69 protein-coding genes (2 of these 69 cut by a window edge) are annotated in these 115343 nt (G+C 55.8%); 9 read left to right on the forward strand and 60 right to left on the reverse strand.

Annotated features, from left to right (window positions below):
* Both J4772_RS22800 and J4772_RS22805 read right to left on the reverse strand, forming a co-directional pair.
* On the reverse strand, positions 1–1443 hold the 5' portion of the coding sequence (locus J4772_RS22800; RefSeq protein ID WP_209071514.1) for a helix-turn-helix domain-containing protein. Its footprint begins 846 nt before the window's first position; only the first 1443 of its 2289 coding nucleotides appear in the window; it begins with the start codon at positions 1441–1443; its stop codon lies beyond the left edge, outside the window.
* A gap of 932 nt (positions 1444–2375) precedes the next feature.
* The gene (locus J4772_RS22805) at positions 2376–3335 is read right to left on the reverse strand and encodes a DUF1861 family protein (protein WP_209071515.1); all 960 of its coding nucleotides are present in this window, start codon (positions 3333–3335) and stop codon (positions 2376–2378) included.
* 172 nt (positions 3336–3507) lie between these two features.
* On the opposite strand from J4772_RS22805, the gene J4772_RS22810 reads away from it, so the two are divergent.
* Together J4772_RS22810 and J4772_RS22815 are read left to right on the forward strand one after the other, a co-directional pair.
* Complete coding sequence (locus tag J4772_RS22810; protein ID WP_209071516.1) at positions 3508–4371, forward strand: helix-turn-helix domain-containing protein; 864 nt, start codon at positions 3508–3510, stop codon at positions 4369–4371.
* A 79-nt stretch (positions 4372–4450) separates the two neighbouring features.
* Complete coding sequence (locus tag J4772_RS22815) at positions 4451–5287, forward strand: sugar phosphate isomerase/epimerase family protein (protein WP_209071517.1); 837 nt, start codon at positions 4451–4453, stop codon at positions 5285–5287.
* Between the two features lie 32 nt (positions 5288–5319).
* Here the strand turns inward: J4772_RS22815 and J4772_RS22820 are convergent, their stop codons facing one another.
* Positions 5320–5814, reverse strand: coding sequence for a DinB family protein (locus J4772_RS22820; RefSeq protein ID WP_209071518.1), 495 nt, complete (start codon positions 5812–5814; stop codon positions 5320–5322).
* 118 nt (positions 5815–5932) lie between these two features.
* Here J4772_RS22820 and J4772_RS22825 point away from each other — a divergent pair, with 118 nt between their 5' ends.
* A complete protein-coding gene (locus J4772_RS22825; RefSeq protein WP_209071519.1) occupies positions 5933–6886 on the forward strand; it encodes a helix-turn-helix transcriptional regulator in 954 nt (317 codons plus the stop codon).
* 66 nt (positions 6887–6952) lie between these two features.
* Positions 6953–7945 carry a lipoate--protein ligase gene (locus J4772_RS22830; protein ID WP_209071520.1) on the forward strand — a complete coding sequence of 331 codons (993 nt, stop codon included), beginning with the start codon at positions 6953–6955 and terminating at the stop codon, positions 7943–7945.
* A gap of 116 nt (positions 7946–8061) precedes the next feature.
* Here the strand turns inward: J4772_RS22830 and J4772_RS22835 are convergent, their stop codons facing one another.
* The gene (locus tag J4772_RS22835) at positions 8062–9012 is read right to left on the reverse strand and encodes a hypothetical protein (protein WP_209071521.1); all 951 of its coding nucleotides are present in this window, start codon (positions 9010–9012) and stop codon (positions 8062–8064) included.
* Between the two features lie 176 nt (positions 9013–9188).
* Here J4772_RS22835 and J4772_RS22840 point away from each other — a divergent pair, with 176 nt between their 5' ends.
* Positions 9189–10688, forward strand: coding sequence for a GGDEF domain-containing protein (locus J4772_RS22840; protein WP_247741212.1), 1500 nt, complete (start codon positions 9189–9191; stop codon positions 10686–10688).
* Positions 10689–10845: 157 nt separating this feature from the next.
* Here J4772_RS22840 and htpG read toward each other — a convergent pair whose 3' ends face one another.
* The 14 genes from htpG to J4772_RS22910 all read right to left on the reverse strand — a co-directional run bounded on the left by htpG (position 10846) and on the right by J4772_RS22910 (position 54960).
* Positions 10846–12726 (reverse strand): molecular chaperone HtpG, encoded by a 1881-nt coding sequence (gene htpG / locus J4772_RS22845; protein WP_209071523.1) that lies wholly within the window; start codon positions 12724–12726, stop codon positions 10846–10848.
* Positions 12727–12976: 250 nt separating this feature from the next.
* Positions 12977–14089 (reverse strand): GntR family transcriptional regulator, encoded by a 1113-nt coding sequence (locus tag J4772_RS22850; protein WP_209077366.1) that lies wholly within the window; start codon positions 14087–14089, stop codon positions 12977–12979.
* A 26-nt stretch (positions 14090–14115) separates the two neighbouring features.
* Positions 14116–14949, reverse strand: a complete 834-nt coding sequence (locus tag J4772_RS22855) for a carbohydrate ABC transporter permease (RefSeq protein WP_209071524.1) — start codon at positions 14947–14949, stop codon at positions 14116–14118.
* Between the two features lie 13 nt (positions 14950–14962).
* Positions 14963–16876: an outer membrane protein assembly factor BamB family protein gene (locus J4772_RS22860; protein WP_209071525.1), complete on the reverse strand. Its 1914-nt coding sequence runs from the start codon at positions 16874–16876 to the stop codon at positions 14963–14965.
* Between the two features lie 92 nt (positions 16877–16968).
* A complete protein-coding gene (locus J4772_RS22865; protein ID WP_209071526.1) occupies positions 16969–18642 on the reverse strand; it encodes an ABC transporter substrate-binding protein in 1674 nt (557 codons plus the stop codon).
* A 319-nt stretch (positions 18643–18961) separates the two neighbouring features.
* A complete protein-coding gene (locus J4772_RS22870; protein ID WP_209071527.1) occupies positions 18962–20065 on the reverse strand; it encodes a GntR family transcriptional regulator in 1104 nt (367 codons plus the stop codon).
* 135 nt (positions 20066–20200) lie between these two features.
* The gene (locus tag J4772_RS22875) at positions 20201–21907 is read right to left on the reverse strand and encodes a glycoside hydrolase family 71/99 protein (protein WP_209071528.1); all 1707 of its coding nucleotides are present in this window, start codon (positions 21905–21907) and stop codon (positions 20201–20203) included.
* Positions 21908–21988: 81 nt separating this feature from the next.
* Positions 21989–25951 carry a DUF5722 domain-containing protein gene (locus tag J4772_RS22880; protein ID WP_209071529.1) on the reverse strand — a complete coding sequence of 1321 codons (3963 nt, stop codon included), beginning with the start codon at positions 25949–25951 and terminating at the stop codon, positions 21989–21991.
* Positions 25952–26315: 364 nt separating this feature from the next.
* Positions 26316–28688 carry an alpha-L-rhamnosidase-related protein gene (locus J4772_RS22885; protein WP_209071530.1) on the reverse strand — a complete coding sequence of 791 codons (2373 nt, stop codon included), beginning with the start codon at positions 28686–28688 and terminating at the stop codon, positions 26316–26318.
* A gap of 218 nt (positions 28689–28906) precedes the next feature.
* On the reverse strand, positions 28907–37642 hold the full coding sequence (locus J4772_RS22890) for a cadherin-like beta sandwich domain-containing protein (protein ID WP_209071531.1): 8736 nt from the start codon (positions 37640–37642) through the stop codon (positions 28907–28909).
* A 285-nt stretch (positions 37643–37927) separates the two neighbouring features.
* On the reverse strand, positions 37928–46660 hold the full coding sequence (locus J4772_RS22895) for a cadherin-like beta sandwich domain-containing protein (RefSeq protein ID WP_209071532.1): 8733 nt from the start codon (positions 46658–46660) through the stop codon (positions 37928–37930).
* Positions 46661–46867: 207 nt separating this feature from the next.
* Positions 46868–47992, reverse strand: a complete 1125-nt coding sequence (locus tag J4772_RS22900) for a response regulator (protein WP_209071533.1) — start codon at positions 47990–47992, stop codon at positions 46868–46870.
* A gap of 90 nt (positions 47993–48082) precedes the next feature.
* Complete coding sequence (locus J4772_RS22905; RefSeq protein ID WP_209071534.1) at positions 48083–51805, reverse strand: S-layer homology domain-containing protein; 3723 nt, start codon at positions 51803–51805, stop codon at positions 48083–48085.
* 146 nt (positions 51806–51951) lie between these two features.
* Positions 51952–54960 (reverse strand): histidine kinase, encoded by a 3009-nt coding sequence (locus tag J4772_RS22910; protein ID WP_209071535.1) that lies wholly within the window; start codon positions 54958–54960, stop codon positions 51952–51954.
* Between the two features lie 156 nt (positions 54961–55116).
* On the opposite strand from J4772_RS22910, the gene J4772_RS22915 reads away from it, so the two are divergent.
* Complete coding sequence (locus J4772_RS22915) at positions 55117–56238, forward strand: polysaccharide deacetylase family protein (RefSeq protein ID WP_209071536.1); 1122 nt, start codon at positions 55117–55119, stop codon at positions 56236–56238.
* A gap of 235 nt (positions 56239–56473) precedes the next feature.
* Here J4772_RS22915 and J4772_RS22920 read toward each other — a convergent pair whose 3' ends face one another.
* The 21 genes from J4772_RS22920 to J4772_RS23020 form a co-directional block, all read right to left on the reverse strand.
* The gene (locus J4772_RS22920; protein ID WP_209071537.1) at positions 56474–57337 is read right to left on the reverse strand and encodes a carbohydrate ABC transporter permease; all 864 of its coding nucleotides are present in this window, start codon (positions 57335–57337) and stop codon (positions 56474–56476) included.
* Between the two features lie 12 nt (positions 57338–57349).
* Complete coding sequence (locus J4772_RS22925; RefSeq protein ID WP_116065337.1) at positions 57350–58225, reverse strand: carbohydrate ABC transporter permease; 876 nt, start codon at positions 58223–58225, stop codon at positions 57350–57352.
* A gap of 121 nt (positions 58226–58346) precedes the next feature.
* Positions 58347–59693: an extracellular solute-binding protein gene (locus J4772_RS22930; RefSeq protein WP_209071538.1), complete on the reverse strand. Its 1347-nt coding sequence runs from the start codon at positions 59691–59693 to the stop codon at positions 58347–58349.
* Between the two features lie 89 nt (positions 59694–59782).
* The gene (locus J4772_RS22935) at positions 59783–61351 is read right to left on the reverse strand and encodes a response regulator transcription factor (protein WP_209071539.1); all 1569 of its coding nucleotides are present in this window, start codon (positions 61349–61351) and stop codon (positions 59783–59785) included.
* Positions 61348–63144: a cache domain-containing sensor histidine kinase gene (locus J4772_RS22940; protein ID WP_116065334.1), complete on the reverse strand. Its 1797-nt coding sequence runs from the start codon at positions 63142–63144 to the stop codon at positions 61348–61350. Before J4772_RS22940 ends, J4772_RS22935 begins: the two co-directional genes overlap by 4 nt.
* A gap of 167 nt (positions 63145–63311) precedes the next feature.
* Entirely contained in the window at positions 63312–63809 is a 498-nt protein-coding gene (locus J4772_RS22945) for a hypothetical protein (RefSeq protein WP_209071540.1), read from the reverse strand.
* Between the two features lie 167 nt (positions 63810–63976).
* On the reverse strand, positions 63977–65350 hold the full coding sequence (locus J4772_RS22950; protein WP_209071541.1) for an RsmF rRNA methyltransferase first C-terminal domain-containing protein: 1374 nt from the start codon (positions 65348–65350) through the stop codon (positions 63977–63979).
* A gap of 922 nt (positions 65351–66272) precedes the next feature.
* Positions 66273–66659, reverse strand: a complete 387-nt coding sequence (locus tag J4772_RS22955; protein ID WP_116065331.1) for an OsmC family protein — start codon at positions 66657–66659, stop codon at positions 66273–66275.
* Between the two features lie 75 nt (positions 66660–66734).
* A complete protein-coding gene (locus J4772_RS22960) occupies positions 66735–67721 on the reverse strand; it encodes an ABC transporter ATP-binding protein (protein ID WP_209071542.1) in 987 nt (328 codons plus the stop codon).
* Positions 67699–68727 carry an ABC transporter ATP-binding protein gene (locus tag J4772_RS22965; RefSeq protein ID WP_209071543.1) on the reverse strand — a complete coding sequence of 343 codons (1029 nt, stop codon included), beginning with the start codon at positions 68725–68727 and terminating at the stop codon, positions 67699–67701. The genes J4772_RS22960 and J4772_RS22965 overlap by 23 nt, the downstream gene beginning before the upstream one ends.
* 25 nt (positions 68728–68752) lie before the next feature.
* Positions 68753–69658: an ABC transporter permease gene (locus J4772_RS22970; protein WP_116065328.1), complete on the reverse strand. Its 906-nt coding sequence runs from the start codon at positions 69656–69658 to the stop codon at positions 68753–68755.
* 15 nt (positions 69659–69673) lie between these two features.
* The gene (locus tag J4772_RS22975) at positions 69674–70624 is read right to left on the reverse strand and encodes an ABC transporter permease (protein WP_116065327.1); all 951 of its coding nucleotides are present in this window, start codon (positions 70622–70624) and stop codon (positions 69674–69676) included.
* Between the two features lie 110 nt (positions 70625–70734).
* Positions 70735–72339, reverse strand: a complete 1605-nt coding sequence (locus J4772_RS22980) for an ABC transporter substrate-binding protein (RefSeq protein WP_209071544.1) — start codon at positions 72337–72339, stop codon at positions 70735–70737.
* Between the two features lie 213 nt (positions 72340–72552).
* Positions 72553–73773 (reverse strand): serine hydrolase domain-containing protein, encoded by a 1221-nt coding sequence (locus J4772_RS22985; RefSeq protein ID WP_209071545.1) that lies wholly within the window; start codon positions 73771–73773, stop codon positions 72553–72555.
* Positions 73773–74654, reverse strand: a complete 882-nt coding sequence (locus J4772_RS22990; RefSeq protein WP_209071546.1) for an alpha/beta hydrolase — start codon at positions 74652–74654, stop codon at positions 73773–73775. Before J4772_RS22990 ends, J4772_RS22985 begins: the two co-directional genes overlap by 1 nt.
* Before the next feature lie 28 nt (positions 74655–74682).
* Complete coding sequence (locus J4772_RS22995) at positions 74683–75519, reverse strand: carbohydrate ABC transporter permease (RefSeq protein ID WP_209071547.1); 837 nt, start codon at positions 75517–75519, stop codon at positions 74683–74685.
* On the reverse strand, positions 75509–76414 hold the full coding sequence (locus tag J4772_RS23000; RefSeq protein WP_209071548.1) for a carbohydrate ABC transporter permease: 906 nt from the start codon (positions 76412–76414) through the stop codon (positions 75509–75511). Before J4772_RS23000 ends, J4772_RS22995 begins: the two co-directional genes overlap by 11 nt.
* Positions 76415–76498: 84 nt before the next feature.
* Positions 76499–77809 (reverse strand): ABC transporter substrate-binding protein, encoded by a 1311-nt coding sequence (locus J4772_RS23005; protein WP_209071549.1) that lies wholly within the window; start codon positions 77807–77809, stop codon positions 76499–76501.
* A 292-nt stretch (positions 77810–78101) separates the two neighbouring features.
* Positions 78102–79709: a response regulator transcription factor gene (locus J4772_RS23010; protein ID WP_209071550.1), complete on the reverse strand. Its 1608-nt coding sequence runs from the start codon at positions 79707–79709 to the stop codon at positions 78102–78104.
* Positions 79687–81429 (reverse strand): cache domain-containing sensor histidine kinase, encoded by a 1743-nt coding sequence (locus J4772_RS23015; protein WP_209071551.1) that lies wholly within the window; start codon positions 81427–81429, stop codon positions 79687–79689. The genes J4772_RS23010 and J4772_RS23015 overlap by 23 nt, the downstream gene beginning before the upstream one ends.
* 162 nt (positions 81430–81591) lie before the next feature.
* A complete protein-coding gene (locus J4772_RS23020; RefSeq protein ID WP_209071552.1) occupies positions 81592–83481 on the reverse strand; it encodes a beta-L-arabinofuranosidase domain-containing protein in 1890 nt (629 codons plus the stop codon).
* 175 nt (positions 83482–83656) lie between these two features.
* On the opposite strand from J4772_RS23020, the gene J4772_RS23025 reads away from it, so the two are divergent.
* Positions 83657–84520 (forward strand): helix-turn-helix transcriptional regulator, encoded by an 864-nt coding sequence (locus tag J4772_RS23025; RefSeq protein WP_209071553.1) that lies wholly within the window; start codon positions 83657–83659, stop codon positions 84518–84520.
* A 35-nt stretch (positions 84521–84555) separates the two neighbouring features.
* On the opposite strand, the gene J4772_RS23030 is transcribed toward J4772_RS23025, so the two are convergent.
* The 5 genes from J4772_RS23030 to J4772_RS23050 are packed head-to-tail and all read right to left on the reverse strand — an operon-like array spanning position 84556 to position 88756.
* On the reverse strand, positions 84556–85461 hold the full coding sequence (locus tag J4772_RS23030; RefSeq protein WP_209071554.1) for a phosphotransferase family protein: 906 nt from the start codon (positions 85459–85461) through the stop codon (positions 84556–84558).
* A 42-nt stretch (positions 85462–85503) separates the two neighbouring features.
* Entirely contained in the window at positions 85504–86208 is a 705-nt protein-coding gene (locus J4772_RS23035; protein WP_209071555.1) for an ABC transporter ATP-binding protein, read from the reverse strand.
* 32 nt (positions 86209–86240) lie between these two features.
* Positions 86241–87530, reverse strand: coding sequence for a hypothetical protein (locus J4772_RS23040; RefSeq protein ID WP_209071556.1), 1290 nt, complete (start codon positions 87528–87530; stop codon positions 86241–86243).
* A gap of 26 nt (positions 87531–87556) precedes the next feature.
* Positions 87557–88333, reverse strand: a complete 777-nt coding sequence (locus tag J4772_RS23045; RefSeq protein WP_209071557.1) for a hypothetical protein — start codon at positions 88331–88333, stop codon at positions 87557–87559.
* A 51-nt stretch (positions 88334–88384) separates the two neighbouring features.
* Positions 88385–88756: a GntR family transcriptional regulator gene (locus tag J4772_RS23050; RefSeq protein WP_116065312.1), complete on the reverse strand. Its 372-nt coding sequence runs from the start codon at positions 88754–88756 to the stop codon at positions 88385–88387.
* A gap of 218 nt (positions 88757–88974) precedes the next feature.
* Between J4772_RS23050 and argC the strand changes: the two genes are divergently transcribed.
* A complete protein-coding gene (argC, locus tag J4772_RS23055; protein ID WP_371822711.1) occupies positions 88975–89706 on the forward strand; it encodes an N-acetyl-gamma-glutamyl-phosphate reductase in 732 nt (243 codons plus the stop codon).
* A 9-nt stretch (positions 89707–89715) separates the two neighbouring features.
* On the opposite strand, the gene J4772_RS23060 is transcribed toward argC, so the two are convergent.
* The 8 genes from J4772_RS23060 to J4772_RS23095 all read right to left on the reverse strand — a co-directional run bounded on the left by J4772_RS23060 (position 89716) and on the right by J4772_RS23095 (position 101014).
* The gene (locus J4772_RS23060; RefSeq protein ID WP_209071558.1) at positions 89716–90114 is read right to left on the reverse strand and encodes an iron chaperone; all 399 of its coding nucleotides are present in this window, start codon (positions 90112–90114) and stop codon (positions 89716–89718) included.
* 109 nt (positions 90115–90223) lie between these two features.
* The gene (locus J4772_RS23065; protein ID WP_247740823.1) at positions 90224–92002 is read right to left on the reverse strand and encodes an ABC transporter ATP-binding protein; all 1779 of its coding nucleotides are present in this window, start codon (positions 92000–92002) and stop codon (positions 90224–90226) included.
* Positions 91992–93740 (reverse strand): ABC transporter ATP-binding protein, encoded by a 1749-nt coding sequence (locus J4772_RS23070; RefSeq protein WP_209071559.1) that lies wholly within the window; start codon positions 93738–93740, stop codon positions 91992–91994. The genes J4772_RS23065 and J4772_RS23070 overlap by 11 nt, the downstream gene beginning before the upstream one ends.
* Before the next feature lie 138 nt (positions 93741–93878).
* Positions 93879–97007 (reverse strand): hybrid sensor histidine kinase/response regulator, encoded by a 3129-nt coding sequence (locus J4772_RS23075; protein ID WP_247741214.1) that lies wholly within the window; start codon positions 97005–97007, stop codon positions 93879–93881.
* Positions 97008–97048: 41 nt separating this feature from the next.
* Positions 97049–97387 (reverse strand): transposase, encoded by a 339-nt coding sequence (locus J4772_RS37120; protein ID WP_247741215.1) that lies wholly within the window; start codon positions 97385–97387, stop codon positions 97049–97051.
* A gap of 537 nt (positions 97388–97924) precedes the next feature.
* Positions 97925–99889, reverse strand: coding sequence for an AraC family transcriptional regulator (locus J4772_RS23085; RefSeq protein WP_209071560.1), 1965 nt, complete (start codon positions 99887–99889; stop codon positions 97925–97927).
* A gap of 14 nt (positions 99890–99903) precedes the next feature.
* Entirely contained in the window at positions 99904–100446 is a 543-nt protein-coding gene (locus J4772_RS23090) for a methylated-DNA--[protein]-cysteine S-methyltransferase (RefSeq protein WP_116065304.1), read from the reverse strand.
* The gene (locus tag J4772_RS23095; protein WP_116065303.1) at positions 100433–101014 is read right to left on the reverse strand and encodes a bifunctional transcriptional activator/DNA repair enzyme AdaA; all 582 of its coding nucleotides are present in this window, start codon (positions 101012–101014) and stop codon (positions 100433–100435) included. The genes J4772_RS23090 and J4772_RS23095 overlap by 14 nt, the downstream gene beginning before the upstream one ends.
* A gap of 180 nt (positions 101015–101194) precedes the next feature.
* Between J4772_RS23095 and J4772_RS23100 the strand changes: the two genes are divergently transcribed.
* On the forward strand, positions 101195–102589 hold the full coding sequence (locus tag J4772_RS23100; RefSeq protein ID WP_116065302.1) for an MATE family efflux transporter: 1395 nt from the start codon (positions 101195–101197) through the stop codon (positions 102587–102589).
* Positions 102590–102601: 12 nt separating this feature from the next.
* On the opposite strand, the gene J4772_RS23105 is transcribed toward J4772_RS23100, so the two are convergent.
* The 8 genes from J4772_RS23105 to J4772_RS23140 form a co-directional block, all read right to left on the reverse strand.
* Positions 102602–104338 carry a response regulator gene (locus J4772_RS23105; protein WP_209071561.1) on the reverse strand — a complete coding sequence of 579 codons (1737 nt, stop codon included), beginning with the start codon at positions 104336–104338 and terminating at the stop codon, positions 102602–102604.
* Complete coding sequence (locus J4772_RS23110) at positions 104310–106100, reverse strand: sensor histidine kinase (protein WP_209071562.1); 1791 nt, start codon at positions 106098–106100, stop codon at positions 104310–104312. The genes J4772_RS23105 and J4772_RS23110 overlap by 29 nt, the downstream gene beginning before the upstream one ends.
* A 105-nt stretch (positions 106101–106205) precedes the next feature.
* Positions 106206–108632 carry a GH116 family glycosyl hydrolase gene (locus J4772_RS23115; RefSeq protein ID WP_209071563.1) on the reverse strand — a complete coding sequence of 809 codons (2427 nt, stop codon included), beginning with the start codon at positions 108630–108632 and terminating at the stop codon, positions 106206–106208.
* A gap of 241 nt (positions 108633–108873) precedes the next feature.
* Positions 108874–109230 (reverse strand): helix-turn-helix transcriptional regulator, encoded by a 357-nt coding sequence (locus J4772_RS23120; protein ID WP_209071564.1) that lies wholly within the window; start codon positions 109228–109230, stop codon positions 108874–108876.
* A gap of 10 nt (positions 109231–109240) precedes the next feature.
* A complete protein-coding gene (locus tag J4772_RS23125) occupies positions 109241–111577 on the reverse strand; it encodes an apiosidase-like domain-containing protein (RefSeq protein WP_209071565.1) in 2337 nt (778 codons plus the stop codon).
* 84 nt (positions 111578–111661) lie between these two features.
* Positions 111662–113629, reverse strand: coding sequence for a glycoside hydrolase family 36 protein (locus tag J4772_RS23130; protein WP_209071566.1), 1968 nt, complete (start codon positions 113627–113629; stop codon positions 111662–111664).
* Between the two features lie 21 nt (positions 113630–113650).
* On the reverse strand, positions 113651–114544 hold the full coding sequence (locus J4772_RS23135; RefSeq protein ID WP_116065295.1) for a carbohydrate ABC transporter permease: 894 nt from the start codon (positions 114542–114544) through the stop codon (positions 113651–113653).
* A gap of 11 nt (positions 114545–114555) precedes the next feature.
* On the reverse strand, positions 114556–115343 hold the 3' portion of the coding sequence (locus tag J4772_RS23140; protein ID WP_209071567.1) for an ABC transporter permease. 136 nt of this gene lie beyond the right edge of the window; the window shows 788 of its 924 coding nt (coding positions 137–924); the start codon falls outside the window, past its right edge; its stop codon occupies positions 114556–114558.

The following is a 115343-nucleotide window of genomic DNA, read 5'->3' on the forward strand; positions in this document are numbered from 1 at the left end:
TAAGGACGCTCTCTGCGACGTCCCGTCTTCTCCGATGAGCAGAACGATTTCCTTGTCGACCTTAACGACGTCGCAAGCGATTCTGCTCTTCAGATAACGCTCCGCGAAGTCGGACAGAACGGCACGGACCGTATGATCGAGCTCGTCCTCACGCACTGCCAGCTCCGCGATGCCGTCGAGCTTCAGAACCGCTACCAGTAGCGAAGCGTCCCCTCCGATCGGATCGACATTCAGACCGTATTGCGCGGCTTCGCCCGGCTCCGGTACTCGGATGCCGTGAAGCAGCTCCTTAAGATACTCGGCCTTCATGGACAGATGCGAGCTTCGACTCGTCGCTTCCAGCCGCTCGTATTTCTCCGTCACATTGGCGTAGAAGCGGTTTAGAATCTCCATCTCGCTTAGCTTCTTCTCCGATATGCTCCCCGTATCGATTGGGGAAGCAAGCACCTTCCGGGCCAGCTTGGACAACGGTGAGGACAGCATCCCGCTCAAGACGGCGGAAACGACCAGAGCCAAGGCCAACAAAGCGAGACAAGTCCAGATCGCCGTTCTGCGAATGTCGGAGATCGGCTTCGTCGCCGTCTCGTAAGGAATCGCGGAGACGAAATACCAGCCGAGCTGCTCCGAATAGACCGAGGAGACGAGCGTCTTCCCGCTGCCCGTCTCGTCTATGAAGCTTTCATTCGTTTCGGAGGATAGAATTCGCTCTACGAGAGCCGTCTCCGAGAGATCGTCGAGAAATCGGTCCGAACCGGGAGAGAAGACGAGGCGTCCCGTCTGGTCCAGAATTAGAAATCTGTCTCCTTCGACCGTCCCTGCCCGCTGATCGGCGAAGCCGTCCAAGGTCAGGTTCAATATGATGGCGCTCGTAATCTCCCGGCTCTCGTAATTCCGGTCGTACCAGAATACCGTATAGACCCGTTCCCCCGGCTCCTCCCGTCCCTCTACCTCCAGCCTGCGCGGAATCGCCCTGCCCAAGCTTTGCACGGCTTCCGATTCCGTCAGCCAAGCGATCGTCTCTTGCTCGGCTTTCGCCTTATCCCGGTCCGTCCCGATCAAAGCGTCGCTTAGCCCGTTGTAAAGCGTGATCGAGTATATGTTTTTGTTCGTTAACATCTGATCGTTGATCTTCCGGAGCGTGGCGCTGTAGAGAAAATAGTCCGCCGTCGGCTCCGGGCTGTTCATCGTCCGAATAAGATCGTTGTCCAACGACAGCTGAAGCGCGACGAGCCGCGCCTGATCGAGCACGAACTCGAACACGCTTCTGCTCTGCTCCAGCCTCTTCTGCGAAATTTCGTTGATCTGCTCTGCCGAGCCCTTGGAGAAAGCCTGCGACAGCAACGTCGTGACGGTTAAAGCCATAGCCGCCGATAGAACGACGAAAGACAAGAAAAATTTCGAATACCACGTTCTAAGCTTGATCCCTTCCAACATACGCTTCATTTTCGTCCCCCTGTCTCTATACACCCGTTGTGAAGCGCTTACAATAAATGGCTGAATTCGACCGTTCCGCTACTGTTCAGATTACTCTTTTTCACGGAAAAATGAAGTTTGATCCTGCAAGATTCGTTTGAAAAACAAACTTTTTACTCATGAATCGTAGGTGTGGCGCGGGTTTGGGCGTGTCTGAATACTCCGAGGGCAGCAAATTTTGCCGAATTTTCGTTCCATGCAAGGAAGTTTTGTGAAGGCGTACTGGAGGAAAAAGCGGTGAAAGATGCCCCTGAGCGGGTTTTCAGACACGCCCTAGCAAGTTTTAATGATAGCATTGCTCCGTTCGGAGCAACAAGAGGGGCTGTCCAATAAGTAGGCAGCTGGCCCATAAGTAAAAAGAGTCGTACGAAAAGATGAGCGATAGGGAAGATTGTCGTGATCCCGAAATCTGAATGGGTAAACCCGTTAAAAGGTGATTTAGGGACCGTATGAGGCAGTCTCCAGGCTAATCATGACCCACAAAAATTCCAGATAATCCCCAGAAGTTATTCGTATAATTATCGAAGACGCTTTAGTGACCTAGAATCCCTTATCTTGGTCGATTTATACGATTTTCCCTACAAACGTTCGTCGTTTGAGTCTGAACCGAGTTGCTTTGTGCGGTTTTTCCTACAAACGTCCGCCGTTTAAGCCTGGTTCGAGCTGCGTTGTACGAATTTCCGACTAACTTCACTGCGTAAGCTCATGTGTGCAAATAGATCCGTCGTAAAAGTTTAATATCCAATAAATAGTAAACGTTGTGGGTCATGATTAGGTCTCCAGAAGATACATGCACTTTATCCTAATCGATCATCTTGTACGACCCTACTTATGGGACAGCTCCTTAAGAAGAACAACCCCGAGGTTTGTCGCTTGTCTTCGCCCATCCCGACATTCCGCTGTCAGAACCTCGAGACGATCCGGCCATATCCCTCGAACGGGTAATCGATCGCGATCCGACCAACCTCCGCGTCCCCTATGCCGCTATACAAATCGCACTTCCCGTCCTCCCTCATTACGATTCCGGACGTGAACGCGCAGTCGGTCAGCATCGGCTTTTTCGCCGGTCCGTCCGGATAACAGGAGCGCGTGCCGATGATCTTCTGGTCGACCGCCTCATGCCTCGCCACGATTAGCACGAACGAGAAGTTCATATACACCTGCTTAAGCTGGCCGTCTTCTCCGACCGTTTTATAGCATTTATGACCGATGACCCCTACGTTGCCGCTCTCCAAATAATAGGCTTGATTGCAGCCTCCCCATTCGTCCTTGCCGAACAGGCCGTCGATATAAGGCGCGTTCTCCACGACTTCCGCCGTCAGCTCGTCGAGACTGTCGATGACGGTAAAGCCGATCATCGATTCGCTTCCGTGTTTCCTGCGCACGTTCTCGCCGCGAGGTCTCGAGAATACGCCGATGCGCCCGCCGTCCATCTCTACCAGACGAATATCCTTCATATATTCCGGTCCGGTCGTAAAATAATAAAGATCGTCCACGTCCGTTCCCCGGTAAAAGTATCCGAAGTACGTGTCCACGCCGCCTTGCTTGTACCGGACATGCGTACCTCCCATGACCAAGGTTTCGCCAATCAGACTTACGTACGGATCCTCCAGTTGATAGATCATGGAGCCGGGAACAAGCGACCATTCGTCCTGTCCGATTTTCTCAAACAGCCGCACCCAGGAGCGCGCCCACTCCTCCCGTCTTTCCACGCGCCCGAACATGTACTCCTTGCCCTTCCAACGAAAAGGAATGGACACGTTGTATACGTCAAAGCCCTCTACGCCATAAAAGCGAAGCTTCGCGCTCTCGTACACGCGCAAGCCCGCATCGATTCGTTCCCTCTGATCGATCAATAGCATCGCTAATCAGCCCCTCGGTTGACATTGTCGTTAAGCACATGCTATCACGGCCGTCTCGGCTCGTCTTGCCGATTACTCGCACGAAACTACGCTATTTTTGCATTGGGTCAAATTCGACTCCGCGCCGGACGAAAAATATGATATTTTGATAGAGAAAGGAGCGAGCCTGCGAATGGACATCGTCACGCTCAGAGCGGAAATCGGCATCGATCCCGAAGCGGAGGGCCATTATCGCGACATTACGGGCATCGGAAATACTTCCGGAATCCATACCCACGACTTTTACGAATTTTTCGTTATCGTCGAGGGAGCCGCCTATCATTGCGTCAACGGCAAGAAGGAACGGTTGGAAGAAGGGGATCTCGTCTTTATGCGCCCTCGGGACGTTCATTATTACGAGCCGCTTCCGGATACCGATTGCCGACTCATCAATCTGTCTTTCTATGAGCATACGCTGACGGATTTGTTCGCGTACCTGGGCGCCGGGTTTCCGCAGCAAGCTTTTCACTCTGCGCCCGATCCGATCGTCGTACATTTGTCCCGCCAGGAAATGCGGCTGCTTCAAGATCGCCTAACCGGGCTGATTCGAATTCCGCAGAGAGACAAAAAACGGTTCCGGACCATGCTGCGCTCGATTCTGGCGGAGACGTACGGGCATTATTTCCTTCCGGCAGCCGCCGCGGAACGCGATGGGAAGCCGGAGTGGCTCTCCCGGCTCTGCAAGCAAATGGACGATCCGGCCAACTTCCTCGAAGGCATTCCGGCGATGGTCCGGCTTTCCGGCAAATCCCATGCGCATCTATGCCGGGTATTCCGGCAATGGGAGAACCAGTCCCCGCTTGCCTACTTAAACTGCGTCAAGCTGCAGTACGCCGAGAACCTGCTGCTCGGTTCGGACAGAAGCGTGCTGGATATCGCCCTGGAGGCAGGCTTCGGCAATCTGGGACATTTCCACAAATCGTTCAAGTCGCTGTTCGGCACTACGCCGCAAAGACATCGCAAGCTGCGCCAGACAAAGCAGGCGCCGCTCGTGTAAACGACGGCGTTCGGTGCGATCTATCGTCAAAGTGAACATGTTATTCTCGTCAAATTCGGAAAATACGGAGGTTTCTACGATGGCTCATTTCCCTTTTCGCACGGCGCTTAACGCTTCTACGTTGTTTCCTTACGAGCTTGGTATCCGTGAGCAAATTCGCATTGCCGCCCAGGCGGGTTATGACGGGATCGAAATCTGGATGAAGGACCTGCAGCAGCATGTGGCGGAAGGAGGGACGGCGGATGAACTGCGACGGGAAGCGGAGGGTCTTGGCATCGAAATCGCCAATGCTATCTCGTTCATTGCATGGGCAGATGAAGACGAAGCGGTTCGCCGGAGCGCCGCCGTGCAGACTGACGAGGAGTTGGCGCTGCTGTCCGAGCTGGGCTGCCCGTCGTTTGCCGCGCCTCCGTTCGGCAGCCTCGCGAACGCTTCGCTGGACGACATTGCGGATCGATTTGCCGCGTTGGCCGAGCAATGCCGGAAGCACGGCGTCGCTCCGGTTCTGGAATTTTGGGGTCGCTCGCCCAAGCTAAACCGCTTAAGCGAAGCGGTGTACATCGCCATGCAAAGCCGCGTAGCGGATGCCCCCCTCCTGCTCGATCCGTTCCATATGTATACCGGCGGCAGCTCTTTTAACGATCTCGACTTTCTGTCCGCGGATCGCATCGGCATCGTGCATGCGAACGATTATCCCGACCTGCCTCCGCGGGAGACGATCGGAGACGAGGACCGTCTGTTCCCCGGAGACGGAATCGCTCCCTCCGGCGAGCTGGCACGCAGGCTGAACAAGCTCGGTTATCGAGGGTTTCTGTCGCTGGAGCTGTTCCTGCGCGACGTCGGCGATCGCTCGGCGCTGGAGCTGGCGCGTCATGGTCTGGACAAAATGAGAAGCGCCTACTCCGTCGTCGAGTAGAACGCCTCCCTGTCTTCAGCCGCAATATCCGCTTATGCGCTATACAAATCGAACATGCTGATCTCGTAGCCCAGCGCCTTCATATAGTTGAACATCTGCGCGCGATGGTGCTGGGCGTGCGTAACGATCTCGATCAGCCATTTGGCCTGCGAAGATCCGTGCTCCAAATAGAACGGCTTTGTTTTCCTATGCAGAAAATCCTCGTCGGACAAGCTCTCCATGTAGTCCTTCAGTTCGGCCATGCCAGACGTCATCCATCCCGCGAGCTTGTCCGCACTTTCTCCATCCGCTTCGATCCGCGCTTCAAGCTGTCTGATTGCCTCTTCGGCATTCTCCTGCAAAATTAGCAAATCCACCGAAGGCACTCCCGCCAGATGCTGCGCAAGCTCCAGCAAGCTTCTCATGTTGGCAGCGGGACGGTGCTCCCAATGCTCGGCTTTGATTTTGCCAAGAAGCTTAACGGTCGTTCCGACAATCAGCTCCAGCTCCTCGAACAGCAGTTGCTTCATTTCCTTCAGTTCGTTCATCCTAATCTCTCCTCGATTTAGCGATAGTTGTCTGTATCGTTGGTCTCGCCTTCCACTATAGCTTATAATAGTGACAACTGCTGTCATAATTATGGTCAAAAAAACGGGAGAAAAACCGATGTCGAAATCGAAGCGTTTGATGGAACTCATGATGACTGTGAACCGAATGCGCAAATTTACGGTGAAGGAGTTGGCCGCCGAGTTTGGCGTGTCGCCCAGAACGATCATGAGAGACCTGCAGGAGCTTGGCGAGCTCGGCGTCCCGCTCTATTCCGAAGTGGGTCCGCACGGAGGCTATCAGGTGCTGAAGGAGCGAATCCTCCCTCCGATCGCGTTCAGCGAGGGCGAGGCGGTCGCGATGTTTTTTGCCAGTCATGCTCTTCGCCACTACCAGTCGCTGCCGTTCGAGGCCGAAGCTTCATCCGCGCTTCAGAAGTTCTATTTCTACATGCCGGGAGACGTCAGGGACCGGATCGACGAGATGAAAAACCGGGTCGATTTCCATGCTCACAACCGGCAGCAGGAGGTCGAAGGGCTTGGCATTTTGCTGGAGGCGGCCGTGCGGCAGCGAGTGGTGACGATCCGGTACGAGAACAAGCAGGGAGATTCGGAGCGCAGCATTCAACCGGTCGGCATCTATGCGAGCAACGGCTTCTGGTACTGCGCGGCTTACTGTTTTCTGCGCCGGGGCTTTCGCCTGTTCCGCTGCGATCGGATGCGATCGGCCGCCTTCGACGGGACTGGAATCAAACCGCTAGACCTGCGCCTTATTCACCTGGGCAACTGGGAGGACGTCGGACGCGAAGATCGGATCGAAGCCCGCATCGTCGCCGAGCTGAGCCGCGAGGGCGTGCAGCGATGCCAAGGAGAATTGTCGCATATCCCGTTCATTCAGGTGCGGGAGGACGGAACAGGACGGTTGGATCAGTGCGTACCGGAAAGCGAGCTTCCTTACTTCGCCAAGTTTTTTCTCGGCTTGGGCAGCGAAGCGACCGTGGAGGAGCCGCCGGAGCTGATCGCGCGCATTCGCAAGCTGCTATCCGAGCTAACGGCCAAATACGGCAAGATGTGACAGCGGCGGGTCTCGGAGGTACAATGAAAAGGCAAGTTCATTATCCGCCCAACGGAGGGAAACGCGATGAAATTTATCAGCAATAACGGCATCACCGATCCGACGCTGAATCTGGCGCTTGAAGAATATATTTTGCGCTCGCTTCCGGATACGGACGACTACTTGCTGTTCTATATTAACGAACCGTCGATCATTATCGGCAAAAATCAGAATACGGTGGAAGAGATCAACGCCGAGTACGTGAAGGAAAACGGCATTCACGTCGTGCGCAGATTGTCCGGCGGTGGCGCCGTCTATCACGATCTGGGCAATCTGAACTTCAGCTTCATCATGAAGGACGACGGCCAATCGTTCCACAATTTCAAGAAGTTTACCGAGCCGGTCGTGCGCGCTTTGAATAAAATGGGCGTCGAAGCCGAGCTGACGGGCCGCAACGATCTGCAGGTCGGAGAGCGCAAAATTTCCGGCAACGCGCAGTTCTCCACCAGAGGCAAAATGTTCAGCCACGGCACGCTGCTATTCGATTCGGAAATCGAGAATGTCGTATCCGCGCTGAAGGCCAACGCCGAGAAATATGCTTCCAAGGCGACCAAATCGATTCGCAGTCGCGTGGCTAACATTGTGGAATTTCTTCAAGAGCCGATGACGGTCGAGCAGTTCCGGGAGAAGCTGCTTGTTTCTCTATTTGAGGGGGAAAAGGAAATTCCCCGCTACGAGCTGAGCGAGGAAGATTGGGCCAATGTGCGCAAGCTGGCCGAAGAGCGTTACCGGAGCTGGGAGTGGAACTACGGCCGTTCTCCGGCGTTTAACGTGCGGCAGACGAAGCGAATCGAAGGCGCCGGCACGTTCGATGTGCGACTGCAAGTCGAGGACGGCGTGATCGCCGGAGCCGCGATCTACGGCGACTTCTTCGGACGCGGCGACAGCGCGGAGCTCGCGGCCAAATTTATCGGCACCCGCTACGAAGCTTCCGCCATCGGCTCGTTGCTGGACGGCATCGAGCTGCCCTTCTATGTAGGTCCGGTCACGAAGGAGCAATGGCTGGAGCTGATGTTGTAGATTTACGAGATATTTGAAAAAAAGCGCATGTATCTCCTCGAGAAAAAGAAGGAGATGCATGCGCTTTTTGAATTGCTTTTTGAATTGCTTCATGTACGGCTCCGCGGAAAACTCGCCTATTCGGTATACGCCTTCAGCCCCGATAGCTTAAACGCGATCTTGCCGCTGACGCTGTTCTTGGAGTCGTAATCCTTGTCGAAGCGAATGATGAACAAATGAGAAATCGACGGATCGGCTTCGAACGTAATCGTCTTCGTCGATTTGGCCTTTACGATTACCTCATCTTGTCCCGAACCGTCTGCGGAAACGATCAGATCGGTCGGTCCCGTATTCTCAAACTTGAACGTGGCGGAAGTTAACCCGGTATCCGACAGCACGATCTGCGAGAAGAGGCTGCCGGTGTTCGTGAACACTCCCTTGGCATACTTCAAATCCTTGTATTCCAGCTGCGCTTCTTCGATCAATTCATCGGCCGTATAATAGTAGCCCGCCTCTTCCGAAGCGATCTCGTCGTCGGACTCCCCGGCCAGCAGCTCGAAATACTCCTCTCCGTATTTATCCGTCAACAGCTTCTCCACCTTGGCCCACGTTTTGTCCGGCACGGACTCCAGATCTTCGATCAGATCGTTTTTCGCGGATTTCTCGGTTACGAATTTCGGGTTGCCCTTGTCGTTAAGCAAATAGACGCTGACGCTGTACTTGGACAAGGTGAAAATCTCCGGAGTTGCGGTAATCAGATAACCGCTCAGCTTAAAGGCTTGTCCGAGCTTTTTGTCCGGAGAACCGGATTTTACGATTTTCACGTCGACATGCTTGATAAACCCGTCATTCTCGTCGATAAAAGACTTAACTCCGTCTAGAGCCTCGAAGGAAGTGCTGTTGATTTTAACGGAAGGATGCAGAATGCCTTTCAGCAGCTTCCGGTCGCCGGTCTCCACGGCGGTCATATACTTTGAAATTACGGCAGACTGCGCTTTTGAAGGCGCCGTGGACGTAGCGGCCGTCGCCAGATTGGCGCCGGTCGTCGCCAACAAAATTGCGAACAACACGGATAAGATTTTTTTCACGTATTCCGACATCTCCTTGATTTAGATATAACCCATATTAAAGGAAAACAATGGCATCATCATAACAGACTTACCGGCTCATTTCTAGCCAAAATCTGCCATTTCAACAAAAACATTATAATGTTTCGATTAATCCTTCCACCATCGGTCAGACAGGAGAGATTCACTTGTCCAACATGAAATCGCGATTTCAGCTAAAGCTCGCTTGCGCCTTGATTCTGTTTGCAATGCTGGTCTCTGCGCTGCTGGCTATCTCGGATCATCTCAGAATGAGGGACCAGGCTATCGCGAATACGGAAAAGCAGATCGAATTTTACGAAAAATCGATTCACCGGGCGTTAAACACGCTTGATAAAGCCTACTCCCTGTTCGGGCAAAACAAAATGCTCGACATGAAGAAGATATCCTACGAGCTGGTCGACAAATATGAATTGGATCCCGATATCGGCAAGTGGGATTTTCAGAAGCTGAAAGAGACTTATCAAGTCGATATCTATTTAATTAACGAAGAAAACAAAATCGTCTATAGCAGCTACTTGCCCGATCTGGGCATGGATTTCGACGAATGCTGCGCCTCTTTGACGGAGGATTTGGATATGAGGCGATCCGACGGCGGATTTTTTGCAGATGGCATCGATATGGAGCAGCATTCCGGGGAATTAAAAAAATACAGCTATATCGCAACAAAAGATAAGAAGTATATTATCGAGCTCGGTGCTTCGCAGTACGAAAACGAAATCTATCAAAAGTTTAACTTCATTCAAACCATCGACGAGCTTGTACTCGGAAACTCCTCCATCAACGGGATTCGCGTTCTGAATAACGCCAGCCGGCCGATCGGGGGCACTGGCGAATCTAGCGGATATGGGGCGTTGAAAGGAACGAAAAGGCAAGCCTTCGATACTGCGCTGGCTACCGGAAAAACAACCGAATACCGCGAGGAACATCAAGGAGAGACGGTTGTCTACCGCTACGTTCGGCACGAGTCGTTGTACGATATGAGTTTGACCAGACTAAAGGTACTGGAAATCGCCTACAACGAAAAAGAGCTGGATCGTGTGCTTAGCGTCAATACCCGAACGTTTATCTACCAGCTGTTCGGAGTTCTTGTCATAGCTGCTGGATTGTCGTTGCTTATTGCCGGCTGGGTGGCCAGACCGATGTATTTGGCCTTTCATGACAGTCTGACCGGGTTGATGAACAGGGCGGCCTTCGAGGAGGATATTCGCAAAACGTTAGCGAAGCCGAACGGCAAACCGGGGCTGCTGCTGATCGATCTGGACAATTTCAAAATCGTCAACGACCGAATGGGCCACGATGCCGGCGACCGGGTACTCTGCGGCGTCGCACGAGGGATCCGCGCCGCAATCGGCGTCAAAGCTTATGCCTATCGGCTTGGCGGCGACGAATTCGTGGCGCTGATGCCGTCGGTTACGCCGCAGGAGGCTGAGGAAAGGGCATCCCGTGTGCTGAGCTCGGTTCGTCGGGCGATCTCGTCCGAAGTCAAGCTGCTCGAACAGCATATTACGGCGAGCATCGGCATCGCCCTCGCTCCGGAGCATGGCGCCGACTCCCGCACACTATGCGAAAATGCGGACAACGCCCTCTACCGGTCCAAAGAGTTGGGCAAAAACAGGTTCCAACTATATTCGCCTTCCTATGACGATAGCGAGTAATACTCGGGCAAGTTGCGGCGTTTCGGCGGCGTTTCGGCGGCGATAAGACCTCCTCGCGGACTTATTCGCTTGAGCCGCTCCTACATGCGCTCATTCAACGCCAAAGGGCCGCCCGCCGACTCGTTAACATCGAATCGGCCGACGGCCCCTTGCTTTTTTATACCATCACTTTACAAATATCGTTCGTAAATTCGACCGGATCTCCGATCGGCAAGCCTTCGATGAGCAGCGCTTGATTATACAGCAGACTTGTGTACAGGTTCAGCTTCTCCTTGTCCTTGGCGTGAGCGTCCTTGAGCGACTGGAATACGGCATGGTTGACGTTGATTTCCAGCACCTTCTCGGCCTTAACGCCAGGGCTGCTCGGCATCGCGTTCAACACCTTCTCCATTTCGATCGTCAGATCGCCTTCGGTGCTCAAGCAGACCGGGTGACTTCTCAAGCGTTTGGAAGCCCGAACGCTTTTCACCTTGTCGCCCAGGAATTCCTGCATCGCTTCGAACAACTCTTTGCTCTCCTCGGCTTCGGCTGCGCTCTCCTTGTCCTTCTCGTCCGCTTCGATGCCCAGGTCGCTGCTGGAAACCGATTTGAACTCTTTTTCCTTATAGCTGGCGATCACCTTAACGGCGAACTCGTCAATGTCATCGGTCAAGTAGAGAATTTCGTAGCCTTTGTCGGCGACAAGCTCCGTTTGCGGCAGCTTCTCGATCCGCTCTTTCGACGCTCCGGTTGCGTAGTAAATGAACTTCTGCTCTTCCGGCATACGAGAGACGTATTCGTCCAGCGTGACCAGCTTCTGCTCCTTGGAGGAGTAGAACAACAGCAGATCCTGCAGCACATCCTTGTTCATGCCGTAGTCGTTATAAACGCCGAACTTGAGCTGACGGCCGAAGCCTTCATAGAATTTCTCATACTTCTCGCGCTCGTCTTTGAGCAAGCTTTGCAGCTGGCTTTTGATCTTGCTCTGGATGTTCTTCGCGATCTGCTTCAGCTGACGATCATGCTGCAACATTTCCCGAGAAATATTGAGCGACAGATCCTCGGAATCGACCATGCCCTTCACGAAGCTGAAGTAATCCGGCAGCAGGTCGGCGCATTTTTCCATGATTAGCACGCCGTTGGAATACAGCTCCAAGCCTTTTTCGAATTCCTTCGTGTAATAATCGAAAGGCGTATTTTCCGGAATGTACAAAATCGCCTGATAACGAACCGCGCCGTCGACGCTGAGGTGGATATGCTTCAGCGGCTTATCCCAGCCGTAGCGCTTCTCGTTGTAGAAGTTTTCGTAGTCGGCGTCGGTCAGCTCGCTTTTGTTTTTGCGCCAGATCGGCACCATGCTGTTGACGACCTGCTCCTCGACGTACTCCTCGAACTCCTTGTCGTCGCCCTCTTTCGGACGGCTGCCCGTAATGTCCATCTTGATCGGGTAACGAATGAAGTCGGAGTATTTCTTGACGATCGCCTTGAGCCGATACTGCTCCAGGAACTCGTCGTATTGATCCTCTTCGGTGTTCTCTTTAATCTTCAGCACGATCTCCGTACCGACCGTATCTTTCCCCGTCGGCTCGATCGTGTAGCCGTCCGCGCCCGTCGATTCCCAGCGGTAAGCTTCGTCACTGCCAAGCGCCTTACTCGTCACAGTTACCTGATCCGCAACCATAAACGCCGAGTAGAAGCCAACGCCGAATTGACCAATAATGTTGTGGCCGTCCTGCGCTTCGTTCTCCTTCTTGAACGCGAGCGAGCCGCTCTTGGCGATAATGCCCAGATTGTTCTCCAGCTCGTCCTTCGTCATGCCGATGCCGGTGTCGGAGATCGTCAACGTGCGAGACGCTTTGTCCGCGGTAATTTTAATGAAGTAATCCTCTTTGTTAAAAGTCAGGTTTTCGTCGGTCAGCGCTTTGTAGTAGATTTTGTCTACGGCGTCGCTGGCGTTGGAGATTAGCTCTCTCAGAAAAATCTCCCGCTGCGTGTAAATGGAGTTGATCATCATTTCGAGCAGTCGTTTGGATTCCGCTTGGAATTGTTTCTTTTCCATGATTGTTCTCCTCTCGGATATGTAAATAGACTAACGATAAACGGTTTTGACGGGCGATTAGCACTCACTCAGCCCGAGTGCCAACACAACCTTATTTTCACATTATCCCGAATTCATGTCAAGACGGTCTGCATCGAAAAAATGCAATATCTCGCAACGCCCTTCTCTTCCTTCCGCAAAACAAAAACAAAGCCGCCCTTGCGAGCAGCTTTGCCATTCTTACCCTTCTTGCCAAAACGTTACTCGCCCGTTAGCTAAGCGCCCTGGTCGTCCCGCGAACCACCAGCTTCGGCACGATCTCGTCCTTGACAAGCTCTCCCGGACTTCTCGGCAGCTCGTGCAGCAAAATCTCGACCGCTCGACGGCCGATCTGCGCCGTATTCTGGTTGATCGTCGTCAGGTGTGGATACGTGTAGGCGCTGATTCGAAGATCGTCGTAGCCGATCAGGCTGACATCGCCGGGAACGTCGAGCCCCATTTCCTGCGCCGCCTTAATCGCGCCGAGCGCCTTCAGGTCGCTTGTAACGAATACCGCAGTCGGCGGCTCAAAGCCGCTGCTGCCGAACAGCTCCTTAAACCCCCGGTAGCCCATCTCTGTGTTTTCGGACTCTCCGTCCATGACGCGCACCAATTCCGGTTCGAACGCAATTTGATGCTGTTGAAGCGCCAAGCGGTAGCCCTGCAGCCGGAGCGAGAACTCCTGGTTCAGATCGACGACCGACTTCCCGGTCAATATGATGCCGGTCCTCCTATGTCCAAGCGACAGCAAATGCTGCGTGGCCAAGTATCCCCCGGTCAAATTGTCCGCAACGACGTAAGGAACGGATAAGTGCGGATAATAAAATTGCACGGTCACAAGCCGTTTGCCTTCGTCCCTCCATGCCTCCAGAGACTTCTGGTCGAAGTTGTAAGGCGGAGTGACCAATACGTATGCCGCCCCCGGCTTCTCCGGCAGCCGATACCGCTCGTCAACCGCCCACAAATAGAACTCGATCCCGTTCTCTTCGCAGACCTCCCTCATCGCTTCCAGCATATCTCCCCAATACCGGTGATTAAGCGAATCGACGGATAGATTATGGTAGACGAAAAAGATATGCCGAACGGGCGGCGGGCTCCCCTCCGTCTCTGCCTCTTCGCGATCCGAGCTAAGCACGAACGTTCCCTTGCCCCGTACCCTGTAGACGTAACCTTCGTTTACCAGCTCGGTCAGCGCTCTGCGGGACGTAATCTCGCTAGCCTTGTACAGCTTGGCTAATTCCTGCTGATTCGGCAGCGGCCAGCCCTTGGGATACTCTCCGCTGCGAATTTTCGTTTTCAGATCGTCGATCATGACCTGATACATCGGCGCGCTTCTGTCCGACATGCGGATCACCTTAAATCCCCTCCGCTCTACAGCTTTAACGCGCCCTGCGTCATGCCTTGAATATAGTATTTCATCCCGAAGGAAAAGATGGCCAGCAGCGGCAGCGACGCAATCGTGTATGCAGCGAAACGCGTCCCCAGATCGGTAATGCCGAACTGCTTGGTGAAGATCGTCAGTCCGACCGCGATCACCTGGAGATTGCTGTCGCGAATCGTGAGCAGCGGCCATATATAATCGTTGTACACGCCGACGGACTGCATAATGAACAGCGTCGCCAGAATCGGCACCGAGAGCGGAAGCACGACCTGAAGGAACACGCGCCGCTCCGTCGCCCCGTCGATACGAGCCGCCTCGAACAATTCGCTTGGCAATCCGGCCATGAACGTCCGACACAGGAACGTTCCGAAAATTTGTCCACCGGCGGCGCAAGCGATAATGATCGCCCACGGCGTATTCGTCAGCCCCATATTTTCATAAAGGACATAGGAAGGAATAAGCGTCAGGATGCCGGGAACCATCATCATGGCCAGCATCAGCATAAACAAGAAATCTTTGCCCGGAAACGTCTTCTTCGCAAAAAGATAGCCGGACACCGACGACAGAGCCATGACGAGCACGCTGCCGACGACGGCATAGGCGATCGTATTCACGATGTAGCGCCAAATGCTGTGGAAGGCTTCGCCATAGTTGCCCCATCTGGCCGGCGCGGGCAGCCCCCAGAAATTGCCCAAAATTTGCGCGTTGCTCTTCAGGGAGCTGACGAGCATGAACAAGATCGGCACGAGCGTCAGAAAGACGAGCAAGGCCAGCAGCGCGATGATGACGAGCTGGCGGACATGGCTGATTTTAAACGATCGCATGGTCTCGCCCCCCTTAATGGTCTTCCGTTTTGATAAACTTCAAGTTGATGACCGTAATAATCAGAATGATCGCGAACATGCTGACCCCAAGCGCCGACGCGTACCCCAGTTCGTTGAACTTGGTCGCCGCGTAGTACATCTGCAGCGCCGGGACATAAGTCGAATCCATCGGCCCGCCTCCGGTAACGATCAGAATGCCGTTGAAATCCTGAATGATTCCGATCAGTCCAAGGATAATGAGAAACTTGAATTGACCGGCGAGCAGCGGCAGATGAATCGACCGGATAATGCGAGGCAAAGTGGCGCCGTCGATCTTCGCCGATTCGATCATCTCCTCGGAGATGGACAGAAGCCCCGCATAGAACACCAGCAATTGCAGGATGCCGACGAACGGGAAGCCGATGAAGATCAGCGCCCACAGCGCCGTATCCGGATCGCCGAGCCAGCCGTGCGCCCACGAGCCGAGCCCGATCAGCTTCAGGAAGTTGTTGAACAAGCCCAGATTCGGATCGTAAAAATTTTGCCATATGAGCAACCCCGCGACGCCCGGAATGACCATCGAAGCCGTGAACGCGGTTCGGAAGCCATACTGCAGCCTTTTACTGCGCAGATGGTAGATCAGCTCCGCGACGATAAGCGGGGGAATGAGCGTTTTGATGAGTCCCGTTACGACCAGAATGACCAGATTTCCGAGGCCTTTGGTGACGAACGGGTCGTTCAGCATGCGCTTGAAATTGTCCAAACCGATGAAGGTCGTTCTGCCGCCCGGCTGCCATTCGTACAGCGAATGAAACAAGCCCGAGAAGGCCGGAAAATACAAAAACGTAAAAATGAGAATAAAGCTTGGAGCCAGTCCGACGTAGATCCATTTCGAACGCCATACTTCCCGGAAAATGCCCAGCTTGTTGCGTCTTCTCATCCAGCCGAGCAGAAAAGCGATCAACGCGAGCGCCGCGAGTACGGCTACTCCCCATACGATCGTCCTCATTTTAGCCTCGCTCTTCGACTTGGCGATTACGCTTCCGACATCGAATGCGAGAATACGGCCTTCGTTCGTGCCCCCGTAGAGCGTCTTGCCCTCCGGATCGAACGCGACGGCTCTGCCGTTGCTGCCGCCTTTGGATTCCCACAGCTTTTTTCCGTCTGCGTCAAAAATATAAAAGTAGCCGGATAAATCCGAGACGCCGATCGTCTTGCCGTCCGCCGAGAAGGCGACGTCCGTCACATGGTCCCGCGTCTTGGCGACATGAACCGGCTGGCCTTGCGGATTAAACAGCTCGACTTCGTTCAGCTTAGTCCCGATCGCCGTATACCCTTCGTTGGAGACGTCGATCGCCTGAATCTGTCCTTTGGCGCCGATCTTGCCGACCACGCCTTCCCGGCTCAACAAGTGAGCGTATTGGTCGGTGGAGCCCACGGCGATCCACTGTCCGTTCTCCGATACTTTGACCGTCCGCATCGTCGAGCTGATCGGCACCGCGCCTACCTGCTCTCCGGTTTTGCCGTCGATGTACAAGAGATCGCCGTTGCGCTGCACGACGGCGGCGATCAGAGAGCCGTCGTCCGAAGCGGACATGCTCTTGACTTGACGCTTCAAATCCGTTGCCCACAGCTGTTTACCATCGCGATCGTAAGCGTACAGGCGCCGATCGTCCGAAGCGAGCAGCAGGCTGCCGTCCTCCAGAAGCTCGACCGCGTTTACAACGTTGCCGGCCGGCGCTTCGAACGCCAAACTACCATCCGCCTCATAGACAAGCGCTTTGGCGTCTCGGCTGCCGACGGCGATACGGCTCCCGTCCGGAGCAGCGGAAATAGACGTCATATCTGCGCCGATCCCGGCAGACCAGCCCTCCTGCGCCGATGCGACGCCCGGGAAGATTCCCGGCAGGAATAACAATGCCATCGCAAGCCATGCGATTTTCCTCATGCTGCCTCTCCTCCCCTTCCGCGCATGATCCTCAATCGACGTTAAGGTCCAACGGCACAGGCCCAATAGCGGCCCGTGCCGTTGTCGTCCGCTTATTGACGTTCAGGCGGCCGTCTTTCCGGCGTGTCCAGATCGGACAGCTCCTTCTTCGCTTGCTTCAGCGCCGGTTCGAGATATTTGTCGATGTTGGTTTGCAGTTCTTTCAAATACTGCTCTGTGGTCAGCTTGCCGTCGAAGAAACGCTGCACGCTGCCTACCCAGTCCTGAACGGACGGCTGATAGTCCATCAGACCGCGAGCCAGTTGGTTGCCCGGGCTCCAGTAACCCTCGGTGTTGCCGATCGGAGCGAAATCCGCGAAAGCAGCCGCCATTTCCGGAGGAAGCGTAATATCTTTGAGCGCCGGAGAGCCGGCCAAAGAAGCATCGTCGCTGTCTTGGATCGCTTTAACGTATACGCCGTAGCCTTCGGGACTCGTCAAATACATCATGAAGTCCGCGTTCAGCTCGTTCTGCTCGGCCGACTTGTTCACGAAGCCGTAGAAGCCGATCGGAATTTGAATCGTTCTGGCCGGAGCCATCACTTCCGGGCCTTCCATCGACGGCATGTTGAAGAATCCGTATTGGAACGGCTTCACGCCGCCTTGCGCGCCGGTTTTCTCTTCGTCCGCGAAATCCTTCGGCAACTGGAAGTAGTGGCCCGGCGTTCCCATCAATGTTGCGGCTTTGCCCGTGAGGAACAGGTTGTAAGCTTGCTCGGCCTTAACTCCGAAGAAGCCTTCCGGAACATACTGGAACAAACGCTTCAGATTGTCGGCGTAAGCAACCCACTTCGGATTGCCCTCCACCTGGTACGGACCTTCTTTGTCGCGAATCGCCTTCAGATGACGCATTTCGTTTTTCGTGACGTTGCTGTTGGAATCGTTGTAAGGATCGTTCAAATCATACTGCCATGCGCCGTCGATATCCGGCACGTAAGAGTAGTCCTGCTCTTGGGAGCGGATGACGTTGATGAAATCGCGCAAATATTGGTCGGCGTAAATGCGTACCAGCCATCCGGCCTCGCCGCTCCACATCGAAGTGGAATCTCCGGCCAAAGCGAGCGGCGTGTAGCCCGCTGCTTTGATTTTGTCAAAAGCGTCGATCAGTTCGTTAAACGTCTTCGGCGCTTGCGTAATGCCGACTTTCTCGAAAATCTCCTTATTGTATACCCACACGATCTGTACAGACTCGAAGTTGAGGTTGGCCAGGAAGTCCTCGGAGCTGACGCCCTCGAGGTTGATGCCCATCGCTCCGAGATCGAGCGAATCCACCCAAGGCTTGCCTGTATAGGGGTTCATTTTATCGAAGTAAGCATAATAGTCCATGAATTTGCGTTCGTTGACCAAAGCCGCGACCTCGTTGTTCACGACCAAGTCCACTTCCGGCGTGCCGGCCGCGAACTGGGCCGTCAGCCATTCCTTGTAGCCTTCCATCGGCTTGTTGTCGACCGTGACCTTGACTCCGGGATTTTTGGCCATGTAGCCGTTCGCGACTGCATTCCATACGGAGGAAGATGCGTTGGGCAGCGAAATGTTGATCTTTCCTTTTAACTCCCGCGCAGCTTCGGAAGGACTTGAGGAAGCGGTTTCCGATGCCGGCGCACTAGGACTCGGAGCCGAGCCGGACGGACTCGACTCGGCAGCGTTGTTGCTTTTGCTGCATGCCGCCAGCAGCGAGGACAACATAAGTATACCAAGTAGCAAAGCCAGCCCCTTCTTTTTGAACATGTCGATCTCACCCTCGTTTTCGTCGTTTTTTGGTAAAGCGCTTTCTTCACTTAATCGATAAGGTTTCCCGATCGAACCCGAATTTTCGGTCTTCCCGTCGAGCAAACCGTATCCTTGTCGCTTGTAAAGTATATTGTTTGTTATTTCGTATACTTTACTTTTAAAAGAATACTATATAAAGCGTAACAGTGCAACATCTTTTTCGCTTCCGAACGGCCGATTTCGCCATGATCGGAATAAGAAAGGCTGTCGCCAACTTCCCGACAGCCCTACGCTCCCCGAACGGAGCCCCAACTATTCAATTCGCTTGCCCTCGACGCTATACCGGAGCAGGTCCGGTACTGTCCCTCTGAACTAACGTAGGCACGATCTCGTCTTTCAAAAGCCGGTTTTCCCCATCCTTCATTTCATACAGCAAAATTTCCGCAGCTCTCTGACCGAGCTTATACGTATTCTGATTAACGGTCGTTAACGTTGGATAAGTATATTCGCTTATTTTAACGTCATCGTATCCGATAATGCTGATCTCCTGCGGCACTTTCATTCCGAGCTCCTTGGCGGCGTTCATTGCGCCGAACGCCTTGTAATCGCTCGTCGCGAAGATCGCCGTCGGACGATTGTCGAGCGACATCAGCCGTCGAAAGCCGTCGTTGCCCATGCTGACTCTTTCATGGTCGCCGCTCATAATGGCGACCAGCTCGGAATCAAACGGAATTTGCCGCTGAGACAACGCAAGCCGGTAACCCTGCAGACGGAGGGAAAACTCCTGGTTGATTTCCAGAATTGAATTTCCGGTCAGAATAACTCCGATGCGTCGATGGCCAAGCGACAGCAAATGCTGCGTTGCGAGATAGCCTCCGGTCAGGTTATCCACGATGACGTAAGGAATGCCCAGATGCGGGTAGTAGAAGTGCACGGTGACAATGCGCCGTTTCTCCCGCAGCCAGACGGACAGGCGGGATTGATCGAAGGATTCCATCATCGTCAGGAGGATGATGCCCGCGCTCGGGTCCTGCGGAAGCTCGTAATCTTCCCCGATGTTCCACATGTGGAAGGCGATCCCCCCCTCGTCGCAAGCGGCCTTGATTCCGTCGAACATGTCTGTAAAAAACGGATGGTTGAAATCCGACACTTCATGGTTTTGATACGCAAAAAAAATCGTCCGGATCGGTTTCGGGCCGGCGGCAACGGTCGTTTCTTGGATGAAGGTGCCTTTGCCGCGAATACGGTATACGTAACCTTCCTGAACGAGATCCGACAGCGCCCTGCGCGAAGTGATCTCGCTCGTGTTGTATTCTTTGGCCAGATCGATCTGCGTTGGAAGCGGATCGTGCGCGTTCAGCTCTCCTGACTCGATCTTGCGCTTAATGTCGTTCATAATATATCGATACATCGGAGTCTTGTCCGACCTATCCATGTCCATGCGACTACACTCCTCCCGAATTGGGATTAGTATACTTTAGCGTCGCATTTTTCGCAAGACGGAATAGAGAGGCAGCAAGCCGGGGACCGGTCGTTCCTGCTTTTTCCCTCTCTAAGCGCCTCAGTGACATAGTCCCTATTCGCCCTCCGGAATCGAGTAGCGGTAATTCAGCCTGCCTGCGGGCGCGACGTCTCCGTATTGATAGAAGTCTATCGGATCGCCCTCGTTCTGCATATTGTCGGCCCACTTAAACGACAGCTCGCGTTCCCGATTCGACCTATCCAGACCGAGCAGCGTTCTCGGAATCGCCAGTTGGAGCTCGTTGCCTCGTACGGCATAGCCGATCTCTCCGACGGCCTCCCAGGTCCAGCCTCCCAGACTCCTCTCCAGAAATGCTGCGGATTCGCCGGGCGTCCGTCGATTGACGACGAAGTGGTAGCCTTCCCAGCTGTTGTCCCCGCTTCCTTCGACGCGAAGGAACAGCATCATCCAGTTGCGATCCGTGTAGGGGGACAGGTCGAACTCCGACGCCGCATAGAAAAAGAGCGTATCGGCCGTATGCGCCGCCTTGAACGCTACGAGCGCATTTCTCCCCGTCGCGTTCTCGTAATGAAGCTCGCCGTACCCCGCATGGTTCCTCGGCCGTGTTTTGCCGCGAAAATCCCGGTACTCCGCGCCAACTTCGCCCCACGCCCCGAAATCGGAAACGATCGGAATCGGCCGTTCAAGTCGGCAGCTTGTTCCCGCTTGATCAGGCATACCTTTGAAACGACGGATGTAGCCGATCATCTGCATATAGTAGCTGTCCCCATAGCCCCCCTTCATCGGCTCGATGTCGCGGCTGAAGTTCAGCGTCGCCTGATCGACGAACAGCACCGGGCGCTCCGGCGGCCCCGACAGACGCATCGCAATCCATTCGTTCCAACCCGTTACGAACACGATTTCCGGATCCTCGGCGAGCGCGAATTCCCACTGCTCGGCCACGTTGGCGCCACGGACGATCGCCTCCTCCGCCTCATTATCTTCCGGCCCCGTTCCTTCGTGATACCCTCTGCCCCAATTTTCGCCGTATCCGTAAAAAGGAGTGTCGCTCATCGCCACGCTGGGATGTTGCGCCACGGAGACGCTGATCGTTTCCTTGCTCCCCTCGTCGTTGTAGAACACCCGCTGCGGGCGCTGGAACTCGATCCATGGAAAGCCGTTCGTCTTCTCCGACTCGTTCGGCCACTGGTTCAGACGGAATGTGAAGAACTCCCGTTGCTCCTCTTCGCATTGCGAAGGATCGCCGATGATCAGCGGCTTGCCCTTCCAACTAAACCACAGATGCGGGTACCGTACCGGCTTGTATACGTCCTCGTAGATGTCCGCTATCGTCCGCCCGGATTCCGTATTCGTATAGAAAACGAATTGCGGAACCTTGAATCCCTGCGCGTAAAGCTCGTCGAGAATCCGGAACAGCCGATCATACACGTTTTTGTATGTAACCGCGTTGGTCGTATCGAAGACGAGAAAATCGATGCCCGCTGCCGTAAGGAGCTGAGCATGCTTGCGCAGCACCCATTCGTCGTCGTTCAAGTAATAGCCGTACAGCGGCTCGCCCCAAAAATGAAACGAATCCGGCGGCCCCCAGGCCGGATGCTGCGGATCATACACCGCTTCCGGCCATCGGGCGAGGATGCGCGTATTGTCGTTAGGCCCTTCCGTCCCATGCTGGCCCAGCCACAGGAAGTAGAACAGCCCTACGAACCTATCCGCCCGATACGGTCCGACCTCCTCCCGCGTCGGCAGCGTCCTTCCCAGTGCGTCGATGCCCGTGCAGCTTTCGAAGCCGTTGTTCTCCATGCGTTCTCTCCCCTTCATGCGAATACTGCGAATACTGCCTATCCCTCTCAATTCGTCGGGAAGGATAGGCAGCCTCGTTCTCTATTCCGCGCCGATCCGGTCCAGCTGAAATTCCGGATTCCAGGCCAAGTCGCTGCCGACCGCCCGGAAGGAGATTTCAATGTCGGTGATCGACGAGCGGCCCGCCCATGCCGATATGTCGGCGGAGATGCGGTTCCAACGATCCGCGCTCATGGCGCTCGTATAGCTGAAGCTGTCTTCTCCGCTACGCAGCGTCACCCGCGTCTCGTAAGTAGCTCCCGGAACGCCGCCGTAACTGTCGATATCGTACGAGAAGACGGAAGCTCCGCTCAGATCGAACGGCTGCTCAGGCGTCGCCTTCACCGTCTTCCAGGCCGAAGCCGCCGCGATCGCAGCGCGCGCCGACAAGGCTTGCTGTCCTTCGCTCGGTGTACCCGGACCGTTCGGGAACGACTGCACGGCGGCAACGCTTGCTACATTCGTGCCTGCGCTCCAGCCCTGAACGCCGTCCTCGAAGTTGTACAGAACGCCGTCCTCCGGGGTGACCGGAGCTTTTCCTTTTAACGAAAATACGTAAGTACGATCCTCCAGCTTGATTTTCAGTACGGGCTCTACCCCGTTCATCGGCGTATATTGCGTAACCTTCACGGTGAAGGATCGGCTTTCGTCGGTTCGAATGCCGCCGGGTTGGATGTCCTTCTTGGACAGCTTCAGCCCTGGCGTCGTTTCCAGCTTGAGCTTTTTATTCAGCTTGTCGGAGCCGAAATTCGTTACGGTCACGGATATATCCGCTCCCGCTTCGAGAGCCTGCGAGACGAGTTTGGCGTCCACCTCGACGTTCGGGTACTTTTTCTCTTCCTTAATCTTCTTGACGAACTTCGCTTCGTCGATGCGGATTTCGCCCTGCCAAGGCGCCCCTCCGGCGGAGCGTACCCAGATTTTAACCCCGTCGATCGACCTTAAACCGTCCCAGCCTTTAAGCGGCAGCGCCAGATGGTTCCAGCCCTTCGACAAATCCAATTTCGCCGTGCCTTCCACGCGCTCTGAGCCGCTGTAGACGATGAACCGCGCATAATACGCCTGGTTCGGATCCGCGCCCGGCAGTTGAACGGCCGCCGTGAAGTACGGCGTTTTCTTCGCGTCGATCGGCTGAGCGAGCTTCTTCTGCACGCCCGCCCAATTGAGCCGGTAAGCGCTGTTCACGGTCGCCGCCAAATAGCTGCTGCCGCGGAACGCCGCTCCTTGCTCGGAACGGATTGAGCTGACTTCGTCCGACGCCGCAAATCCGTCCGTTCCCGCTTCGAAGCCTCCATCCGATCCGGCTTGGTCTGCGCTGGCGACAAATTCGAGACCGTTGACTTCAGGCAAACGCCGATCGGCTAGCTGTGCGGGATCGAAACCCGGTATCGCTTGCTGCCAGCTCGGAATGCCGATGATCGCCTTCGCGAAATCCGTAACCTCTAGGGAACGCTCCGTATCGATATACTTAAACACGTCGTAGATCGCTTTGTGCTGATCCGGCGTTACGACAGAAGTCGGCGAATGCGTCCACAGACCGAGATTCAGGCCGCCCTCCTCGCCGTGATCGACGTGCCGATGCAGGATAAAGGCGTCGATGCCTTCAAGGAACTTGATTTTGTAATACGCATATGCGTATGCCGCGGCTTGAATCTTCTGATCCTCCTCAGAATTCGTTAAGCTGTGGAAGCCCTGCTCCGACAGGATGATACGGCGCATCTCCCCGTCGTACGTATAGTCAGGCTGCTTCATGTAGTCGACGAGTACGTCCAGGTTTTTGAACGTAATCCGCTGCGTGTCAAAGGAGTCCGTAGCCGTCGCATCGTTCCAGAACCGGGGATTAAACAGATTTTCCGGATAGGGGTGGAATGCTACATTCCACCCGAAATCGCCTTCCGCTCGCGTCAATTGCGTCAAACGGTCCACGATCGCCTTGTTATCGTATTTCCACAAGGATTCGGCGCTTAAGTTTTCATTCCAGAAATGATCAAGCGAGATATACGTTCTGGCGTTCGCGTAAGCCGACTTAACGATTGTATCGACAAGGCGGAGCGTCTGAGCGTATTCGCGGATGTAGTCTTCGAGCTTCTTCGGTCCCATGTTGTTCCATACTTTGTTCTGGCCGACCTCGTTGCCCACGATGTAGTTGACCGCGCGTCCGAATTGCTGATCGGGCTTGGAGTAGCGTTCGGCCAGAAATTGGGTCGCCGCTTTCACGTATTCGACGCCGATCGCGTTGGACGTGTTCAGCGCGTAGACGATGCCGCCGGGCTCCGAATCCGGATGAAGCAAATATTCGTTCGCGGATTGCGCGTCCTTCGTATCGTACATAATCAGAATGAGAGAAACGATAATGCCGTTGTCGGACAGACTCTTCACCTGACGGTCCATCTGCTCGATCCGATCCTTGCGGAAAAAGTAAGTCTGACCCTCGACTTCGAACGGAATCGTATTGTTCGGGTGATTGCCGTTCTTATACATCAATTCGTTGTAGGCTACGTTTAGCGCCGCGTGGCTGATGCCGAGCTCCTGCGCGTCGCCCGTCATCTGCACCTGCAGCCCCTTGATGCTCGCGGCCTGCGGGAACGGCACACGGTTAGCTGCAAGCGTCTCTGCGTTCGCGACGTATTGAGGCGCCGCGACGAGCGTATATTCGCCTCCGTCCGTACGGGCCGCCACCGCAAACTTGGAGTACAGCCGGCTTCTCGTTCCGTCGGTCAAGCCGGTCTCGAACCGGAACGACTCCGCAAGATCCGCATCCGCCAGCGGTGCATGAGATGCCAATGCCGTTTGCGCCTCCTCATAGGTGGCCAATTCAAACAAATACAGCCTCGCTCCGGGATGGTCCGCGACGAATTCGGGTTTAACGGTGCCTTCGACGGCAATCGCCCCGCTCTGTTCGATGCGCGCCTGCGCCGTTCCGTCGAACGGCTTCTCCAGTATGGGCATCGATTTGGGCGCGATCTGGTCGATCGACAGCGAGCCCGAATCCGAAGGAATGAGGAAGCGGAAAGCCGTTACGACCCCGTTCCAATCCTCGCGGTCCGAGAAATTAAAGTCGCGGGTGAACGTGCCCGAGGCCGGGATGTCGAACGTTTTCGCACGGGTATCGTCCCAATCCGTTCCCGCAGTTTTCCATTGTACGGTCAGTTGGTCCGCCCCCGTTCCGTTCGTCATCGTCACGGACAGTCCGTTTCTCTTCGCCGCGTCGATCGTCAGCTCCGGAGATTGGAGCGTTGCAGCCGCCCCTCCCAACGTATAGACGAGTTGACCTCCCGTCGCTTGCAAGCTTCCCCCTGAGGCGGTGAACCCTTCGGTTTCTCCCTCGATATCGAAGCTGAGGTCGCGGGCGTTCGTCGCCGTAATATAGTCGATCTGGAAACGGCCGTTCCAGTAGTCGTAGCCGGGGGCTCCCGGAGCGATGCCTTCCAGATCGAAGTTCTGCATGAAGGAGATTTCCATTTTCGTGATGTTGCTTCTTCCTGCCCAGTCCTCCAGATTAATGAAGATCGGCTTCCAGGAGTCCGGCCGGATCATGGCGGCGCTTTCAAAGCTGTCGTCTGAATTAAACAGCGTAATCTTCAGCGCGTAATCGGCCGTCGCCTGCCAGCCCCAGCTGTTGGCCGCCAGCGCCAAATAACGGTAGCCGCTTAAATCCAGCGGTTGTTCGTAGTCTCGATAGATTGATCTCCACTCGTATACTTTGACCAGCTCCGGCACCTGTTCCAAGGCGCCAGCCCCTTCGAACGGCTGGTTGGGACCATTCAGCAGACTGGTTACGTAATGAACCGAGTCCGTATTCGATCCGGCTTTCCACGCCTGTACCGACTCCTCCGTATTAAAATCGTCCAGCACTGCCGCGGGATATACATCCTTGCCCGTAGAAACCCAGTCGGACTGTCGCAGCTCCGGATCATGCTTGCCCGCCGAGACGGCGGCGGCAAGAAAGAGCTGTAAAAGCATTAGCATAGCCAGTACTGCAGATACGGTTCGCATTCGAGACATAAATAGCCTCCTCCACAGAATTAAGAATGTTTTCGCAAATAACATACCAAATAAGTATTCTTTATTCAATAATTATTTATTTAAGTATACATAAATGTTGCTAAGGAACTAGGAAAAATGATGTGCGCGAATAGATCAGCCGCAGTCTCTTCAGCTGGTCAATGTACGTATATAATGAGTCCACCCTATTGCGGGGGCTATATAAAGCACATTTCCTTTTGTTCTTGCGGACCGTTATGGGAGCGAATTTGAACTTCAATGTACCTGAATGGAGGGGATTGTTCGAGAGATTCCAAAAGATTGGTGTAAGCCGAAGAAAAGCCGCCCCTAAAAGTGCTATGGGACGGCTCTTGTAAAACCAGTATTAAACGCAGCTATAGTCGGATTGAGTCACGGTGAACATACCGGTAACAACCGTGCCCCCGTCGTCCTGCTCTGCCGTCTCGATAGGAGCGAACGATTGGCCAGCGGACCAACTAAGCCCTGCGGGAAGCCGAGCTTCGAAGGCGAATTGCCCGCCGTCCGTCTCGGACCAGAAGGCTTCGATATCCCCGCGAGGCGTCGGAATCGTCCCTTTCGCCCAAGTTAGTCCTCCCGCTGCGGCAGGGCGAAGCGCGACCCTGTCTTCTCCTAGTCGGGAAGTGTCGATGCCGAGCATTTCGCGAGTCAACAAATAAGTCGGAGAAGCGCCCCAGCCGTGAGAGAAGCTGACGGGGATGGATGCCTGCATATACGTCGGCGTATGGCCGAGATACGGACTGGGCACCGTGCATTCGGGCAGCGAAGGATCGAAGGTCTCCCACCACGTCGTCGCTCCCCGATCGAGCATAGCTCCCCAGAAGCAACGGATCTCCTTCAGCGCTTCCTCTCTGTACGAATAAGCAAACAGAGTTTCCAGAACAATGTGGTAGAAAAAAGCGCCCTTGATCGGCGGAAGCTTGCCTGCCAAGTAAAAATCCTCAATGAAGCATTTTGCCTCTTCCGGCTCCATTATCCCGCACCAAGCGGCGACAAAGTTCGTCTGAGCGGTCAAGCTTGCGGATAATCCGTCCGCGGATAGACTATCTGCAAACAACGGGCTTTCCGGCAGCCGCATGCGACTCCTTATCGTGAGCCGCAGCCGGATCGCTTTGGTTTCCAATGCCTGCGCTCGCTCTTCCTCACCCATGCGTCGCGCAAGCTGCGCAACCGTAAGAAGGAACTTATAGTAGTAGCAGGAAATTGCGGCCACTTTGTCCTTGCGCTCGATGTCGTCCGACCAATCGATAAAGCACCACCAGCCGTCGCGGTCGGCATTGGCGAACAAGCCCTCCTCGTCCTCCTGCGCCTGAAACCAGGCTTCCAGCCGGTTTACGGATGACCACAGCTCGGCCAGAAACTTGTCATCCCCGCTATAATCCACGTACTCTTTTACGCCGAACAGCCAATGCGCGCAAAAGTCCGGAAGCATAAAACCGTTGCTCTCCGGCCCCGTGCCTGGAATCGAGCCGTCTTCATTCTGAATGCGGGCGATTTGCAGCAAGGATTTACGAACAAGGGCCAAATCTCCGAAAGCTTGATAGACGACTCTTGCCATAACGACGGCATCGGCCACCCACAAAGCGCCCTCGCGATACGGGCAATCCTCGAAATGCTCCTGGCTGTTGACGATCGCCGTATACTTGCCCACCTCCCAGATTCTGTTCAGCCTCTCATCGCTGCACGCGAAGCTGCCATGCTCCGGATACGGGTAATGTACGGATTTCATGTTCACCGAACGCACTTCGACGGGCGCCGGAGTTCCTTGCAGAGCAAGCTTCATAAAACGGAAAGCTCGCCTGCCGAAGGAACGAACGCGATTGCTTCCTTTTTTCAGAACAAACGTGTCGGTAAGCTCCAGCTCAAGTCCTTCTCCGTAAAAAAGATGCGCGACCCCGCCCTCGGGTGCCTCAAGCTCCAATTCGGGATATCCGACGACTTCCGTTCCGAAATCGTAGGTCGCGTTCGGATAGGAGCCCGGAACGGAAGCGTCGACGAACATTAAATCGGGATGTCCGGCTCCCTCTAATACGGAATCGGCGTTAGCGATCGCACCCAAGTATGCCTGCTCCCCGACAACAGCTACGGGACGCAGCCATGATTTCTTCAGATGGGGAATTTCCCTCGCCAGCAGTCTGGGCCAAGGGGATTCCGCCTCATTCGCCCCGGCGACGACTGCCGCAGGCATCCAGTCCGAATCGTCGTATTCCGGGAGCTCCCAGCCGTCCTCCCGGTCGGCCAAATAAATTTCGCGGTACCCGCCCCACATATGCATGCGGATCGAGTCCGGCCTCCACCGGGGAGAAACCCGGCATTTCCAGTCCGTCCCCGTAGCCGCCGCGCAGAAGCTCTCTTCAACGCTAGGATCGGTCTTCAGATCGATTTGGCACAGCAGCCCTCCAGGGCCTTGGCGCTGCCCGGTAACGATACTGTCCGTGCCAAAGTTGTAGGCCAGCACGGCGACGACGTTGCGTCCCGGAAGCAGCTTGTCGGCGACATCGTATACGTCGTAATATTGCCAGTCGTTGTCGCAAGGCGAAGGACCTCTTCCGATTTCGGAGCCGTTAACGAACAGCACATATTCCTGATTCGCCGTTATGCGAAGCAATGCGCTATCGGGAGACGTCTGAAGCTCGAACGAACCTCGGGCTTCAATATATTGATTGTTTCGTCTTAAACTGTCGTTCACCCAAATCCAGTTTGCATCCCACTTCTCCATCGCTCCCCAACCTCCGGTATTCTCTGTAACTGATATTTAGTATTTAGTATACTTAATAATACTTTAATATACTTTTCGTGTCTATATGTATTGGAGAGAATTAGACGCCTCCTTGCCCCTGGGTCCGGATTCGATCGCCCGCTTTGCCACATCGATAAAAAAAGCCCGCGAACTCGCAGGGGGACTGACCCCGGGAGTCCGCGGACTTCAACTAATCTTTATTGACCGTTCCGAACGCTGCCGCCTTCCGACACCGTTACGGTGCCGGACGCCGACTCGATGTCGCGAATCGCCCAATGATTGCTCGGCACGTCCGGCCAGATGGAGGACGTAACGGCAGGCGTCGGACGCTCAAGCAATTGGTTCAGCACCCGTACCGTCTCTGCGCGAGTCAACGGACGATCCGGCTGGAAGGAGCCGTCCGGGTAGCCCTTCAGAATCCCCGCCTGCATAGCCTTACCAATCGCTGCCGACGCCCAGTGCCCTTGCACGTCTTTCGGGAGAGCGATCGACGTCTGATCCGACGCTCCTGCCGGAAGCAGTCTGGCAACGATACTCGCCATTTCCGCACGAGTCACAGCGGCATCTGGACGGAAGCGGCCTTGATTATCGCCGCGCATCAGGCCCGTGCGCTGCATGTCGGCAATCGCCTCGGCAGCCCAGTGTTTGTTCCCCACATCTTTGTAGCCTGCAGCTTGTCCGGCTGCGGAAGCAACCGTGCCTTTCAGACCGAGGCGATGCAGTATGGTGGCGAATTCCGCGCGTTTGATCGATTGCGACGGACGGAATGTACCGTCCGGGTAACCGGACAAGTATGGCGCGAGCGTTCCTGCCTCCACATCGCCCTCGTCCGCACCGATGCGCACAATCGTAAACGTGCTGAACTTGTCGACTTCGATCGCAATGCCGGCTACGCTGCCGTCGGCATTGTAGCGAATCGTGCCTTGAACCAGTTTCTTCTCTCCGTCACAATGCTCGATATACACTCGCAGCTCCGACAGCAGTTTATCGGCCGCCGCTTTGTTGGCAGGCAGCTTCAAGCCGTCCAGTCGGAACAGCACTTCCGTGTTAAATCCGGAATAGTTCGTTTCGATTTTGACTGGATGACCGATCACGGAGACCGCGCGACCGTCGGCCGCTTGCACGACCAGGTCCGCCTCCAGCACCCGATTATCTACCGTCTTCCGCTCGCCGGCCGCAACGATCGGCACGATGCGGAAGTAGGCGTCCGTCCCCTTCTGGCTGAGTTGCTTCAGCGAATCGCCCCGCAGCTCGATGATGCCTTCCGGCAGTTCGATCTGCAGCGACAGGCCGCTATCCGAGAGAAGAGTTAACGCTTGAGCGCTTAAGTTCACATAGCGCTCGTCGGCAGGATCGTCCGGCAGATCGGACACTTGAATCCGAGCGATGCTTGTCTTGCCCTGTTTCGCTTTGGCCACGATGTCTTTCGCTTTATCCGCGTCCAGCTTTACCGTATCGGTTATGCTGCCGTCCGGCGCAACGGTCCGGACGATCGGAATTTGTACAACCCATTCTCCCGCGCCTCCGGTTACTTTCGTTTGACGCACGATCTCTGTCGTCGACGAGCCTGAGTTTACGCGGGTCACGTCGATGGAATACGTCTGCGAAACTTTTTGATCCGGAGATTCGACTCGAACGTTAATCGTATTCTGCCCATTCGCCAAGCTTGCCGTGAAGCTTCCGCCTCCCTGCAACGTTTTGCCCATCACAGTGACCGTCGCTTGCGGATCGTTGGCGGTTGCCGTAATCGACATGCTGGCTTGGCTCACTTTCTGCTTCGTGCCGTAGCTCAGCTTGTATGGCGTAAAGCTGCCGTCAATCCGCGCGCTCGCTTCCAGAGCGGATAGCAGCGGCGGCGCTTCAGGCGCACCTTTCTGACGCAATACAGTAAGCGTATAGTCTCGCGTTCCGCCATTCTGTGCGCTGATGACAATTCGCACGGTCAGACTGTCTTCCTCAAGCGGAAGCGAAACCGCGCTGCCGTTCAGAAGCTGGCCGTTAATGCGAACGGCAGCATCCGGATGCGCAACAGGTAAAAGCGTAAAGGCGGTTGTTCCCTCCGGCACATATACTTGATAGCTCGCGATATCCGGAGCAAAGCCAGGCGTTACCGCCGAACCGCTCGTCTCAATTCCCAGTTGCCGCAATTCCGCATCGTCGCTGCCCTCCCGCCATACGACAATCTCGTATGTGCGAGATTTTGCGCCGTCAGGCGACGTAACGATAACCGGAATTCGATTTTCTTCCGCTGGCAGAGCAATTAGCGCGGAGGCTTGTCCGTTCTGAACCGCACTCCCGTCGACCGTAATTGTCGATCCGGCCTTCAACGAGCTTGGCGTCAACGTCACGCCCTCCACCGTATGATCGACATAGACTTCATAGGTATCTTCCGTTCCCTCAAAAGGAGCTGCGGCAATCGTTTCGCCTGTCTGCGATTTTATCGCCAGATCGCCGAGCAGAGATATGCTCGAACCTCCGCTGATCTTCAGCGTATAGGTCTTTGACGGTTCGTTGCCGGTCGGTTGAACCTTAATTGCCACCGATTTAACCGAGTCAGACACCTCAACCTCGACATAACCGTCAGCTGTAAGGGGTTGCCCGTCGATCGTAACAGTCGACGCCCCCACCATTGGCACTGCGTAGACGCGTACACGATTGGAATCGGCTTTCGCCTCATAGGATATCTTCTCGAACTGATAAGGCTCGCTTAATGTTGCGCCTCCAACTGTCAACGCCGCAAGATCTCCAGGGAAATCTTGCCATGTTCCATCGCTGTTCTTCAGTACCTCAAAGCCGTATTCCGTTGTGTTGCCGGCCGCATCGGAAGCGACAATTACCATCGGAATCCGATCCGCGCTGGCGCTCCAATCGAGCGGAGCGTAATAAACAAAGCGCCCCTCGTCATCCAAAGGCACGGTCGTGCCGCTGATGACCAGCTTGGCCCCGATGTCCGTCTGTCCGACAAGCAGCAGCTTGCCGGTGCTGTCCACCGAGCCGTTGAGCGGGATTGGCGTTCCCGCGTCGTCCTTGCCGGAAACGATCAGCAGCGGCCCCGTACGATCTACGAACAGGCTGCGAGTCTCGAAGCTGCGGTCGCCGCGCTCGTTCACGGCTTCGACCAGCAGTTTGTATTCCCTCTCTTCCAGGGCTCCGGAATTCACATTCAACAGCACATTCAAATCAAAAGAGTGAACGCCGCCCGCCGCCATCTGAGCGCTGCTGCCAAGCTGCTGCCCGTCAATCGTCAGGGTTACCGCTGTCGCCTGATCGGCTGTGACGTTCAGCAAAGCATGGTCTGCGGCTGTAAAGAATATCACGCGGTCGCTGCCGTCGTAAGCTTGGACGGTTTTGGTTGTGATCGCACTTGGGCTGCCCCCGGCATCCAGCGACACGGCAAGCGCGGCCGGCTGCGGATTCGGCAGCGTCACGGCGACGCTTGCGGAGAGCGGGCTAAGCGCGACCCGTCCGTCCGACAGGCCGATTGCCGATACCGCCACCATATAGTCGGCGTTCGTCGGCAGTCCGGAAATGACCGCTTGCTGGGTTGCTCCGGCCTGAGGCTCGATGTCCATCGCCGGATTAACCGGTTGGCTGCCCGCGCCTTCGCCGATCCATACCCGATATTTCTCCACCTGGCCGGGTACGGACTTGAAGCTCAAAGATATTTCGCCATTACCCGTCGACTGCAGCTCAAGCTGCGTCGGCGCGGTCAACGCATAGGAGGCTTTAACCTCCACCGTCTCTTCCGCAACACCGTAAGCGGGAGCTTCGCTTTCGCTCGTCGCCGCGGCCGACAAATAGTAGGTTCCGGGCAGCACCGAATCCGGAATATCAATCAGGAGCATGCCGGATGCCGGCAAAGCTTCTGCGAGCGCGTCTCCGATATAATCTTCTTTGCCGCCGGTCAACATCAACGCGACTTCAGTGTCGGGAGCGGCATTCGCCGTCGACCAGGTCACACGAATGCGATTGTCAGCCACGGTTGCGACGGAAACCTTCACTTCAGGCAATGGAATCAGTTTCTGAATTTCCAGTTCCGTTCGCGTACCGTTCTGCACCAGCCATCTTCCGGCAGGCGCGTCCAGCAGAGAGATGTACAGCATGTCCCGGCCGTCCTCTGCAGGATAAGGCGTTGCGACCTGCGACTGCTCCGTCGGATCGCCGCCGGAGGAACCGCCCGGCACCCGGTCCGCAGCCGGCTGCACATACGCGTTGCCGCCTGGCGCTGCGAAGTCCAGCGTGTAGCGGGAGCCGTCCGGCTTCAGAATGACCGTGTTGGCATTGCCGCCGCTGACAGACAGCATGTAATCGCCTTTTTCCACCACGTTAAAATATTTCGAATAACGGCCTTCGTTAATCAGCGGCTTGATCGACTTGAACTTCCGGTTCAGTTTATAGGCCAGAATGCTCGCAAAGCTGCTGCCGACCGCCTTCCACTGGCCTTTCAGCTCTCCCCCGTCGATCCATACGGTCATTTTCCGCTGGGCTTCGTCATAAATCATGTTCATACCGTTTGCATTCGAATCGGGTTGAAGCGCGTACTCATCACCTGACGGCGTATACAGCTTCGTATGCTCGTTCGCTCCGTAAATTTCCACGATCGCCTGACCGCTGGTCCAGTTGTCCAGCTCGAACACCGTCGGATAAGCGGCGTTCTGCACCCATTGCCGGAGTTGATCGGCAGTCGTATCCGCCGGTACGCGGCTCAAATGCGCCTGAGGACTAGTATGGGCGACGATCAACCACGTTCCCGTTTCGGCCGCATCCAGCAAAATGCGCTGACGGCCGTCGGTGTCCGTAAAGCCGTTCCAGTCCGGCTGACTAGGCGACGCTTCCAGATGATAAGGTCTGCCGTCCGGTTTGTAGAGAATCATTTCAGCGGGAGCCTCGTCCACCACCAGCTCGTGAAGACCGCGCTCCGCTACCAATAAGGAAGTAACCAGCCGCTCGGCGGTCTGCATCCATACCTGAGCCAACTGCTCCAGCGTCAGCGAGCGGTTAGCGAACAGCAGCTCGTGAACGCGAATCTGGCTGTCCGCGTCGGTCGTAACCTTCCAGATGCCTTTACTCAAGGAAACCCGCATGAAGGTAAGATCCGATCCGGCATCGTAGACCGTCTCCGGCCTCACCGCGTTTTCGGCTTTCGGGTTATCGACGGCGGCAACCTTTAACGACGCGGCGCGTTGATCTCCCGTCATCACTATCAACGCCTCGTAAGCGCGATCCGACCGGAACGCGGAAGACGTTTGGCCTGCGGCTGCGTTCTGCACGGTCATCGGCAGAGCTTGCTCTACGGAGGTCAGCTGACCGTCGGCAAAACGCGCCTTCGCATTCCGCTCCGCGGCGTCCTGCGGCTGCACGACTCCGTTCACCGGCGTCAGCTCGTACACCTTCTGCATCTCGCCGGATGCCGTCGGCAGAGCCGCAACCGCGTTGAACCGGGCAAAGTCGAAGCTTTTCGCCCAATCGTCTCCGGCCGCAAGCCTGAAGTCCGCCATCCCGCTTGGCTCATAGCCGATCAATTCCTCCAGAATGTCGCCGAGAGGCGCTGTTTTCTCGAAGAAATCGTCGATTTTGTTATAGAGGTTGCCGACGAAATCCAGTCCCTTCTCCCACCAGGACTTCTTCGGCGGTTCGGCCTCGACCTCGAACAGGATCGTATTATTGCTGAACGTATACGACACTCTCGCATTAATCCCGTTGTGCTTCATCATCCCGATCATTTGCTTGTCGTTTACGCTTAAGACCACATCGCGAATCGTCGCGCCGCCGATGCGCGGAATGCCCTTCGGCACGTAGACGGTCGCTTTCAGAATGCCGTCGTATCCTTTTTTATTGAAGGAATACGCGGCGATTTTGCCTTTGATCGTATCGAAAGCGTTAATGTCGCCCGATGCCAGGAAACCCGGCTTCGAGAAGCCGTTGATCCCTGCAATCGAGGGGTTAACGACCGCCTGCAAAGTCATGTTCTTGACCGGCAGCCAGTAGTAATATTCGATCCCCGTCGCGTCGAAGCCGTAAGGCGTCAAATTGACGGCGATCTCGTCGGTGCCGAGCAGGTTAAACTTGCTGCTCACCGCCGGATGCTTCTGCTGCGGAACGAGAACGTCCGCCACCGAGCCAGAGACGGGCAGCCGCTGCGGGATTTGCGTTTTCCCGGCAAGCTTATCCGCTTTTCCGTACAAATAATTGACCTGCAGACCCGTGGAGCCCAGAGTCGATTTGTTGAACATACTGAAGCCGATCTCATCGAGCCGTCCCTGGTTCAGCTTCATACGTAGGTCGAAGCCGATGTCCGTTCCCGGCAGCTTGCCCTTGCCCTTCACATCAACCATCGGATATCGGCTGTCGATGACGAAGGAAGTATCGCTTACGTCGATCGGACCGACCTTAAAGCTCTTGTCCAGCGGGTAATTGCCAACCAGCTCGAACCGGCCGTAGCGATACTGCAGATCGTCGACGGCAATCGCTTTGGATACTTTCTGGTTTCCGACCATAAAGCCGAGCTCCAGAGAACCGGCCAAATTCACGCCTTCCTTGACGAACGTAATCTTGGTCGGTTTAAGGGGCATATCGATGCCCAAATAATCGGCGGCCTTACCGTCATTCAAGACGATGGAGAAATCGTTCGAAGTCAGTTGGAAGCTTCCGTCGTACAGCGTATACGACGCATTCGCCCCCTGGCCCCCCGTGTTGACGTACAGGCGCCCTTCTCCGGTAATGACGGATTGCGCCGAATTGCTCTTGTCCACAACAAGACTGCTGCCTTTGAACATAACGGTATTGTTAATCGCAACGACCTCGGATACGTCGTTCAGCGTGTACACGTTCGGCGCCTCCGGAGTTTCCGTAAACGGTCCTTGCAGTCTAAGAACGCCAAGCTCGTTGGCCGAGGCCGTGCTTGGCACGTCCACCCACGCGAAATCGCGCGGCTTGTAGAAGTCCAGCGCAATTAACTGCAGCCCTTCTGGGAACGTATATTTTTCGGACGTATCTTTATCAGCTTCTTTATTATAGAAATCATGTTCAAGTACGACGTCATATTTTCCCGGGGGCAAATCCTCGCCCCAGGTCAACTCAAGTTGACGGCCGTTCAATATATTATAATCCAGCGGATGCTCGGCAGCGCCGTTCTTCAGATGAAAATGAATTTCATCCAGCGGCCTCCGAAGCAGATTGGTCATGCCCTCGCCGACGGCAACGATCCGTTTCCTATCCTTCACATGGACGTAAGTCGCGCCGACGCGATCGTACTTCACGTCCGGCTCTTCCAAGTACGGATCTTCCTTCAGTTCGAACGGCTTGATCTCGGTATAGCTTTTGCCTATTTCATTAACGGCAAAGCTCCGCGCCTCATACTTGCGGTGCCATTCGAGACCGGTCAGCGTGACGGTAAATGAACCGACTCCTTCCGGATTCTTGTCCGTGTAAGGAACCGCTATCCAGTCCTCGCTGCCGTCATCCGTATAAGGTCGGTATTCCACCCCGCGCGAGGTGATCGGCCGACCGCCAAGAGATTTGACTTCCGTAATGATGCTGACGGTATCGTTGATTTGATTCTTATCGATGTTAAGGATCGGATTCTCAACCATCTCGATGACCGGAGCGGACGGAGGCGTGTAGCCGAATGACCACGTTTCGTTCATTCGGCCGGGAGGTTCCGTATGATCCAAATCCGGCTGTCCATCAGGCGTCTGAGATTGATGCATGGTATAGACACTTACAGTATCGCGATGACCGCCGAAAACGATAAATTTGGACCCGTCGAAAGCCATACTTGCGCCCGTAATCGGAAAAGGCGTTATATTCGGCCAGAGCTGAAGCAGGCCTGGATAACCGACGTCATCGATAAACGCGCCTTCCGACGATCCGAACTGCGGAGATTCCTCCCATTTACCGTTATTCCATCCATAGGCCATGCCGGTTCTCGGATAAGGATATCGAGAGGACGGCAGCTTTAATTCCGGCACCAATACATTGTTGGAATGAATATAGTCCCGCGCTCCACTGAAGATGACGGTTCTTTTACCATCGTAGGCCATTGCATGGTCCCAACGACCGAAATCCAGCGGGCCGGGCGCCGAGCTCCAGGTTTTCGCATCGGCATTCCACATCCACAAAAACGGGGAGCTATCTTTAATCGTATGGCCGCTCTCCGTTTTGGTTCCCTTAATCCCTCCGTACAAAACGGCCGTCTGACCGTTAAAGCTCATCTGGCCGTTATACGCTCCAGGCGGAGAGGCTTCCGGGTCGGAAGGTGTTACGTTCTCCCAATCTGTTCCTTTCCACAACCAGGTTTCGCCATTGGGCACCTTCGTGGAGCCGCTGAGCGTATATCCGCCGAACAGAATCAGATTCCGGCCGTCAGAGGCCATCTGCGCGCCCCCACGCGCGGAAGGAGACGCCGTCAATCCTGTGACTTGCGTCCAGACGCTGCCGTTCCATCTCCACGTATCGCCAAGTACGCCGGACTGCCCTTGCCCGCCGAAGAGAATGACGCTATTGCTGACAGGATCGAACGCCATTGCCGCATGCTTCCGAATGGACGGCGCGGATGCCGGTTCGACTTCCTCCCAGGAGTTGATGTCGCCCCCGGTCCATATCCAAGTATCGTTCCGCAGGCCGCTGTTCCCCTCGCCCCCAAACAGTACAACATTTTTGAAATTCTCGTCATAGACCATGGCCGCCGCATCTCTCGCAGCCGGCTTGAATGTACCTCCCGTCATCCGTTCCCAGGTATAATCGATCAAATGGTCGTTCCCATATGTAACGGACGTAACGCTAGGCTCATAAGTGCTTTGCGTGACGCTTGTCGGCTCTAATGAATAACCCGGTTCGTTGTTCTGGTCCTCCGCATAAACAGCAGCGGCTCCTCCCGACTGCATCAGAGGAAAACATTGCAGAATTAACGCGACAATCAATAGTTTAGCCAATCCAGAGCTCCAATGTTTGCGCAACAAATCCGCTCCTCCATTCTTATAGTTTTTTCGGCCCATTATGTATCTCTCCAATCGATAGATTTCGACTTTATTCTACACATTGGCTCTAAACAAATAATAAACAAATCTAGTTCTATAGTCCTTAAATCGAAAACAGGGCGCTCCACTACGCAAAAAATGCGCTTGAGAAGAATCTCTTTTATCGAAATCTATAAAGAAAAATCGCCAATCCAAGCGAAAGCCCGCCAGACCTTCCGGTCAGCGGGCTTTCGCTTCAATTTATTTGCGCTTTGGAACGAGCTGCCCATCTTTGCCTTCCGACACCGTTACGATGCCGGACGCCGATTCGATGTCGCGAATCGCCCAGTGGCTCGTAGGAACGTCCGGCCAGGAAGAGGCCGAGACGGCGGGCGTCGGACGATCAAGCAGTCGATTCAGCACCCGCACCGTCTCTGCTCGAGTCAACGGACGATCCGGATGGAACGAGCCGTCCGGATAACCTTGCAGAATGCCCGCTTGCAGTGCTTTGCCGATGGCCTCCGCAGCCCAGTGCCCTTGTACGTCGTCCGGGAGCGCCGCGGTCGCTGTCTGATCCCCAGCTCCCGCCGGAATCAGTCTGGCCACGATGCTTGCCATTTCCGCACGAGTTACCGCAGCCCCCGGACGGAAACGACCTTGATTATCTCCAAGCATCAAGCCCGAGCTTTGCATATCGGCAATCGCCTCTGCAGCCCAATGCTTGGCCGCCACATCCTCATAGCCTGCAGCCCGTCCGGCAGCGGAAGCATCCGCGCTCTTTAAGCCAAGACGATGCAGAATGGTAGCGAACTCCGCGCGTTTAATCGATTGCGAAGGGCGGAATGTTCCGTCCGGATACCCGGACAGATACGGTTCCAGCGTTCCTGCCGTTTCTCCCTCGCTCAAGCCGATTCGTACAATCGTAAACGTACTGAACTTGTCGACTTCGACGGCAATGCCGGCTACGCTGCCATCCGCGTTGTATCTAACCTCTCCCTGCATCAGCTTCTTCTCTCCGTCGCTATGCTCAATGTACACTCTCAGCTCCGACAGCAGCTTTTTGGCTGCCTCCTTATCCAAGGGCAGCTTTACGCTGTCGAGACGCAGCAGCACTTCCGTCTTAGAGCCGGAATAGTTCGTTTCGATTTTGACCGGGTATCCGATCACGGAGACCAGGCGGCCGTCGGCCGCTTGCACGACTAGGTCCGCCTCCAGCACCCGAGTGTCTACCGTCTTTCGCTCGCTGGCCGCAACGATCGGTACGATGCGGAAGTAGGCGTCCGTCCTCTTCTGGCCAAGCTGCTTCAGCGCATCGCTCCGCAGCTCGATGACGCCTTCCGGCAGTTCGATCTGCAGCGACAAGCCGCTATCCGAGAGAAGTGTTAGCGCTTGAGCGCTTAAGCTCACGTAGCGCTCATCGGCAGGATCGCCCGGCAGATCCGTTACTTGAATCCGCGCGACGGTTGTCTTGCCCTGCTTCGCCTTGGCGACAACGTCTTTCGCCTTATCCGCATCCAGCTTCACCGTATCGGTTGTGCTGCCGTCGGCAGCAACGGTCCGAATGATCGATATTTGCACAACCCAATCTCCCGCGCCGCCGGTAACCGTCGATTGACGAACATTCCCTGTTGTTGTCGCCGGCGATGACGAAGACGAGGACGAAGAGGAACCTGAGCTTGTTCGCGTTACATGGACAGAATAGGTTTGTGAGGTCCTACGATCCGCCGACTCCACATTTACGATAATCGTGTTTTCCCCGACCGCGACAGAAGGCGTAAATGTGCCGCCGCCTTGTTGCGTAACATCTTGCACCGTTACGATTGCATCCGGATCGCTTGCCATGGCAATGATGCTCACCTTCGCATTCCGGGTTTGGGATACCGTATCGTACTTAAACTTGTACGGCGAGAACTCGCCATCCAGGTTTGGCGTTGCTTCCAGACTGGCAAGCGTTGGCGACTGTCCAGGCGCCGTCTGTCGGCGCAATAAGCCAACCGTGTAGGCGCGCGTCGTGGCTTCATCCTCCGCGGTTACTTCAATGGCAACGGTTTGCGCATCCTTCGTAAACGGTACAGACACCACTCCGCTCGTTGCCGTCAGACCGTTGATACGAAGAACTGCACCCTCCTGCTCGGCAATAGGCAAAAGCTTAAACTCATCCGTCGCATCAGGCACTAATACTTTATAATTGCTCGTTTGAGGATTGAAGTCCGCTAACAGCTCCGCCCCGTCTGTGACAATCCCCAGGCTTTGCAGCCGCGCATTGTCGCTTGGCTCGCGCATCACTACAAGGGTATACTCTCGCTCAGTCACACCATCCGGCGCAGTAACGATAATCGGTATCCGATTCTCGCCAACGCTTAACTGAATCGGCGCAGAGGCTTGCCCGCTTGAGACAGCCTGACTTTTCACTTGAATGGCGGAGCCGATCTTCGATGCGCCAGCGGTCACCGTCACAAGATCCACGCCGTTGCCCACATAGGCGGTATAGCTCTCCTCCGCTCCTGTGAAGCTTGGCGCCGGAATCTCGTCTCCGGTCTGCGCATTGTTAAGCGTTAACGTACTCAGTGTCGCTTCGCTGGAGCCCGTTCCATTCAGCTTCAGCGAATAGAGCTTGTCTCCCGCACTTGCGGAATGTACTTTGATGGACACCGTTGTTTCCCCGGAAGCAGGCAACGCTATGTCCACATATCCGCTGGCCGGAAGTGTCGTATCATTGACCGTCACTGTAGAAGCAGCATCCATCGGCACCGCATACACGCGAATGCTGTCCGCATAGGCTGCCGCTTCATATTCGGTTTGACCGAATTGATAAGGCGTAATCATCCGTGCGTTGCCTACGGCCAGCGATGCCAGATCGCTAGGCGTTGGCGGAATCGGTCCAGACACGCCCCGCATTACTTCAAACTTGTATACCGTTTCGTTGCCCGCCATATCCGAAGCGGTCATTACGAATACGACAGATTCTTCCGGATCTCCCCACTCGATCGGAGCGTAATAACTGAATTGACCGTTATCGTCCACAGGCACAGTAATGCCGTTCACAACAAGCGTTGCTCCCGCATCGGTTTGGCCGGTCATATACACATTGCTGTGTTCCGTAACCCTGCCATTAAGCGATATCGGCTCGTTCTGCGCATCCAGGCCTCCGGAAGCGATCAGCAGCGGCGCCGTCCGATCAATGACCAGCTTACGTGAGGTTATGCTGAGGTCGCCGCGTTCATTAACGGCTTCAATCCGTACACTGTATACCCTCTCTTGCAGTTCACTCACGCCAAGCAGCGCCTGCAAATCAAACGTTGCCGTTCCATTCGCCGCTACCGGCTTGCTCTCCAGCCGCTTTCCGTTAACCAACAGAGTAAGCGCAGCCGCTTGATCGGATTGAATCTGCAAGGAAACCTGCTCGGCCGCAGTAAACCCTACTTGCTCCTCGCTGCCGTAATAAGCCATATAGGATTTCTCAACAACTGCCTTCCCACCGGCCGTGTCCACAGTTACGGCTAATGTTGCCGGCTCCGGGGCAGGCAGCTCCGTCTGCACGCTCGCAGACAGCGGGCTGAGCACGATGCAATCTTGCTTATATCCGATAGCTGAGACCGCAATATCGTAAGTCGCACCGACAGTCAGATCGGAAATGATCACCTTTTGTATATTACCCGCTTGCGGCTCGGCATCCATCACCGGAACCATCGCAGGAGCGCCGCCATGCTTGCTCGCCCAGATCCGATAAGCGGACACATCCCCGGAGATAGAGGCAAACTGCAGCGTGATTTCTCCGTTGCCTGTCGCAACGACCTGCGGCTGCTCCGGCGCTTCAAGCGCAGTAGGCGCGGTCACTTCGACGCTCCCCTCCGCCATCGCCAGCAGCGGCATTTCATTCGTGCTTTCGCCTAAGACACTCAGATGATAAGTGCCGGGCAGCAGATCTCCCGGAAGATCGATCGCCTGATTTCCGGAAGCCGGCAGACCGCTGCGGATCACTTCTCCACCCCATTGATCAGCGCTGCCTGTGAGCATTAGCGTTACTTGCGTATCGGACGCCGCATTTTCCGCAGACCATGCGACCTGAATCCGATTGCTTGCACCGGCGACGTTCGATACTGAAGCTGTCAATGCCGGCAACGGAAGTAACTTCTGAATTTGCAGATCGACCGCTTTTGCCGTTTGAACCGTCCACTTGCCTGACGGGGCATTGAGCAGCGATACGTAAAGCATATCCTTGCCGTCATTGACCGGGTTCGACGTGACAATCTGCGGCGAATCTCCGCTTGGGGCCGCGCTCCATACGCGGTCGGATGCCGGCTGCAAATAAGCATTGCCGTCAGGTTCGGCAAAGTTCAGTGTATACGGCTCGCCATCAGGCGCGATCAGAATGGTGTTCTCGTTGCCGCCGTTCACCGTCAGCATGTAATCCCCTTGTTCTTCCAGCATAAAGTATTTGCTGACAAGCCCTTCAATCCTCAACGGTTTGATCGACAAGAACGGCTTGGACGCCTTATAAGCAACGACGTTCGTGAAGCTGTCGCTTACGACCTTCCACTGTCCCTTCAGATTAACGCCGTCCAGCCAAATCGTTTGCTTCTGCTGAGACTCGTCATACAGCACATTCATCCCCGGCACACCGGGGTCGGACTGCAGCGCATACCGCTCGCCGTCAGGTGCATACAGCTTCGTCTGCGCATTGGCTCCGTAAATTTCCACAATCGCTTGACCGTGCTCGGTCTGATTCAACTCGAATACCGTCGGATAAGCTTGATTTTGCGCCCATTCCGCAACATCGCTCATCCCCGTTCCGGACGGCGCGTTGCTCAAGGTTACGGACGGACTTGTACCTCCGCTAATCATCCATGTGCCCGCCTGCGCCGCATCTAACAAGACGTACATCGTTCCATCCGCAGCACGGAACGAGTTCCAATTCGGTTCGCTTTGTGCCGTTTGCAAGCTGTAAGGCCGCCCATCCGGCTTGTTCACAATCGGATCGGTTGGCGTTTGCCCGATTTGCAGAATGTAGCTGCCCGGCTTGTCCACCGTGAAAGAGGTCACCGAACGCTCCGCCGCTTCCGTCCACAGCTTGCCGAGTTCATTCAACTGCAGCGATTTATTGGCGAACTGCAGTTCATTCACTTGAACCGCACTGCTGCCGCTTGTAGTCAAATTCCATTCTCCTGCGTACAACGCTACGCGCATATAGGTCGTATCGCTGTCCGCATCATAAGTCGTCTCCGCTTGTACGGTCTGCTCCTTCGTTGCACCCGCAGCCGTCGCTTTCAGCACCGCGGCTCGTTGATCCCCGGTTAACGCAATCAGCGCGGTATACGGATGATCTACGCTCAAAGAAATCGATAGCTTGCCTGCCGAAGCTTCCGTTGCCGTCACAGCATACGGCGTCTGATCCAATGTCGTCAACTGTCCCGCCGTCATACGCGCTTGCGCATCGATATGCACCGGCTTCTCCGGCTGGATCGACGCGCCGATCGTCGTCAAATCAAAGGCGCGCGGAAGCGGAGCCGCTGATAAAATATGCACCGGATTGTCTTTGCTCGACTTCGAAAATCCGAGCACGCCGGTTACAATGTCGAGCCACGGCGCCGTTGCATCGAATACGCTGGCAATACCGCCGCCAATCGCGCCTCTAAGACTCCACGTAGGCCACGTAGGCTTCGGCGGCTCCGCCTCTACGTCAAACGACATCGTGTTGTCCTTCACCGAGTACCCTAGACTCGCGCCTATGCCATTGTGCTTAAACGTACCGTAAAGCCCGCCTTGACTCACATTTAAGATCACGTCTTTGACCGTCGCTCCGCCGATGCGCGGAACCCCTGCCGGAACGCGAACGGTTGCGGTGATCGAACCTTTAAATCCTGACAGATTGGCCATGCTGATCGGGCCTATTATTTTGCCATCGAGATTGAAATCGCCCTTCATCGTATAACCCGGGTTGGAAAAACCCTTAACAGCTGCCGTTTTGGCATCTGTGACAGCTTGCAGGGTCATATTCGACACAGGCAGCCAATAGTAGTTGGCCGTTCCGTTATTCGTAGTTAAACCATAAGGAAACAGAGTGGCATTAAATTCGCTATTGTTCAAATGATACTGGGCATTGCCCTTCTGCAACTGCGAAGAACTCGCGTCGTTCATCGAGCCGGTAACGCGCAGAGTTTGGGGAATCTGTGTTTTGTTCGCCAGATTATCCACGCTGCCGGATAGTGGATCGACCTTTAATCCTGTCATGCCAAGTCTCTCCGACGTCCACGTGTTGTATTTGATGCTGTCGAGACGTCCCTGCTTGGTCAGCGTATACAGATTAAAGCGGAGGCTCGTCCCAGGCAATGTGCCCGTTTCCTCAAACCTGACATATGGAACGCTGTCAATGCTGTTCACAACCGCTTTAAAACCATCCACATCGAGCGGGCCTGCTTTAAGACCGGTATCTACGGCAATGCTCTTGTACAATTCAAACCGGCCGCTACTGAACGTCAGCTCATCCGTCGTTACCCATTCATCAATCTCTTGATCCCCTAATGGCAGAACGAGGTGAAGCTCCGCATTTAAACGAAACCCGGATATTGTAAAAGTAAGCTGGTTGGCCTTGACGGGAATGTCCAGATTCAAATAATCTTCCGCTTCCGTGGTCGTCAAGCCAATTGAAAAATGGTCAGACGCAATTGTAAACGGTCCTTCATAAAGCGTATAGGAGACGGACCCCAGCGCGTTATTGCTATTGACGTATAGGCGACCATCGCCGCTAATCGTCGTTGTTGCGCCGCTCTTGTCCACCACCAGACTCGCGCCCTTGAACAGCAACGAATCATTGATAACAACCGGTTCGGTTGCGTCATTCAAGACATACACATTCGGTACTGACGGGTCCTCCGTGAATATGCCTTTCAATTTAAGACTGTTGGCCTCATTGCTGCTCGATGTGCTGGCGACTTCGATGCTGGCGAAGTTGCGCGGCTTGTAAAAGCCCGATTCAGTGAGCAGCAGCCCATCGTCGAATACACGATCGTTAAAGAAATCATGCTCCAGATGTACGTCATATTGACCGGGCGGCAGGTCGGCTTCCCATGTCAACCCCAGTTGACGATCGTTAATAATACTATAATTGAGCGGATATTGTGCGCCGTCCGAATCCTTCAGGAAATAATGAATGCTGTCGGGCGATTTGCTCAGCAGGTTGCTAATCCCCGTTCCTACAGCGACCAACCGCTTCTTGTCTTTGACATGAAGCACCGCAGCGCCTACGCGGTTGAATTGGAGATCCGTCGCCTCTACATTCCCGCTCTCCATCCTGAAACGCTTGATCTCCGTATAGCTCTTGCCAAGCTCATTAACGGCATAGCCCCGAACCTCGTATTGCTGCATCCACTCCAGCCCCGTTAACTGAACCGTGAAGGAGCCTGGAGCAGAGGCAGAGCCGGTATAAGGAACATCCGTCCAAGCTCCGTTGCCCTCTTGCGAGTAGGCGCGATATTCGATTCCGCGTGCGGTAATATCCTTCGTTCCATTATCATAGACGCTGGTCACCACGCTGACGACATCATTCGCATGATTATTCTCATCCACGCTGACGACCGGGTCCCCTGCAAGTCTGACCCCCGGCGCCGACGGCTGCGGCACGCCGAACAGCCAGGTTTCATTTATTGTGCCCGCGGGCATGTTGCCGACCAGGTTATTATCATTGTAATTATCATAAATCTTTATTGCATCCCGATGACCGCCGAAATAGACCAGGTTTTGACCATCGAAAGCCATGTTCGCATAGCTGATGGGGAAAGGTTCCCGTTGATTGTCGACCCCTCTAACAGGATATATATTCCCGCCTATTTCTCTCCAATCGCGCTGATATATTCTATCTGTGGAAAATCCGCTTGAAAGATATTCCCAAGTATCTTCTCCTGCCCAACCATCTACAGCCTCCGCAGTCATGCCTATATCATTAGGCAATTTCAATTCTGGAATTACGGTTAAATTGGTCATGTTGATGTAGCTGGTTACTCCGCCAACATTTACGATTCGCCGCCCGTCATACGCCATCGCATTGCCCCAGCGACCGTAAACATCCCCCTTATAATCTTCAACCGCCGGTCCGTCGATCGAACTCCATGATTGCGCAACGCGATCCCACAGCCACAATAAAGTAGAACCTCGATCAAACGTAACCGGCTTTGTTATTATTGGTGCATGTGTACTCGTATAGGTACCTGTCGTAGGCCCCTCATTTCCGCCAAAAAGCAGTGCTTTTTCACCATTATAAACCATCTGCCCGCTGTGGAGAGCCGGAGGCATAACAGTCGGATGAGCTTCCGTCCAACCCGCTCCGTCCCACAGCCACATATCGCCTAACGGCGTCTTCGTACTTCCGCTAAGTTCATAGCCGCCGAACAGAACCAGATTTTCGCCGTCAAACGCCATCTGAGCGCCGCCTCGGGCGGATGGAGAGTCGGCAAGCCCCGTAACCTGCTCCCATCTGGCATTGAGACCGTCCCACAGCCATGTATCGCCCAGCACGCCGGACTCTCCTTCGCCCCCGAAAAGAAGGACTTTTCCGATGTTCGGGTCATAGGCCATCGCTGCCGATTTGCGCTTGTCGGGAGAGAGCGTGAGCTGCAGCATATCCTGCCAGGTTTGCTGCTGACCGTCCCAAATCCACGTATCGTTCAGCAGTGCGACACCTTCTCCTCCGAACAAAATCACATTTTCAGCCGCTTCGTCATGAACCATCGATGCCGCTTGTCTGGCCTCCGGAGAGAGATTAACCTGAACTTGCTTCCATTTATAATCCGTAAGAGCTGCAGTCGGCGGATTAGCGTTCAATTGCACGAAGCCGTCCCCGTTGCCGGCTCCTGCAGCCTGAACCGTATTCACCCCTCCGAAGATAGGCAGACACTGCCATAACAACGCGGCAATCAACAATCTGGCCAATCCCAAATTCCAATGCTTGCGTGTGCGCACCAAATCTGTTCCTCCGTTCTTATCGTAATTCCGTCCCATTATGTTTCTCTCCATTCGATAGAGTTCGACTTGATTCTACATCTCTGCGATAAACGGATAATAAACAAGTCTGATTCCGCGTCCGGCACGCGAAAAGGGCGCTCCCTCACGCGACAATGCGCTTAGGAAGCACCCTTATACCGAAGCATGAAGAAAAGCTGCCGACCGCCAATTGACCTTAATCTGTTTGCTGATCATTCTCGGAGATTATCCGCAAATCTCCTCGTAGAGCGCTCGCGAAGAATCAGAAGGTTTGACTTGCAACTCTTCCAGCTTGTCCAACAGTTTGCGGTACACGACGTGCACCCGATCGTTCATCCCCAAGCCTCGATAGCTGCTCATCAATAACCGATAAGCTTCTTCGTCGTATGGGGAACGCTCGATTGCCTTCTCCGCGGCTTTTGCTGCTTTATCGTACTCGCGTTCGTTCAGCCGAATTTTGCCCAGCGTGAGACTCCACTCGTATACGAATTTTTCAAAGGCTCCCGTCTGCTGCTCTGCCCACAAATAATCGTCCTCCTGCAAGAACGGCCCCCTGTAATACGATAGCGCTTTTTCAATTTCGGCGGCCTCCGGATGTTCCGCCTCTTTTAGTTTCTGCAGCCGGCCCGCTAGGAAGCGCGCATCTACGTCAATACGTTCCGTATCGAGAAAATAGCCTTCATTTACGTATTTCAGAACTTCGCCGAACCCGATTCGCTTCAAATTTTTTCTCAATAGACTAATGCAGGTATGCAAGTAGATTTTAGCTTTTTGATAATTCTCGTCTGGCCACAAAGCTTCGATCAAGCGATCTCGATGCACACGCTTCTCATCCTGGGAAGCCAAGTAGGCGAAAAGCTCTTTCTCCTTGGCCGTACGCCATTTCAGCCAAGGTCCTCCTTCTATTCCGACGGACATGGGGCCGAACAATTGAACGCTCATCCTGCCGACAGCGGGAGCGAGAGTTCTTTCGGCGCCCCTCATCTTATCTATCGTATGTCGAAGTCTAGCTATCGTCTTGGACAACCGATCCGCTTCCAGCGGTTTCAGCAAATAATCGACAGCCGCATGCTCAAAGGCGGAAATCGCATATTGATCGTAGGCGGTCACGAACACGATCTGCACGTCAGTATTGACGTTTCTGACGACTTCGGCCAACTCCAAACCGTTCATCTCCGGCATCTCGATATCCAGAAACAGCACGTCGGGCTTCAACTCGCCAAGCTGACGAATCGCATCGAACCCGTTGTTCGAGCGACCGATGACCTCCACTTCTCCGGATCGCTGCAAAAAGAGCTCCAAAATCGCCAGAGCATGCTCTTCATCATCTACCAAAAATGCCGTAACCATGACGCTCTCCTCCGTTTATGTTCACCTGTGCCGTCACCGATCGCCGATCGCACGATTCAGCTTGAGTATAACCCAGGTCAACAAGCCGATCTACTTTTTCACCGGATAATCAACCGTGGCCGCCTGAATCGCCTCGAACGCCCAATAGCCCGTCGGAACGTCGCTCCACTTGCCTTCACCGGCTGTCAGCGGTTTGCGCTCAAGCACCCGATTCAAAATCGCTACCGCTTCGGCGCGGGTCAGCGGCTGCTCCGGACGGAATGCGCCGTCCTTGTACCCATTCATATAACCCGCCGCTTGCGCCTTGGAGATAGAAGATTCCGCCCAATGCCCGGCCGTATCGGAGAATGCGAAAGCCGCAGTCTCGGTTGTCGTCGCGGCTCTCAGTCGCAGCGCGATCACCGCCATCTCTGCGCGAGTGATCGGCCGCTCCGGATAAAACTTGCCATCTGCGGCGCCCTTCATCAGTCCGTCGAGCGTCGCATAGCCGATAGCCGCAACCGCCCAATGCTTGGCCGAAACATCCGAATACGAAGCGGATTGCTCTTGCCCGTTCGTTCCGGACAGATTGTACAGGATCATCGCCATTTCCGCGCGGGTTAACTGCCGATCCGGACGGAACGTGCCGTCCTTGAAGCCTTTCATATAAGCCTTGCTCATGGCCGCTTGCTTCGCCGGTTGGCCTTCCAGCACCGTAAACGTACTGAAATGCTTGATCGTAAAACGAAGCCCCTGCTTGCCGGATGCGTCGTAGGACACCAGCTCGCCCTGAATCAGTTCCTTCGTTCCGTCGCTATGCTGGATAAAAATATAGAGATTGGCCGCTTGCTCTGCCGTTGTTTTCTGTTCCAGCGGCAAGGTTAGCGTCACCGGGCGGCTGGACAGGTTCGTCTCGATTTCCATCGGACGGCCTTGGACAACCAGCGACGTCTTGATCAGCTTGTCGCTGACGATTTGCTCCGCAGCCGCTTGCTGCTCGACCGCTTTCCGTCCGGCTTCCGACTTGACCGGCACGAGCCGGAAATACACATCCTCGGAAGACCCTTGAAGCGAATTGTAAGGAATGAGGATACGGACTCCGTTCGTAATCAGCTCCAAGTCGACTTTGCCGTCCGCCAGCGCCGCGACAGCTGCTTTCGGCAGCTTCGCGAGCAGTTCGGCCACTTCGTCCTTCGCGTCCGGAACGACGATGCGGGCGGTATGCGAAGCGGCCTTGTTCAACTGCTCGATCGCCTGGACCGCTTGTTCCGCCGTCAACGTCAGTTCGTCCAGCTTCCGTCCGCCAGCATCAGTTGTGCGGCGGATCGTGGCCCGGGACACAATGCCGTTCTTGTCGCCCGCTCCGTCCTGTACGTCAATCGTAATCGTCTCCGGCGAAGGAGAACCCCCGCCCCCGCCTCCTCCGGAGGAACGCGCCTGCGGCGTCACAGCGTTCGACTCGGCAGAGGATTCGCCGGTGCCAACGTCGTTAACGGCGACCACCCTGAACGTATAAGCCATGCCGTTCGTCAAACCCGTTACCTTAATCGGGCTGCCCGGACCGCTTGCGGTCGCTCCGCCGGGGTAGGCAGTTACCGTATAGCCGGCAATGGCTCCTCCGCCATTGGAAGCGGGGACCGCAAAGCTAACCGTCGCTTCCCCGTTGCCCGCCGTTGCTTGAATATTTGTCGGCGCATCCGGAACCGTCATCGGCGTAACGGCATTGGAAGCGCTCGAAGCGATGGATTCTCCCTTGGTATTGACAGCGACGACTGTGAACGTATACTCCGTACCGTTGGTCAATCCCGTCACCTTGATCGGGCTGCTTGGGCCGCTGGCCGTCAACCCGCCGGGATAAGCGGTTACTGTATAACCGCTTATCGGCGCGCCTCCGTCATACTCGGGCGCGATAAAGCTGACGTCCGCCTCCCCGTTTCCTGAGGATGCTACTACGCCTTCCGGAGCATCGGGCTTGGCGAACTCCCACTTCTGGATCCGATGATTGCCGAAATCGGCGACAAAAATATCTCCGTTCCCGTCAATCGCCACGCCGGTCGGACTGTAGAACTCGCCCGGCACGTTCCCCGCTTGATTGCCGGATTTGCCCCACTCTCTCCACACGCCTGTCGAGCTATCCAGCATTTGAATGCGATTGTTGGCCAGATCCGCGACATAGACGTTATCCTCATGATCCACAGCGACATCGTAAGGCTCGTAAAACTGCCCTAGTCCGGCTCCCTGCCCGAAACCGATCTCCTCCCACTCTCCGGAGACGTTCAATTTCTGAACGCGACCATTGTCGGTATCGGCCACATAGACATTGCCGGCACTGTCGACCGCTACGCTCGAAGCGTATTCGAATTGCCCCACCGCCGTTCCTCTCCCGTTGCCGAGGACTTCCCATAATCCGGTATCGACCGCCCGCTTTTGAATGCGGAAGTTGTTTATATCGGCGACATAGATGTTGCCCTCACGATCGACCGCCACATCGCTTGGAAATTCGAACTGCCCGGGCTGGCTTCCCCGTTGACCAAGCTCGCTCCAGCCATTCGCATCCCTTACCTGAATACGATGATTATCCCGATCCGCAACATAGACGCTGTCATCGTCTCCGACTGCGATACCCGACGGATTCTCGAACTCGCCCAATGCGCTGCCCGCTTGGCCGTCGCCGCTGCCCCATTCGCTCCATAGCCCGGAGGACGCGTCCAGCTTCTGGACGCGGTTGTTACCGTAATCCGAAACGTACAGGTTGTCTCGACTGTCTATCGCTATGCCGACCGGAGCACTAAATTCGCCCAGACCATGCCCCTCGACGATTCCGGTCTGCCCCCATTCGTTCCAACTGCCGGTAGCCCCGTCGAGCTGCTGGATCCGGTGATTGCCGGTGTCCGCCACGTACAAATCCCCATGGCCGTCCACCGCTATGCCGAACGGGTCCGTGAATTCACCGAGCCCATTGCCCGAAAAGCCGTCGTATTTTTTCCAATCGCTCCAAACGCCGGTTTCTGCATCCCTTTTCTGGACGCGATGGTTACGCGTATCGGCAACGTACAGATTGCCGCCCCGATCTATCGCGAGTGAGGACGGGGAACTGACCTGCCCCGGATTATTCCCGCCGCCTTGAGTCAGCGTCTCCCAATTGCCCGAAGCTCCGGGGGTTACATCCAGCTTCTGTATCCGATAATTGGCGCCGGAGTCGGCCACATAGACGTTGCCGCTTCCGTCGACCGCTACGCCTCGCGGAAATTTGAAGCCCGTGTAATCGGTCCACGTTTCAGTTGCCTTATCCAGCTTACGAACGCGGTTATTGTCGGTATCCGCCACGTACACATTGCCCGCCGCATCCACCGCTATGCCTTTCGGTTTTTTGAACTGCGCCGGATCGCCGATGGTCGCCCACGTCCCCGGCGTTCCCGCCGAAACGTCCAGCACTTGAATCCGGCTGTTCTCCGTATCCGCGACGTAGACGTTGCCGCTTCCGTCCACCGCTACGGCTCGCGGACCGTTAAACTCCCCCGCCCCGCTTCCCGGCCCTCCCGTATTCGTATTCAACGCGCTCCAGCTCCCGGTAACGGCGTCCCGTTTCTGAATCCGGTGATTGCCCGTATCCGCCACGTAGAGGTTCCCGGCACTATCGACCGCTACTCCCGAAGGAGTATCGAAAGCCCCGAGCAAAGAACCGCTTACGGCGCCGGACTTGCCATAGGCCGTCCAGTTTCGCGAAAGCGCGGAGGCCGACGACGCCTGAGGCAAAGCCAGCATCGCAGCGATGATCCCTATCCACACTTTGTATAAAAGAGCTTTTGCATACTTCAGTCTGTTCCTAGCCATTTCGCTTACATCCTCCCATCATCTTTAAAACCGGCGGTCGAGCGACGCGATTCGACCATTTTCCATCTCAGCTTACACGAACGCTCTTAACAAACGCTGAAAAAGCCCATTCGCAAGGAATGGGCCTCGTATCTATTCGTTTCGGGCTATTCGTACACAAGCGGAAGCCAGATGATTACCTTTGTACCGACGCCCCGCTCGCTCTCCACGATAGGCGCCCTGCCGGTCATGTGCGCCACTCGGCGAGTGATGTTGCGGAAGCCGACTCCCTGCTCCTGCTTTTCGCGATTCAGAATCGCCTCGACCTGCTCCGCCGTCATGCCGACTCCGTCGTCCTCTACGACGACCCGGACAAACTCCCCCTCCCTCTGGATCGAGAGCTTGACGGTTCCGCCGCTCAGCTTCTTGGACACCCCGTGACGAATCGCGTTCTCTACGAGCGGCTCGATCGTCAGAGGCATGACCTGGCAGCGATACAGCTCCGAATCGATATCCAGCTCGACGCGAACGCGTTCTCCGAACCTCGCCTTCTCGATGTCCGCGTAGGCTTGAATCAGCTCGATCTCCTTGCTCAGCCTGACGGTTTCCTCCGTATTATCCAGATGAAAAATGATGCGCAAATATCGGCTGAAAATGCTAAGCAGCTCTCCGGCTCGCGGCCCGTCCGTGTAACACAGCGACATAATCGTACCGAGCGCATTATAGAGGAAGTGCGGCTTAATCTGAGATCGCAAAAACGCCATCTCGCTGCGGGCCGCTTCCTTGACAAGCCGTTTCATTGACAGCAGCGTATGGATACGGACGCGAATTTCTCCGGGATCAAGCGGACGGGCGACGAAGTCGCTTGCCCCGGCGGCGATGCCCGCTTCTATGTCCGCGGAGGTGCTTCGGGAGCTGATCAGCAGAAGCGGCAGCTCGACTTGCGTAAAGTGACGGCGAATTTTTCGGCATAGCTCAAAGCCGTTTTCCTCCGGCAGCATGACATCCACCAACACGAGATCGGGGCGGTCGAACCGAGTGACGGCCTCGTAAGCCTCCTTGCCGTTGCCGGCGAAGAGAGCCTCGTAGCCTTCGGCGGTGAGCATCCCGTACAGATGCTCGACCCCGATCGGGTCGGCCGATGCAATCAGAATCCGCGCGGCTCCGTCCCTCCGGCTTGCTTGTCCAGCAGGAGCCGGGCTTGTCTCCGGCTCAGCCGCAGCGGCAACCTCCGCCAAGGAATCGGAAGGAGCCGCCGGCAGAGAAATATGCAAGCCGTTCCGGCCCGAAACGAACGAACCGCCCATCAGCTCGACAAGCTCCTTCGCTACCGATAAACCAACCGTAAATCCATTGTCGGCCGCTGCGGCATTCTCGTCCGTTTTCGCCTTGGGGACCGAGGTCTCGATCCCGATGAACACCCGTCCGTCGCTCAACGAGCTGACAACGCTCACGTCCCCCACCTGTGTATCGGTCAGAATCGAGTGAACGGCATTGTGTATCACCTGGATCAGGCGTCTTTCATCCGCGTGCACATATCTTGCTTGAGGATCGATCCGCGGAACAAGCCGAATATTTTTACCCTTGGCGAGAAATGCGGACACCTCCATCACGACGGAGACGCAGCTTCCCAGATCGACCACTCCGGGATTCAGCGCCAGCTTCCCGTCCCGAATGCGTGCCCCGTCGATGATATCGTTAACCAAATTGGACATTTGGTACGCCGTGTTCCGAATCATTAACAAACGTTCCCGCGCCTCCGCCCCGCCGCGCCTTAACGTATCCTGAAGCAGCGTCCGCGAGACGTTCATGATCCCGTTCAGAGGCGTATTCAGTTCATGCGAGGTAAGCAGCAGAAACTCGTCCTTCATCCGGTCCGCGATCTGAAGCCGCTTGGTCAGTTTGTCCATCGAGACGTAAGCGGCGACGTATTGATGGATCAGCAGCGTCACGACACAGATAAAAAACAGCGAGCCTACCGCATTGTTCAGCAGCATCGACGTCATGTTCGCACTGCTCAAAATGACGTTCGCTCCAAGCATAATCGTAGCCCATACCGCCGCGATAAACAGTTGGAACTGACGTCGGGACAGCCGACCGTAGCTTCCCTTCGCATATTCGCGTATCAAGCAGACAATTAGCGCCAAGTAGGCAAGCATCATCACCAAATAGACAATGTCCTGAGCGGCGGAATAGAGCCGGAAAGGCAGCAAGGCAATCGCCGCCACGTAGATCGTCAGCAGCCAAACCATAGCGCGGACGATGCCGCGAACGATCGGCCGCTCGATCAGCTTGCGCACAATCAGGAAGAACAGCGCCGGCGTCGCGAACAAGGAGACGGTTTTGATTTTGAAGGCCAATTCGAACGGCAATTCCGGCAGCCACTGCAGCAGGACGCGTTCCCCGTTCGCAATGACGCTGATGGCGTAGAGAACGAAGTAAAGCGCGAACCAAAGCAGCAAAGCGTTCCGGTGGAACCACAAGTACATTCCCAATGTAAAAGCCGCGATAATCAACCAAACCATCGTGCCCATAAGATCGACGCCCACGATGAGGCCTTTCCGGACCTGAACGTCTTTGCCCGGTCCGAACTGAAGCGAGTTAGTGATGCCGCCGGCCTCAAAATCGAAGTTGGAAACTTGAAGCAGCACTTCAAACTCGGAGTGAGCCACCTTAAAATAGGCCGTATAAGGCACGTTCCTCGGCACGTAGCTGTCCCTTGCCGAGCCGGGCTCCCCGGACTCTCCAACCAACGCTCCGTCTATGTAAAGCTTGTCCGCGAATCTGACGTAGTTTTTGGCAATCGCAAGCGCCTCTCCCACCGGAGCGTTCGTCACGACCAGCCGATAGGTGCCGTAGCCGTACCCTTCCATCGCAGCGCCGTCCGGTCCGGTCCATCCGTTCCATTCTCCCGGCACCTGAATAAAGCCGCCCTTGCCCCGTTCCTGCACGGAATGATCAGGAACGAGCAGCTTGCCGGGGTAAAATTCCCACTCTCCGTCCAGATCGAAAACGCCGTCCTTGTACGGGTCCCAGTGACTGAGATCCAGCACGCCGCGATGCACTGCCGTTCCGCGATCCGCGGCCAACGTCCAGGAGGCGACGGCAGCAGCAACGCTTAAGGTCGCCAGCACGAGCAGCAGGAGAAACCGATCGACTTTTTTTTTGCCAGCCACCTTCCCCCTCCTCCCCTCGCCGTTCGCGTATGACTCTTCCCCAACAATATACCATCTGTACTCTCCGCGTCCATCGATTCGAATCCGATCGGAAAATCTGCTATGATCAAAAGGAGTATAAGACGGGATTGACCGATCAATAGAAAGGAATAAAGCATGAAGCTCAAAAGAATATTTCTGATTTTAACGTCGCTGCTTATCATCGGGGTACTGGCGCTGGGCGTGCTGACCGTTCGCTGGTACAACTCTTATTTCCCTTCGCTGTTCAAGGCCATGCCCGGCTTTGTACATGCGCTCGCCTTGGATAAATCCCAGACCGTCTACTACGGATTAAAGCCGACGAAGCTGAGCCCGAACGGCATCTACTATCGGGATCGCGTCATCGTGCTGATGTACCACGACGTCAATCCGGAGCCGCAGGACATCAAATCCCTCAGCACGGCCGACTTCGAACGACAGCTTGAATTAATGGCATCCAACAACTTCCATTGGATCACGATGGAGCAATATCGAGACTTCGTTCTTCATCGGGCTCCGGTTCCCGACAACGCCGTGCTGCTCACCTTCGACGACGGCTACGAATCTCTGTACAGTCACGCGTATCCGTTGCTGCAGAAGCACGGAGCACCCGCTTCCGCTTTCCTGATTGCTAGCAAGGTCGGAGACAGGAAGGGCGCTTTTCCCAAAGCAACCTGGAACCAGATCAAGGAAATGCAGCAAGGCGGGATCGAGTTTTTCAGCCATACGTTCGATTCGCACAGCTATGTGCCGAACTCCCCGAATAAAGGCGATCTGAAAGCGAAGCTGGCCCATCCGATGTACTTGAAAAAAGCGGGGAGAATGGAAACCGAGGAAGAATACGAGCAACGCGTGACCGAGGATTTACGTCATGCGAACGAGGTTTTGCAGCAGGAGCTGGGCAAGCCGAATTATGCGCTCGCGTTCCCTTACGGAGCTTATTCCGATCCGCTATTAAAGGTTTGCGAGCAGCTCGGAATTGAGCTGACCTTTACTGTAAAAAGCGGGCTCAACGCCCCAGGCCAGAAAAATGGCTATCGTCTCAATGCAGGAGGTATGGATAACAATCCGGCATTGCAGATCGAGCTGATGAAGCTGGCGGAAAAGCGGCTCGCCGTGGATTACTCTCCGTTCCTGTCCATCGGCGCCCGCAAAGCCGTCTTCCTGTCGCTGACCGTAGCTGTGCTGCTGATCGGGCTTCTCTGGCTGCGCTTCGGATGGCTGCTCGTTCGCAGACGCCAAAGCGGCTTCAGCTCTTAAAATGCCAACAGAGGCTGTCCCATAAGTAAAAAAGTTGTACAAAAAGATGATCGATAGAGAAGATTGTCGTGCATGTATCTCCTTCCGATGCTATACGATCCTGAAATCCGAATGGTTAACCCGTAATAGGGTAATTTCAGGACCGTATGAAGCAGTCTCCAGGGGATACATGCATTTTTTCTTTATCGATCATCTTGATACAACCCTACTTATAGACAGCCTCAGCAATTGCGATTCAACCCTTGACCGCTCCGGCGGTCATCCCCTTCATGATCTGCTCCTGGAACATCAGGAACGCTATGATCGTCGGGATCACCGCGATGGTCATCGCGGCCATCGTCAGCTTATAGTCGGTCGAATAGCCGGTGGCGAATACCGACAAGCTGAGCGGAACGGTTTTGAGCGCCGGCTTGCTAATAAAGATAAGCGCAAACGCGAAATCGTTCCAGAAACGCAGGAAGCCGAGAATCGCGACCGTAGATAACGCCGGCAGGCTGAGCGGCAGCATCATCCGAAAGAAGATGCCCCAGTAGCCCGTTCCGTCGATCAGCGCCGCTTCCTCGATTTCCTTCGGAATCGACATCAGGAACGCGGCCGTCACGAAGATCGCCAGCGGCAGCTCGAACGCCGTGTACGGCAAGATCAGCGACCAGTACGTATCGAGCAGAGACACTTTCTTCAACATAATGAACAGCGGCACAAGCGTGCTGTGGATCGGAATGAGCATGCCGAGCAGGAACAGGCCCATGAAGAACGCCTTCAGCCGGAATTGAAACCGTGCCAGCACGTATGCGGCCAGCGCTCCTAGCAGCAGCGTTAGCACAAGCGCCGCGATCGTGACGATCGTCGAGTTGATCAGCGAAATGCCCATCGCCGATACATCCCACGCTTTAGTCAGGTTATCCCAGTGCCATACCTCCGGAAGATAGAAAGGTCGCGAATCAAACTCCTCGTTCGTCTTGAAAGCGCTGGTGAACAGCCAGAACAGCGGATATAGCGTAACGATCGCATACAGCGTCAATCCGACATTGATTAATCCGCGGCCGATTTTCGCCCAGTTTCGTCCCGGGTTAAAGGGAAGCTTCTGCTCCATCTGCATGTGTAACGCCTCCTATCGATAATCCCGTTTCATCAGATATTGGCTGCCGAGAATCAAGATGAGACTCAAAATGATAATCGACGTCGAAATCGCGCTGCCGTAGCCGAATCGATATACGTTAAAGGTGCTGTTGTACATATACGATGCGAGCACTTCGGTCGTATGCGCCGGACCGCCGCCCGTCATGACGTAGATCAGGTCGAACGCCTTCAAGCTTCCGGAAATACAGAGCACAACGACGACCTTGATCGTATCCCAGATCATCGGAAGCGTAATCTGGAACAGCTTGCGGGACGAGCCGACCCCGTCGATCTGCGCGGCGTCGTTGATCTCGGACGGAATGTTCTGCAGCGCCGCGATAAAAATAATCATGTACGGTCCGATATAGTTCCAAATAATCGGGATCATGATCATGTACATCGAGATGCTCGGCTCGGAGAGCCATGCTCTCTTAAGCGTTTCTAGCCCCGTGGCGTCCAGTACGAAGTTCAGAATACCGATCTGCGGATGGTAAATGTAGCTCCAAATGATGCCCACGACGACGGATGACAGCACCATCGGCATAAATACGGAAGCTCTAATTATCCTCTGGAAAAGATTCGTCCTCGTCAGCAGAAGCGCCAAAATCATGGCGATCGGCACTTGGCCGAACACGGACGCAACGACGATCAGCATGTTGTTCTTGAAGCCTTTCCAGAAGATCGGATCACGGACGACTTCCGCATAGTTGTCGAATCCGATAAATTTGGCCGCGCCGATTCCCTTCCAATCGAAAAATCCGTAATAAGCGGACCAGAAGATCGGAATGACGACAAAAAACAAATAGATCAGCAGAGCGGGCAAAATTCCGATCACGATAAATCCCTTGATTCGCGCCGAAGTTGTCATGGTTCCCCTCCTTGCAAGTCACACGGCTTCGCTATCCTCGGGACAGCTTGCTCGCGAGTCGTTAACCGTTCGATCCCAGAGCCGGGAACCCCCGGCTGCTGGAATCTCGATTCCCGCTACGTTATTTGGCCATTGCGAGCTCTTTCTCATGCGCATCCTGAATTTTCTTGGCGATCGCTTCAGGAGATCCGCCCATTAGCAGCTCTTGCAGACCGTTGTTCATAACGTCGGCGACTGCGGAGCTAAGGCGTCCGTCGTATACCGGCGTCGTCGTGACCGTGCCCAGCAAGCCGTACACTTCAGCGAAGATCGGGGAAACCTTGGACTTGTCCAGATCGACCTTGTAGCTGACCAGTTGATTGCCTTCCAGCGTCTTCTTCTGAACTTCCGGGCTCGCCATCGTGTAGATCAGCTTAAACGCAGCTTCCTTGCGAGCGCCTTCCACGTTCTTGCTCAGTCCCAGTCCCGTTCCAACGACGCCGGACAGGGAATTCGTGCTGCCTTTTCCGTCCGGTACGGACGGCAACACCGTTGCGCCCATATCGGCCAGCGCTTCAGGGGAAGCGTTCGCGGCCAAGTTGGTCAGCGCCCAGCCACCGTCGATCATCATCGCGGCTTTGCCCTGCGCGAACATCTGCTCCATCTGTGTATTGTCGATGCTGTTGAAGCCGTCCTGGAACGCCTTGGCATCGGACAATTGCTTCAAGTAAGCGAGCGCCTGGACGAATTCCGGATCGGTGAACTTCGCTCCATCGCCCGCCACCGCTTTGAGGAACCATTCCGTGCCCGTCACCCGGTCGCCCAGGGAGCTGAGAATGCTGGATTGGGCCAGCCATGCGGCTTTGTTGCCGAGCGCGATCGGAGTAATCTTCGCCTTGTTGAACGTGTCGACCAGGCTCATCAGCTCATCCCACGTTTTAGGCGGCTGTACGTTGTTGTCGGCGAACATTTTCTTGTTGTAGTACAGAATCGACGTCGGGGACAGCGCCATCGGAACGGCGTAGGTGTTGCCGTCGATCGTAAAGTCGTTAAAGGAGTTCGGAAGGAAGCCTTCCTTCCATTCCGGTTTGCTGTCGATCAGTTCGTTGATCGGCTGAAGCAGGTCACCGCCGTGGAATTCCTTCGTCATGACGCCTGGCCACATGACGAACAGGTCCGGCATTTCGTTCGCCGCCGCCACCGTCTTGAGACGAGCGCGGTAACCGTCGGGCGGGATGCCCTGAATATCCAATTGAATGTTCGGGTTGTCCTTCTGGAACTGTTCCAGCGTGGCGCGCATCGTCTGAGCGCGCAGGTCGTCGCCCGTATAGTTATGCCAGATGGACAGCTTAACCTTCTCGCCGGCGGCGTTCGTCGCGGAAGCTTGGCCGCTCTCTTTGGAGGAATTGCTGTTTCCGCCGGAGCCGCAGCCGATCAGAGATACCGCCATGCACGCGGTCAGCAGTGCAGTTAACCATGTCTTTTTCATTCGTTATGCCCTCCTCGTCTCTCGTTACAAGTTCAGTATACAAGGCGACAACAATCGGGATAACGGGATAAACTTCGGAACGAGGGGGGTCATCTCTCAGCTTCTTTTGGCGACTGCCGGTATTCGGACGGAGTTTTGCTGGTATGCTTCTTAAATTGCTGAGTAAAGTACTTAATATCCGCGTAGCCTACCCGATTGGCGATATCGGCTACCTTGATCGGCGTGCTGTGCAGCAATTCGGCGGCTTTGCGCATCCGCTCCTGCGTGACGAATTCAAGGTAGGTCATTCCCGTCTCCCGCTTAAACACCTCGCTGAAATGATTCGGATTGGAATGCACGAAGCCGGCCACCTGCTGCAGCGACAGCGGCTGATCGAGATGCTCGCGAATGTAGTCGGTCGCCTTACGGATATACGCGAAGCGAGATCGGTCCACCGATTGATGATAAGCCGCCATAATCGCGGACAGGCTTCTAAACACTTCGTCTTCCGGCCGTCCTCCCCAATCGTAGACGACTGCCGATTGCGCTCCCAGTTCTCCGGCCGACTCTCCCATGCGCGTTCGCTCCAGCCAGCGATGGCCTGCAATGACGACAGAATGCAAATAGGCTTGCAGCGTAGACGGCGTGGCCGCCGGGTCTTCCACCTGCGCCCTGACCGTCTGGTTCGTCCAATGTCTAAGACCGGTCGCATCGTTACTCATCAGCAGCGCCGACAGCTCCGCTTCCTCCTGCTCGGAGCACAGCGTTCTGCCGCCCGTTCTGCTCCTCAGATGCTCGGAGGAGAACAATCCGCTGCTGCCGATCAAGCCCTTAAACGAATAAATCCGATCGGCCTCCGCGAAGGATGCCGACAATTGCTCGCAGCCGCCCACGGACCGCCCGAGCGCGGCGAAAGTCTCGCACTTGAGAATTTGTCCGATCCGTTTCATCTCGCGGGCCAGCGAAGCTTCATCGGGCGCTCCCGCCTCTTCGCGAAGCACGACGATAAGGCGCTCCTTGTCCGGTAGCGTCATACAAGTTAGCAGTTCGCTCATCATGTTGTCCACCGCTCCGATTAACAATCCCTCGAAACGCTTATCCCCCCAACCGGAAGCCGAGACGATTACGACCCTCATGGAAAATTCCCCATCGTCGTTCGATTGTCCATCCTGCTTGCGGAGCCATTCGTTGATCGTATTCAACTCGTCCTCGCTGGCGTCTTCCTTGCCGCCGTTCAGCAGCTTCATCAACGTCTGTCTGTTCAACTCGTTGCGCTGACGCAGTTCCTGCTTCAGCAGCTCTCTTTTGTCCAAAATATTTTGCTTCGCTTTCAGCGCGGCCTTAATAATCTCTTCCGGTCGGCTCGTTTTCAGCAAATAGTCGGTGACGCCGCCGCGAAGCGCCTGCTGAACGTATGCAAAGTCGTCGAAGCCGGACAGGATGATCACTTCCGTGTCGGGCAGCATCCGCTTCACTTCCTTCATCAGCTCGATGCCGTCCATGCCCGTCATCCGAATATCGGTAAGCAGAATGTTCGGTTTCTCGTCCGGAATTCGTTCCAGCGCCTCTTCCGCGGAGGCGGCCGGCGGGATCAAATCCAGCCCGAGCTCCTTCCAATCAATTACTGTGCACAGGCCGTTGCGGATAATAACCTCGTCGTCGACGATCATGATTTTCATGGCTGTTGCCCCTCCTTAAGCGGTATCAGGAACGAAATTCGCGTGCCGCGGCCCGCCTGACTGTCGATCGTCAAGCCGGACTCGCTGCCATAGTGCAAGCGGAGCCGCCGGTGAACGTTCAGCAGGCCGTAGCTTCCGGTATTCGGCTTCGCCGCGTCTCCATTGCGTGGGCTCGGCGCCGAGTCGGCATCCGCATACATCCGGGCTCTAATGTTCCGCAGCGTCGCTTCTTCGATGCCGATGCCCGTATCCTCCACCACAAACTTCATCGCGTCTCCGTTTCGCTCCCCATGCACGAACACTTGCCCCTTCTCCTTTTTTTTCTGAATGCCGTGGATCAGACTGTTCTCTATAAGCGGCTGAAACAGCAGCTTCAAGATGGGCAAATCCAGCAGGCTTGGATCGACGAAAAATTCGAGCTCGAATTGATCGGGGAAACGAATGGACTGTATGTACGCGTAGTTCTGCGCATGAGCGATCTCTTGACGAAGCTGACAATACTCCTCGCCCTTGTTCAAGCTGAATCTCATAAAATCGCTGAGCGCGCCGACCATCTCGGCAATTTGCTTGTCCTTGTTCATTAGCGCGATCCACTGAATCGAAGATAGCGTATTGTACAGAAAATGCGGATTGATCTGCGCCTGAAGCGCCTGCATGTCCGCTTCCTTTTTCTTCGCTTCGTTTTTCTGGACCTGGTCCTTGAGCAGGTCGATTTTGTCGCCGAGCTTATTGTAGCTGCGCACGAGCAGCCCGATCTCGTCCGTGCTTCGAACGGGATAGAGCGGAATCGGATCGTCCGGGTTCACATGCCTCAAATACTTCGTCAGAACGGTCAGAGGCTTGGTCACCCATTGGACGAACAGCAGCATGAGTCCGACGGCGAGCACCAGCGCGATTCCCGTCGCAAACGCCGTTACGCTCAGCACATAGGCGTTCTGCGCCCCATAAACCCGCGTCGGAATGAAGCCGACAAGCTTCCAGCCCAAGTTTGGGATCGTATTGTACAGGATCGTCTTCTGCTCTTTTCCTTTTCCGTATTGAAGTACCCCGCTAGCTTCGTTCAACTGCTCCATATGAGGCATTACCTCGGCGATGGGCCTGGATAGCCACGACGGATCGCCGCCGGAGACGGAAATGATTCTGTCCTCTTTGTCGAGGAGCAAAACATAGCCGCTCTTCTCCCACGCCGCTTCGTTGATGAAGCGTTCGATCTCCTTCTGGTCGAGACTGACCGAAATCCAGCCGATCTCGCGGAAATTGTAAAAATTTCGAATCGGCCGCACAATCGAGACCACCTGCTTGACGCCCTCATTCGTATAATTTGTATACAGGGATGTCCACCATTTCGAAGTTTTCCGGTAATCCATCTTGAACTGCTCCAGCAGCGGGGGCAGCCCGGATTCGAGAATGGTCGAGTTGGACAGCTCCGGCTTGCCATCCAGCGGTTTGATCGTAATATTAGAGATGTATTTTTTGGAAAATGCCAAGTTCGTCAGCGTCCCGATAATCAGAGAGTAGCGGGTGACGTCCTCCGTCTTGTTGTCCAGATAAAGCTGAATGTCTTTCTCACCGATCAAGAAAATGGACATATTCTCCACGTCCTGAATGACGAATTCAAGCTTGTCCTTCACCTGCTTCAACGTATTCATCCCCGACTGCTTCGCCTTCTCCTCCGTTACGGAAGCGGCGATCCGATAAGAAACGATACCGGTAATCAGCATCGGAACCAAGATCGCGAACACGAGCAGCAGCGTTAACTTTCGTTTCAGCGATTTCGCGAGCCAGCGTCTCATTTCTAACCTCCTCCGACAAACACTTCTTCGACGTCTCTTTGGTTCAACTTACATAGTATTCCGAAATTCAGTAATATTCGACATGATCCAGATGAATTCCTCGCCTTGTCAGCGGCAAACAAAGAAGAGCTGCGCGGCAACTCCGCAACAGCTCTCTACGTTTAAATTTATTTGGCGCGCTTAAGCGCGCGAATATCTGTATCATGTTCGAGCGATTTCAAAGCGAGCGACTCGATGATCTTGCCTTGGCGTTCCTGCCCCATTGTCAGCGTTTCGATCGTCAATGTTTCGATCGTCGATGAATGCTGCTCTTGGACACCCTCGATTTTCCCTACCCATTGCTGGGTCTCGACAGCCGCAACTTTGACTTGGTCAAGCTTCTCTTCCATGCTGTCCATCCGTCGTTCGATACCGTCCATACGCTGCTCGATACCGTCCATACGTTGTTCGATACCATCCATCCGTCGTTCGATACCGTCCATACGTTGTTCGATACCGTCCATACGCTGTTCGATACCGTCCAATCGCTGTTCAACACTATCGAACCTCTGATCCATCCCATCCAACCGCTGTTCAACACGATCAAACCTTTGATCCATCCCGTCCAGCCGCCGATTGACCTGCTGCAATTCGGTGAGAATGGACTCCAATACTTGTTCGCTCATGCCTCTTCCTCCCCATAATCCTTCAAATGTACCGCAGACTAGCTTTGCCATTCGATAGGTTATGATCCTCCTTGGGGTCGAAAGGAGTCAGGGACCTTTTCTCTATTTTAGCTAATATACACTTGATGGACAAGCTTTTTGCTTCCGTTGGTTACGTCATGAAGCGCTCATCCCCCAGTCCACCGAAGCCCCTTCGGAAAATGATTTTTCAGCGTTCCGTCCGCCAGCTTGCCCCAGCCAAGCGAAAAGCCGTCGACATCGACGAGATGCCATCCCTTCGGCCCGTCGACCTTCAATGCTTCGCCCTTCAAATAAGCAAGCGTCTGTGGCGAATCAGCGGTTAAGCTGAGGCTATTCCGAGCCCCGTTGGCCTTCAGCGACAAAGCTAACGCATGCGAGGGCTCGAAGCGGTTTTTCTTTAACGTGCCCAAATGCCATCCCGGCCGGACAATCTTCAGTTGATCGAGAGAGAGCATCCCTGCGGGCAAAATGTACAGTTGATCTCCAAACAGAGTAAATTCTCCCGAAGGCGTAACCGTCAGCGTCTCTTCGGCAAATGCGAAATAGTCCTTCAACGCTTTGCGGTCGCTCAAGCCTTTGGCGTACTTGCGTCTTGCCGGCTCCTCTTCTCCGTCCGTCTTCCTCAGCACGGCGGCGTAATGGCCCTCGCCGCGAATGCGGTGCGGCCACAGTCGCAGCGTCTCGCCAATGCCGGACGCAGCGTCCGAAGTCCAGTCCGCTCTACCTAGGTCAAACCCTTCATAAGCTTGCGCGTCCTCAATCACAAATTCCGGATGAAGCGCCACGAACCTGCTGATCGTTCCTTCGTTCTCTTCCGGGGAAAACGTGCATGTCGAGTAGACGAGCCGCCCGCCTGACTTCAGCATCCTTGCGGCGCTTTCTAGAATATTGAGCTGCCGACTCGCGCACATGGTCACATGTTCGGGGCTCCATTCCGCGCAGGCGTCGGGATCTTTTCGGAACATGCCTTCGCCCGAGCATGGGGCGTCGACCAGAATTCGGTCGAAGAACACTGAAAACCTGTCGGCTAGCTTGTCCGGCATCTCATTGGTCACGACCGCATTGCGTATACCCAGACGCTCAATGTTCTGGGACAAGATTTTTGCGCGGGCGGGATGCGGCTCGTTGGCGATCAGCAGCCCTTCCCCGTTCATCCGGCCGGCCAGATGCGTCGTTTTCCCTCCCGGAGCGGCGCACAAGTCGAGCACTTTTTCTCCCGGCTGCGGGTCCACGAGCGCGCCGACGGCCATCGCGCTAGGCTCCTGAATATAAAACAATCCCGCCTCATGGTAAGGATGCTTGCCCGGACGGTCTTCCTTTCCATAATAGAACCCTTCCGGCACCCACGGCACGCCAATTAATTCGAAAGGCGCAAAGCGAAGCAATTGCTCCGCCGATATCTTTAACGGATTTACTCGCAGCCCCTGGGCTTTCTCATTGTCATAGCTGGCCTCGAAAGCCTCGTATTCTTCGCGCAGTAGCTCTTTCATTTTATCTACAAATAGTTGCGGCAATTGCATGGCTGTATCCTCGATCGTTTATTTGGGATTAATCTTACTATAACTCGGGCGATCGCCACAACAAGGCTGGAGTGGAGGACTTGCACATGTCTGTTAGGCGTTGGAACGTCCAACTGAATTCCGGGTATACGAAGCTGCTCGCATTTCGAACGAATTGCTCCCCACAACGGGAAAGACCGTCCCTTGTGCCATTAGAGGCCATTACAGGAACGGTCTTGCGGCTTGATTCTGGGAAACGTTCTTGGCTCCTTTTCAGCTGCCGGAGCTCTCTGTGCAAGCACATCTTCCCGTACTCTTCTCGTCATCGCGTTTGATTATTGCTTTATAATTCAAGTGATTCCCTATTTTGTAAACTGGGATTCATGTCTGATTATGACCCTTATTTAAGAATTGACTCCTTGCCGCAGGAATGAAGATAAAATACTATGATTGGAAAAATGGTGACTATAAGCAGTGATCGTAGGCCCGAACGAAACCGATCGGTACGTTGCGTTCGATCAGGGAAGCTGTAACTGTAGGGTAACTGGCAGGATCTAAGGAGAGGTGGCCCTTTTAGGCGAAATTAGAGCGGGTTTCCCGCTTTAAATGGGAGGATTCCCCTTTTATACGAAATTAGAGCGGGTCTTCCGCTTTAAATCGGAGAATTTTCTCTTTTGAGGAAATTAGAGCGGGTCTCCCGCTTTAAATCGACTCATATCCTCAATTCGACAAAATTAGCACGGATTTTCCACCTAAAATTGCTCCCCCACCGCCCCGTCAACCAAGTAGAGCGGAGAATGCTCTCAACGGGTGTCCACTTTGAATTCTAGCAGCAGAATCCGCCTTGTCTGTCCCATCCCGAACTCGCGTCGATGCTATCGGGCGTATACGAAAAAATGGAGCGGGGGATTTCTCCCTGCTCCATCTGCTCCGTCCTCACCGCTTATACCTCTACCGTCTCGATCGCCGCGCCGTTTCTCAGCGTGTTGCCGATGGTGCACACCTCTTCGGCCGCTTCGATCAGCTCGTGCTTGTACGCCTCATCCAGCGAATCGGGCAGCTTCAGCGTTACCTTGAAGTCCGTAAAGCGATCCGTCACGCCCTGAGCCTTGCTCGCCGCTATCTCGATCTCGATTTCGGAGGCGTCGTAGTCCACTCCGTCGCGGGCAAGCTTCTTTTGCATCGAGATCGACACGCACAGACCGAGCGCGGCCTCCAGCAGCTCCTTCGGATTCAGCCCGCTGCGGTTAGGCGCCGTGGTGCCGATGACCTGCAGACCCGCTTCGTTGTAAACGACGTTCTGTCCTTGCGTAATTCTCACCGTTGTCATAGCTGTATCTCTCCCTTGGAAGTCGTAGTTGTAGTGGCAAAGTTAATGTTAATGGCAATGGCAGTGAACTATCCCTTACACGTAATGGCAAGCAACTCGATGTCCCGGCCGAACCTCTCTGGCCGCAGGACGATCGACTCTGCATTTGTCTGTCGCCAGCGGGCAGCGCGTATGGAACGCACAGCCTGACGGCGGGGACAACGGCGAAGGAATCTCGCCCTTCAGAACGATCCGTTCCTTCAGTCGGCTGCGGGTATAATCGGGAACCGCCGATAGCAGCGCCTTCGTATACGGATGCAGAGGCTCGGCAAACAAATCGTCCGTGGGCGCTTCCTCGACGATTGCACCCAAGTACATAATGCCGATCCGGTCGGAAATATAGCGAACGACGCTGATGTCATGTGTGATAAACAGCATCGTCAAGCCAAGTTCGGCTTGAAGTCCGCGCAGCATATTCAGAATTTGCGACTGAATGGATACGTCGAGCGCCGACACAGGCTCGTCGCAGATCATCATTTTCGGATTGACGATCAGAGCCCGGGCCAATCCGATCCGCTGCCGTTGGCCGCCTGAAAATTCGTGCGGATAACGGAAATAATGCTCCGGCTGCAGGCCTACGACCTCAAGAATGCGGAACACCTTCTCCTGTCGCTGCTCCCGATTGCCGATTTTATGAATGATCAGCGGCTCTTCGAGAATGTCGCCAATTCGTTTGCGCGGATTCAAGGAAGAGAGCGGGTCCTGGAACACGAACTGAATGTCCTTGCGAATGCTGCGCAGTTCCTGTTGCGACAGCTTGACGAGATCCTTGCCCCGATAGAGCACTTCCCCCGAGGTGGCGGGAGTCAGGCCGAGGATAGCGCGTCCGGTCGTACTCTTGCCCGAACCCGATTCGCCGACGAGGCCGTACGTCTCTCCTTCGTACATGCGGAAGGTCGCTTCCCTGACCGCATTCACATGAGCCTTGGGGCCAACCAGCCTTCCGAAGGGGCCGTACACCGGAAACTTCTTGACCAATTCGTTGACTTCCAGTATCGGCTCAGCCGCCAACTGCTTCGCCATCCCCGTTCCTCCTCTCTTCCATCGCGTCGATCTCGGCGTAATGCCAGCATCTGACCCGGTGCCGCTCGTCAGCTTGCAGCATCACCGGGTCTTCGTTACGGCACTTCTCGTCCGCATAAGGGCAGCGAGTCGAGAAGCCGCACCCGCGCGGAATATCGAATAGCGAAGGCACTGTTCCTTCAATTACATGCAGCTTCTCGTTGCGGTCTCCGTCCAGCTTTGGAATCGATTGGAGCAGTCCTCGCGTATACGGATGAAGCGGCGAGCGGAACAACTGCTCCGTCGGCGCCTCCTCGACAATACGGCCCAAATACATGACTTTGACCCCGGTACAGATTTCCGCTACGACCCCCAGGTCGTGCGTAATAAACAGAACGCCCATCCCCAATGTCCGATTCAGCTCTGTGATCAGTTCCAAAATTTGCGCTTGAATCGTGACGTCCAGCGCCGTCGTCGGCTCGTCTGCGATCAGCAGCTTCGGCTCGCAGGCCAGCGCCATTGCGATCATCGCACGCTGCTGCATGCCGCCGGAAAGCTGGTGCGGATAATCGTCCACACGCGTCTCCGGGGATGGGATGCCCGTCAAGCCCAGAATTTCGATCGCTTTCTTGCGCGCTTCCTTCTTCGACAGCTTCTTGTGCAGCCGTAGCGTCTCCTCGATCTGGTTGCCGATCGTGTATACGGGATTAAGCGAGGTGAGCGGATCCTGGAAAATCATCGAGATATCGTTGCCGCGAACGGCTCGCAGCTTGGACAGAGGCATGTCCAGCAGGTTTTCTTCCTCGAACAGAACCTCGCCCTCGTATTCGACCGAATCGGTATGCTCAAGCAGCCGCAGGATCGATTGCGACATGACGCTTTTACCGCAGCCCGACTCGCCTACGATGCCGATAATTTCACCGCGATCCATCGTAAAGCTGACTCCGCCGACGGCCGTCGCCCTGCCCCGCTCCGTATGAAAATGCGTCTTCAAGTTGTTGAGTTCCAATAGAGGCGCCTGATTCATGTCTCATCCTCCGTCCCGTTCGATGTCATGATTTCTTCTGTCTGAGCTTCACGCGCGGATCGAGAAAATCTCGCAGCCCGTCCCCCAGCAGGTTCAGGCCGAGAACGGACAAAATGATAAACACGCCGGGGAAAACAACCATCCACCAAGCCTTGTAAATGACCAGTTTGCCTGCATGAAGAATGTTGCCCCAGCTCGCTTCCGGAGCCGGAATGCCCGCACCCAGAAAGCTGAGCGCCGCTTCGGAAATAATCGCTTCCGCAAATACAAAGGTCGCCTGGACGAGCAGCGGCGATAGCGTGTTGATGGCGATATGCTTCCAGAGAATGCGGGAATCGCTCGCCCCTTGGGCATGCATCGCTTCGATATAAGTCTGCTCGCGGACGACCAGCGCCGACGAACGCACGACCCGTGCGATGTTCGGCGTAAATACGATCGTCAATGCGATAATAACGTTAATAGATGAGGCCCCTAGAGCAGCCATTAGAGCGATCGCGAGCAATACGCCGGGAATGGCAATCAATCCGTCGCAGATGCGCATTAGAATATGGTCCAGCGTCTTATAATAGCTGGCATAAATGCCGATCACGAGCCCGAGCAGCGAGGACAGCAGCGCCACAACCAAGCCGATGCTCATGGACACCCTCGCACCGTATACGATTCTCGTCAGTAAATCCCGCCCGAATTCGTCGGTTCCGAGCAGATGCGTGCCGCTTGGCGCCTGCAAGCGCTCGGTCACCTTCATCGCATAGGGATCAAACGGCATGAGCAGAGGACCGACGGCTGCGATCAAAACGAACAGCACGAACAGTACGGCTCCGATCGTCAATCCGTAATTGCTTCTGAACCTGCGCAAACGAAGGGCTCGCTGTTCTTTTTTCAGCCGTTTGCTCATCGCGGCGATATTCTCTTTCGCCATTTCTTGCGCCATGTTGTCCTCTCCTCCCTATTTACGGTCTAGACGAACGCGGGGATCCACCGCGCCGTATAGCAGGTCGACGATCAGATTGATGCCCACATAGATGAGCGTGACAATCAGAACGACGCCCTGAATCACGGCGAAATCCCTGCGCACGACCGAGTTCAGGATGAGCTGGCCAAGTCCGGGAATATTAAAGATCGACTCCACCACGACCGCTCCCGTCACCAGCGTGCCGAACGTCTGTCCGATAACGGTCAGAATCGGCAGGAACGCGTTGCGAAAGGCGTGCTTCGTCAGCACGGTCAGCTCCCGCAGACCTTTGGAGCGCGCCGTCTTAATATAGTTCAGGTTCAGAATCTCCAGCATCGACGAACGGGTCATTCTGGTGATCAGAGCGGCCTGAATCGCTCCCAACGAAAGTCCGGGAAGAATCAAATATTGCAAATGCTCCCACAGCCCTTCTTTCAGCGGCTCGTAACCCGCGACCGGCAGCCATTGCAGCTGCACGCCCACGATCAGCATCAGAAACAGTCCGAGCAGGAAGCTGGGGATCGCCAAGCCCAGCAGCGACACGCCCATGAGCGAGTAATCGATCGGCGTCCCCCTCTTGTACGCGGCGATCATCCCGAACGGAATCGCCAAAATAAGCGCGATGAGCTGTCCGAGCACCGCCAGCGACAGCGTCGGGCCGATATGCTCGGCAATGGCTTGTCCGACGGGCTGGCGCATGAAGATGGAATCGCCCAGATCGCCTCGCAGGACGCCGCCGACCCAATGAATGTACTGCTCATGGACGGGACGATTCAGTCCAAGCTTCTCATTCAACTCCTGAATATCCGCTTCCGAAGCCTCGATGCCCAGCATGGCGGCCGCGGGGTCGCCCGGCGTCAGGTGAATGATCAGGAAGATCGCGACCGTGACGACGAACAATACGGGAATGAGAGACAGGAGCCTTTTTGCAATGTAAGCCAGCATGAAATCCCCTCGTTCGATGAATGGTCTGATTGAATCAATAGAAGGAGGGTGTCGGCCAAGCTGCTAAGCAGCCTGGCGCACCCTCCTCGGATGGGGAATCTATCCGAATGTTATTTCGGGGCTTTGGCGTTCCATACGACCGGCGATTTGAACTGCTCGAAGCCTTCCAGCGATTTCGACGTCGCCACCAGAACGTTGTAGTGACCGATTACCGTGGACGAACCGAATTCGTACAGGAATTGTTGAACCTTCTCCCATTCGGCTTTGGCTGCCTCCGGAGTAGCGGCGCCGCGAATAGCGGCCAGACCGTTCTTGACGGTGTCGTTGTTCAAACCGGCCCAGTCCGGGTTCACGGCCAGCAATTGCGGAGGCGTCTGCTGGTACCCCGTGCTCGCCACGAACAGATCCCACTTGCTGCGGTTGTTCTTCGTCTCCAGGAAAGTCGGGAAATCGTAGTTGTCCACTTTCACGTTCATGCCGATTTTGCGCAGCTGTTCTTGAATGACCAGCGTTGCCGTGTACATTTCATTGTAATCCTTCGTAGTCAGCAGCGTAACTTCTTCTCCATTATAACCTGCATCGGCCAGAAGCTGCTTGGCTTTTTCTTCGTTTGCCTGATTGTAATACTCCTTGCCGGCATCGGTAGCCCACTGCGTCTGGGCGGTGTTCAAGTAACCCGGCGCAAGTGAGTACAGCTCCGGCTTGGCGAAGCTCGCCAGCATAATCTCGTCATTGTTCAGCGCGGCCAGAACCGCTTGGCGAATCTTCTCGTTAGCGAACAGGCCTTCGGTAGTGTTCAGGAACGCCGTCAGCGTGCCGCCTGGATTGGTGTGCAGCGTGACGTTTTTATCCGCCTCCAGCTCGTCGTAGTTCTCGATCGGAATTGCGTCGGCTACGTCGTATTTGCCGGTTTTAATGCCAGCTACTCGCGTTGCGTGGTCGGTTACGAAGTGGTAATAAAGGTTTTCCGTAGCCGCGGACTTGCGTCCGGAGTAGCCGCTCGGCTCGGCGTCGCTGCCCTTGTACTCTTCGTTTCTAACGAGATGAATGTATTGATCCTGCTTCCATTCCTTGAATTTGTAAGGTCCTGTGCCGATATAATCGGTGATACCTTCTGCAGGTGCGGACTCCACGATCTCCTTAGGCATAATCGCAGGGAATTGCGCTTGGGATGCGATCAGAATCAGCACGTCGGAAGTTGGCTGTTCCACCGTCAATTTTACCGTATAAGTGTCGACTGCTTCAAACTTGGCGTTCGTCAGCAGCGTTTTCGCGCGAGACGAAGTTACGAGCCAGCGGTTCATCGAGGCGACGACATCGTCGGAGGTCATCTCTTTGCCGTTATGGAACTTCACGCCTTGACGCAGCTTAAACGTGTACGTTAAGCCGTCCTCGCTTCTCTCCGCCGATTCCGCCAGCTCCGGCGTCGGCTCGTAATTCGCGTTCATTGTATACAGTTGCTCAAAAATGTTGCCCGCCGTATCCAGCGCTGCCGTCGATACCGTCATCGGAGCGTCCAGCGTCGGAGGCTGCGCCGTCAGGGCAATGTTCAACTCGTTCTTATATTCTTTGGCCTCCTCGGACGAACCCGCGCTGGCCGATGGGCTTCCGGAAGCGTTCTGACCGCCGCTGTTCGAATTATCTTTGCTGCAGGCGGCCAGCGCCGTTGTTAACAATAGAACTAATGCCAGCAAGCTAATCTTGTTGAATTTCATTTTCTGTTCTCCCCTTGGTCATCGTGCGTAATTTTCGGAATGTTCTGAAAACATACTATTCCGAGTTGATATAATGGAATAATAATTGATTTTAATTTTGTTGTCAACTTCCAATCTCTGAAAAAGACGGAATGGCGCGCAGGGATATCATTCTCCCCCGAGAGCCATTCCGTCTCTTCTATAAATATTATGCGCGATCTCGCAAATCTCCATTCACAGGACCGCTCCCATCACCGCGCTCTCGAACTCGCGGGCGGTTTCCGCTTCGGAGCCTCCCGCGTTCGCGAGATTAATCATGAGCACGGCAAAGAGGTCTTTGCTCGGATCGATCCAGAAGTGGGTCCCCCATGCGCCGCTCCATCCGAAGCTTCCCGTCGACAGCGGCGTCTCCGGGGACTCTCCTTCGATGACGACGCGCATGCCGAGTCCCCAAGTCTGCCATTCGGGAAATCCCTCTATGCCGTTCGGAAGCTGCGGCGACGCCATCTCCCGTACCGTCTTCGCGTTCAAAATCCGCTTCCCCTCGAATTCCCCCTCGTCAGCCAACATTTTGACGAACCGGCAATAGTCCTCCAACGTTCCAAGCAATCCGCCGGCTCCGGAATAATAGGTGGGATGAGTAAAAGGATTCTGGTCCGCTGACCTCCTCAGTTCTCCCCCCGTGCTCTCGTATAAGGCGACCAACCGCGAGCGCTGCTCCTCCGAGGGCGCGAACGTCGTATCCCGCATGCCAAGCGGCTCGAACAACGCCCTCTGCAAATAAAGATTTAACGGCAGCCCCGAAGCAATCTCTACGAGCCTTCCCAAAATATCGAACGCGGCAATCGGACTGTATCCCGTCCGGGAGCCCGGCTGAAAATCGAGAGGCATGTTCGCCCAAGTCGGAATATGGACGGACAGCGTCGCTCCCGGTCCGGGCATCTGCAGCTCGCGAAAGCCGACCGGCCCCTGCCCCAAGCCGCAGCTATGGGTGAGCAGATCCCGAACCGTTATCGGACGGGTCGCCGGCTCCAGCGAATAGGACGGAATGTCGTCCGGGATCGAGCCGGCCGGAGCATCGGGATCGGGCTCGTAGGCAGCGACATTCGTTCGAACGTTCGGGATCGCGACGTAAAAATCGTTGGCGAATTCGGGAATATACTTCCCGAGCGGATCCTCCAGCCTGATCTTCCCTTGTTCGGCCAACGTCATAACGGCCACAGCGATAATCGGCTTGGTCATCGAAGCCAGCCGGAAGATCGAATCTTTCTGGAGACGAAGACCTTTCTCTATGTCGGCATAGCCTTGCACCGCGCTAAGCGCGGTCCGGCCTCCTCGAGACACGAGGAATGATGCTCCCGCCAACGCGCCCTCGCGAATGCGCCGCTCCAAGCTTTCCTGTGCGACGGCGAGCTTAACGGCGTTAAAGCCTGCCGATTCCTCTATCATAACCATCACCTGCTCCTTAGCCACGTCAATGCCAACTCAAACCATTTCTGGCATCCTGCGTTGATATGCGTGCCGTCCGCCGCCGAGGTTTCGTCCGCCAGCGACAGCCCGTGCACGCCGGATTCGAAGATGTGAAGCTCGTACGGTATGCCGCGTTCCTCCAACGCCATTGCCCATAGCAGCGAGTTGCGAGAGCTAACGAGCTCGTCGTCGGCCGTATGCCAGAGAAAAGTCGGGGGTGTGCCGTCGTTGACGTAGCGAACCGGGCTTAGCGCCTCACGCTCCTGCAAGGACGGATTCGGACGGCCGAAATGCGCCCGATAGACGAGCGCCTTAAAGGCCGCCTGCTCTTCTCTCCTCAACGCATGCGCGTGATCGACGAGCGGGTATCCGAGAATGAGCGCATCGGGGCGCATAAGTTCGGCCCTGACGCCGATTTTCTCCCGCAGAAACGCGTCGGCCCAATGCGCGCCGAGACTCGCGGCTAGATGACCTCCGGCCGAAAAGCCGACGACGGCGATTCGGTCCGGATCGATGTTCCATTCCGCGGCATTCTGCCGCACCGTCGCCAAGGCCGCTGCCACTTCGAGCAGAGGCTGCGGCCAGACGGAGCTTTCGTTGCCCGGAGGAGTCTCGTTCAAGTCGGGAACGTATTCCCCGAACCAGGTCGTGTACCTGAGGACGAAGACATGATAGCCGTGCGCCGCGAATCGCAGCGCGACCGGCTCCGCCTCCCTGTCGGAGGTACTCAGGTATCCTCCGCCGGGACAGACGATGACGGCTGGCCGATGCCGGTCCGCCTGAAATTCCAAGGAGCGATGCAGCAAGTATTTCTGCAGCCGGGCGCTGCCGCTTCCGATTCGCAATTGAACCGTCTCCGCAATCATGTTTACGCTCCCTCTCACCAGTATATCGTCAGCCTTTTACCGCTCCGGAAGTCAAACCTTGCACGAAATATTTTTGCAGAAACATAAAGAGCAGAAACAGCGGGAAGAGGATCATGCAGATCGCCGCCGTCATCAGCCCCCAGTCGGTTGCGTACTGACCCTGGAAGTTGATCAGCCCGACGGTCAAGGGAAGTCCCTTCTCCGTCGTCAACGTCGAGATTTGCGCCCACAGCAATTCTCCCCATACGAAGCAGAAGTTCAGTACGGTACAAGTCGCGATCGCCCCTCCCGTCAACGGGAATGCGATTCGGAACATCGTGCTGATCTCCCCGCTCCCGTCCATTCTCGCGGATTCCAGCAGCTCCGACGGGATCGAAAGGAAAAAGTTGCGAAGAATGACGATCGTTCCGGGCAGCAGCCATCCCACGTAAGCGAAGGTAACGGGAACGTAAGTGACGCCGAGCAGCTTCAGCTTGGACATCATCATATACAGCGGCAGAATCATCGATTCGGTCGGCAAAATCTGAATGATCAGAAGCAGGCCGACGATCGCCCCGCCGAACGGAACGCGCAGGCGGGCCAACGCGTAAGCGGCGAAGGCTGCCACGACCGTCACCATCGCCAGCGTGACAAGCGCGATAACGACGCTATTATAGAAATATTCGCCGATCCGGCCGATCTCGAACGCCTGAACGTAATTGTCGACGAGAAACTCGCGCGGAAAGGCCCAAATATCCGTAAAAAATTGTTCCGACGTTTTGAGCGACGTCATGAGCGTGAACAGAAGCGGATACAAATTAACGACCGCCAAACAGACGAGAACCGTCCTCAGCGCATACCCGCCAAGCGGTATTCTAGTATTCATAGACATTCCCCTTCGTCAGCTTCCTGGACAACGCGATGATCAGCGACACGACGATCGTCAGCATGACGGAGATCGCGGCGGCGTAGCCGAATTCGTTATAGCGGAAAGCGACGTCGAGCATTCGGACGGGGACCGTCCGCGAGAAATCGCCCGGCCCTCCCTTGGTCATCGCCCAGACGATGTCGTACGTCTTAAACGACAAGATCAGCATGAGCATCGTAACGAGGCGAATCGTAGGCATGATCAAAGGGAGGATGATCATGCGGGCTTGGCGGACATATCCCAGCCCCTCCAGCTTGGCCGCCTCGAACATGGAGCCGGGCAAGGATACGATAGCCGTATAGGCGAGCATCATGACGAATCCGGAAAACCGCCAGCCGCCGACGACGGCGATCGTCCATAAGACGATGCCGGGCTCCGCAAGCCAAGCGTGCTCCAGGCTTTGGAGGCCTATCGCCCTCAATATGCCGTTGAGCAACCCCGTATCGGGACTGAGAATAAAGGTGAACAGCAAGCCGATGACGACCAGCGGCATCATCGCCGGCGCGAAAAACACGAACCGGTAGATCGCCCCCTCCTTGCGCCCGACCCGATGGATCGCCAGCGCCAGAAGCAGGCCGGTAAAAACCGCGATCGCGGTAGAAGCCACAGCGATGAAGACCGAGTAATAGAAGCCTTTTAACGTCACCGGATCCTGAAAGAAGGTCGCGTAATTGCTCCAGCCGGCCGCCTTCATCGCTCCCATGCCGTTCCAGGTCGCAAAAGACAGAGCCGCGTTCCACCCGATCGGAACGATCATCGTCGCTCCGACGAACAACAACGCCGGAAGAAGGAAAAGCGTTCCGAGCATTCGGGTGCGAAGCGTTAAAGCCGAGCCACTCTTGATGAATTTCATTTGTTTCGGACCTCCGATCGGTCGGAGCGGACGGGCCGGGACGGACCGCTTCTCCCGCCTGCCCCGCCGCATTCCTTCATTGGCTTAAGGCTTCACGGCCTCCAGCCTCAGCTTCTCCAGTTCTTCCAGAGAGGCCATGCCGTTAAATATATAGTTCGCCGGCATTTTCGCATTGAGGATATCGATCATTTTCGTCGACAAATGCATGACTTCTTCGGTTTGAATATTGGCGATATCCTTGGCGTACAACGCGAAATTGGGGTCGTCGGATTTGACGCCGCTTACCGTGACCGGAGCTCCCGTATCGACGCGCTTCTGAAGCACCTCCGCGCTGGTCAAATACTTCACGATCTCTATCGAAGCTTCGGGATGGGGAACGTTAGCCGGAATCATGTAGCCGTTCGATCCTCCCAACACGTGATTCAACCCCATGTTCGGCCAACTCACGATCTGCACGTTGGCCAGCCCCGATTCCTTGACGGATTGGGCGGCAAGAATGTTGACGTTCGCTTTGACCGCGACTTTGCCGGCCTTGAACGCGACGTTTACCTGCTCAAGAGTCGTGGATAACGCGCCCTTGCCCGGATATACGTACTTGTCGTACAGCTCCTTGGAAGCCTCGAACGCTTTGACCGCGAGCGGGTCGGTGAACGGAATTTTGCCTGCGGCAAAGTCGCTTCGAGTCTGCTCATCGGGCCATACCGTCATCAGATTATTTCGCGGAACCCATGGGCCCCAGTCCTTATATAGTCCTAACGGAACGATTCCCGTCTTTTCCTTGATCGTCTCCAGCGCTTGCATGAAATCGTCCCAGCTGAGAGGTCCGTCGGGAAACGTAACCCCGGCTTGGTCGGCGATATCCTTGTTCACTTCGAGCAGCGGATATACGGCGGCGTAAGGAACCGCGTATACTTTGCCCCCGTAGGTTCCCGCATCCAGCGCGTTGCCCACGAACGTCATCTTCCAAGCCCCTCCGTCCGCTTCCAGGTAGGGAGTCAAATCAAGCGCCATATCGGAATCGACGAACGTCTCCATCGCTCCCGGCCAGTACATCGCAACGTCGATGGGCTCGCTTGCGGCGATCGTCGTTTTCAGCGTTTTCTCTACATTCGAATCCCACGGCTTAAAGGTAATATCGTACTTGTCCTTAAAATGCTCCGCCACCATCTGTTCTTCGACCTTGCCGCTCGGATCGTCCACGGGTGCGATCATCAACGTCAGCTTAAGCTTCTCCCCAGGCTTGCCGACGGATTCCGTCGCTGTCGCCGAAGCGCTAGCGGATTCGGACGGTTGTCCGGAGGCTCCCTCGCCGCCGGATTTCCCGCATCCCGTAAATATCAACGAAGCGCCAAGCGCGACGGATAGAAGCCGTACTGCTGTCCCTCTCTTCAACATGCCAAGACCTCCTCTTTGTTAAAACGCATAAAACCGTATACGGGCTAGGGCGTGTATGCATACCCGCTCGAGGGCATCTTTCACCGCCTTTTCGCCCCCTGCTGCGTCACTTTTGCTTGACGTACCCCCGGTACGCCTTCACAAAAGTTCCTTGCATGGAACGAAAATTCGGCATAATCTGCTGTCCTCGGAGTATGCATACCCGCCCTAACTTAACGAGCGCGCCTCGTTAGATCCCATTATACGGTCCGATAATTGCCGCCACTATTTCAAAAAACTACGAAAACTATTGCTAATCTTCGATTTTAAGGTTTTCGTCTTTGACGTCCGGCTTCTTTCTGAGCGCCGTCGGCGAGCAGCCTTCAAGCTTGCGGAACACTTGCGTGAAGTATGCATAATCCGAGAAGCCGACCCGTTCGCCGATCTCGTAAATTCGGTCCGTCGTCCGCTCGATCAGCTGCTTGGCTTTGGCAATGCGCAGACGGTTGACGTATTCCCGGAACGGAACACCCATTTCTTTTTTGAACAGGTGGCTAAAATAGTTCGGCGTCTTGCCCACATGCTCGGCCACCTTCTCGGCCGTCAGCTCCTCCGCGTAATGATTCCGTATATACGCTTCGGCAAGCTGGATCGGCGCGCTTAGACGGGCGACTCCGACGTTGAAGTAAGCTTCGATCGCCTCCTCGAACGCCAAGCGAACGAAATCCTCGTATTCGCCGCTGTCGACGAATGCGCTCGTCTCCAGTTCCTCGATCCGTCGGCGCGCGTATTCGGCCAATTCCGCGGAAGGCTCGCCCGCGGCGGCGGGGAGCAGATGAATCAATGCTTTGCAGTATCCCGCAAGGCTCTTCTCGCCATACGCTCTTTCTTGCCGAAGTCTGGCGAATTCGACGGATACCCGCTCGGTTAAGCGATCTAGTCGGGCTTCGCGGATAAGATTGAGGAATTCGTCGTCTTCTGCAAGCCCTCTGATCGTCTCTTCGCGGAGCCCTCCTCCCTCTTCAAAGGCATGAACCGAGCCCTTGCCGGAATACAGCCGAAGCGCCAGAGCCTCCCGCGCCTGCGCCTGCAATTCGTTTACATCGGACGCGTTCCCGGGCAGGCTTATGCCGGCCGACAACGAACCGCCGCACGTCTGCGCAGCCTCCCGAACCGAATCCGCCAGTCGGTTTTTCAACGACGCGACGGCATGTCGCGCGTACAAATACGAGACCGTCTCCAGCTTCAACAATCCGATCAGGCTCCCGTCCTTCGTCTTTAACCATAATTCGCCGGCTTCCGCTTCCCGGCCGCCTAAAGCGCGAAGCATCGCATCGGCGCACCGCTCCTTCTCCGCCGCTTCTTCCCTGCGCCGATCCGGTTCGATACGGACGCAAAGAAGAGTCCCCTTAGCATCGAATTGAAAATATTGCATTAAGCCGTCCTGCAGAATGAGACGGTCGCGAATTCTCCCTCCCGCGAAATCGTCGACGAAGAGCTCCTTGTGCGACGCCAAATATTTGCGGAACGTCTCCTCCGACACCCGCTCGCGGACAATCTCCTCGCTGACCTTCTTGATCAACTGAATCAAGCTTCTTGCGCGAATCGGCTTCATTTCGTAATCGGCCGCATCCCACTGAATCGCCTTTTTGAGATATTTGAAGTCGTTGTAGCCGCTGAGGATGATTACCTTAGTCGCCGGTCTTGTTTCCTTGATTCGCTTTAGCAATTCCAGACCGTCCATCCCCGGCATTCGGACGTCCGTCACGACCAGTTCGGGCAGATTGGCGCAAAAGATCTCGAACGCCTCGGTCCCGTTCGCCGCCGTCAGCACTTCGACGATTCCCAGAGAAGACCAGTCTATGCCGGCTTTGATCCCCTCCCGAATTTGCCGGTCGTCATCCGCGATCAGCAGCTTCATTGCGCCTCTCCTCCTTATTCGTTCTCCCGGCGGCGGGGACTAGCACTTCTACGACTGTTCCCTTGCCAATCTTGCTGCTGAAGCTCAAACCGAACTCGCGCCCGTATTGCAGCTTGATCCTCTCGTCGATATTCCCCAGCGCGAAGACTTCCTGCCGTTCATCCTCCTCGTTCAGCATCCGGTTTATCCGCTCCTCATCGGCGCCGAGCCCGTCGTCGGATACGACCAGCCGAATACGTTCCCCGACCTGCCGGACTCCGACCTCGATCGTCCCGCCTTCCAATTTCTCTTCCAGCCCGTGAAGGATCGCGTTTTCCACCAGGGGCTGCAAAATCAGCTTGGGAACCTCGCAACTCAACAGCTCCGGATCGACGTCGACCCTCAGCTTGATTCGCTGGCCGTATTTGGCCTGCTGAATGAGCATGTAGCTTTCCAGAAACTCCAGCTCGCGCTCGATCGTCACGACCGGCTGTCCTTTGCTGAGCACGTGCTTGAAAATTTCCGAGAGCGCTTCGATCTGTTCGCTTACGTCGTAATTTTGGTGCTTCATCGCCAGCCAATGTATAGAATCCAGCGTGTTATACAGAAAATGCGGGTTGATCTGCGCCTGCAAGGCGGTCAACTCCGCTTCCCTGCGCCTGATGCGGCTAACGTAGACGTCATCGATCGTCTGCTTGAGCTGGCCGGCCATGCGGATAAAGCCTTGGTGGATTTCCCCGATCTCGTCCTTCGACGCGCCTTCGAGAGCAATATTGAAATTTCCCGTGCGCAGCTTGGCCATCTCCGTGCGCAGCCTTCCCAACGGCTTGATCCAATAACGGTGCTGTACAAGAGAAAAAAGAAATCCGAACAGGACGCATAGTCCGATCGCGATTAATAGAACGGTGTTAAGAGTCGTCTTCAACAAAGTAAAGGAGCTTTCGGGAATCGTCTGGACAAGCACCCAATCGGGACCTGCGATCCGATAATACAGGACGATATTTTTCTCGCTACCAACCGTTTTTCCGAAGAAGCCTTCCTCCCCGGACGCGATCTCCGCCCGGATTTCCTCGTAGTGCTCATAAGTGCCGCCGATCGCGGTTTTTGCGGACGAGGACAGCACCTTGCCCGAAGCGTCGAGCAAATCGATTCTCGAGCCTTCGTAAGAATTGATCCCCTCATAAAAACGAGGCACGGCTTCTTCGGAAACGTTCAGCTTGATGATGCCCAGTTCTCTGTCGTATTTGTTAAAATCCATAATTCTTCTATACGCATACAGCCGATTGCCGTCGGAAGCCCAATACAGCTTTCCCTTCAGCTCAGAAGCCGTTCGCGCGTGCTCGGCATCTACAACGGAATCCAGCGTACCCATCTGGAAAACGACCCGCTCGCCGCCGGCGACGATGCCGATCGTATCGTAATAAGCTTTGGAGCCTATTAAATCGTTCAGCCAGGCGATAATCTCCCGATAGTACTGATCATAGTCGAGCTCTTTGTTGTAATCGTCTTTCAGAAACTTCTGGATTTGCTCGTTAGACATCATCCGCAGCGTAAGATCGTTCGTATCGGCGATCAGGGAGTCGAAGTTCTGCCTCGTCTGCTTAAGCGTCTGCAGCGCAATATCGCTGGATTTGTTGAGCGTAAGCCTCGTAAACTGGTTGTTCAAGTAAAAGCCGGCGAGCAGCAGCGGCACGACGATCAGCAGCGCAATGCATAGAAACAGCTTTCTCTTGAGGGGCATATCCCCGAACTTTAACCGGATAAGCCATACCTCCCTTCGGCGCGGACATTCGCTATCCGCCTTGAAACCTTTCCCCCCATTGTAACTTGGCCGAGCCGCTCCGCAAAGACATAAATCCCCCTTCCGGATGCGCGGCTGCGCGTCCGGAGGGGGGATTTCCCATTACATATGCTTTCTGGCTTCGAGCGGATGGCCGATCGTCGGGAACTCCCCGATGCGCAGCTTCGCGCCGCCGTAAGGAACGAGCTCCAGATCGACGACCGGCTGATCGTCCGCGTTCGGATGCATCGGCGGAGTTCCGGCGTTGTTGCCTTCCATCCTCCATTCGCGCACAAGTTGCCCCTTCGCCTTCAGTCGAACCGGAGAGTGCTGGGCGTCGAACGGCTGATAGGCGACGTCCTCCAAGCTGACCTCATACTCGCTGTCGGCCAGCAGCCCGTATTTCCATGGAGAGCCGGGGTAGATTTCCCAGTCATGGAACTTCTCCCTTTGCTGCAGCAGCTGCCAGTTCTCACGAATCGGCAAAGCGTAGACGAGCGGTCCGCGCTCCACGCTAACGGCAAGCAAATTGCGGGTAACGGTTTTAACCTTCATCGGCATCCGCAACGTCAGCCGATCGCCATCCGACCACTCCCGGCACAGCTTCGCATACCCTTTCTCAATCGCTAGTGCAAACTCTTCCCCGTTTACTTTTACGGTCGGTTGCTCGCACCAACCCGGAATGCGCAGCGAGATCGCAAACTCCGCCGATTCGTCCAAAGCCAGCTCGATGTCGACCGTATCGCGGAACGGATAATTGCCGCTTACCTTCAGCGTCGCCAGCGCCTGCTCGTCTGCTCCGACTTGAGTCGTTACCGTGCAGGGCGCGTACGAGACCGCCGCCAGACCGCCTTCCCCATCCTTCATCCACAAGTGCGACACCAGCTTCGGCCAACCTTGATGCATGTTCGCCGTACAACAGCCGAAATGCGGCTCCAGGCCGAACAGATTCGCCTCTTCGTTGTTGCTCCACTCCCGTGTCGCCACGTTGCAGACGATCTGGTTCACCTGCTGGTCGTACTGATGCGACGTCCAATCGCTTGAAACGGCGGCAGGCAGGGCATTAAACGCCACCTGTTCGAGAATGTCGCCGAAGCGCCCTTCCCCGAACACTCTCGTCAATTGCTCCATGGAAAACATATATTCGACAACGGCGCACAGCTCCACCCCTTGGCTCGGATGCGTGCCGGACAGCCATTCGTCTCCGGAAAACATCCCGTGAGCCTGTCCGTGATACGTCATCAGACTGTCGATGCCGCGATGAACCGCCGCATGAGCGCGAGAATCCCCGCTCAGCTCGTACAGAACGCCAGGCGCTTTAATGCCCATCGCGACATTGACGACATGCGTTTTCCAGTCCCATCGCTCGACTTTGCGCCAAAACGGAAAATCGTGAAAAACGTCCGTCCAGTTCGTCGTTTGGGACTGTACGATGCTCGCCAATTGTAGGAGCTGTTCGTCTCCGGTTTTCCGGTAGAGCCACTGGATCGTCAGCAGCATCTCCATGCCGCGCGCCTCCGCCCACCCGCGCAGCGGCTGTTCCTCGATCCGACCGCGCACATACCGGAAGTAAGACGTAAGGAACGGAACGATCCGTTCGTCTCCAGTCGCTTCCTCATATTGCGTCAAGACCTTCAGTATGATCATGTAGTGCCACCAATCCTGCGTCTTGTCGAGGTCTTCGTTTACCGTCTCGATGATGTCCGGCCCGAACGCTCCGTCCTCGCGCTGGCTGGCCAGCGACCATTCGATCCAGCGCTGCGCCTTGACGATCAGCCGCTCGTCCTCCAGCAAATAGGCCAGCGGCAGCAGCCCGTCCAAATAGTACGGCCCGCGTTCCCAGCTCTCCCCCTTGCCGCCGATCCAGCCGTTGCCGGGACCTACGTCCGCCCAATGTTCTTCGAGGTGCCCGGTTAACCCGTCCGCCTGAATGCGCAGCTGATCCCGAAGCCATTGCTCCGGCTTAATCGCACCCAGCGGGAGCGCCTCGAATGCCGTGTTCCGTTTGCTCATTATGAATAACCTCGCTTATTCGGAGAATGGTGTTCACCCTCCCAATATAGCACCGCGAAGCCATCTCTCCGATAGCGTAACGCACACAGTTTTTGCTTGATCACAACATCGATGTTGCTTTATTCGCTATAATAAAGAAACGCATGCGCATGAAGAAAAGGGGGACAGATTCCGAATGCTGAAGTTTATTTCTCCGCCGCTGCCGCATTTCATTACCTGCGGCGAAGATACGTATTCTGCCGGGCACAGACATGTCGATCGCTCGGGCATCGGCGTATTCGATCTGCTGTTCGTTACCCGAGGCTGCTTATATTTGGCGGAGGAATCGCTGCCTGTGGTCATTCCCGCGGGAGGCTTCGGATTGCTGCGGCCGGACCGCGCTCATCGGGCGACGGAGCCATGCGAGGAGGAAACCCATTTCTACTGGATTCATTTCCAGACCTACGGCGGCTGGAGCGAGACGGACGACGAGGAAGGCCGGAAGGCGATCTTGTCCCTCGCAGAGGGGGATTATCCGATCGCCCATCCGTTCTCCTTTTATCTGCCGCAGACAGGCAATTTGCCTGCCCCCGAATCTGCGCACGCCCATCTGCGCGGGATGCTGACGCTCCAGGCTGAAATGTCCGCATTCTCCTATTGGCGACAGCAGTTGCTTTTTCAGGAGCTGCTCTTACAGGTACAGGAGGAGTCCAAGCCTCCGGCCGGCGGCGCGTATTGGGCGATCGCCGAAGAAGCTGCGGCATGGCTGCGCCGCAGCCATCGGGAGACGTTTACCTATAAAAGAATGGCGGAGGAACTGCATTTTCACGCGAACTATATCTCCCTGTGCATGAAGCGAACTTACGGCTGCACGCCTCTCGATTATTTGACCCGCTATCGGATCGAGCAGGCGAAGCGGCTGCTGATCGACACGAACGAGGCGATCGGTTCGATTGCCGAGCAGGTAGGCTTCGGCTCTTTTCCGCATTTCGTGCGCTGCTTCGGCCGCCTGGCCGGGACGACGCCGAAGGCGTTCCGCATGCGGTTCAGGCAGTCGTAAACAATCGTTCGGGCGCGTCCGTTAAGCGCCGCAAGCTAACGAAGCTCGGCCAAGGCTCTGTCTACGAACGAGAGATGCCGCTCCCGCATCGTCCGCTCGACGGACGGCTCCAGCCCCCAGCGGGAGAGCTGGGAGGCCGGCCGCAAGGCAGCGTATAGATCCCAGCACGGAAGCTGGCTAAATCCCGTCCCCTTCGCCAACGACCGGTAATGCTGCGTAAACTCCTCCATCGCCTCGGGTCCGTACGCCCACAAAACTTCCAATCTGGCGTTGCCCACATCTGCGAGAGGATCCCCGATCGCGGCGTCCTCCCAGTCGATTACGGCGGCAAGCTTCCCTTCCCTCCACAACGTATTTCCCGGCCAGTAGTCGCCGTGAAGCAGCACGGACCGATTGGCTTGCTGCAGCGGCCATACCGAATCCAACGCTTCCCTGATCCGTCCTTCGCTCAGGGAAGCGTCCAGCTGCGCCGGCCTAGCGGCTAGCTTGGCGGAAACCGCATCCGCCTGCTGCGAAAGAAAACTAAGCTCTGTTAGCGGAAGCTCTGCTTGATGGATGGCGAAGAGATGCGCGGCCAATTGCCCTAGAAAGTCGGGAATCGCCATCCGATCTACCTCACTTTGGCTCTCGATGAATTCGATAGCGATATAAGGGGAGCCGAGCTGGTCCGATGATGCCTCCGCGAAGATCGGCGCAGGTACGGCCAGCCCTGCGGAGTGCAGCAGTCCGAGAAGCTGGAATTCATGTCGGGCAATGTCCGGATCTCGTGCGAGATCGGTCGCCCCATGGCGGCGAATAATGATTTTGCGTAAGCTCCCGTCGCCCAATTCAAGCTCAAGCCCGATGACTTGAGCAGACACGCCGCCCTTTAACTCTCGCCAGCGCAGCAGCCTGGCATTCGAAATGATATGCTCCGCAACCGTCTGTAACGCTTCTCTCATAAATTAATCTCCGTTCTTGGCAAATCGTCGTTCTTTGTTCCGTTAATCGGCATAATGCCGGTTGCTCTGTCTCACTTCCAGCATGACATCCGTCAAGCTTTTTCCTTCCTCCCGGAGATCGTCGATAGTGACATCGGCCCGCACCAGCCCTTGATGCAGCACAATTGCGCGATCGATGACGTTCTCGATCTCGTCGATCAGATGAGTGCTGATCAGCACCGTCTCGCCGCCGCGCAGTCCGGACATCAGCAGCTTTAAGGATTCGCGACGCGCAAACACGTCCTTGCCGACGAACGGTTCGTCCATCAGCAAATAGTCCGCTCGCTTGGCCAGCCCCGCGCTCATCTCCAGCTTCATTTTCTGCCCCTTGGAGAAGGTTCTGATCGCGCGACGGATCGGCAGCTCATATCGCTGCAGCAGCTCGGCGTAATACGGTTGATCGAATCGGGGGAAAAATGCCGCCAGAAACTCCCCGTATTCCAACGGAGTGCTGTTAGGCAAGAAGCTGCCCTCTTCGGTAATAAACGCCATCCGCTCATACTGATCCAGGACAGGCTTCCCTGCAATCGTAATCTCTCCGCTCTGCAGCTCCCCGAGCCCCATAATCGACTTGAGCAGCGTCGTTTTGCCGCTGCCGTTCTCGCCCAGAATGCCGACGATCTCTCCCGTCTCTATCGTCAGGCTGTTAATGTACAGCAGAGCGTTGCTCGTCGGATAGCGCTTATCCACATATTTTAACTCGATCACAGCCATCCCTCCCGGACTTGCGTTCCCCTTCGCTATTCAAGCGCAACATTCAAGAAATTCCGATGCTCTGTCGGCGAGTAATCGTATCCGCCAACCCGATTGAAGGCTCGGATACGGTCATCGTTTTTATCCGTAGCCAGTTCGCCCTTATATATCAGCTTGGCATGCTCGAAGACGTACAGATACAGATGCTGCGGCCGCAAAATGTCGAAGACGCCGCGCTCCTGCTCCGACTCCGGCTCGCGATAGGAGCGGACGGCGATCACCCTGCCGTTCCGATAGCCGAGCAGCGATACGCCGCCATAGTTATTCTCCTCGTTGCCTTCGAACGATAAGTTCGACCAGTCGACAAGCTCGATACCGTTCGAGAAATCGAAGCTGAGCACCGCCGTATGCGGCCGCTCCTCCGCATCTTGAGACACGCCGCGAAAGCTTACGGTCAGCAACGCCCGCTGCGCATCGACATACGCCTCGTATCGCTCGGAATACGCGGCTTGCCAGTTAATCGACGGATCGGACTTCGACAAGTCCGCCTCGCCGAGCAGCTTGCCGCTGTCGCTGTCGAAGCTGCGGATATGAAGGTAACCCGCCTCCACCGACAGCAGCGCCAGCTTATCGCCCACCGCCTTCAAGCCGAGTATTTCAATGCCCGTTCTCCCCGGTTCGTTCGCCGTGAGCGGAAGCTCGACCAGCTTGCGAGACTCGAACGACTTCATGTCCTGCGGCCGAAAGCCCCAATCATAGAACTTAAGCTCATAAATGGCATTCATCCCGGTATAATCGGTCGTTACGGGAAGCGTGTAGAAGACGCGGTCGCCGATTTGCGCCAGGCCGTATTCCAGCGGATTCGTCCAACTGAAGTTAGCGTTCTCGTCCGAGGCCGGCCGATAAACAACAGACGGCTTCACCTCCGCCGTTCCTTCTGGAACCGAGTTACCTTTGTCCGTCATGACGCGAGAATAAATCGTATGCTCTGTGCTTCTGTTTTCGATGTTGTATTCCATCCTGCCGAATCGCACGGCGCCGAATGGTCCTACACTTCCCGGATAATAAAGATACGCAGGGATGTTCCGGGCCTGATCGTACAGCTTCGTGTCCGTGTGAAGTCGCCCTCCGTCTATCCGGAACGAAGTGCTGTGCATCCCGTCGCTCAGCTCGCCAACCAGCGCGACGTCCCGAATCGCCTCACGACTGCCGATCAGATCAATGAACTCGAACTTTCCCTTATCCTTCGCGCCATAGACGCTTAACCCCAATATCGCAAGTACGGCAATCGCCAGCGCCAACGCAGGCAATGCGACGTGTTTTCTGATCGTCCCCATCGGTTCCCCTCCTCTAACGCATTTCGTTAAGCAATTGCGCCCCTTCGCACCATCCGCAGGCTATGTCCGATCAACAATCCGCTCACTACAAGCAGCAAAACGCTGCTTAAATACAGTCCCGTCGAATCGCTGTTCACATTCACTTCTCCAAGTCGATAGCCGATCACGTCAACCATCGTCCAGACTGAGACGGCAATCGGAACAATTCCCCTATACGTCCGGCTGCGCTCGCACAACGCGCCGTAGTAAAGCGTCACAGCCGCGGCGAGCAGCAGCGACAGCGTGGACAGCAGCCGACTGACGCCAAGCGGAAGCAGCAGCCGGAAAAACTCGGAGCGGATCATCGCCAGAAAATAACCGTTGTGCATAACGAACTGCCCGTCGCCATAGCTGGCAACCTTGGCCGCGTACAGCGAGTAGCCTAGCCGGATGCCGATGAGCTGGGACGCCAGCAGCAGGAGCAGACAAGTGACCAAAACCGTCAGCTTGCTAAGATAGAGAGCCTCCCGACCGACCGGAAGCGTCAAATAGGTATAGATGCTCTTACTGCCCCAGTAGTCCGCATAGATCGTCAGTAGAAAAAAAGCGCACACAAGCGCCAACAAAACGAGAAACAGAAGAATGCTTCCAGAAGAGGCGTACACGTCTTCGTAGCGTTCGTTCACCCAATATTCGTTGTAAGGCCGCAGTTCCTTATGCAGCAGTACAAGGGGCACAACGATGGCGGCAGCGCATACCGCTGCGATAAACCACAGCCACTTGGCAAACTCCCGATTGACCAGACGATAAAATCCCTTCATCACAGCCACAACACCTCAATTGTATTATTCGAATAGTACAATCAACTTAAAAAATTATTCCCAATGCTCGCTGATCAGCTCAACCACCGTCTTGAACGACAAACGAATCTCCTTGGCCGAATCGACGAACGATTGCACCAGCTCGCGGGTCAACTCTTCTTCAATCGCGCGGAAAATGACGTCGTCGACGTAGATCACGCTGCCCAGAGTGCTGCTCGTGCGCACAAACCCTTCATCCTCCATTAGCTTAAACGCCTTCTGCACCGTATTCGGGTTAATGCTCAACTGTGCCGCAACCTCGCGTCTGGACGGCAGCTTGTCGCCGGATACCGCGTTGCGCAGCAATATTTGCCGTTTAACGTAGAGAACCGCCTGCAAGTATACGGGGTCCTTGTTGTTCAACTTCAACTCGTAAAAGTTCAGCACGACGTCATTTCACCTTCCTTGGTGGTTGTTTGTACTATACAACTAATACAATCAGATTGTCAACGGGCGATGACACATGCTCATTTCATAAGTTTTCGTTGAATGAATATTCATACATACGTATAATAATCCAATAAAAAAAATCATCCAAGAGGTGGAAAAGTGAAATATAAAATATTTGTGGACGGTCAGGAACATCCAAGATTTCCGACATCGAAGTGCTCCACATTGAGCCGGAAAAACGCAAAGACGCCGCTGCTCGCATGGCGCTTCTCAATGAAGCCGATGTCGTATTTCTCTGTCTTCCGGATGCCGCGTCTAAGGAAGATGTCTCTATGGTCAGCAATCCTAACACCAAAGTCATCGACGCAAGCACGGCGTTCAGAACCCACCCGGAGTGGACGTACGGGTTGCCGGAATTGCATAAGAAGCAAAGAAAACAAATTCAACATTCATCCCGCGTAGCCGTCCCAGGATGCCATGCGACGGGGTATATTTTGGCGATTCAGCCTTTGGTAGCGGAGGGAATTATAGCGAAGGATTATCCTGCCTCCTGTTATTCGCTGACAGGATACAGCGGCGGCGGAAAGAAGCTGATCGCCGAATACAAGAATTCAGGCCAAGAGCAGCTTTCCGCACCAAGACCGTACGCGCTTCATCTTAACCACAAGCATCTGCCGGAAATGAAGTTTTATTCCGGGTTGGACGCAGCGCCGATTTTCAAGCCGATTGTCGGAAATTATTACCAAGGCGATGCCGTTACGTTTCCGCTCTCTCCCAGAATGTTTACGAAGAAGGCAACGGCAAAAGATATTCAAGAGCTGCTGGCTCATGAAGAGGGAGTCTTGCTTGTCTCCAGATTCGATAATTTGGGCAAAGGCGCCTCGGGGGCCGCTATTCAAAATATGAACCTTATGCTTGGGTTTGACGAAGGTACGGGATTGGAGTAACAAGCCCGGTCACTTACTCTTCCGTGCAGCGCCTTTGGGCTTGGCGTCCGCCTTCCGCTTGTTCTCCTCCGCCCGGTACTTTACGATGCGGGCGATCAGTGCAAGCGGAAGCGGCTGATCGAGCGGAAACTGCACCGAGCCTTTGGCTCCCTTATAAACCGACAGCTCCTCCTTAAACGCCTCAATCCCTTGCGGAGCCGGGTAAAATCCGATGTGGTTCTTGAATGCGGCGAAATGCACCAGATTGCCGTGCAATGCGTAGGTCGGCATCTGATAGCTGATTTTCTCCGTCGCCTCGGGGGCGGCTTCGCGAATCGTCTCTCTGACGCTTGCAAGCAATTGTTGAATTTCCGGCGGAAAACTAGCGATATACTCGTCGATCGATCCGTATTCGATTTTGCCGTCCATTGCGTTAAGCTCCTCTCGGAATAAACTGCGGCGTCCGCTGTTCCTGTCCAAATCATATTCGGAGAGGAGGTGTTCGTCAATGGGAGGGACATAACCTGTATCGCCTCTCCTACCCTGCATCCATTCGATTGCGCGAATGGCGAACCAATTCCTCATAGTAACCGCGAAGCTCAAGCAGCCGGGCGTGCGTGCCTTCCTCGACGATGCGGCCGCCGCGCATGACGATGATCCGGTCCGCGTGCATAATCGTCGACAGCCGATGAGCAATGACGATCGTCGTGCGATGCTCCGAGACGACGCGAAGCGCGTTCTGAACGAGCTGCTCGGTGTGGGAATCCAGGTTGGCGGTCGCTTCGTCCAAAATCAGAATTTTCGGCTGGAACACGATAATTCTTGCGAAGGAGATAAGCTGGCGCTCTCCCGCGGACAGCCCGCTCCCCCGCTCCGACAGACGGGTGTCGTAGCCGTCTTTCAATTTGCCGATCAATTCGTCTGCGCCGACAAGCCGACAGGCGCGCGCAACCTCTTCACGCGAGATCGATTCATCGAACATCCTCACGTTGTCGACGATACTGCCGGAGTACAAATAAGGCTCCTGCTGCACCAACCCGATCAATCTGTTCAGCCGCTCCTGGGCAATGGCCCGCACATCCGTCCCGTCCAGCGTAATGCTGCCCTGGCGAACGTCGTAGAAACGGCACAGCAGACCGATCAGCGTGCTCTTCCCGGCCCCTGTGGCGCCGACGACGCCGATCATCTCGCCCGGTTCGATGCGCAAGCTGAGATCGTGAATAACCGGCTGCCCTTCCTTGTAGTAGAACTGCACGCGATTGAATTCAATCCGTCCTTGAACCGCTTGCGACTCCATATCGACGGGCTTGGCCGCATCCCTCACTTCCGGCTCTGTAGAGAAAATGCTCCAAATGCGGTTCGCCGACACGGTCGCCGACTGCAGGGTGTTCCATTGCTGCGTAATCGTGCTGATCGGCTGAAAGAACAGACGAATATAAGTAATGAACGCATACATAACCCCGAACTCGATATTGCCGTGAAACACCGCGTTCCCGCCCAGCCAAGTCACGAAAGCGACGGCCAAGCCTCCGAGAATATCGAAGGAGCGGTTAAACAAAACGTTGGTGCTCACTTCCTTAAGGTTGGCTCCGAAATAAGCGCGATTGCGATCGGAAAATCGACTCTTCTGTTCCTTCTCCTGATGAAACGCCTGAATAAGGCTCATTCCGGCCAGGTTTTCCGCAGCAAAGGCAATGAGCCGGGACAAAGCCGTTCTCGTGTTCTGGTACGTCTTTCTCATATGCCGGCGGAAGCCGATCGCAATCAGAAAAAGCAGCGGAATCAGAATCAGGCAGTACAGCGTCAGCTCCGCGTCGAGATGGAACATGACGGCGACAATGAAGATCAGCGTCATTCCGTCGCGCATCAAGCTCAATAAAACTTGGGAGAAAAATTGGTTGAGAGATTCGGTGTCGCTGGATACGTGAGTAATCAGACTGCCGCTAGGCGTACGGTCGAAATACGATATCGACAATCGGGTAATATGACGGAACAGGTCCTTGCGAATGCGGGCGATAATGCTCTGGGAAGCGTATTGCAGCACATTGTTCATCAAGTAGCTGAACACGAACCCGAGCACCGACAGCAGCAAATACACCCCGCAGATGATCAGCAGCATCCGAAAATCGTTCTTGCCGGCCATAATGTTGTCGTCAATGGCGACTTTCACCAAATACGGCTGAAGCAAATCGGCCGCAACCGCGAGCAGTGCCAGGAGAAAAACAAGCGCGAATTGCCGGCGGTGAGGCCTGCCGTAAGCCAGCAGCGAACGCAAGGCCGTCCTCTTGCCGACCTGAGAGCGGGCGTTATTCGGCATCGCGGTTTCCCTCCTCCTGAATGGCATGCAGCAAGGCGTATAGCCCCGGCTGGTCGAGAAGCTGAGCGTGGGTCCCCCGCTGTACAATCCGCCCCTCGTCCAGCACGACGATCTCGTCGGCGTGCTTAAGCGCGCTGATTCGATGCGCGATCACGATTGTCGTCAATCCTTGGCGCACGGACGAGATCGTCTCGACGATGCGCTGCTCCGTTACGGCGTCGACCGCGCTGACGCTGTCGTCCAGAATCATAATCGGCGCGTGCTTGATCAGGCCGCGAGCCAGGCTCGTGCGCTGGCGCTGGCCGCCGGAGAGCGTAATGCCCCGTTCTCCCAGATTGGTCTCAAAGCGATCGGGGAACTCGACGATATTGCCGTAGATTTGCGCCTGCTTGGCGGCCTCCTCCACCTGGTTCATCGCCGAATCTCTTCGATAGAAAGCGATGTTGTCGCGAATCGTCGTGCTGAACAGGAAGCCCTCCTGCGGGACGTAAGCGATCTGACTGCGCAAGCTTTCCAGCGTCAAATCCCGAATGTCGACACCGCCAATCGCAATCGCGCCCTTCGGCGGATCGTACATCCGCAGCAGCAGCTTTACCAGCGTCGTCTTGCCGCTACCGGTCTTCCCTACAATGCCGACGGTCGTGCCGGGCTTGATATCCAAGCTCAGATCGTGCAGCGCCTCAGGCTCGGAATCGGGGTAAGAAAAAGTCAGATGGCGGATGCGGATACCGGCCTGGCTAAGATCGCGCGCCTGAGCCTGCTCCGCCTCCTGAATTTCCCCTTCCTTGGATAGCAGCTCATTGATTCTGTCTAGCGAAGCCCGCGAACGCTGCATCGTATTAATCACTCCGCCGATCTGCTGCAGAGGGTTGACCATCATACGAATGTAAAGGGTAAGCGCGACGAAGTTGCCTAACGAGAGGCGGCCATGGATCGTCAGATAGCCTCCGAAAACGATAGCGACTATGAGCGACAGAGTGCCGAGAAACGGAATAAGCGCCTGAAACAGCGAGGACACGCGGACTAGCTTAAGCTGCTTGTCGTGAACCCGGTCGGCTTCGGCGCCGAAGCGTTCGCTCATAATGCGTTCGACCGCGAACTTTTTGGTCACCCGTATGCCGCCGAACTGCTCCTCCGCGGACTCCGTCATTTTCCCCAGTGCCTCCTGCACGGACAGAGAACGGGAGCGAATAACCGGACCGAAGACGACGACAATCCAGGGAATGGCAAGCAGCGGCAGCACGCTGACCGCAATCAAATATAGCGGAATGTCGCTAAGCAGCATCATCGATACCGTCGAGACGATCAAAATGCTGGAGTTCGTCGACTGGTTGATGCCTCTGGCAAGCGCCTCGCGAACCGCCGTCACATCGTTCATCACGTAGCTAAGCAGCTTGCCTACGCCGTTCCGGGAGTAGAAATGCTCGCCCAGCGTCATAAAATGATCGAAAAGCCGCCCGCGCGTAAAAAACTCGAACATCCGTCCGAGTCTCATCACGATGTATTGTCCGAGTCCGGCGAGAACGCCGAAGGCAAGGGCTACCCCAAGCAGCAGCAAGCCGTAATCGATAATATGCGATTCGGACAGCCCGTTCTGCTTCAACTGGTCGGCAAAGTTGCCGATAATGCGCGGATAGAACGACTGAATAATATTGCCGGCGGTCATAAATGCAATCGCAAGCAGATAATACGGCCATTTTCCTTGTATATATTCAACGAGCACGCGTTGCGACTTCAAACGGCATCACTTCCCCGGGAATTCCTTCATCGCCCATTGTAGACGTTTTCTTAAAGGCGAACAAGGAAGGGACAATGGACGAAAATGCCGTTATTCCGAGAAAACCCCGTCTCTGTTAAGAAGAAACGCTTCATGGCGTTACTCACGCGGGCTGACCGGCAAATTGGCGGAAACGTTCTTGTCGACGATAAACGAGATGGAGGTTCCCCGGCCCGGCAAGCTTCTGATCCGAAGCCCTTTGCCGTACATACGCTTAAGCCGCCGATCCGTATTGATCAAGCCGATTCCCGCCTCCAAATCCGCGCCTGCCTCCCCCTTGCGCATGAGCGGATTTTCGTCCATGCCGACTCCGTCGTCCTTGACCTCAATTTCGGCATAGCTCGCGAAATCAGACACCCGGATCTCAATCACGCCCCCTTCTGACCGTTTCATAACGCCGTGACGGATCGCATTTTCGACCAGCGGTTGAATCGTCAGCAGCGGAATGCGCAAGTCCTTGCATTCGTCTAGCTGCCACGACACGGTCAGACGTTGCTCGTACCGCTCTTGCTCGATCTGAAGATAGGACCGGACGAGGCTCAGCTCCTCTTCGATCGGAACGGGTCCGTCGATATTATGAAGCTTGAACTTGTCCCGCAAATGGTTGCCGAAAGCTTCGAGCATTTTGCGCATGCGATCCAAATCGATCTCGCTCAGCGCACGGATTGCCGTCAGCGTGTTGAATAGAAAATGGGGCTGTATTTGCGCATGAAGCCATGCGGACTCCATTCGCAGACGTTCGCGGAAAGACTTCTTCACATCGGTCAGCGCCTTGACCCGCGATCTCAGCTCCAAAGCTTCCACAGGCTTCGTCACGTATTCGTTGGCCCCCGCCTGGAAACCGAAAGAAATATCCTCGGGCTGACTTCTGGCGGTAAGCAGCAATATCGGCAGCTCGGAGATCGAATAGCGGGCGCGAATCGCGCGCGTCAGCTCATAGCCGGACATTCGGGGCAGCATGACGTCCGACACGATCAGATCCCATTCTTTCTCGTCTAAAATGTCCAGCGCCCGGTTGGCGCTCGTAACCGACGTCATATCGTAGCTCTCGAACGTAAGAATCGATTCGAGCACTTTCAGGTTAACCGGATCGTCGTCAATCAGCAAAATTCTGGGCCGATCCGCGGAAGACAGCCGATCCTCCTCCATCTTAGCCGCAACGTCCCCGAAATCCGCAGACAAAGAAGCGGCTGCTTCCGCCCGAGCGATCGCCGCCGAGGCGGCGGACTTCCGTTCCTCCTCGACGCTGCGCGAATCGGCCAATCTCAGCGAGAAAGTGAACTCCGAGCCCTGACCCGGAATTGAGTCGACCTGCAGCGATTCTCCGTGCAGACTTATCAACTGCTTGCAAATGCTCAGCCCGAGTCCGAATCCTCCTTCAATCCTCGACCGGTCTTCGCCGATCTGTTCATAAGGCTCGAAAATTCGATTCATCGCCTCTTCGTCCATTCCGATCCCCGTATCCGAAACCGATACGAGCACTTTTCCTCTGTCGACCCGCGCGCGAATGGCCACTTCGCCTTCGTACGTGAACTTGACGGCATTGTGAAGCAAGTTAAAGACGATCTGAACGACTCGGTTCTCGTCGGCGTATACTCGAGGAAAATCGTCCGGAATGTCGTTCACCAGCTTGACCGATGTGCCCTCTCGCATCGATTGCAGCATATCCAGCACGCCGGTTGCGACGGAGTGAATGGAAAAGCTGCTGTACTGAAGCCGAGGGGCGTTCTCCTGAAGGCTCATCGCATACAACAAGTCATTCAGAATGAGGGACATTCTGCGCCCGACGGACAGAACGACTTCCAGTTCCTTGACGCTTCTTTCCTGCAGCAGGTACCGCTCTCTCTCCAACACCCCTTGAGAAATATTCAATATGCCATGCAGCGGATTGCGCAGCTCATGGGAGGTATTGGCGAGAAACTGATCCTTCTTCTTGTCCGCATCCTGCAGCTTGGCGGCAAGGCCTTTCATCTCCGCATGGGCTTGAAAATAGCTTTTGAACCAGACGGATGCGTAAAAAGCGGTGGAGAGGATCAAATCGAAAGGGTAGTACATAACTTTGATGCCTGTGAGGATGTCAATGCTCCACCAGAGGGAGTTGTTCGCAAACGCGATCAGAGCGAACAGCAGGGGGACATTGCCCGCGACATCTTTCACGGAAGTTCGAACCATGGAAATGATCGTAACGACAACGGATACAGCGACTACCGCTCCGTACAAGGGCTGTATCGTCAAAATATATGTTGCGGGCAAGAACAGCGCGAACAAAGCAGCCCCGCCGCACAGCAAGGAAAACCACGGGGAGATTCTGCGCCAGAATGCGGGCAGCTGCTGCGACACGCACTGCAGCAGCGAATAGGCGACGCCGGCCATGGACAGATGGACAAACTTAAAACCCCAATCATAATCGACCGGCAAATACTGATGCAGCACCTTCTCGTTGCTGCCGAACGCGTCCATCGTCATTACGCTGAAGGTAAGCAGCGAAAAGAAAAGCAGCTTCCGCTCCCGGGTTCCGATCAAGTAGAGAATAAGCGCATATCCGGCATGAATCAGAAACACGACGGCGGCCAGCCCTTGCAGCGATACGGACAGTTGGGCCTCGCGCGCGATTGCCCCTTCCGTTCCGAGCTTGACGGACCGAATGATGCCGCTTGGCCGAATGTCTTTGTAATTGGCTACCCGCATGATCAGCTCGATCGACCCGGAACGATCCGCAGTGAATGAAGCGACATAGGGCAAGTTTCTTGCCATATAGGTATGCTGACTGTCCGACGGCACCCCGGAGCCGGCCAGCTTGCGGCCGTTGACATACAAAGTCGACGAGCTGCGTACGCTCGGTACGCGAACGCTGAAGGTCGTATCCGTTCCCGGATCGACCCGGATCATTAGCCGATAGGAGCCGTAGCCGAACGGCTGGCCGTCCGGACTTCCGTCTCCGGGCAAATAAGCATTCCAGCCCCCCGGCACCGTAATCTTCAGCGCGTCCGGCCGCGAGCTCTCTCCCCCCGTCAGCCATTGTCCGGAATAAAACTCCCATTGACCGTCCAGCGCGACCATTCCCCGCTCCCAATCCCAGCCGCGTAAATCAAGCAATCCGTCCGCCGCGCGCGGTTGGTCCGTCTGATCGAAATACGAAATCCACGCCATTCGTGCGCCCATGAGCGCCAGCGCGAACAGAACGGCCGCTATCGCGATTTTGCGTTGTGACATACGCTTCAATATCATGGCCAAGGTCAACGAGCTCCCTTATGTCTATATCCTTTTTACTATAAGACTCCCATCTGAAATATTTCTAAAACTGCGGGCAGCCTTGGCCTCGGGTCGTGCAGCAAAGTGACGGCAGAGCGGCAGTAGATCCTCACACGTCGAAATCCCTTGGACTGACGCTGACAATTCGCTTCGACCAGAAATTTCAGGACAGCGCTGAAGACAGCCACGAACACGTCTTTCACACGCTTGGAGCGGAAGCGGCTGAGGGTGCGGAAATCCGGACGTTGTCTGCCGGCAATCCACATGAACATGACGTTCTCACGGACGGCTCTGGCGATCTGTCGCGAAGAGTAATTCCGCTGTGTGTAGGCGTAGAGGATGACTTCGGGGAGCATTTGGGGATGGTAACTATCTTGACCGCCACCGGGGTAAGCGGCAGCAAAGATGCCTTCGTCCAGACGATGCACTGCTTTTTTGCGTTTTTCGTTGTCTCGATGAAAAGAGAGGGGGGATGTATCTCCTGGAGGAGCGGAGCGTTTGCCTTTGGAATCGTGAAATCTCCTTGTTACGACGCTTTAGCGACATAGAATCGCTGATCTTGGTTGATTTATACGATTTTCCCCACAAACGTTCGTCGTTGGAGTCTGAGCCGGGTTGCTTTGTGCGGTTTATCCTACAAACGTCCGCCGTTTAAGCCTGGTTCGAGCTGCGTTGTACGAATTTCCGACTAACTTCCCTGCGTAAACTCATGTGTGCAAATAGATCCGTCGTAAAAGTTTAATATCCAATAAATTGTAAACGTTGTGGGTCATGATTAGAGCGGAAGGAGATAATCTCCCCAGAAACATTAATCGAGATAAAGAATGGCTGCTCATAAGTCACTTATGAGCAGCCCCCTGTTTTCTATCGTGTGAAAATAGGCGAATATGAGACTACTTGCCGGCAGTTTCGACGAGCCAATTGGCCAATTTCTCGATCTGCCCGTAGACGGCGATCGGATCGCGGTACCAGGATTCGTTTTCCGTCCACAGGAAAACGCGGTTGTCGCGAATCGGCGGAAGCTTGCCCCAGATCGGATCGGCTTGAAGCTGCTCCAGCGGCGATGCCGTCGTCAAAATCAGATAGTCTCCCATATAATCGGTTAGCTTCTCTAACGAAAACTCGTAATACGATTCCGCAAGCATGTGCGCGGGAATGTCCGCCGGCGGCTTTGTCTCGAACATCTCGTACATGATCCGCCCGCCGCGCCCGGATTTCGGCCCGAACAGAAATACCGTTCCGTCGTACTCCTGCATGATCGACACCGTTTCCCCCGGCTTAAGCGCGGATTGAACCTGATCTCGCAAGTCCTTGATCCGCTTTTCGAAATCCGCTATCCAGCGCTCGGCTTCTTCCTGCTTGTCCAGTAGCTCCCCGAAGTAGCGCATTTCCTCTTGTATGGACGCAAAAGCGTTATAGGGCACGGATATCGTCGGAGCGATCCGCTTATACTGATCGATCGCATCCTGATTCGGATTGTGCGTGATGATGAGATCCGGCTCGAGGGAAAGCAGCTTTTCCAGCGAATCTCCCACATCCACCACTCCGTCCAGCATGCCTTTGATGTAGGGGCTCGACATCAGAAACGTCTCGGCAGCGATCGGTTTCACATCCAACGCCAGCACCGTGCCGAGATACGAGATCGAGGCCACCCGCTGCGGATGCCGGGGCACCTCCACGTCTCCGAATGCAGTCGACACGATCCGCGTCGCCGGTTCCGTCTCGGCGCTTCCCGAGGCGGACGCTGTCGGACTGGCCGCGCTTCCCGCGGGCTCCGGACTTGTCCCGTTCGCCGCGCTCCCGGTCGCCTGTCCTCCTCCGGAACCGTCCGTCCCCGCGCCGCAGGCGGTTAAAATCATCGTCAAGCAAAGCAGTACAATGGCCGAAAATTTCCTTGTGTGATTAGTCATGCTATACGCTCCGTTCTGAAATGATTGAGAATGAATATCATTACCATTCACATCATACCCGGAGAAAAGCGGCATAACAACGGATGAATTTGTCCAATTCATTGCACTATTCGAAACAATCGAGCGCGAGTATTCTTTACGATACTGCCCGGGCGTGAGGCCGGCCGTTTTTTTGAACATGCGGTTAAAATACATCAGATCGGCATAGCCGACATGGGCGGCGACCTCCTGCAACGTCGATCCGGTCGCATGCAGCAGCTCCTTCGCCCGGTCCATCCGCAATCCGATTACGTAGTCCATCGGACTGCGCCCCGTCTGCTCCTTGAATTTTCGCGAAATATACTGCGGGCTGTAGTTCAACTGCCGCGCCAACTGCTCCAGCGAAATCGACTGCCGGTAATGGCGGGCTAGATGACGGATTACCTGCTCGGCCAACGAAGGCGCATCGGAGCCGAGCACTCGCTGGCGCATAATCGCATGGACGAAACGGATAAAATCGCCCCTAACCTGCAATCGCGACAGCCCGTCGTTCTCTTCCGTCCATCCGTCGAGCATCGAATGAACGAGCTCCAGCAGCTCCAAAGGCTCCTGCGGTACGACGCTCCACATTTGTTTGAATGGATCGGACGTTTGCAGCATCATATGAAATTCCCGCAGCGCGGAAGCCGGCAAGGCGGTTTTATACAAGATCAGATAGACGTCGAGAGCTCCGTCGGTTTTCACCGTTATTCGCCGTCCTTTGCCGACGTGCAGCAGACGGAAGCGCTCGGTTAACCATACGTCGTCGTCCGCCCACAGCTCCCCCCGGCCCTGCGCCGCTAACAGAAAAGCGCTGGACGGCAACGTGTAGCGGTATAGCTCTTCTCCGCGTCCGATCCGTTTTAACCGGACGTCGATAACTCGGACCATCACTTGGTTCCAGAGCTGTATTTGTTCGCGTATATTCATCGAGACCCCGGCATTCAGAAGCGGAAACGGTCATGCCCGACCGCCGCCATATCGGTGACGCCTTCCAAAGCCAAAATATCGCGCTTCATCTGCAGGCCTCCTCTGAAGCCCGTCAACGTGCCGTTAGAGCCGACGACCCGGTGGCAGGGAAGCACGATCGGCAGCGGATTGCGTCCGATCGCCGTGCCGACCGCCCGCACTGCCGAAGCTTTGCCCAACTCGTCCGCGAACTGCTTGTAGGTCAACGTCCTGCCGTAAGGAATCCGGCTTAACCCGGTCCACACGCTCGTCTGGAAAGCCGTTCCCCGCACATCGAGCGGAATGCCAGCGAAGCTGACGGACTCCCCCGCAAAATAGCGCTCCAGTCGCTCGATGATTCCGAATTGCTCGAACAGGCCGCGCGCTTCGGGAAGCTGCGCGTACTCCTCCGTAAAGCCGGCCTGCGCGGCGATTTCCGGCGGATAGATCAACTCGCTGAGTCCCTGCTCCGTCGCCACCAGCGTCCATGGTTGGCCAAAGCCGACAATCGTCTGTCTGTATCTTTTATTTTCGGTCATAGGTTGCTCCTCCTCTGTGTCCGTTACGGTATTCCGTTGGCGAAACGCCCGTTCTCTTGCAAAACCACGCCGTAAAATGCGGGGGGCTGGCATATCCGACCGCTCCGCCGATATCCGCTATGGAGTCGCCGGACTCCAGCAGCAGCTTCTGCGCTCGCGCCAGCCGTACTCGCTCCGTTTTCTCCTGGGGAGAGTAGCCTCTCACCTGCTTGTACACCCGCTGTAGATGATAGGGGCTGATCGCAAGCGAATCGGCAAGCAGCTGCAAAGTCAGCTTCTCGCGGTAGCGCTTCTCGATAATCGCATCCGTCTGCTCGGCCAACACCGCATCCGGCCGAAGCGGTCCGTTCTCCTCGGGCTTGCAACGTTTGCAGGGGCGGTATCCGGCCCGAACGGCCTCTTCGAGAGTGGCGTAAAACGTCACGTTGCCGGCTAACGGCGTTTTGGCCCGGCAGGTCGGACGGCATACGATTTTCGTCGTTTTGACGGCGGTATAGTAAATCCCTTCGTAGGTCGTCTCCCGATTCACGACGGCTTCGTACACGCGATCGAATAATTGTCGTTCCATCCTATCACCTCGCTTTCCTCCCTAGTATAAGGCAAATGAAGGGCCTGTAGTATGGCTCGGCAATAGGTGCGCAACATTTCGACAGAGTCGTTGGGGCTCTTTTTTTTTACAGAATCCGCACATTGGAGTAGAATACAGATATTCATAACAAGTCATAACAAGAAAAGCAGTGATCGAGCAATGAAGCGAACGGCAATGGCCTTAAGAGGACGAGCGGACCTCTTGCTGAATAAACATTTTACGGGAAGGTCGATGGATTACAAGCAAGTGTTCGGCATTACGCTGCCGATTTTCGTCGACACTTCCTTTATCGTTCTGATGAGCATTTTGAACACGGCGATGATCAGTTCCTCCGGCGTCTCCGCGATCAGCGCCGTCAGCACCGTGGACACTCTCAACATGTTTATGATCAGCATCTTCATCGCCATCGCGACCGGCGGAACGGTCATCGTCGCTCAGTACAAGGGCAGCGGGAATCACGCCCAGCTCTGCCGCGCGGCCGCGCAGGCGATCTCAGCGGTGACGTCCGTGGCTCTGCTGATCAGCATCGCAGTCATCTTATTTCATAAACAAACGTTGGGAATGCTGTTCGGCGGGGTAGAGGAGGACGTCTTTCACAAAGCGACGATTTTTCTCGTCGGAAGCTGTATTTCGTTTCCGTTTCTGGCCGTGCAGCAGGCTGTCGGAGGCGTATTAAGAGGCGTGGGGGACACAAAAGCGAGCCTGATCATCTCGGTGATCATGAACCTCGCTTATTTTCTGCTGAACTTCGTGCTTATTAAAGGCTTCGACATGGGCGTCGTCGGCCTCTCGATCTCTCTGATCGCGGCGAGGGCGATCGGCGCGGCCACTTCGTTCGTCTACCTGCTCAAATTCAACCATACTTTGCAATTTACAATGAAACGCCTGTTTAAGCTGGACGCGGGCATTTTGAAAAAAATCATGTTCATCGGACTCCCGTTCGCCGCCGAGCAAATGTTCTTCAACGGCGGCAAGCTGCTGACGCAGACGTTTATCGTTCAGCTCGGCACGCTGGCGCTAACTGCCAACGCCATTGCGGGCTCAATTTCCGGGCTGCTGCAGATCGGCGGCAGCACGCTCGGTATCGCAGTCGTCACCGTCGTCGGACAATGCATCGGCAGCAGGGACATTGAAGATGCGCGCAAATTCATCAAGTCGTTCCTCGGCTTCTCCGTCGTTCTTTTCTTGCTGCTTACGGGCATTATTCTGCCATTGTTCCCGGTGCTGATGCATCTGTACTCGGCTCCGCCCGAGATCGTCTCCGATATTTTCCTGCTGGTGCTGCTGATCTCCATCGCGCAGCCGATCATGTGGGCGCTGAGCTTCGTGCTGCCCTCCGCGCTGCGCGCCGCCGGAGATTCGAAATTCACGTCGATCGCCTCGCTGCTGACGATGTGGCTGCTCCGGATCGGCCTGGGCTACGTTCTGGGCATTTCGCTTGGCATGGGCGTCATGGGCATCTGGCTCGCCATGGTCGCCGAATGGGGCGTGCGCGGCCTCATCTTCGGCTTAAGGTTCAGAGGCGACAAGTGGTATCGGCATAAGCTGGTGTAGCCGACGCGGCCGTCATCGGTGGTCATCTGGGCCTGAAGAGGCGGCATGAAGATCGCGATACTGCTGCGGGCTCATTCCGAGCGCTTTGCGGAAAATCTTCGTGAAATACGGCGCGTAATCGTACCCGGACAGCTTCGCGATCTCGTAAACCTTGTAATCGGGTTGGCGAAGCAGCTCCATCGCCTTGCCCAGACGCGCCTCCTGAATATAGGCGTTCAGGTTAATGCCCGTCGCCTTCTTGAACAACCGGGAGAGGTAGGACGGATTAAGGCGGCTTAGTTCCGCAAGGACGACAAGCGACAGATCTTCTCCTAAATGCTCCTGTACGTATTGCTGAAGGAATAGAATGACGGAATCGACCCGGCTGTCCTTCTCGCTCTGCCGCCAATCGAACAGGAGCTCGGCCAACTGACGCAAAACCTCTCCCGCCCGGTCCGGCGCAAGGGAGGGGTTATGAACGATTTTCGCGTCCGACTCTCGAAGGGAGTTCAGCTTATCCTCCATCTGCCAATCGTGAACGTGCGCGAGCAGCGCCAGTGAGAGCGGATAATAGACGCCCAGAGCGGCGTGTTGCTGGTCGGCTGCGATCGCATGCTCGGCGCTGCGGACGATTTCCTCCAGCAGCTCGAAAAAAGGCTTCCGTTGTCCCGATTCGAGCAAATTGCCCAGCAAATCCAGCTTCTTCACCTGCAGCAGCGCTACATCGTGCACTCTGGTCTTCGGCATGAAGGTCGCGGAGTCCGCATAGCCGGCAATGCTTCCTCTGCCTTCGATCGCGGACAGGCCGGCGATCTCCCTCCTGAGCGCCGCCAACCGGTCCGCGGCCTCCTCCCACCGCACTCGCCTGTCGTCCAGCAGAAAATGCACGGACACGCCGAGCGTCTCCTCGCACGTCTCTAGCGCCAGCTCCAGATTGCCCTTCAGTTGGAAAGCTTCGCCGCTTTCGTCCGACGCTTCGGATGACGTTCCGTCCGAAGCATCGGACAGCGATTCGAGCAGCGTACCGGACGGCGGCTGCGATTCGTATGTCGCCGGCTGCAGCAGCCATACGAGCGTGCCGTCCTCCCATACGAGAAAGGCTTGGGCGTACTTGTCCCCCATATATCGTTCGAGAACAAGATTGATGCGGAAACCGTTCTCGTCCCGGTCGACATCGTCGCCCTCGTTGTCCGCAAGCTCCATGCGACCCAGCAGCAGGCGAAGCTCGCGCCGAGGGTCCATCGGTAACTCCAGCTGTTCGAATCGTCTAACGCGCCGCTCTTCCGTCATTCGCTCGCCGCGCAGAAGCTTGTACACCAGCTCTCTGTGCAGCAGCGGCAAGGCCAGCTTCAATTGACGATCCGCCGTCGCGATCAAATCCTCCATCCGGTGGGTTTCATCGATCTCTGCAATCGCGCCTTGCACCATCTCCAGGATCGCCTCGTAGCCTTCCGTTTTCAGCAAATACCGCACGCCGTCATAGCGAATCGCCTCGTATACGTAGTCGAATGCATCGTGTCCCGTCAGCAAAATCACCTTGCAGTACGGCCACCGCGCCTTGATCCACGATAGCAGCTTCAGTCCGGACATGCCCGGCATGCGAATGTCGGTAACGACGATGTCCATCTTCGTCCGCTGCAGCCAGCCGATCGCCTCGTCGGCGGAATAAGCCTTGTATACGTCCAGCTCCAGCCCCGATTCCAGCATCATGAACTCGTACAACCCCCTGACGATAAAAGGCTCATCGTCCACGATCAGCATCCGTTTCATTGTCGGCTTCCCCCTTCCCTTGCTCGATCGAGCAGATGACGATGCGAACCTGCAGCCCGCCTTCCCTCCCGTGCCGGAAAATCAACCCGCTCGCTTCTCCGAACTTGAGCCGCAGTCGGCGATGAATGTTCAGAATCGCGGTCGTCTCTGAGGCAGGCGCTTCCGAAGTCAACCGTTCGTTCAAACGCACGACGTCGGAATCGGCAAGAGGCGGCCCGTTATCCTCGACGACGATTTCCAGACCGATCTCCGATAGCTGGAACTCCACCGATAATCGTCCATCCGCCTTCTTGTCGGCCAGACCGTGCTCGAAGGCGTTTTCGAGTATCGGCTGCAAAATGAGGCGAGGAACGAGCAGATCGGCGCAGATCGCCGGCAGCTCCTTGAAATCGACCGTCAATCGATTCCAGAAACGCAGACTCTGAATCTCGCAATAGGTTCGGGCATGATCCGCTTCGGCGCTAAGAGGCACGTCGTCCGCCGCATTGCGGGTAATGAACTGGAAGTAAGCGCCGAGCTGGCGGGTAAACTGCTTCACGTTGTCGTAATCCTCGCTCATCGCGAGGTTGTACAGCACGAAATACGTATTATAGAGAAAATGCGGATTGATCTGCGATTGAAGCTGCTTAAGCTCGGCCTGCTGGGTTAATATTTGCTGCTTGTACGCCTGATCGATCAACTGGTTCAAATTGCGCACCATGCCGTTGAAGCGCGTAAACACGAAGCCGTACTCGTCTTCGCGCCGATGCGTGATCTCTACGTTGAGATTCCCTTTCTCCATCTGCCTGAGCGCTCGAATCAGCCTGAGCATCGGCTGCTGGACGAACTTGAACGCCGACAGCATGGAGACAAGCACGATCAGGCCGGCCGCCAAGGAAAAGAGCAGGAACAGCCTCTGGATTCGGTCCGCTTTCTCCGTGAGCGCCTCCTCGCGAACGTATACCGCAAGCGTTGCGCCGAGATAAGAGGACGATTCGTAGACCGCGAAATAATTGCGCCCCTCGTGACGGAACGTCAAAGTCCCGCTTCCGGACAGGTCCGGGCGAGACTTGAGTGCCGAGCCGAACGCGGCGGCCAGCGCCTCGTCGGCCCCCGGCTGCGATACCAGGCTTTGGTCCGGCAGCAGCAGGGACGTTCCCCCGCCTGGACGTACGTCCATCTGCCCGAGCGAAGTGCGGATCCGTTCGATAGACAGCGTCGCGGTCAGCAGATGGACTTTTTTCTCCATGCGGTAACGCACGTCGAGCGGCAGCAGCGCGCGCAAATAAAAATCTCCGCGAAATTGCAGAAGCTGCGCCTTCGAGTCGGTCGATGCGGAATTGAAAAACGCCAGCGCCTCCTCGTCGACCTTCTCAAGCCCCCCGTTGGACGTGACGAACATGTCCGCGGAGGGGATGTAGGCCGTTGCGTTCTTGACGTACAGATTGCTGTTCTCCAGCACGAGCAGCCTCTGCTGCAAGCTGTTGACCGAGCGGTACAGGTCGTAGTCCGACAGCTCGGACACCCGGTTGGCGAGATCGGTTAGATTGCTGTCGTACAGCGTGTTGTACAGCAGCGCATTGATCCGCTGGACCTCGGTATTGTAATTGCTGACGAAAAATCCGACCTGCGATCTCATCGAACGCTCCAGCTCTTCCTTGACGCTGCCGATTCCCCAGTTATAGATGAAAAAAGCGGCAAGGAAGAGCGGCGAGACGATCAGCGCGAAAGTAAGCATGAGACGGGTAAAAATTGACTTTCTCCATGTGAGAACGCTTTCCAAGTTGTCGTCTCCTTCTGTCCCGTTGGAATGGCCGCTTGCTTGCGACTGCCCGTTCATTATAGCAAAACGGCCATCCGAAATTGCTTATTTTTCGCTTGCTTCCGCCTACGCGAACGCAGCCTCGATCGTACCTTCCGCCGCCTCGACGAATGGGACGCCGTTCTTTCTGCCCGCTGTGCCGAAGCCGGTTGCGGTGGCGATAAAGCAGCGGAAATCTTCCGGCGTATCGCGGTTCATGTACAGCTTCCGCTCGACCGCGTCGTAACGGAGACCGTAGTAGGCCCCGAGCAAGGCGTACGAGGACATCGCCCGGCCATACCAGAGCCCGCACTCGTACTCCGCGAACGGATTGCGGACTCGTCCGTCGAACCGGTCGCGGCAGGCCCGCACGATGGCCAGCGCTTCGTCGCGCGCGCCGGTCACCAACAGATGTGAGGCGACCTGATATTCGATGCCGCTCCACACCTCGTGGCTGTATTGCAGCGGCAGTGTCGGCTCCCCGCCGCGCGGCCACGTACACAGCAGCAGACCGCTTTCGCGGCCGAGCGCAAATCCGGGGCGCTGCGGATTGACCTGCCGCGATAAATCCTCGCGGAAATTGTACTTGTATACGCTAAGCAGATGGCTCTTCACCTTCTCCGGATCGAGAATGTCCCCTAGTCCGCATACGGCGGCGAGCCATGCCCCCAGCAGTCCGTCGGCGAGACAGCCCGTACCGTACTGATATTTCGGTCCCTCGCGCTTGAAAATCTCGTAGGCGTCCTCGGAATACTGGACGTTGCCCGCATCGTGGCCGAGCGACGGCAGCTCCGCCCGCAAGCCTTCCCACGTCGTCCGCTGCTCGAAGTATTCGCCGTTGAACAGCTCAACCTCCATATACGCCCTGCCCTTCTCGTACAGCTCCTTGTAGACGGAGCCGTCCTCTCCGAGCGCCTCGCACATAAGCGAAGCAGCCTTCAGGGCGCCGATGTAGATCGAGGAGCACATCGGGTCCGGTCCCCAAAACTCGATATCGTACGTATTGTGATGCGGCTCCACGAGTACGCCGAGACGATCCGGGTCCCAAGCTTCCATGCAGTAATGAAGGCTCAATTTCACTTGCGCCCACACGGAACGCAGCCATTCCAGATCGCCGGAAATTCTCCATTCTCGGTATACCTTCATGACTCCGCCAAGCTGTCCGTCCGCCGCCGCATAATAATTATGAACGGTCGGCACGATCGGCAGCGACAGCCGGAACGCCTGGTGTCCCGTCTCGTCCTGCCCTTCGTTCAGCTCGCTCTCCCGCATGCCGCGTTCCAGCTCGGAGAACAGATGAGGCAACCCCTGCGCATAGTTCCATACGTGCGTACAGGTGCCGTAACAGCTCCCCTCCGTATCGAAGCTGCCCTCCCACGCCCACAATCTGCCGTCCGGCTGGCGCATAACCGTCGGCGACTTCAGAATCGTCAGGTTACCGGCGACGGCCTCCAATATTTCGTCCGGAACGTCGGAACTATACAGGCTGTCGGAGAACAGCTCCGTGCGGCCGCGAAGCTCGTCGTAGCGATCCCGCCAGTACGCCTCCACTTCGCCAATCCCGGCAAACTTGCCGGCATACCAAGGCTGATGCGTCATGTCCTCGAACCCTTCGACGTCCGGGCGGGCTTGGCCGTGCCTTTGATCCGTCCAAGGAACGTACCAGCACAGCCGCAGTCGAATCCGCTGCTCCTCGCCGGGCTGTAAACGCAGCCGGACGTACAGACTTCCGCCCGGTCCCGATCTTTCGCCGCCGTCCTCTTGCTCGCCGTAGGCCAAGCTTCCGCCCGCTTCGATGCTCTTCCACAGCATCGTCAACGCATCGAACCAGATCGGGCCGCGAAACCATTTCGTATGAACGACCGGGTCGGGCCGATCGACCGCGGCGCTAAACGCGCCCTCGAACCACATCTTCCCTTCCGCCGGAGCCTGCGACAGCGCGAAGCCGCCCTCCGTACGCCGCACCTCGGCGCCTCCTTCTCCCAAAGACATGAAATTGTACGCGTGGAACCCGTACGCCATGTCGACGGTTGTCCCGGATTCGTTCCTAAACGTATATTCGAGGCCCGCGACCGGAAGGCTCGAATTCGCGGTATCGGACGGGATGAACGGACCCCATCCCGTCAGCTCTACGCGGATCGGCAGGCTGTCGTCGTCCATTCGGACATGCCCGAAAGGAAACCGCGAGACGAAGGAGCATTCCTGCATCCGGGGGAGGCCGTATGGCCGTCCGTTCTGTCCGCCGGCCGCTCCGCCGTGCGGGCCGCTTCTGGCGTCGAATATTTTCCAGCTCGGCACCGGGCCTTCCAGCACTCTGGCTTCCGGTTTGTCTCCAAGCACCGTCACGGTCGAGAACAGGAGCGGCTGATTGTGCAAATCCGGCTTGCCGCGCAAGGAAACATGCGACAAAGCCCCCGTCCCTTCCAGCCCGAGCATGCCCGCTCCGATGCCGCCAAGCGGATAGACGATCCGTTCGTGGCGGCCGTTCTCGTATGTGCCATTATACTTATTCATATCGTTTCTCTCTCCTAAGACGCCTACCCGGCTGCAAGTTGTTTGTTATCTATATAAGCGAACCAAGGAAACATCGAAGAGATGACCCAATGGAATAGAGAAAGGGAATGGCTTTGTCGCGAGTTTTGGCTTTGAGTTGCTGACCTCTACAGGTCTTATCGTTCAAAGCAACTCAAAACAACCTGTTTGAAGTCGGCAAAGCCATCCCTTTCGGAATGCAATGGGCTTCCCTTTCTTTGGTTCAACCTATAGTACGAAGGCCGGCTTCACTGAATCGCTTCGGCGAATGGCCGACGATTCTTTTGAATTTTTTGCTGAAATAATGAAGGTCGCGAAATCCGACGATCCGTCCGATCTCCGTTACCGTATGCTTTCCTTCCCGCAATAGCCGCTTGGCCTCCTCGATCCGCAACCCGTGCACGTATTCCAGAACGGTTCGCCCGGTATGCTGCTTGAACAGCGAACGAAGATAATTGGGCGAATGATGGACAAGCCCGGCCAGTTCGCCGATGTCGACGGGCCGACGGTACGCGCGGTGCAGATGTTCAAGCACGGCCGGTATGCAGCCGCCGCCGAGGGGATTGCCCTTGCCGTCCATGCTGTCGGGATCAGCGCGTGACAGAGACGACGATCGTCCGGCTTGCCGTCGTTCCCGCCCCGTTGCCCAGCTCGCATCGGTATTCGTATACGCCTGGCGGTCTCCCGGCAATCGCCGTCACGGCCGATTGCGCCCCCGGCGTACAGGCCGTTAGCGTCTGTGTATCGACGAGAACCCCGTTCTCGTACAATCGGTACGTCTCGCCGTTCGTCCCCCACCACAGATTCATGCTCAATTCGAAGCTGCCGTCTCCGTCCCGATTGTTATGCGACAACATCGGTTCGCCGGGCTTCGCTTGCGTCACGACGACGGTATGAACCGGGCTTCGCGCCGTTCCCGAAGCGTTCGTCAGCTCGGCGTAGTAACGATAAGAACCGTCCGTTCTGCCTTGGATCTTCGTCGCGATCGACTGCGCCTGAGGCGAGCGGTCGGCCAATATTCGCGTATCGATCAGCACGTCGTTCTCGTACAGCTTATAGACCGTTCCGTTGTTGCCCCACCACATATTCGCCATTACGGTGTAATTCCCGCCTCTAATTCCCGTATCGCGACCGTTGTCGTCCGACAGCGCGGGCGTGCCCGGCGCCCCTGCCGGAGCGGCCTCGCTTGCGACTTTCCGCACCAGCAGAACCCAGTCGTCCGACGTCGGCGGCTCCGGCACCGGAACCGTTCCCGCGATGTCCGCCTGCATATCGGACAAATTCGCGTAAACGCCGCTCTGCGGATCGAACCATTGCCGACTGTACGTCTCACCTGGGATAAGCTGATGAACCGCGCCCGTATAAGCCGTCGTCCTTCTCGGTAGATACGCGACGACGACCGAGCGGTCGGCGTTCGACTTGTGCCCCGGCTTGTAAGCGTCCGTACCTGTCGGCGCTCCGGGCCAGACGATCGCGTTCGAATCGGGCTCCAATGTATGCCAATCCAGCGCCGTCATAAACTGCTTCATATAAGCCAACTGCTTATCAGTCACGACAAAATCGATCGCTTCGTTCCAAGCGTATTCCGTGCCCGAATAGATGCAATTCGGATGAGTGTCGGTGTTCGTCCAGCAGGGGTACCAGATCCCCTGCGCGCTGGTCGCGAAGCCCGCGCTGCCGCCCATCTGGGACTGCCATGCCGCATGGCGCGTATACCAATCCGGATTGTCCCCGATTTTTTCGAAGTTCGCTTCCGTCTCCACGATCGGCCCCGGCGATCTGGCGTACAGATTTGCCCATGGGTCAGCATTGACGGGCGCCCCGTGGCCGATTTCGTTATTGACGTAATTGAACCAGTCCCCAGAGAAAAAGCCGTAGGTCGTGCCGTAAGGGCTGCCGGTCCAAAAATCCATATTGCTGTTCAGCCGGTCGTACGGATCGAGCTGGTGCAAATATTCGACGACCTGCTCGAAAATCGTCTTGGCGGCGACGTTGCCGGTATACTCTCCGGTCCACAGCACCTCCGTACCGGACAGCCAGTTGACCGGATAGGCGCCGTAACGGGCCAGAATATATCTCGTTATCCGTTTGTAATTGTCCAGTTCGGCGGCATCGTAGAAACCGGTGCTGAAGCCGGGGTTGTTAAAGGAAACGATAAGGCCGCTTTGCGCCAGATACTCCATCTTGCGATCGCCGTCGCGCCAGTAGTCGAGGTTCATCGTCGTGAAGGTGTCGTCGAGCCACGGACAAGCTTCTCCCGCGAAGCACCAGCCCGCCGGTATTTGCGCGAACGGCGACGTCTGCACTACATTGTATCCGCTAGCAACGTTGCGGTCCGTGATGCCCTTGAACTGCGAGTCGAAGCGCGAATCGTTCGAATCGTCGTAGCGTTCGCCCTTAAATATCCCCCAGCGGGTATAGCCAAGCCAGTAGAAAGGCGTTCCGTCCGTATACGTGATATAACGATCGTTGCCGCTCGGCTGCAGCGCCCAGCCGTGCTCGTAGCTGTCCAGCGTCCCGGTATAGGCGGTCACGTCAATCGTCCCCGTCTGCCCGTCCAGTCCCGTATCGCCCGGATTCGTAGAGGACGTCTCATAAGTCCACTCCCCGACCTGATTCGGAGCGAAGCGAATTTTCCAAGTCGAATCGCCGTCCCAGAAGCCGGGCATCGTCATTGTCGTCATATCCGGCGCGGTGAAGGTCGCCTCGACGTCCACGTCCTTGTAGGGATTGAGATAAGCGTCTTCGGCCGTCAATGTAATCTCGACCAGATTCCATTCCTCCACGGCAAGCGGCGAGGCGCCGCTCTCCTTGGCAAACCCGAGCAGCGCCAGCAGAGCCAGCGCGATCAGCGCCCCGGCTACAATGGCCTTCCGCCCCACGTCCCGTACGAATGCAAGCCTTGCGATCTTCCCGTTGTCCATCATTTCAATCCTCTCCCTTGACAATGGATTAACGTTCCTCGTTCGACAACCGTAATTCGCCTCGCTCTTGCCGGCTTCCGTGCCGCATTACCACATCCAGAGATTGGCAGCCTCTCCGTCCGGCGGGCTTCGCAGCGCGGCCAGATATAAACGGCTGCCGCGAGCCGAAAGCTTGACGAGCAGCTTTTCGATCGGCCCGCTTCCTGCGCTCCGGTCAGGTTCATGCTCCTGCTTCCAGGGCCGGACATACCATGCCTTCTCTCCGGTCAGCCGTTCCAGATCGTACTGCTCCGTCATCGGCTCGGAGGAAGGATTGAAGACAAATATCAGCGCCTTCCCCTCTTCCGGCCACACATGCGTAAACACAATCTCCCTACGGCCCTCGTGAAGCAGCGGCTGACGGGGGCGGACAGACCGGCCGCCCGGCGCGAGCATTCGAAACAGCTCGAGCCTGTCGGACGGAAGCTCGTGCAACGGATCGGAAGTATAGATCGCGCCGCCGGACACAGCCTGAAGCAGCGCGAGCGATTCCAGCTCCGAGCCATTCATATGGATATGGAAATCGCGCAACAGCACGGCGTCGGGATCGTTCTGCCACAGCAGACCGTTCATGTAGCTGCAGCCGGACACTTGCCGGATCATGTTCTCCGGCCCGAACGGCTTGCCGTTCCATTCCGCTCCGACATCGTCGCCGATCCGCATCGCATCGGCGTAGCCGACGAAGGGCAGGAACGGGGCGATGCATCCGATCCAATAGCTTTCTTCGCCGATTTCTTCGCGAATTGCTTCCAACAGTCCGCGGAAATACTGCACGGAAGTCAGCCCGGGCGTATGCCGCCTGACCTTCGCGCTGTCCTGGATGCCCCACAACATGAAGTCGGTCTTGAACAGCAGCGCCCCTTGCCCGCGGAAGGCGCGAAATACACCGCGTATATAATTCATCGCCTCCGGATGGCTCGTATCGAGCACATAGTATTCTTCGTCGGCATACCCCCAAGCCTTCGGCTCGTTATAGCAGCGCCATTCGATCACGGGCAATCCGGCCGAGTCGCGCAGCACCCAATCCGGGTGTTCCCGGTACAGGCGGCTGCGGTTGCCGACCATAAACGGAGCGATCCAGATTCCGGGAGCGTACCCGCTGTCCGCGATATCGGCGAAGGCCGGGCCCAGCCCGTCGGGCCACAGCTCGTTCGATTCCAACCAATCGCCCGCGGAAGGAAAATAACCGGCGTCGATCTGAACGGCTTGCAGCGGAACGGAGGGACCGAGCGACGAAAAGGCGGGCAAATATTCGCGCAGCAGACGATGCGAGAAACGATGGTACCAGTAATACCACGAGCACCAATGGTACGCCGGCTTCCGATGCGTCCTGGCGCCCATGGCCGCGCCGATCGAGCTGGCCGCTGCAGACAGCGCCGGCTCCAGATCCGTAAATCCCCTCAGAACAATGTCCGGTAGCCGAACTCCCGCTCCTTCCGCCAGCGGAACCTGCTCCATCCGAAAGCCCGCCGACAGCACCGTTTCTCCCTCTTCGCCGCCGAAAGTCTGAAGCCGATATCCGTGCACGTACGTATCGTGCTTATCCGCATAACAGCTCAAGTATTGGTCTTCGCTTCCCAGAACGGCCAATCCGTAGCTTTCCGTCCTGCCCGACGGCTGCACCGCCAAGCGGTCCGCGGCGACCAGGCCGGTAGCCGCGCCCATGCCGAAGCCTTGGCGATAGACGGATCGGAACGATTCCACCCTCGCTTGGAACAATGGATAGAACCAATGCGGAGCGGCCGGGAAGCCGTGCAGCTCGGACGAGATCGCCATCCCCGCGCCGTCCGTTGCATCCGCGATTCGAATCACGATCCGTCTGCCCTTTGTAGATGACAACCCCTCTTGACTGCCCAGCGTGTAGCTCGCCTGGCAATACCCGCTGCCTCGCGTCACTTCGACATGGACGGGACGCAGAGGCCGTCCGTCTACGCCCGGAAAGCAGTCGGTCAGCCGGATCCGTCCGGCCGCGATATCGAAGCTTCCATCGTCGTACATGTTTACGTTAACTTTCATTGTCGCCCCCCTATCGCGCGCTCACTCTTTTACGCTGCCAAGGACGATTCCCTTGACGAAATATTTTTGAAGGAACGGATACAAGCACATGATCGGAAGCGCCGCCAGAAAAATCTGCGCAGCCTTAAGCGTCCTGTCGGACACCGCCATCAAGTTCGCCAACTCCTCCTTGCTCGCATGGGCGAGCGCGCTGGCGTCGAAGCTGACGACCTTCGTCTGCAAGTAGGTTTGCAGTGGATAATGCTCCGGCCTCTTCATTAGAATCAAGCCGTCGAACCAGGAGTTCCAGTGACCGACGCAGGTGAACAGCACGATCGTCGCCAGCGCGGGCTTTGACAGCGGAACGAGTATCCGCCATAGAATCGTCCAATGTCCGGCGCCGTCCACGAAGGCGGATTCCTGCAGTTCCTTCGGCAGCTGACGGAAGAAATTCAGCAGCAGAATGCAGTTGAACACCGGAACGGCTCCGGGCAGCACCAGCGCCCAGATCGAGTCCATCAGCTCCAGCTCGCGAATCGTCAAGTACCACGGAATCAGTCCTCCGCTGAATAGCATCGTGAAGAATAGAAACCACGCGTACCATGTCCGGTACCGGAATTCCCGGATTTCCTTGGACAGCGGATAAGCGACCAGAATCGTCAGAAACATGTTGATCAGCGCACCGAGCGCGACTCTCTGCAGGGACACCCAGTAGGAAGACAGCAGCAGCTTGTCTTCAAAGGCGTACAGGTACGAACGGAATGTAAAATGGACGGGCCACAGCTTCACTGCGCCGGACGCCGCGTAGGCGCTCTCGCTGAGCGACACTGACAGCACGTTGACGATCGGCGCCACGCAGACGAGGGCGGCCGCAATCAAAAACAGGTGGTTGAATACGTTAAAGACGGATTCGGCTTTGCTTCGATGCACGATCATGGCCCCTTTCGTCAGAAAATTCTGTAATTTGCAAACCGGTAAGCGCACAGGTAGGAAACGACGATGAAGCAGGTCGAGACGACCGACTTGAACAGTCCTACCGCGGTGGCTACGCCGTATTGCGCATCGAGAAGGCCAAGTCTGTACACGAGCGTATCGAGAATGTCCCCCGTCCGATAGACGACCGGACTATATAAATTAAATACCTGATCGAAGCCGGCGTTCAGCACGTTGCCGAGACTGAGCGTCATCATAAGCACGATGATCGGAGCCATCCCGGGCAGCGTAATGTGCAGCGTCTGCTTGAACCGGCTAGCGCCGTCGCAGAGGGCGGCTTCGTACAAGGAAGGATTGATCGACGTTATCGCCGCCAGGTAAATGATTGTGCCGAAGCCGAACTCCTTCCAAACGTCGGACAGGACGAGCACGTACGGGAACATGCGCTCATTGCCGAGGAAAAAAATCGGCTCGATCCCGAACGTCCCAAGCAGGCTGTTCAGCAAGCCGCCGGAAGGGGACAGGATATCGATCATAATGCCCCCGAGAATGACCCAGGACAAGAAGTGCGGGAGATAGATGAGCGTCTGGATCGTGCGCTTGATCTTGTTTCCGACGATTTCGTTGAGCAACAGCGCGAACGCGATCGGGGCGATAAGCCCGGCGACGATCTTCATAAGCGAAATGTAAACCGTGTTCCACATGACCTGCCCAATGCCGGGCATGTTCATGACGTATTTGAAATTGTCCCATCCGACGAAGGGAGAACCGAAGAAGCCCTTGCTCGGATTAAAGCGTTCGA

The sequence above is a fragment of the Cohnella sp. LGH genome, from assembly GCF_017671885.1.
GTDB lineage: Bacteria > Bacillota > Bacilli > Paenibacillales > Paenibacillaceae > Cohnella > Cohnella phaseoli.

Excerpts from the sequence above, each read along its gene's own strand:
- J4772_RS22895 (WP_209071532.1), bottom strand. The coding sequence starts at position 46,660 with ATGGGACGGAATTACGATAAGAACGGAGGAACAGATTTGGTGCGCACA.
- J4772_RS22945 (WP_209071540.1), bottom strand. The coding sequence starts at position 63,809 with ATGAGCGAACAAGTATTGGAGTCCATTCTCACCGAATTGCAGCAGGTC.
- J4772_RS22855 (WP_209071524.1), bottom strand. The coding sequence starts at position 14,949 with ATGCGATCGTTTAAAATCAGCCATGTCCGCCAGCTCGTCATCATCGCG.
- J4772_RS23040 (WP_209071556.1), bottom strand. The coding sequence starts at position 87,530 with ATGGGGACGATCAGAAAACACGTCGCATTGCCTGCGTTGGCGCTGGCG.
- J4772_RS23015 (WP_209071551.1), bottom strand. The coding sequence starts at position 81,429 with ATGCCCCTCAAGAGAAAGCTGTTTCTATGCATTGCGCTGCTGATCGTC.
- J4772_RS23030 (WP_209071554.1), bottom strand. The coding sequence starts at position 85,461 with ATGAGAGAAGCGTTACAGACGGTTGCGGAGCATATCATTTCGAATGCC.
- J4772_RS22970 (WP_116065328.1), bottom strand. The coding sequence starts at position 69,658 with ATGGCGCAAGAAATGGCGAAAGAGAATATCGCCGCGATGAGCAAACGG.
- J4772_RS22830 (WP_209071520.1), top strand. The coding sequence starts at position 6,953 with ATGAAATTTATCAGCAATAACGGCATCACCGATCCGACGCTGAATCTG.
- J4772_RS22825 (WP_209071519.1), top strand. The coding sequence starts at position 5,933 with ATGTCGAAATCGAAGCGTTTGATGGAACTCATGATGACTGTGAACCGA.
- J4772_RS22840 (WP_247741212.1), top strand. The coding sequence starts at position 9,189 with ATGAAATCGCGATTTCAGCTAAAGCTCGCTTGCGCCTTGATTCTGTTT.
- J4772_RS22975 (WP_116065327.1), bottom strand. The coding sequence starts at position 70,624 with ATGCTGGCTTACATTGCAAAAAGGCTCCTGTCTCTCATTCCCGTATTG.
- J4772_RS22850 (WP_209077366.1), bottom strand. The coding sequence starts at position 14,089 with ATGTCGGACAGAAGCGCGCCGATGTATCAGGTCATGATCGACGATCTG.
- J4772_RS22885 (WP_209071530.1), bottom strand. The coding sequence starts at position 28,688 with ATGGAGAAGTGGGATGCAAACTGGATTTGGGTGAACGACAGTTTAAGA.
- J4772_RS22815 (WP_209071517.1), top strand. The coding sequence starts at position 4,451 with ATGGCTCATTTCCCTTTTCGCACGGCGCTTAACGCTTCTACGTTGTTT.
- J4772_RS23060 (WP_209071558.1), bottom strand. The coding sequence starts at position 90,114 with ATGGACGGCAAAATCGAATACGGATCGATCGACGAGTATATCGCTAGT.
- J4772_RS22875 (WP_209071528.1), bottom strand. The coding sequence starts at position 21,907 with ATGGAGAACAACGGCTTCGAAAGCTGCACGGGCATCGACGCACTGGGA.
- J4772_RS23105 (WP_209071561.1), bottom strand. The coding sequence starts at position 104,338 with ATGAAACGGATGCTGATCGTGGACGATGAGCCTTTTATCGTCAGGGGG.
- J4772_RS22925 (WP_116065337.1), bottom strand. The coding sequence starts at position 58,225 with ATGACAACTTCGGCGCGAATCAAGGGATTTATCGTGATCGGAATTTTG.
- J4772_RS22950 (WP_209071541.1), bottom strand. The coding sequence starts at position 65,350 with ATGCAATTGCCGCAACTATTTGTAGATAAAATGAAAGAGCTACTGCGC.
- J4772_RS22990 (WP_209071546.1), bottom strand. The coding sequence starts at position 74,654 with ATGATTGCGGAGACGGTTCAATTGCGAATCGGAAGCGGCAGCGCCCGG.
- J4772_RS23135 (WP_116065295.1), bottom strand. The coding sequence starts at position 114,544 with ATGATCGTGCATCGAAGCAAAGCCGAATCCGTCTTTAACGTATTCAAC.
- J4772_RS23075 (WP_247741214.1), bottom strand. The coding sequence starts at position 97,007 with ATGATATTGAAGCGTATGTCACAACGCAAAATCGCGATAGCGGCCGTT.
- J4772_RS22915 (WP_209071536.1), top strand. The coding sequence starts at position 55,117 with ATGAAGCTCAAAAGAATATTTCTGATTTTAACGTCGCTGCTTATCATC.
- J4772_RS22940 (WP_116065334.1), bottom strand. The coding sequence starts at position 63,144 with ATGAGACGCTGGCTCGCGAAATCGCTGAAACGAAAGTTAACGCTGCTG.
- J4772_RS22805 (WP_209071515.1), bottom strand. The coding sequence starts at position 3,335 with ATGCTATTGATCGATCAGAGGGAACGAATCGATGCGGGCTTGCGCGTG.
- J4772_RS22935 (WP_209071539.1), bottom strand. The coding sequence starts at position 61,351 with ATGAAAATCATGATCGTCGACGACGAGGTTATTATCCGCAACGGCCTG.
- J4772_RS23120 (WP_209071564.1), bottom strand. The coding sequence starts at position 109,230 with ATGGACGGCAAGGGCAATCCCCTCGGCGGCGGCTGCATACCGGCCGTG.
- J4772_RS22880 (WP_209071529.1), bottom strand. The coding sequence starts at position 25,951 with ATGTCTCGAATGCGAACCGTATCTGCAGTACTGGCTATGCTAATGCTT.
- J4772_RS22955 (WP_116065331.1), bottom strand. The coding sequence starts at position 66,659 with ATGACAACGGTGAGAATTACGCAAGGACAGAACGTCGTTTACAACGAA.
- J4772_RS23010 (WP_209071550.1), bottom strand. The coding sequence starts at position 79,709 with ATGAAGCTGCTGATCGCGGATGACGACCGGCAAATTCGGGAGGGGATC.
- J4772_RS22985 (WP_209071545.1), bottom strand. The coding sequence starts at position 73,773 with ATGGTTATGATAGAGGAATCGGCAGGCTTTAACGCCGTTAAGCTCGCC.
- J4772_RS22965 (WP_209071543.1), bottom strand. The coding sequence starts at position 68,727 with ATGAATCAGGCGCCTCTATTGGAACTCAACAACTTGAAGACGCATTTT.
- J4772_RS22960 (WP_209071542.1), bottom strand. The coding sequence starts at position 67,721 with ATGGCGAAGCAGTTGGCGGCTGAGCCGATACTGGAAGTCAACGAATTG.
- J4772_RS22980 (WP_209071544.1), bottom strand. The coding sequence starts at position 72,339 with ATGAAATTCAACAAGATTAGCTTGCTGGCATTAGTTCTATTGTTAACA.
- J4772_RS23000 (WP_209071548.1), bottom strand. The coding sequence starts at position 76,414 with ATGAAATTCATCAAGAGTGGCTCGGCTTTAACGCTTCGCACCCGAATG.
- J4772_RS22810 (WP_209071516.1), top strand. The coding sequence starts at position 3,508 with ATGGACATCGTCACGCTCAGAGCGGAAATCGGCATCGATCCCGAAGCG.
- J4772_RS23025 (WP_209071553.1), top strand. The coding sequence starts at position 83,657 with ATGCTGAAGTTTATTTCTCCGCCGCTGCCGCATTTCATTACCTGCGGC.
- J4772_RS23065 (WP_247740823.1), bottom strand. The coding sequence starts at position 92,002 with ATGCCGAATAACGCCCGCTCTCAGGTCGGCAAGAGGACGGCCTTGCGT.
- J4772_RS23095 (WP_116065303.1), bottom strand. The coding sequence starts at position 101,014 with ATGGAACGACAATTATTCGATCGCGTGTACGAAGCCGTCGTGAATCGG.
- J4772_RS23020 (WP_209071552.1), bottom strand. The coding sequence starts at position 83,481 with ATGAGCAAACGGAACACGGCATTCGAGGCGCTCCCGCTGGGTGCGATT.
- J4772_RS22870 (WP_209071527.1), bottom strand. The coding sequence starts at position 20,065 with ATGGACATGGATAGGTCGGACAAGACTCCGATGTATCGATATATTATG.
- J4772_RS23090 (WP_116065304.1), bottom strand. The coding sequence starts at position 100,446 with ATGACCGAAAATAAAAGATACAGACAGACGATTGTCGGCTTTGGCCAA.
- J4772_RS23005 (WP_209071549.1), bottom strand. The coding sequence starts at position 77,809 with ATGTTGAAGAGAGGGACAGCAGTACGGCTTCTATCCGTCGCGCTTGGC.
- J4772_RS22930 (WP_209071538.1), bottom strand. The coding sequence starts at position 59,693 with ATGAAAAAGACATGGTTAACTGCACTGCTGACCGCGTGCATGGCGGTA.
- J4772_RS23100 (WP_116065302.1), top strand. The coding sequence starts at position 101,195 with ATGAAGCGAACGGCAATGGCCTTAAGAGGACGAGCGGACCTCTTGCTG.
- J4772_RS23115 (WP_209071563.1), bottom strand. The coding sequence starts at position 108,632 with ATGAATAAGTATAATGGCACATACGAGAACGGCCGCCACGAACGGATC.
- J4772_RS23125 (WP_209071565.1), bottom strand. The coding sequence starts at position 111,577 with ATGATGGACAACGGGAAGATCGCAAGGCTTGCATTCGTACGGGACGTG.
- J4772_RS23085 (WP_209071560.1), bottom strand. The coding sequence starts at position 99,889 with ATGAATATACGCGAACAAATACAGCTCTGGAACCAAGTGATGGTCCGA.
- htpG (WP_209071523.1), bottom strand. The coding sequence starts at position 12,726 with ATGGAAAAGAAACAATTCCAAGCGGAATCCAAACGACTGCTCGAAATG.
- J4772_RS22995 (WP_209071547.1), bottom strand. The coding sequence starts at position 75,519 with ATGAATACTAGAATACCGCTTGGCGGGTATGCGCTGAGGACGGTTCTC.
- J4772_RS22905 (WP_209071534.1), bottom strand. The coding sequence starts at position 51,805 with ATGGCTAGGAACAGACTGAAGTATGCAAAAGCTCTTTTATACAAAGTG.
- J4772_RS22900 (WP_209071533.1), bottom strand. The coding sequence starts at position 47,992 with ATGGTTACGGCATTTTTGGTAGATGATGAAGAGCATGCTCTGGCGATT.
- J4772_RS37120 (WP_247741215.1), bottom strand. The coding sequence starts at position 97,387 with ATGCTCCCCGAAGTCATCCTCTACGCCTACACACAGCGGAATTACTCT.
- J4772_RS22920 (WP_209071537.1), bottom strand. The coding sequence starts at position 57,337 with ATGCAGATGGAGCAGAAGCTTCCCTTTAACCCGGGACGAAACTGGGCG.
- J4772_RS22820 (WP_209071518.1), bottom strand. The coding sequence starts at position 5,814 with ATGAACGAACTGAAGGAAATGAAGCAACTGCTGTTCGAGGAGCTGGAG.
- J4772_RS22860 (WP_209071525.1), bottom strand. The coding sequence starts at position 16,876 with ATGAGGAAAATCGCATGGCTTGCGATGGCATTGTTATTCCTGCCGGGA.
- J4772_RS22865 (WP_209071526.1), bottom strand. The coding sequence starts at position 18,642 with ATGTTCAAAAAGAAGGGGCTGGCTTTGCTACTTGGTATACTTATGTTG.
- J4772_RS23130 (WP_209071566.1), bottom strand. The coding sequence starts at position 113,629 with ATGAAAGTTAACGTAAACATGTACGACGATGGAAGCTTCGATATCGCG.